The sequence below is a fragment of the Kribbella sp. NPDC051587 genome (assembly GCF_044453945.1).
Lineage (GTDB): Bacteria > Actinomycetota > Actinomycetes > Propionibacteriales > Kribbellaceae > Kribbella.
In genome coordinates this window covers 251,687-364,929 of sequence record NZ_JBITDE010000004.1, presented here as the reverse complement: position 1 = coordinate 364,929, position 113,243 = coordinate 251,687, and the positions used below count along the sequence as shown (strand labels likewise).

The 113,243-nt window shown below is 67.8% G+C and carries 107 protein-coding genes and 2 tRNA genes (2 of these 109 running past the window's edge); 56 read left to right on the top strand and 53 right to left on the bottom strand.

Annotated elements, in window-relative coordinates; all coding sequences use genetic code 11:
* The 3 genes from ACIA49_RS17380 to ACIA49_RS17370 all read right to left on the bottom strand — a co-directional run.
* Positions 1-479: the 5' portion of a TetR/AcrR family transcriptional regulator gene (locus ACIA49_RS17380; RefSeq protein ID WP_391547631.1), read on the bottom strand. Its footprint begins 154 nt before the window's first position; the window shows 479 of its 633 coding nt (coding positions 1-479); it begins with the start codon at positions 477-479; the stop codon falls past the left edge of the window.
* A gap of 112 nt (positions 480-591) precedes the next feature.
* Positions 592-1,518: a non-homologous end-joining DNA ligase gene (gene ligD, locus ACIA49_RS17375; protein ID WP_396378175.1), complete on the bottom strand. Its 927-nt coding sequence runs from the start codon at positions 1,516-1,518 to the stop codon at positions 592-594.
* Positions 1,519-1,534: 16 nt separating this feature from the next.
* The gene (locus ACIA49_RS17370; protein WP_396378174.1) at positions 1,535-1,942 is read right to left on the bottom strand and encodes an MmpS family transport accessory protein; all 408 of its coding nucleotides are present in this window, start codon (positions 1,940-1,942) and stop codon (positions 1,535-1,537) included.
* Positions 1,943-1,985: 43 nt separating this feature from the next.
* On the opposite strand from ACIA49_RS17370, the gene ACIA49_RS17365 reads away from it, so the two are divergent.
* The 4 genes from ACIA49_RS17365 to moeZ all read left to right on the top strand — a co-directional run bounded on the left by ACIA49_RS17365 (position 1,986) and on the right by moeZ (position 9,937).
* The gene (locus ACIA49_RS17365) at positions 1,986-2,900 is read left to right on the top strand and encodes an alpha/beta fold hydrolase (protein WP_396378173.1); all 915 of its coding nucleotides are present in this window, start codon (positions 1,986-1,988) and stop codon (positions 2,898-2,900) included.
* A gap of 100 nt (positions 2,901-3,000) precedes the next feature.
* Positions 3,001-5,700 (top strand): Calx-beta domain-containing protein, encoded by a 2,700-nt coding sequence (locus ACIA49_RS17360; RefSeq protein ID WP_396378172.1) that lies wholly within the window; start codon positions 3,001-3,003, stop codon positions 5,698-5,700.
* Between the two features lie 152 nt (positions 5,701-5,852).
* A complete protein-coding gene (locus tag ACIA49_RS17355) occupies positions 5,853-8,606 on the top strand; it encodes a Calx-beta domain-containing protein (protein ID WP_396378171.1) in 2,754 nt (917 codons plus the stop codon).
* 140 nt (positions 8,607-8,746) lie between these two features.
* Positions 8,747-9,937 carry an adenylyltransferase/sulfurtransferase MoeZ gene (moeZ, locus tag ACIA49_RS17350; protein WP_396378170.1) on the top strand — a complete coding sequence of 397 codons (1,191 nt, stop codon included), beginning with the start codon at positions 8,747-8,749 and terminating at the stop codon, positions 9,935-9,937.
* Position 9,938: 1 nt separating this feature from the next.
* Here moeZ and ACIA49_RS17345 read toward each other — a convergent pair whose 3' ends face one another.
* Positions 9,939-10,727: a maleylpyruvate isomerase family mycothiol-dependent enzyme gene (locus tag ACIA49_RS17345; RefSeq protein WP_396378169.1), complete on the bottom strand. Its 789-nt coding sequence runs from the start codon at positions 10,725-10,727 to the stop codon at positions 9,939-9,941.
* Positions 10,705-11,364 carry a TetR/AcrR family transcriptional regulator gene (locus tag ACIA49_RS17340; RefSeq protein WP_396378168.1) on the bottom strand — a complete coding sequence of 220 codons (660 nt, stop codon included), beginning with the start codon at positions 11,362-11,364 and terminating at the stop codon, positions 10,705-10,707. The genes ACIA49_RS17345 and ACIA49_RS17340 overlap by 23 nt, the downstream gene beginning before the upstream one ends.
* An 88-nt stretch (positions 11,365-11,452) precedes the next feature.
* On the opposite strand from ACIA49_RS17340, the gene ACIA49_RS17335 reads away from it, so the two are divergent.
* The 5 genes from ACIA49_RS17335 (at position 11,453) to ACIA49_RS17315 (ending at position 19,778) form a co-directional block, all read left to right on the top strand.
* Entirely contained in the window at positions 11,453-11,719 is a 267-nt protein-coding gene (locus ACIA49_RS17335) for a DUF2277 domain-containing protein (RefSeq protein WP_396378167.1), read from the top strand.
* Between the two features lie 270 nt (positions 11,720-11,989).
* Positions 11,990-12,829: a TIGR03560 family F420-dependent LLM class oxidoreductase gene (locus ACIA49_RS17330; protein ID WP_396378166.1), complete on the top strand. Its 840-nt coding sequence runs from the start codon at positions 11,990-11,992 to the stop codon at positions 12,827-12,829.
* Positions 12,830-12,839: 10 nt separating this feature from the next.
* On the top strand, positions 12,840-13,142 hold the full coding sequence (locus ACIA49_RS17325) for an MGMT family protein (RefSeq protein WP_396378165.1): 303 nt from the start codon (positions 12,840-12,842) through the stop codon (positions 13,140-13,142).
* A gap of 187 nt (positions 13,143-13,329) precedes the next feature.
* Positions 13,330-16,545, top strand: a complete 3,216-nt coding sequence (locus tag ACIA49_RS17320) for an ATP-dependent helicase (RefSeq protein ID WP_396378164.1) — start codon at positions 13,330-13,332, stop codon at positions 16,543-16,545.
* Complete coding sequence (locus ACIA49_RS17315) at positions 16,545-19,778, top strand: UvrD-helicase domain-containing protein (RefSeq protein WP_396378163.1); 3,234 nt, start codon at positions 16,545-16,547, stop codon at positions 19,776-19,778. Before ACIA49_RS17320 ends, ACIA49_RS17315 begins: the two co-directional genes overlap by 1 nt.
* Here the strand turns inward: ACIA49_RS17315 and ACIA49_RS17310 are convergent.
* The gene (locus ACIA49_RS17310; RefSeq protein ID WP_396378162.1) at positions 19,775-20,338 is read right to left on the bottom strand and encodes a Uma2 family endonuclease; all 564 of its coding nucleotides are present in this window, start codon (positions 20,336-20,338) and stop codon (positions 19,775-19,777) included. The two genes, ACIA49_RS17315 and ACIA49_RS17310, sit on opposite strands and share 4 nt — an antisense overlap.
* A gap of 193 nt (positions 20,339-20,531) precedes the next feature.
* On the opposite strand from ACIA49_RS17310, the gene ACIA49_RS17305 reads away from it, so the two are divergent.
* Complete coding sequence (locus ACIA49_RS17305) at positions 20,532-21,209, top strand: GPP34 family phosphoprotein (RefSeq protein ID WP_396378161.1); 678 nt, start codon at positions 20,532-20,534, stop codon at positions 21,207-21,209.
* Here the strand turns inward: ACIA49_RS17305 and ACIA49_RS17300 are convergent.
* From ACIA49_RS17300 to ACIA49_RS17290, 3 genes are read right to left on the bottom strand one after another with little or no spacing between them, the layout of a single operon-like run.
* Positions 21,206-22,756 (bottom strand): AMP-binding protein, encoded by a 1,551-nt coding sequence (locus ACIA49_RS17300; RefSeq protein ID WP_396378160.1) that lies wholly within the window; start codon positions 22,754-22,756, stop codon positions 21,206-21,208. The two genes, ACIA49_RS17305 and ACIA49_RS17300, sit on opposite strands and share 4 nt — an antisense overlap.
* A 12-nt stretch (positions 22,757-22,768) precedes the next feature.
* Positions 22,769-23,893: a DUF5938 domain-containing protein gene (locus ACIA49_RS17295; RefSeq protein WP_396378159.1), complete on the bottom strand. Its 1,125-nt coding sequence runs from the start codon at positions 23,891-23,893 to the stop codon at positions 22,769-22,771.
* Between the two features lie 3 nt (positions 23,894-23,896).
* The gene (locus ACIA49_RS17290) at positions 23,897-24,703 is read right to left on the bottom strand and encodes an SDR family NAD(P)-dependent oxidoreductase (RefSeq protein WP_396378158.1); all 807 of its coding nucleotides are present in this window, start codon (positions 24,701-24,703) and stop codon (positions 23,897-23,899) included.
* Positions 24,704-24,876: 173 nt separating this feature from the next.
* Here ACIA49_RS17290 and ACIA49_RS17285 point away from each other — a divergent pair, with 173 nt between their 5' ends.
* The gene (locus tag ACIA49_RS17285) at positions 24,877-25,518 is read left to right on the top strand and encodes a TetR/AcrR family transcriptional regulator (protein ID WP_396378157.1); all 642 of its coding nucleotides are present in this window, start codon (positions 24,877-24,879) and stop codon (positions 25,516-25,518) included.
* Here ACIA49_RS17285 and ACIA49_RS17280 read toward each other — a convergent pair whose 3' ends face one another.
* Both ACIA49_RS17280 and deoD read right to left on the bottom strand, forming a co-directional pair.
* Positions 25,519-26,052 carry a hypothetical protein gene (locus ACIA49_RS17280; protein WP_396378156.1) on the bottom strand — a complete coding sequence of 178 codons (534 nt, stop codon included), beginning with the start codon at positions 26,050-26,052 and terminating at the stop codon, positions 25,519-25,521.
* 23 nt (positions 26,053-26,075) lie between these two features.
* Positions 26,076-26,789, bottom strand: a complete 714-nt coding sequence (gene deoD / locus ACIA49_RS17275) for a purine-nucleoside phosphorylase (protein ID WP_391547611.1) — start codon at positions 26,787-26,789, stop codon at positions 26,076-26,078.
* Positions 26,790-26,828: 39 nt separating this feature from the next.
* Between deoD and nudC the strand changes: the two genes are divergently transcribed.
* Positions 26,829-27,722 (top strand): NAD(+) diphosphatase, encoded by an 894-nt coding sequence (nudC, locus tag ACIA49_RS17270; protein WP_396378155.1) that lies wholly within the window; start codon positions 26,829-26,831, stop codon positions 27,720-27,722.
* Here the strand turns inward: nudC and ACIA49_RS17265 are convergent, their stop codons facing one another.
* Together ACIA49_RS17265 and ACIA49_RS17260 are read right to left on the bottom strand one after the other, a co-directional pair.
* The gene (locus ACIA49_RS17265; protein WP_396378154.1) at positions 27,723-30,080 is read right to left on the bottom strand and encodes a hypothetical protein; all 2,358 of its coding nucleotides are present in this window, start codon (positions 30,078-30,080) and stop codon (positions 27,723-27,725) included.
* Between the two features lie 148 nt (positions 30,081-30,228).
* The gene (locus tag ACIA49_RS17260) at positions 30,229-30,468 is read right to left on the bottom strand and encodes a mycoredoxin (protein WP_396378153.1); all 240 of its coding nucleotides are present in this window, start codon (positions 30,466-30,468) and stop codon (positions 30,229-30,231) included.
* A gap of 101 nt (positions 30,469-30,569) precedes the next feature.
* Here ACIA49_RS17260 and ACIA49_RS17255 point away from each other — a divergent pair, with 101 nt between their 5' ends.
* Positions 30,570-32,681 (top strand): ATP-dependent DNA helicase UvrD2, encoded by a 2,112-nt coding sequence (locus ACIA49_RS17255; RefSeq protein ID WP_396378152.1) that lies wholly within the window; start codon positions 30,570-30,572, stop codon positions 32,679-32,681.
* On the opposite strand, the gene ACIA49_RS17250 is transcribed toward ACIA49_RS17255, so the two are convergent.
* Positions 32,678-33,559 carry an AraC family transcriptional regulator N-terminal domain-containing protein gene (locus ACIA49_RS17250; RefSeq protein WP_396378151.1) on the bottom strand — a complete coding sequence of 294 codons (882 nt, stop codon included), beginning with the start codon at positions 33,557-33,559 and terminating at the stop codon, positions 32,678-32,680. The genes ACIA49_RS17255 and ACIA49_RS17250 overlap by 4 nt on opposite strands.
* Positions 33,560-33,631: 72 nt before the next feature.
* On the opposite strand from ACIA49_RS17250, the gene ACIA49_RS17245 reads away from it, so the two are divergent.
* From ACIA49_RS17245 to ACIA49_RS17230, 4 genes are all read left to right on the top strand, one after another.
* Positions 33,632-33,955, top strand: coding sequence for a putative quinol monooxygenase (locus tag ACIA49_RS17245; RefSeq protein WP_396378150.1), 324 nt, complete (start codon positions 33,632-33,634; stop codon positions 33,953-33,955).
* 12 nt (positions 33,956-33,967) lie between these two features.
* Positions 33,968-34,909, top strand: coding sequence for an alpha/beta hydrolase (locus tag ACIA49_RS17240; RefSeq protein WP_396378149.1), 942 nt, complete (start codon positions 33,968-33,970; stop codon positions 34,907-34,909).
* A gap of 245 nt (positions 34,910-35,154) precedes the next feature.
* The gene (locus ACIA49_RS17235; protein WP_396378148.1) at positions 35,155-35,361 is read left to right on the top strand and encodes a hypothetical protein; all 207 of its coding nucleotides are present in this window, start codon (positions 35,155-35,157) and stop codon (positions 35,359-35,361) included.
* A 169-nt stretch (positions 35,362-35,530) separates the two neighbouring features.
* Positions 35,531-35,818 carry a WhiB family transcriptional regulator gene (locus ACIA49_RS17230; RefSeq protein WP_132407629.1) on the top strand — a complete coding sequence of 96 codons (288 nt, stop codon included), beginning with the start codon at positions 35,531-35,533 and terminating at the stop codon, positions 35,816-35,818.
* A 483-nt stretch (positions 35,819-36,301) separates the two neighbouring features.
* Here the strand turns inward: ACIA49_RS17230 and ACIA49_RS17225 are convergent, their stop codons facing one another.
* The gene (locus tag ACIA49_RS17225) at positions 36,302-36,445 is read right to left on the bottom strand and encodes a hypothetical protein (RefSeq protein ID WP_396378147.1); all 144 of its coding nucleotides are present in this window, start codon (positions 36,443-36,445) and stop codon (positions 36,302-36,304) included.
* A gap of 59 nt (positions 36,446-36,504) precedes the next feature.
* Between ACIA49_RS17225 and ACIA49_RS17220 the strand changes: the two genes are divergently transcribed.
* Positions 36,505-36,702 carry a hypothetical protein gene (locus tag ACIA49_RS17220; RefSeq protein ID WP_396378145.1) on the top strand — a complete coding sequence of 66 codons (198 nt, stop codon included), beginning with the start codon at positions 36,505-36,507 and terminating at the stop codon, positions 36,700-36,702.
* Here the strand turns inward: ACIA49_RS17220 and ACIA49_RS17215 are convergent.
* A complete protein-coding gene (locus ACIA49_RS17215; RefSeq protein ID WP_396378144.1) occupies positions 36,695-37,222 on the bottom strand; it encodes an NUDIX hydrolase in 528 nt (175 codons plus the stop codon). The two genes, ACIA49_RS17220 and ACIA49_RS17215, sit on opposite strands and share 8 nt — an antisense overlap.
* An 18-nt stretch (positions 37,223-37,240) precedes the next feature.
* Between ACIA49_RS17215 and ACIA49_RS17210 the strand changes: the two genes are divergently transcribed.
* The gene (locus tag ACIA49_RS17210; RefSeq protein WP_396378143.1) at positions 37,241-37,408 is read left to right on the top strand and encodes a hypothetical protein; all 168 of its coding nucleotides are present in this window, start codon (positions 37,241-37,243) and stop codon (positions 37,406-37,408) included.
* Here the strand turns inward: ACIA49_RS17210 and ACIA49_RS17205 are convergent.
* Positions 37,399-38,724, bottom strand: coding sequence for an ABC1 kinase family protein (locus tag ACIA49_RS17205; protein WP_396378142.1), 1,326 nt, complete (start codon positions 38,722-38,724; stop codon positions 37,399-37,401). The two genes, ACIA49_RS17210 and ACIA49_RS17205, sit on opposite strands and share 10 nt — an antisense overlap.
* Positions 38,725-38,856: 132 nt before the next feature.
* Positions 38,857-39,015, bottom strand: coding sequence for a DUF5679 domain-containing protein (locus ACIA49_RS17200; protein ID WP_012922897.1), 159 nt, complete (start codon positions 39,013-39,015; stop codon positions 38,857-38,859).
* A 521-nt stretch (positions 39,016-39,536) separates the two neighbouring features.
* Here ACIA49_RS17200 and ACIA49_RS17195 point away from each other — a divergent pair.
* Together ACIA49_RS17195 and ACIA49_RS17190 are read left to right on the top strand one after the other, a co-directional pair.
* Entirely contained in the window at positions 39,537-40,085 is a 549-nt protein-coding gene (locus ACIA49_RS17195) for a YgjP-like metallopeptidase domain-containing protein (RefSeq protein ID WP_396378141.1), read from the top strand.
* Between the two features lie 318 nt (positions 40,086-40,403).
* On the top strand, positions 40,404-41,075 hold the full coding sequence (locus ACIA49_RS17190) for a uridine kinase (RefSeq protein WP_396378140.1): 672 nt from the start codon (positions 40,404-40,406) through the stop codon (positions 41,073-41,075).
* On the opposite strand, the gene ACIA49_RS17185 is transcribed toward ACIA49_RS17190, so the two are convergent.
* Complete coding sequence (locus tag ACIA49_RS17185) at positions 41,060-41,542, bottom strand: GNAT family N-acetyltransferase (RefSeq protein ID WP_396378139.1); 483 nt, start codon at positions 41,540-41,542, stop codon at positions 41,060-41,062. The two genes, ACIA49_RS17190 and ACIA49_RS17185, sit on opposite strands and share 16 nt — an antisense overlap.
* 11 nt (positions 41,543-41,553) lie before the next feature.
* Positions 41,554-42,129 carry a CGNR zinc finger domain-containing protein gene (locus ACIA49_RS17180; RefSeq protein WP_396378138.1) on the bottom strand — a complete coding sequence of 192 codons (576 nt, stop codon included), beginning with the start codon at positions 42,127-42,129 and terminating at the stop codon, positions 41,554-41,556.
* 67 nt (positions 42,130-42,196) lie between these two features.
* On the opposite strand from ACIA49_RS17180, the gene ACIA49_RS17175 reads away from it, so the two are divergent.
* On the top strand, positions 42,197-43,363 hold the full coding sequence (locus ACIA49_RS17175; RefSeq protein ID WP_396378136.1) for an MFS transporter: 1,167 nt from the start codon (positions 42,197-42,199) through the stop codon (positions 43,361-43,363).
* Here ACIA49_RS17175 and ACIA49_RS17170 read toward each other — a convergent pair.
* Positions 43,338-45,599, bottom strand: coding sequence for an FdhF/YdeP family oxidoreductase (locus ACIA49_RS17170; RefSeq protein ID WP_396378135.1), 2,262 nt, complete (start codon positions 45,597-45,599; stop codon positions 43,338-43,340). The two genes, ACIA49_RS17175 and ACIA49_RS17170, sit on opposite strands and share 26 nt — an antisense overlap.
* A gap of 146 nt (positions 45,600-45,745) precedes the next feature.
* On the opposite strand from ACIA49_RS17170, the gene ACIA49_RS17165 reads away from it, so the two are divergent.
* Genes ACIA49_RS17165 through ACIA49_RS17155 form a run of 3 tightly spaced genes read left to right on the top strand, consistent with a single transcriptional unit; the run spans position 45,746 to position 49,557 of the window.
* The gene (locus ACIA49_RS17165; protein WP_396378134.1) at positions 45,746-46,468 is read left to right on the top strand and encodes an SDR family NAD(P)-dependent oxidoreductase; all 723 of its coding nucleotides are present in this window, start codon (positions 45,746-45,748) and stop codon (positions 46,466-46,468) included.
* Positions 46,469-46,483: 15 nt separating this feature from the next.
* A complete protein-coding gene (locus tag ACIA49_RS17160) occupies positions 46,484-47,785 on the top strand; it encodes an MFS transporter (protein WP_396378133.1) in 1,302 nt (433 codons plus the stop codon).
* A 17-nt stretch (positions 47,786-47,802) separates the two neighbouring features.
* Positions 47,803-49,557, top strand: a complete 1,755-nt coding sequence (locus ACIA49_RS17155; protein WP_396378132.1) for a helix-turn-helix domain-containing protein — start codon at positions 47,803-47,805, stop codon at positions 49,555-49,557.
* Here the strand turns inward: ACIA49_RS17155 and ACIA49_RS17150 are convergent.
* Entirely contained in the window at positions 49,547-50,479 is a 933-nt protein-coding gene (locus tag ACIA49_RS17150) for an NADP-dependent oxidoreductase (protein WP_396378131.1), read from the bottom strand. The two genes, ACIA49_RS17155 and ACIA49_RS17150, sit on opposite strands and share 11 nt — an antisense overlap.
* A 106-nt stretch (positions 50,480-50,585) precedes the next feature.
* Here ACIA49_RS17150 and ACIA49_RS17145 point away from each other — a divergent pair, with 106 nt between their 5' ends.
* The 10 genes from ACIA49_RS17145 to ACIA49_RS17100 all read left to right on the top strand — a co-directional run bounded on the left by ACIA49_RS17145 (position 50,586) and on the right by ACIA49_RS17100 (position 59,510).
* Complete coding sequence (locus ACIA49_RS17145) at positions 50,586-50,981, top strand: winged helix-turn-helix transcriptional regulator (protein WP_396378130.1); 396 nt, start codon at positions 50,586-50,588, stop codon at positions 50,979-50,981.
* A 238-nt stretch (positions 50,982-51,219) separates the two neighbouring features.
* Entirely contained in the window at positions 51,220-51,597 is a 378-nt protein-coding gene (locus tag ACIA49_RS17140) for a type II secretion system protein (RefSeq protein WP_396378129.1), read from the top strand.
* 81 nt (positions 51,598-51,678) lie between these two features.
* Positions 51,679-52,767, top strand: a complete 1,089-nt coding sequence (locus tag ACIA49_RS17135) for a type IV pilus twitching motility protein PilT (protein ID WP_396378128.1) — start codon at positions 51,679-51,681, stop codon at positions 52,765-52,767.
* Positions 52,764-53,966 (top strand): GspE/PulE family protein, encoded by a 1,203-nt coding sequence (locus ACIA49_RS17130; RefSeq protein ID WP_396378127.1) that lies wholly within the window; start codon positions 52,764-52,766, stop codon positions 53,964-53,966. Before ACIA49_RS17135 ends, ACIA49_RS17130 begins: the two co-directional genes overlap by 4 nt.
* Positions 53,963-55,168, top strand: coding sequence for a type II secretion system F family protein (locus tag ACIA49_RS17125; RefSeq protein WP_396378126.1), 1,206 nt, complete (start codon positions 53,963-53,965; stop codon positions 55,166-55,168). The genes ACIA49_RS17130 and ACIA49_RS17125 overlap by 4 nt, the downstream gene beginning before the upstream one ends.
* Complete coding sequence (locus ACIA49_RS17120; RefSeq protein WP_396378125.1) at positions 55,168-55,602, top strand: type II secretion system protein; 435 nt, start codon at positions 55,168-55,170, stop codon at positions 55,600-55,602. The genes ACIA49_RS17125 and ACIA49_RS17120 overlap by 1 nt, the downstream gene beginning before the upstream one ends.
* The gene (locus tag ACIA49_RS17115) at positions 55,593-56,216 is read left to right on the top strand and encodes a type II secretion system protein J (RefSeq protein WP_396378124.1); all 624 of its coding nucleotides are present in this window, start codon (positions 55,593-55,595) and stop codon (positions 56,214-56,216) included. Before ACIA49_RS17120 ends, ACIA49_RS17115 begins: the two co-directional genes overlap by 10 nt.
* Positions 56,213-58,075: a hypothetical protein gene (locus tag ACIA49_RS17110; protein WP_396378123.1), complete on the top strand. Its 1,863-nt coding sequence runs from the start codon at positions 56,213-56,215 to the stop codon at positions 58,073-58,075. Before ACIA49_RS17115 ends, ACIA49_RS17110 begins: the two co-directional genes overlap by 4 nt.
* An 83-nt stretch (positions 58,076-58,158) precedes the next feature.
* Positions 58,159-58,800, top strand: coding sequence for a LuxR C-terminal-related transcriptional regulator (locus ACIA49_RS17105; protein ID WP_396378122.1), 642 nt, complete (start codon positions 58,159-58,161; stop codon positions 58,798-58,800).
* Between the two features lie 17 nt (positions 58,801-58,817).
* On the top strand, positions 58,818-59,510 hold the full coding sequence (locus ACIA49_RS17100) for a hypothetical protein (RefSeq protein WP_396378121.1): 693 nt from the start codon (positions 58,818-58,820) through the stop codon (positions 59,508-59,510).
* 483 nt (positions 59,511-59,993) lie between these two features.
* Here the strand turns inward: ACIA49_RS17100 and ACIA49_RS17095 are convergent, their stop codons facing one another.
* The gene (locus tag ACIA49_RS17095; protein WP_396378120.1) at positions 59,994-61,454 is read right to left on the bottom strand and encodes a DHA2 family efflux MFS transporter permease subunit; all 1,461 of its coding nucleotides are present in this window, start codon (positions 61,452-61,454) and stop codon (positions 59,994-59,996) included.
* 52 nt (positions 61,455-61,506) lie between these two features.
* Here ACIA49_RS17095 and ACIA49_RS17090 point away from each other — a divergent pair, with 52 nt between their 5' ends.
* Entirely contained in the window at positions 61,507-62,229 is a 723-nt protein-coding gene (locus ACIA49_RS17090) for a TetR/AcrR family transcriptional regulator (protein WP_396378119.1), read from the top strand.
* Here the strand turns inward: ACIA49_RS17090 and ACIA49_RS17085 are convergent.
* Positions 62,213-62,743, bottom strand: coding sequence for an NUDIX hydrolase (locus ACIA49_RS17085; RefSeq protein WP_396378118.1), 531 nt, complete (start codon positions 62,741-62,743; stop codon positions 62,213-62,215). The genes ACIA49_RS17090 and ACIA49_RS17085 overlap by 17 nt on opposite strands.
* Before the next feature lie 177 nt (positions 62,744-62,920).
* Entirely contained in the window at positions 62,921-64,246 is a 1,326-nt protein-coding gene (locus tag ACIA49_RS17080; RefSeq protein WP_396378117.1) for a zinc-dependent metalloprotease, read from the bottom strand.
* Between the two features lie 125 nt (positions 64,247-64,371).
* Between ACIA49_RS17080 and ACIA49_RS17075 the strand changes: the two genes are divergently transcribed.
* The 5 genes from ACIA49_RS17075 to ACIA49_RS17055 are packed head-to-tail and all read left to right on the top strand — an operon-like array spanning position 64,372 to position 69,827.
* On the top strand, positions 64,372-64,797 hold the full coding sequence (locus ACIA49_RS17075) for a molybdenum cofactor biosynthesis protein MoaE (RefSeq protein ID WP_396378116.1): 426 nt from the start codon (positions 64,372-64,374) through the stop codon (positions 64,795-64,797).
* Between the two features lie 30 nt (positions 64,798-64,827).
* Positions 64,828-65,181, top strand: a complete 354-nt coding sequence (locus ACIA49_RS17070; RefSeq protein ID WP_396378115.1) for a hypothetical protein — start codon at positions 64,828-64,830, stop codon at positions 65,179-65,181.
* The gene (locus ACIA49_RS17065) at positions 65,178-66,215 is read left to right on the top strand and encodes a PDZ domain-containing protein (protein WP_396378114.1); all 1,038 of its coding nucleotides are present in this window, start codon (positions 65,178-65,180) and stop codon (positions 66,213-66,215) included. The genes ACIA49_RS17070 and ACIA49_RS17065 overlap by 4 nt, the downstream gene beginning before the upstream one ends.
* 43 nt (positions 66,216-66,258) lie before the next feature.
* A complete protein-coding gene (locus ACIA49_RS17060; RefSeq protein WP_396378113.1) occupies positions 66,259-66,876 on the top strand; it encodes a PPA1309 family protein in 618 nt (205 codons plus the stop codon).
* Positions 66,873-69,827 (top strand): UPF0182 family protein, encoded by a 2,955-nt coding sequence (locus tag ACIA49_RS17055; RefSeq protein WP_396378112.1) that lies wholly within the window; start codon positions 66,873-66,875, stop codon positions 69,825-69,827. The genes ACIA49_RS17060 and ACIA49_RS17055 overlap by 4 nt, the downstream gene beginning before the upstream one ends.
* 96 nt (positions 69,828-69,923) lie before the next feature.
* Here ACIA49_RS17055 and ACIA49_RS17050 read toward each other — a convergent pair whose 3' ends face one another.
* Positions 69,924-70,430: a hypothetical protein gene (locus tag ACIA49_RS17050; protein ID WP_396378111.1), complete on the bottom strand. Its 507-nt coding sequence runs from the start codon at positions 70,428-70,430 to the stop codon at positions 69,924-69,926.
* A gap of 178 nt (positions 70,431-70,608) precedes the next feature.
* On the bottom strand, positions 70,609-71,574 hold the full coding sequence (locus ACIA49_RS17045; RefSeq protein WP_396378110.1) for a GNAT family N-acetyltransferase: 966 nt from the start codon (positions 71,572-71,574) through the stop codon (positions 70,609-70,611).
* A 58-nt stretch (positions 71,575-71,632) separates the two neighbouring features.
* On the opposite strand from ACIA49_RS17045, the gene ACIA49_RS17040 reads away from it, so the two are divergent.
* Positions 71,633-71,706: transfer RNA gene (locus ACIA49_RS17040), tRNA-Met, on the top strand.
* Positions 71,707-71,753: 47 nt separating this feature from the next.
* Here ACIA49_RS17040 and ACIA49_RS17035 read toward each other — a convergent pair.
* On the bottom strand, positions 71,754-75,062 hold the full coding sequence (locus ACIA49_RS17035) for a S8 family serine peptidase (RefSeq protein ID WP_396378109.1): 3,309 nt from the start codon (positions 75,060-75,062) through the stop codon (positions 71,754-71,756).
* Positions 75,063-75,194: 132 nt separating this feature from the next.
* Here ACIA49_RS17035 and ACIA49_RS17030 point away from each other — a divergent pair.
* Positions 75,195-75,268, top strand: a tRNA-Met gene (locus ACIA49_RS17030).
* Positions 75,269-75,311: 43 nt separating this feature from the next.
* On the opposite strand, the gene ACIA49_RS17025 is transcribed toward ACIA49_RS17030, so the two are convergent.
* Entirely contained in the window at positions 75,312-76,922 is a 1,611-nt protein-coding gene (locus tag ACIA49_RS17025; RefSeq protein WP_396378108.1) for a protease pro-enzyme activation domain-containing protein, read from the bottom strand.
* Positions 76,923-77,135: 213 nt separating this feature from the next.
* The gene (locus ACIA49_RS17020; RefSeq protein WP_396378107.1) at positions 77,136-77,924 is read right to left on the bottom strand and encodes an endonuclease/exonuclease/phosphatase family protein; all 789 of its coding nucleotides are present in this window, start codon (positions 77,922-77,924) and stop codon (positions 77,136-77,138) included.
* Between the two features lie 31 nt (positions 77,925-77,955).
* Between ACIA49_RS17020 and ACIA49_RS17015 the strand changes: the two genes are divergently transcribed.
* Complete coding sequence (locus tag ACIA49_RS17015) at positions 77,956-78,531, top strand: DinB family protein (protein ID WP_396378106.1); 576 nt, start codon at positions 77,956-77,958, stop codon at positions 78,529-78,531.
* On the opposite strand, the gene ACIA49_RS17010 is transcribed toward ACIA49_RS17015, so the two are convergent.
* The 13 genes from ACIA49_RS17010 to ACIA49_RS16950 all read right to left on the bottom strand — a co-directional run bounded on the left by ACIA49_RS17010 (position 78,515) and on the right by ACIA49_RS16950 (position 88,937).
* The gene (locus ACIA49_RS17010; protein ID WP_396378105.1) at positions 78,515-79,108 is read right to left on the bottom strand and encodes an O-methyltransferase; all 594 of its coding nucleotides are present in this window, start codon (positions 79,106-79,108) and stop codon (positions 78,515-78,517) included. The genes ACIA49_RS17015 and ACIA49_RS17010 overlap by 17 nt on opposite strands.
* Positions 79,109-79,111: 3 nt before the next feature.
* Positions 79,112-79,435 carry a putative quinol monooxygenase gene (locus ACIA49_RS17005; protein ID WP_396378104.1) on the bottom strand — a complete coding sequence of 108 codons (324 nt, stop codon included), beginning with the start codon at positions 79,433-79,435 and terminating at the stop codon, positions 79,112-79,114.
* 10 nt (positions 79,436-79,445) lie between these two features.
* Complete coding sequence (locus tag ACIA49_RS17000) at positions 79,446-80,399, bottom strand: proline racemase family protein (RefSeq protein WP_396378103.1); 954 nt, start codon at positions 80,397-80,399, stop codon at positions 79,446-79,448.
* Positions 80,400-80,408: 9 nt separating this feature from the next.
* Complete coding sequence (locus ACIA49_RS16995) at positions 80,409-80,585, bottom strand: hypothetical protein (RefSeq protein ID WP_396378102.1); 177 nt, start codon at positions 80,583-80,585, stop codon at positions 80,409-80,411.
* A 366-nt stretch (positions 80,586-80,951) separates the two neighbouring features.
* Positions 80,952-81,584 (bottom strand): nucleoside/nucleotide kinase family protein, encoded by a 633-nt coding sequence (locus tag ACIA49_RS16990; RefSeq protein ID WP_396378101.1) that lies wholly within the window; start codon positions 81,582-81,584, stop codon positions 80,952-80,954.
* A gap of 132 nt (positions 81,585-81,716) precedes the next feature.
* On the bottom strand, positions 81,717-82,394 hold the full coding sequence (locus tag ACIA49_RS16985) for an urease accessory protein UreD (RefSeq protein ID WP_396378100.1): 678 nt from the start codon (positions 82,392-82,394) through the stop codon (positions 81,717-81,719).
* A complete protein-coding gene (gene ureG / locus ACIA49_RS16980) occupies positions 82,378-83,097 on the bottom strand; it encodes an urease accessory protein UreG (RefSeq protein WP_396378099.1) in 720 nt (239 codons plus the stop codon). The genes ACIA49_RS16985 and ureG overlap by 17 nt, the downstream gene beginning before the upstream one ends.
* Positions 83,090-83,761, bottom strand: coding sequence for an urease accessory protein UreF (locus tag ACIA49_RS16975; RefSeq protein WP_396378098.1), 672 nt, complete (start codon positions 83,759-83,761; stop codon positions 83,090-83,092). The genes ureG and ACIA49_RS16975 overlap by 8 nt, the downstream gene beginning before the upstream one ends.
* A gap of 148 nt (positions 83,762-83,909) precedes the next feature.
* Positions 83,910-85,613 (bottom strand): urease subunit alpha, encoded by a 1,704-nt coding sequence (locus tag ACIA49_RS16970; protein ID WP_396378097.1) that lies wholly within the window; start codon positions 85,611-85,613, stop codon positions 83,910-83,912.
* Between the two features lie 515 nt (positions 85,614-86,128).
* A complete protein-coding gene (gene ureB / locus ACIA49_RS16965) occupies positions 86,129-86,491 on the bottom strand; it encodes an urease subunit beta (protein WP_396378096.1) in 363 nt (120 codons plus the stop codon).
* A 10-nt stretch (positions 86,492-86,501) separates the two neighbouring features.
* On the bottom strand, positions 86,502-86,804 hold the full coding sequence (locus tag ACIA49_RS16960) for an urease subunit gamma (RefSeq protein ID WP_396378095.1): 303 nt from the start codon (positions 86,802-86,804) through the stop codon (positions 86,502-86,504).
* On the bottom strand, positions 86,801-88,438 hold the full coding sequence (locus ACIA49_RS16955; RefSeq protein ID WP_396378094.1) for a purine-cytosine permease family protein: 1,638 nt from the start codon (positions 88,436-88,438) through the stop codon (positions 86,801-86,803). Before ACIA49_RS16955 ends, ACIA49_RS16960 begins: the two co-directional genes overlap by 4 nt.
* Before the next feature lie 103 nt (positions 88,439-88,541).
* Entirely contained in the window at positions 88,542-88,937 is a 396-nt protein-coding gene (locus tag ACIA49_RS16950; RefSeq protein WP_396378093.1) for a MarR family winged helix-turn-helix transcriptional regulator, read from the bottom strand.
* An 89-nt stretch (positions 88,938-89,026) separates the two neighbouring features.
* On the opposite strand from ACIA49_RS16950, the gene ACIA49_RS16945 reads away from it, so the two are divergent.
* Positions 89,027-90,094, top strand: a complete 1,068-nt coding sequence (locus tag ACIA49_RS16945; protein WP_396378092.1) for a substrate-binding domain-containing protein — start codon at positions 89,027-89,029, stop codon at positions 90,092-90,094.
* A 108-nt stretch (positions 90,095-90,202) separates the two neighbouring features.
* On the opposite strand, the gene ACIA49_RS16940 is transcribed toward ACIA49_RS16945, so the two are convergent.
* Complete coding sequence (locus ACIA49_RS16940; RefSeq protein ID WP_396378091.1) at positions 90,203-91,564, bottom strand: FAD-dependent monooxygenase; 1,362 nt, start codon at positions 91,562-91,564, stop codon at positions 90,203-90,205.
* Positions 91,565-91,661: 97 nt separating this feature from the next.
* Here ACIA49_RS16940 and ACIA49_RS16935 point away from each other — a divergent pair, with 97 nt between their 5' ends.
* Positions 91,662-92,276, top strand: a complete 615-nt coding sequence (locus ACIA49_RS16935) for a TetR/AcrR family transcriptional regulator (RefSeq protein ID WP_396378090.1) — start codon at positions 91,662-91,664, stop codon at positions 92,274-92,276.
* Positions 92,277-93,530: 1,254 nt separating this feature from the next.
* On the opposite strand, the gene ligD (ACIA49_RS16930) is transcribed toward ACIA49_RS16935, so the two are convergent.
* The 3 genes from ligD (ACIA49_RS16930) to ACIA49_RS16920 are packed head-to-tail and all read right to left on the bottom strand — an operon-like array spanning position 93,531 to position 97,146.
* Positions 93,531-94,496 carry a non-homologous end-joining DNA ligase gene (gene ligD, locus ACIA49_RS16930; RefSeq protein WP_396378089.1) on the bottom strand — a complete coding sequence of 322 codons (966 nt, stop codon included), beginning with the start codon at positions 94,494-94,496 and terminating at the stop codon, positions 93,531-93,533.
* A 39-nt stretch (positions 94,497-94,535) separates the two neighbouring features.
* Positions 94,536-95,657, bottom strand: coding sequence for a branched-chain amino acid aminotransferase (locus ACIA49_RS16925; RefSeq protein WP_396378088.1), 1,122 nt, complete (start codon positions 95,655-95,657; stop codon positions 94,536-94,538).
* A gap of 1 nt (position 95,658) precedes the next feature.
* On the bottom strand, positions 95,659-97,146 hold the full coding sequence (locus ACIA49_RS16920; RefSeq protein WP_396378087.1) for a multiprotein-bridging factor 1 family protein: 1,488 nt from the start codon (positions 97,144-97,146) through the stop codon (positions 95,659-95,661).
* Here ACIA49_RS16920 and ACIA49_RS16915 point away from each other — a divergent pair.
* The 5 genes from ACIA49_RS16915 (at position 97,145) to ACIA49_RS16895 (ending at position 103,188) form a co-directional block, all read left to right on the top strand.
* On the top strand, positions 97,145-97,537 hold the full coding sequence (locus ACIA49_RS16915) for a hypothetical protein (protein ID WP_396378086.1): 393 nt from the start codon (positions 97,145-97,147) through the stop codon (positions 97,535-97,537). The two genes, ACIA49_RS16920 and ACIA49_RS16915, sit on opposite strands and share 2 nt — an antisense overlap.
* Before the next feature lie 127 nt (positions 97,538-97,664).
* Positions 97,665-99,443 (top strand): chitinase, encoded by a 1,779-nt coding sequence (locus ACIA49_RS16910; protein WP_396378085.1) that lies wholly within the window; start codon positions 97,665-97,667, stop codon positions 99,441-99,443.
* A gap of 114 nt (positions 99,444-99,557) precedes the next feature.
* Positions 99,558-101,219, top strand: a complete 1,662-nt coding sequence (locus ACIA49_RS16905; protein WP_396378084.1) for an FAD-dependent oxidoreductase — start codon at positions 99,558-99,560, stop codon at positions 101,217-101,219.
* Entirely contained in the window at positions 101,219-102,688 is a 1,470-nt protein-coding gene (locus ACIA49_RS16900) for an ATP-binding protein (RefSeq protein WP_396378083.1), read from the top strand. Before ACIA49_RS16905 ends, ACIA49_RS16900 begins: the two co-directional genes overlap by 1 nt.
* Positions 102,685-103,188 carry a GNAT family N-acetyltransferase gene (locus tag ACIA49_RS16895; RefSeq protein ID WP_396378082.1) on the top strand — a complete coding sequence of 168 codons (504 nt, stop codon included), beginning with the start codon at positions 102,685-102,687 and terminating at the stop codon, positions 103,186-103,188. The genes ACIA49_RS16900 and ACIA49_RS16895 overlap by 4 nt, the downstream gene beginning before the upstream one ends.
* On the opposite strand, the gene ACIA49_RS16890 is transcribed toward ACIA49_RS16895, so the two are convergent.
* Positions 103,181-103,924: a poly-gamma-glutamate hydrolase family protein gene (locus ACIA49_RS16890; RefSeq protein ID WP_396378081.1), complete on the bottom strand. Its 744-nt coding sequence runs from the start codon at positions 103,922-103,924 to the stop codon at positions 103,181-103,183. The genes ACIA49_RS16895 and ACIA49_RS16890 overlap by 8 nt on opposite strands.
* 128 nt (positions 103,925-104,052) lie before the next feature.
* Between ACIA49_RS16890 and ACIA49_RS16885 the strand changes: the two genes are divergently transcribed.
* Positions 104,053-104,436 (top strand): DUF1398 family protein, encoded by a 384-nt coding sequence (locus ACIA49_RS16885; RefSeq protein WP_396378080.1) that lies wholly within the window; start codon positions 104,053-104,055, stop codon positions 104,434-104,436.
* Here ACIA49_RS16885 and ACIA49_RS16880 read toward each other — a convergent pair.
* Positions 104,387-105,007, bottom strand: a complete 621-nt coding sequence (locus ACIA49_RS16880) for a TetR/AcrR family transcriptional regulator (RefSeq protein ID WP_396378079.1) — start codon at positions 105,005-105,007, stop codon at positions 104,387-104,389. The genes ACIA49_RS16885 and ACIA49_RS16880 overlap by 50 nt on opposite strands.
* 76 nt (positions 105,008-105,083) lie before the next feature.
* Between ACIA49_RS16880 and ACIA49_RS16875 the strand changes: the two genes are divergently transcribed.
* From ACIA49_RS16875 to ACIA49_RS16865, 3 genes are read left to right on the top strand one after another with little or no spacing between them, the layout of a single operon-like run.
* The gene (locus ACIA49_RS16875) at positions 105,084-106,565 is read left to right on the top strand and encodes an FAD-dependent oxidoreductase (RefSeq protein ID WP_396378078.1); all 1,482 of its coding nucleotides are present in this window, start codon (positions 105,084-105,086) and stop codon (positions 106,563-106,565) included.
* On the top strand, positions 106,525-107,577 hold the full coding sequence (locus ACIA49_RS16870) for a serine hydrolase domain-containing protein (RefSeq protein ID WP_396378077.1): 1,053 nt from the start codon (positions 106,525-106,527) through the stop codon (positions 107,575-107,577). The genes ACIA49_RS16875 and ACIA49_RS16870 overlap by 41 nt, the downstream gene beginning before the upstream one ends.
* Positions 107,578-107,636: 59 nt before the next feature.
* Positions 107,637-108,101: a hypothetical protein gene (locus tag ACIA49_RS16865; RefSeq protein WP_396378076.1), complete on the top strand. Its 465-nt coding sequence runs from the start codon at positions 107,637-107,639 to the stop codon at positions 108,099-108,101.
* On the opposite strand, the gene ACIA49_RS16860 is transcribed toward ACIA49_RS16865, so the two are convergent.
* Entirely contained in the window at positions 108,098-109,030 is a 933-nt protein-coding gene (locus tag ACIA49_RS16860) for a sugar kinase (protein ID WP_396378075.1), read from the bottom strand. The genes ACIA49_RS16865 and ACIA49_RS16860 overlap by 4 nt on opposite strands.
* A 14-nt stretch (positions 109,031-109,044) precedes the next feature.
* The gene (locus ACIA49_RS16855) at positions 109,045-109,656 is read right to left on the bottom strand and encodes a bifunctional 4-hydroxy-2-oxoglutarate aldolase/2-dehydro-3-deoxy-phosphogluconate aldolase (protein ID WP_396378074.1); all 612 of its coding nucleotides are present in this window, start codon (positions 109,654-109,656) and stop codon (positions 109,045-109,047) included.
* A 122-nt stretch (positions 109,657-109,778) separates the two neighbouring features.
* Here ACIA49_RS16855 and ACIA49_RS16850 point away from each other — a divergent pair, with 122 nt between their 5' ends.
* On the top strand, positions 109,779-111,581 hold the full coding sequence (locus ACIA49_RS16850; protein WP_396378073.1) for an exo-alpha-sialidase: 1,803 nt from the start codon (positions 109,779-109,781) through the stop codon (positions 111,579-111,581).
* A 2-nt stretch (positions 111,582-111,583) separates the two neighbouring features.
* On the opposite strand, the gene ACIA49_RS16845 is transcribed toward ACIA49_RS16850, so the two are convergent.
* Positions 111,584-112,354 carry a hypothetical protein gene (locus ACIA49_RS16845; protein ID WP_396378072.1) on the bottom strand — a complete coding sequence of 257 codons (771 nt, stop codon included), beginning with the start codon at positions 112,352-112,354 and terminating at the stop codon, positions 111,584-111,586.
* On the bottom strand, positions 112,348-113,243 hold the 3' portion of the coding sequence (dgoD, locus tag ACIA49_RS16840; protein WP_396378071.1) for a galactonate dehydratase. Its footprint extends 250 nt past the window's final position; only the last 896 of its 1,146 coding nucleotides appear in the window; its start codon lies off the right edge, out of view — the gene reads right to left on this strand; it ends in the stop codon at positions 112,348-112,350. Before dgoD ends, ACIA49_RS16845 begins: the two co-directional genes overlap by 7 nt.

Below are 113,243 nucleotides of genomic sequence, written 5' to 3'. Positions count from 1 at the left end.
ACCATGGACTGCTCACGGTTCAGACCGGCGTCCGCACTGATCACCTCGGACACGGCCTCGGCGCAGGCGTGGGTGACGCGGTCGACCCGCTCGCGGACCGCCGGCTCGTTGGTCAGGTCCGACTCGAACACCAGCCGGAACGCACCCTGCGCGTTCGCCACGTAGTCGTAGAACGCGTGGATGGTGGCCGCGACCCGCAGCTTGTTGTCGTCCGTCGACTTCAGCGCGTCGTGCACCGCGGCGACGATCGCCTCGCAGGAGGTGTCCAGCAGCGCGAGGTACAGCTCGAGCTTGCCTGGGAAGTGCTGGTACAGGACGGGCTTGGAGACGCCCGCTCGCTCGGCGATGTCATCCATCGCGGCGGCGTGGTACCCGTTCGCGACGAAGACCTCCTGGGCCGCCTCGAGCAGTTGCGCGCGGCGGGCCAGCCGGGGCAGGCGGCTGCCGCGTTTCGGTGCGGTCTCCGGTGTCGTCGACACGTCGGCTCCTTCGGTGGTGCGGCACCGGTGGCACGTCGCGCCACCGGGTCGTAGGCCGAATCCTACCCACCGGTCCTCCCGGTCAGTAGCTTCCCCGCGTTCTGACCCCGGTTCAGGACGGCAGCGGACGCGGATCGTCGTACAGCTCGGCCAGCACGTCGCCGTACTCCTCGATCCGGGCCAGGACCTCGTGCGGGAGGAACTTGAGCTCCTCCGGAGTGGTCGTGGCCGCCACCTCGTCCCAGTCGATCGGGGTGGAGACCCGCGGCTCGTCGGAGCCCCGCAGCGAGTACGGCGCCAGCGTGGTCTTCGCGCTGGCGTTCTGGCTCCAGTCGATGAAGACCTTGTTCGGCCGGAGCGCCTTGGTCATGTTCGCCGTGACGTCCTCAGGCAGGGCCTCAGCCAGCTGCTCGGCCAGCTGCTTGGCGAACGCACTGGTACGACGGGACGACGCCGGCTCGATCGGCACGTACAAGTGCATGCCTTTGTTGCCAGATGTCTTTGGCCAGCCCTCCAGCCCGTAGTGACCGAGCAGCTCACGCAGGGCCAGCGCCACGTCGCAGCACTCCACGATGGTCGCTCCCGGTCCCGGGTCGAGGTCGAACACGATCAGGTCGGCCTGCGGGTCCTTGCCGCCGTCCGACAGACCGATCCGCCACTGCGGCACGTGCAGCTCGAGCGCAGCCAGGTTCGCGAGCCACACCACGGTCTGTACGTCGTCCGCGACCACGAAGTCGGCCTCGTCCCGTCCAGTCGAGCTACCGGGGGTCGGCAACGTCTCGGTCCGCACCCAGGACGGCGTACCGCGTGGTGCGTTCTTCTCGAAGAAGTACGACGCCTCTGTGCCGTCCGGCCACCGCTTCCGGGTCAACGGCCGGTCCGACAGGTGTGGCAGCAACAGTGCGGCGACCTGGTGGTAGTAGTCGATCACCTCGGCCTTGGTGAACCCAGTCTGTGGATACAGCACCTTGCCGAGGTTCGTGAGCTTCAGAGTCTGCCCATCAACCTCGGTAGTCACCTGCTGCGAAGCTGCTGCCATACCTCCCAGTCTCCACCTAGGGCAGGTACATGCAGTGCACGCTGAGGCCGGTCGCCGCCGAGTCCTTGCTGTCGACGAGCTTGCCGTCCATCCAGATCTCGCATCTGGTCGACCCGTTGTCGTCGAGCTGCTGGAGTGCGCTGACGGAGAACAGCTGGCTGCTCCCCTTGGTCTTGAGCTTCTGGCTCTCCCACGGCAGCGCGGCGCGTTTCACATCGGCGGAGTCCTGGTGACCGTCCCGGACGTAGCTGATGTCCGGTTGCTTCGCCGTGCCGGTGACCTTGTAGACGACCTCGTGGGTCTCCTGGCTCGCGATGAGCATCCGGAGGCCGGTGTAGCCGAACAGGAACACCTGGAAGGCCGGATACGCGAGGACCACTACGAGCAGCACGATCAGTAGCGGTTTGGGGACTCTGCGCTTCATGGGTCGCAAGTCTTGCGGCTGACGGGGTCCTACCATGGGAAGCGTGGAGAGTTACGGGGCAGTAACCGGCACTGACGTGCCGTTGGCGACACAGGAATGGCCGGCCCGTCAGGTGCCGGTCGCAGGCGTGGACCTGCTGGTCAGAGACGTGCCGGACGCGGCGGCGGAGCTTCCGCCCGCGCTCTATGTGCACGGCATGGGCGGCTCGTCGTTGAACTGGACCGCGCTCGGACTGCTGCTGAACGACACGGTGCGGGGGATCGCTCCCGACCTGCCCGGGTTCGGGTTGACGCCGCTGGCCGGTCCGGCCGGGATCTCGGAGCAGGCCGACGTACTGGTCGAGCTGCTGGAGGGTCAGTTCGACCAGCCGGCGCACGTCTTCGGTAACTCGATGGGTGGCGCCGCATCGGTTGCTCTGGCCGCGCGGCGGCCGGATCTGGTCGCGTCGCTGACGCTGGTGTCGCCAGCGCTGCCGCACCCGCGAGTGTCGGCCAGCGCACTGTGGTTCACCGCGCTGGCCACGCCGCGGATCGGACCGGTGGTTCTGCAGCGAGCTCAGCGACTGCCGTTCGACCGGCGCTTCCAGGCGTCGCTCTCGATGGTCTTCGGCGACCCCCGCGCCCTGCCGCCCGAGGTGCGCGCCAACTACGAGGCGGAGCTGCACCGGCGGGACACTGACCCCTGGAACATGCAGGCGACCACTGACGCCGCCAAGAGCATCCTGCGCTCGTCACTGACACCACCGCGCCGGTCGCTGTGGGCAGACGCCGCAAGCGTCCAATGCCCAGTCCTGCTCGTGTACGGCGGCCGCGACCGCCTGGTCGACGCGCGCATCCGGACGAAGGCGCAGCGGACGTTCCCGGACGCGCGGTTGCTGTACCTGCCGAGGTCCGGTCACGTCGCCCAGATGGAGCACCCGGAGCAGGTGGCCAGTGCGTTCCGGGAGCTGATCGCGTAACTGAGCCGAATTTGGAATCAGATCGAAGGCAGTAAGTCGATCAACCTTTCGCTCGCTCGGGCTATCTCATGGAGAGCTGTCCGTCGACGAGAGGAAGACCGTGCGGGTTCTCGGGAGTATCACCTTGGGGCTGGCCACTGTGCTGGCGGTCGCGCCGCTGACCGCCCACGCGGACGCTCCCGCTGTTGTGCAGGGCAAGCAGTGGGACGTGCAGAAGGTGCCGGCCGGCTACCGGGTCACCCTGCACCTCGACGCATCGGTACCGATGCGTGCGTCCCAGCCGCTGCTCGCTGTGAACGGGAAGCCGGTCGGAGTGGCCCGCCAATCCGCGGACGGCCGGACGCTGACTCTGGTCACGACCGACAAGGCGGCTGCGGACGCCCACGACGTACAGCTCGCGTGGCCGGGGGACCAGAGCAGGAGCGCCCGTGCGCTGGCCGGTGGACCGACGGACGCCTACTGGCTGAAGGCGCGCAAGGGCCCACTGTTGAAGGACGACCCGGGCAAGACGGGCAGCTACAAGGTCGAGACCTCGGAGTACAACCTCGGTGACGAGGCGGTCTTCCTGCCCGGACTGGGACAGAAGTCCGAGCTGCTCGGCAAGGTCTACACACCCGTCGGTGCCGTCGGCAAGCGTCCGCTGGTGGTCTTCCTGCACGGCCGGCACGAGTCCTGCTACGGCGAAGGCGCCGGCGACAAGCCATGGCCCTGCCCGAAGGGCTCCAAGTCGGTGCCCAGCTACCGCGGGTACGACGGTCCCGCGCAGGCCCTCGCGAGCAACGGCTACCAGGTCGTCTCGATCAGCTCCAACGCGATCAACGCCTACGACTTCGACGTGTACGACGCCGGCGCGCAGGCCCGGGCCGAGCTGATCCTCGACCACCTCGCCCTCTGGAAGAAGTGGTCGACCGTCGGCGGTGGTCCGTTCGGGAGCAAGTACGTCGGCAAGGTGGACCTGCAGAACGTCGGTTTGATGGGTCACTCGCGTGGCGGTGAGGGTGTCGCGCGAGCTGCGGTGGTGAACGCGGACCGCGGTGGCCAGTACGGCATCCGCGCCGTACTGCCGCTGGCACCGGTCGACTTCGCTCGCTCCGCCGTACCGGGGGTGGCGATGAGCGTGGTGCTCCCGTACTGCGACGGTGACGTGTCCGACCTGCAGGGCCAGAAGTACTACGACGACACCAGAAACTCCGTTACTGGCGATGGCGCCGCCCGCTCCACGGTCACCGTGCTCGGGGCGAACCACAACTTCTTCAACACCGAGTGGACACCAGGCCAGTCCGTAGCGCCGTCCAATGACGACTGGGGTGGCGAGGGCAACGGTGCGCCGTGTGACTCCAACTACGCCGGCCGGTTGAAGGCAAAGGAGCAGCAGGCGGTCGGTACGGCGTACGTGGCTGGTTTCTTCCGTCTGCAGCTCGGCCACGAGAAGCAGTTCCTGCCACTGTTCGACGGCTCTGACACGCGTTCGGCGTCCGCTGGGAAGGCTGTAGTGCGCGTGGTAGCCCAAGCCCCGTTGGCTTCCCGGCGTGACGTGACCGCGTTCGACAAGGCGCTTCCGAAGGGTGCTGTGACCGGTAAGGCCACTGCGGCGATCTGTGTCGGTGAGACGGGTAAGAACGCCTGTCTGGCGACCGACGGCTCTGGTGATGCGCCGCACTGGGACCTGGCGGCGTTTGCCTCGCAAGCGCCCACCCTCGCCGTCACCAAACTGTCCTGGACCGACAAGACCGGCGTACTGCGTCTCAGTCTGCCCAGTGCACAACGTGACGTGCGTCGGTACGCCGCTCTGTCCTTCCGGGCCGCACCAGACCCAGCCAGTACGCCGACCACCGATCTGACCGTCCGAGTGATCGACGGTCGTGGACGGGCGGCCGCCGTACCGGTGTCTGCGGTCAGCGACTCTCTGGTGCGGCTGCCGGGCAACAAGGCGTCCGGACTGCCCAAGAACCTGATGCGGACCGTGAGGATCCCGCTGACGTTGCTCAAGGGCGTTGACCTGCGTGACGTCCGGACGGTCGAGCTGCGGACCGACCGGGTGGCGAAGGGCTCGGCGTACCTGAGTGACCTGTCCTTCTCGTCGGCCGGCATCGGAGTCTCCGCTCCGGCTGTGACGACGCCCAAGGTCGCAGTGGCCGACGTCACGGTCAAGGAGGGCGACAAGGGCACGACGTACGCCGACTTCGTGGTGCGGCTGTCCAGGCCGACGACCCGGCCCGTAGTCGTCTACGCCCAGACCAGCCTTCCGTTCGCAGAGGTGATGCCGGTGAGCGACGTGGCGAAGGCTGTGGTCTTCAAGCCCGGACAGGTCCGGCAGACGCTCCGAGTGCCGGTCAAGGCGAACACCCGGGACAGCTACGACATCAAGTTCGAGGTGGTGTTGTCCGCGCCGCACGAGGCCTTGCTGACCAGGGCTTTCGGGCACGGCCTGGTGCTCGACGACGACCCGTCGCCGAAGTTCGTGCTCGGCGATCTCGTCACCGCCGAGGGCAGGGGCAAGGTCAACTTCCCGGTCACGTTGTCGGCGCCCAGCGACAAACACATCGGTTTCGGCGGCGTCTGGAAGGACGGGACGGCGATCCTCGGCAAGGACTACCACGGGCAGTACGACCCGCCGGAGCACACGCTCACCGGAGGGATCGAGGTGGGGAAACTGGTCGGTGAGCTGACCGTCTTCGTGACCGACGACAAGGTCAAGGAGCCGACCGAGACGTTCACCGCGGTGATCGACACGGTGGACGGGATCGACGGCATCCAGCTGCCACTGACCGGCACCGGAACGATCAAGGACAACGATTGACGCGACCCGATCGCGTGATCGAGTCGAAGCTGTCGCCGGACTGAGACGTGATCGAGCGGCTGGTCAGGTCAACTTTCCTCTCGCCCACGAAGTCACCTTTGTGGTCTGTTTCGTCAAAACTCGAGAGGACAACTGTGCGAGAGATCGGCAGATTGAGGCACCTGTCGCTGGGGATGGTCGCACTACTAGGGGTGGGGTTGCTGTCGGCACCGGCCGCGTCCGCGGCCGCGCCGCAGCCCGCACCAGAGATTGCCAAAGGCAACAATTGGGACGTCCGCCAGGTGGCCGGCGGCTACCAGCTCACACTGCGGCTGGGAACGCCGGCGCCGATGCGCTCGGCGCTGCCACTGCTGGCCGTGGACGGCGAGCCGATCGGAGTGGCAAAGCAAGCACCCGATCAGCGAACGCTGTCCCTGGTCACCACCGACCCGGAGGTCCTGAAGGCCAAGGACGTCCAGCTGGTGTGGTCCGGTGACGTCAAGGACACCAAGAAGGCGCAGAGCCGCGGTGCGGCAGCGGTGGGGCCGAACGACGCCTACTGGCTGAAGCCGCGGCTGGGCGCACTGCTCAAGGACGACCCGGCCAAGCCCGGCAAGTTCAAGGTCGAGACCTCGGAGTACAACCTCGGCGACGAGGCGGTCTTCCTGCCCGGACTGGGGCAGAAGTCCGAGGTGGTCGGCAAGGTCTACACACCGGTCGGCGCGACCGGCAAGCGGCCGTTCGTGCTCTTCCTGCACGGCCGCCACCAGTACTGCTACGGCGGCGACGAGAACGAGCCGCAGGACAAGCCCTGGCCGTGTGCCAAGGGCAGCAAGCCGATTCCGAGCTACCGCGGGTACGACGGTGCGGCGCAGGCCCTGGCCAGCAACGGCTACCAGGTCGTGTCGATCAGCTCCAACGCGATCAACGCGTACGACGGCGGCGTGTACGACGCCGGTGCGCAGGCGCGGGCCGAGCTGATCCTCGACCACCTGGACCTGTGGAAGAAGTGGTCGACTGTTGGTGGTGCTCCGTTCGGGAGCAAGTACGTCGGCAAGGTTGACCTGCAGAACGTCGGTCTGATGGGTCACTCGCGTGGCGGTGAGGGCGTTGCCCGCGCTGCCGTCGTGAACGCCGACCGCGGTGGTCAGTACGGCATCCGTGCGGTGCTCCCGCTGGCTCCGGTGGACTTCGCCCGCTCCACAGTGCCGGGCGTCGCGATGAGCGTCATCCTGCCGGCCTGTGACGGTGACGTCTCCGACCTGCAGGGCCAGAAGTTCTACGACGACACCCGCTACTCCGTCACCGGTGACACCGCTCCGCGGTCCACGGTCACGGTGCTGGGTGCCAACCACAACTTCTTCAACACCGAGTGGACCCCAGGTCAGTCCGAGGCGCCGTCCAACGACGACTGGGGTGGCGAGCCGAAGGCGTCTCCGTGCGGCGAGAAGTACGCCGGGCGGCTGAAGGCGAAGGAGCAGCAGGCGGTCGGTACGGCGTACCTGTCGGGCTTCTTCCGGCTGCACCTGGGCAACGAGAAGCAGTTCCTGCCGCTGTTCGACGGCTCTGACGCCCGTGCGGCGTCTGCAGGTCGCGCAGTGGTGCGGGTGGTCGCACAGGCGCCGCTGGCATCGCGTCGGGACGTGAACCGTTTCGACCAGGCCCTGCCGAAGGGTGCGCTCACTGGCAAGGCGTCTGCGGTCGTGTGTGCAGGTGCCAAGCTGGCACAGGCGAAGGCGGCCACTCCGACCTGTCTGTCGACAGACGGCTCCGGTGACGCACCGCACTGGGACCCTGCCTACTTCGCAGCCCGTACGCCGACCCTGGCGGCCACGCGACTGTCATGGCGCGACAAGACCGGCGTACTGAAGTTGAACCTGCCGGCAGCACAACGCGACGTACGGAAGTTTGCTGCGCTGTCGTTCCGGACGGCTCCGGACCCGGTGGGTGCTGCGAAGCTCGACCTGAGCGTCCGGGTGGTCGACGGGCATGGCAAGGCGGTCTCGGTGCCGGTGTCGAAGGTCAGTGACGCACTGATGCGACTGCCTGGCCCGAAAGAGAACGGTCTGCCGAAGAACCTGCTGCGGACCGTCCGGATCCCACTGTCCTCGCTGAAGGGCCTTGACCTCAGGGACGTGCGCTCGGTCGAGCTGCGGACCGACCAGGTCGCCAAGGGCACGGTGTACCTGAGTGACCTGTCCTTCTCGTCGCCAGGCGTCGGTGTCTCGGCACCGGCGACGAAGCTGCCGAAGGTGTCCGCATCGGACGTCAAGATCACCGAAGGCAACACGGGCACGAAGACGGTCGACTTCTACGTTCGGCTGAACCGCGCGGCCACCCGGCCGGTCACGGTGTACGCCGAGACCTCCGGTGACCTCGGGACCACGGTGGGTGACGTGGTGCGCACGCTGGTCTTCAAGCCGGGCCAGGTCAAGCAGAAGATCAGCGTGCCGGTGAAGTCGAACACGCGGGACAGCTACGACCTGCAGTTCAACCTCACGTTGTCCGTGCCACACGAGGCTCTGCTCGACAAGTCGTTCGGCCTGGGACAGGTCATCGACGACGACCCGACGCCGACGTTGACGGTCGGGAACCTCACCACCGCGGAGAAGAACGGTGACGCTGCCTTCCCGCTCAAGCTGTCCGCGCCGAGCGACAAGTACGTCAGCATCCGCGGGACGCTGAAGGACGGCACCGCGGTGTTCAAGCAGGACTACGTGAGCGTGAACGAGGAGTGGGACCCCGGCTCGCGGGTCGTCGACGGCGCCGTCGAGCCCGGTCAGCTCGCCGGTGAGGCGCTCGTGACGATCGTCGACGACAAGGTCAAGGAGCCGACCGAGACGTTCTCGGCGGTGCTGGACCAGGTCGACGGCGGTGAGATCAAGCTGCCGGTGACCGTGACCGCGACGATCACCGACAACGACTGAGCCATTCAGTAGGTGAGACCCCAGTCCCGGGATTCGGACCCGGGCTGGGGTCTCCGGCATTGTGCGGGAACATTGAGGGCAGGCCGACGGTTGAAACCTGGACAGCCTGAGACTCGCACCCGTTACCGAGGAGCCGACACGTGTCACTGCCACCGCTGGTCGAACCGGCCGCCGAGCTGACCATCGACGAGGTCCGCCGGTACTCGCGGCACCTGATCATTCCCGAGGTCGGGATGGCCGGCCAGAAGCGGCTGAAGAACGCCAAGGTCCTGGTCATCGGGGCCGGCGGTCTGGGCAGCCCCGCCCTGCTCTACCTGGCCGCGGCCGGGGTCGGCACCCTCGGCATCGTCGAGTTCGACACCGTCGACGAGTCGAACCTGCAGCGCCAGATCATCCACGGCCAGTCCGACGTCGGGAAGTCCAAGGCCCAGTCGGCCCGGGACTCGATCCTGGAGACCAACCCGAACACCAACGTCGTGCTGCACGAGGTCCGCCTCGACAACGACAACGTGTTCGAGATCTTCGAGCAGTACGACCTGATCGTCGACGGCACCGACAACTTCGCCACCCGCTACCTGGTGAACGACGCCGCGGTGCTGCTCGGCAAGCCGTACGTCTGGGGCTCGATCTTCCGCTTCGACGGCCAGGTCAGCGTCTTCTGGGCCGAGCACGGCCCCTGCTACCGCTGCCTCTACCCCGAGCCGCCGCCGCCCGGCATGGTGCCGTCCTGCGCCGAGGGTGGCGTTCTGGGCGTGCTCTGCGCGTCGGTCGGCGCGGCCCAGGTCACCGAGGCGATCAAGCTGCTGACCGGCATCGGCGACCCGTCGTTGGGCCGGCTCAACATCTACGAGGCGCTCGACCTGAACTGGCGCGCGCTGAAGGTCCGCAAGGACCCGAACTGCGCCATCTGCGGTGAGAACCCGACCGTCACCGAGCTGATCGACTACGAGAACTTCTGCGGCGCGATCACCGAGGAGGCCGCGGACGCGGCCGTCGGTTCGACCATCTCGGTCAAGCAGCTCAGCGAGTGGATCAAGCTCAAGGACAACGGCGAGAAGGACTTCGCGCTGATCGACGTCCGCGAGCCGAACGAGTACGAGATCAACCGGATCCCGGGCTCGGTGCTGATCCCGAAGGCCGACTTCCAGACCGGGGTCGCCCTCGAGAAGCTCCCGCAGGACAAGCAGCTGGTCTTCCACTGCAAGTCCGGTGTCCGCTCCGCCGAGGTGCTCGCGATCGTCAAGGGCGCGGGCTTCTCCGACGCGGTGCACGTCGGTGGCGGCGTCGTCGCCTGGGTCGACCAGATCGACCCGAGCCAGCCGTCGTACTGAGTCAGAACGGCATCCGGCACCCGGCGACGGCAACCACCGCCGCCGGGTCGCCGGACACCACCGGACTGTCGTCGCGGCCCGACAGCGTGCGCATGTAGCCGACGGCGTCGACAGTGGCGTGACCGACCGGCTCGCCCCTCCCCAGCCGGTAGGTCCCACCTCCCTGGCCGGTGAGTTCTAAGTCCACGGCCGGACGGTCGCCCCAGAAGGGCCCGTCGATCACGTCGCGCATCACCTGCGCGATCAGCTCCTCGCCGTACGGGCCGGCGTCGAACGGTCGGCCGAGTGCCTGGCAGACGTCGTCGCGATGCATCCACAGATCCCGGGCGAGCAGGATGTCCTGGATGTAACCGAGGTTCAGTGAGAACCCCGGGAACTCGTCCATCGACATGCTGATCCGCCGGATCAGTGCGGGGTTGCGGGTGATCGCGCGGCTGGCCTTGCTCCACGTCCGGTCGAAGGTGCTGCGCAGTACGGCGGGCTCGGTGCCGCGGTGTTCGTCGGCCTGCACCATCATGTGTGCGTCGAGCTTCGCAGCGTTCGGGTAGGAACGCTTGGCCTTCAGGAACCGTCGTGGGAACGACAGTGGCCGGATGACGTCCTCGGCCTGTCCGATCAGGTGCCCGGCGATGTCGGCGACGTCCCACGCGTCACAGACCGTACGGCGCTGCCAGTCGGTGCCGTGGATGGATGTGAGCAGCTCATGCCAGAGCTGGAGCTCTGCATCGCGGTGCTTGGCGCAGGTGGTGCGGTCGGCGCGGCTGATGTCAGCCGCTAGTACTGCTGTCATGACGTCCCCCTGATGGTGCGTAGTACTGGTAGAACATGTCGAGCACCGTGGGCAGCAGACGCACGTAGCGGCCGTCCTCGAAGGAGGCCTCCGGCTCGTTGGCCATCTGCTGCGAGACCAGGCCGGCCGTGATCGACGTGTAAAGGGCGACGCCCTCGTCGGTCGCGGCCTCCGGCCGTAGGTGTCCCTGGTCGACCCCCGCCTGCAGGTGCTGCCGCAGGTCGCCGATCGTTTCCTGCGCCGGGGCGAACGCCTCCGGGCTCGGTTCGAACCCCGGAACGGTTCGCCAGAACAGCAACTGCGAGTAGACCGTGTTCTCCAGACACCAGCGACTGAACGCCGTCACCGCGATCACGTCGAGCTCACGGATGTCGTCGGTGTCCGCCGCCGCGTTCGCCGCCCGGCGGGCGTCGCGGAAGAACTCCGCGCCGCGCTGGAAGAGGGCGTCGTAGATCGCCATCTTGGACGGGAAATACTGGTAGAGCGACGGCGGTTGCATCCCGAGTTGCCGCGCCACCGCGGACAGACTGAGGGAGGCGACCCCTTCGGCCTCCATCAGCTCGATGGCGGCGGTCAGGATCTCCTCGATGGTCTCCTGCCGGCGCCGGGTCCGGCGGTCCAGTCCAGTGTTGCTCATCCCCTGAGGAAACCCGAATGGTCTTAGGGAAGTCAATACCCCGTAGGTTTTCTGCCTGATTGTCCCCGGCAGCACGTACTGTCGGGGCATGTGCCGAAACATCACTGTGCTCCGGGGACTGGAGCCCGCCGCGACCCCTGAGGAGATCTACGCGGCCGCGCTGCAATACGTACGCAAGGTGACCGGCGTCGGTTCGCTCAGTGCGACCACGCGGGGGCCGATCGAGCGCGCGGCGACCGAGGTCGCCCGCATCACCGAAGAGCTGCTGGCCGAGATGCCCGACCGTCGCGTCCCGCCGCAGACCGTGCCGCCGCTACGCCGGCCCGAGGTGCGCGCACGCCTCGGACTCGACTAGGTCGCCGATCGATCGGCGGCAGCGGGGCGGCCACCGGTCGGGATGCTGAAGGAACTACTCGAACGCGTTGTTGCCGCCGCGATCCCGTCCGACCCGGCGACTTCGAGCGTTCCCGTGGCGGATCCCCAGCACCCCGACCCCTCTTCGTTGCCGTTCCTGTACTCAGTGTCGGCGAGACCCCGGGCGTGGCGCCTCCGCTGTCCGGCGTGCCGTCCGCACGCGAGCTATCGTCGGCTCGGGAAGCGTTTGCTTGTTTGACTGGAGGCCGGAATGCGATTCGCCGTCAAGACCAGGCCGGAACACACCACGTGGCAGCAGATGCGTGATGTGTGGGTCGCCGCGGACCAGCTGGAGATCTTCGAATCCGCGTGGCACTGGGACCACTTCTACCCACTCACCGGTGACATGGCCGGGCCGAACCTCGAGGCGTGGACGACGCTGGCCGCACTGGCCCAGGCGACGTCGCGGATCCGGGTGGGCTGTCAGGTGACCGGCATGATCTACCGCCATCCCGCGGTGCTGGCGAACATGGCCGCGACGACCGACATCATCTCCGGCGGCCGGCTGGAGCTCGGCATCGGCGCGGGCTGGAACGAGATGGAGACCGCGGCGTACGGGATCGAGCTGTATCCGTTGAAGGAGCGCTTCGACCGGTTCGACGAGGGCGTGCAGGCGATCATCGCGCTGCTCACCGAGAAGTCGGCGAACTTCGACGGGCAGTACATCAAGCTCACCGACGCGTACTGCGAGCCGAAGGCCGTGCAGACGCCGCACCCGCCGATCGCCATCGGCGGCAAGGGCCCGAAGCGGACTCTACGAGCGGTGGCCAAGTGGGCCCAGCACTGGAACGTCATCGTCGCGAATCCGGAGGAGTGGAAGCCCCTCAAGGACGTTCTCGTGCAGCGCTGCGAGGAGGTCGGCCGGGACGTCAACGAGATCACCTGTTCGGTCAACGTCCGGATGGATCCCGACCGGCCACTCGATGACACGATCGCGGCCGCAGCGGCGTACGGGGAAGCAGGAGTCGACCTCGTGGTGATCAACCTGCCGCTGGACGCATCGCCGTCCGTCCTCGAGCCGCTCGCGAAGGCGCTGGCTCCGTTGGCTTAGGTTGGGGCCCGTGGACAGGGACGAGTACGTCGAGGCGGTGCTGCGGGCGGTGGAGTCGATCCCGCCGGGCAGCGTCGCGACGTACGGAGACATTGCCGAGTACGTCGGTCAGGGCGGGCCGCGCCAGGTGGGTGCGATCATGCGCGAGTACGGCGGTGGGGTGCCGTGGTGGCGAGTGATCCGGGCCTCCGGCGTACCGGCTGACGAGGTGGGCGACGAGCAGTTGCACAACCTGCGCTCGGACGGGGTGCGGGTGACGAACGGGCGCGTGAACCTGCGCGAGGTTCGCTGGGATCCGTTGCGTGCCGACTGATTCTTCCGGTGCCGGGCGACCGGACCAGTCGTTGGGGTGACCGGCCCGGTCGCGTCTCGGGAACCGTTGTACGCAACGGATGATGCGACCGTAGCCGGAAAGGTTGCGGTGTCCGTTTTTCGGGGACGATCGGCGGCATCGGGGTGCCCGAACGGGAACTGTCGGTGGGGTCTGGTGGGATGGTGCGATGGTCAGCAGACAGGGATCCCGGTATCGGCTCGTTCGGGCCGAGGGACGCGCGGCGCAGGCGCCGGTCCTGGATGCGGACCAGCAGGCCGTGGTCGATCATCCGGGTGGGCCGCTGCTCGTGCTCGCCGGTCCGGGGACCGGGAAGACGACCACCTTGGTGGAGGCTGTCGTCGACCGGGTGCGGAACCGTGGCCTGAGTCCGGACGAGGTGCTCGTGCTGACCTTCGGGCGGAAGGCGGCCACCGAGCTTCGCGATCGGATCACCGGACGGCTCGGCAAGACGACACGCGTGATGCCGTCGATGACCTTCCATTCCTTCTGCTACGCGCTGCTGCGCCGGTTCACGCCGGCCGACGCGTTCGACGTACCGTTGCGGTTGCCGTCCGGTCCGGAGCAGTCGTTGCGGTTGACCGAGGCGCTGTCCGGGAGCCGTGAGGTCGGTGCGGTGCAGTGGCCGCGCAGTCTGCATCCGGCGCTGAAGACGCGCGGGTTCACCGACGAGGTGCAGGCCGTGATCGGCAAGGCCCGCCAGCTCGGGCTCGACCCCGAGGACCTGACCGCGATCGGGCGGTCGGCCGAGCGCGCCGAGTGGGTCGCGGTCGGTGACTTCTTCGAGGAGTATCTGCAGATCCTCGATGCCGAGCAGGTGCTGGACTACTCCGAGCTGATCCACCGCGCGGTGATCCTGGCCCAGCAGCCTGCGGTCCAGGACAAGCTGCGCGCGGAGTTCAAGGCCGTCTTCGTCGACGAGTATCAGGACACCGACCCCGGGCAGACGATGCTGCTGCAGGCGATCGCGGGGGACGGGCGCGATCTCGTCGTCGTGGGTGATCCGGATCAGTCGATCTATACCTTCCGCGGTGCCGACGTGCGCGGGCTGCTGCGGTTCACCGAGGAGTTCCCGACGGCTGCGGGTGCGGAGGCGCCGCAGATTGCGTTGGCGACCACGCGACGATTCGGTACGACGCTGCAGCGCGTGTCGCGCAATGTCGTGAACCGTCTCGGAGTGCCGGGGACGCTGGATCGCGAGACGTTCGACCGGTTCCGGAACCCCGACGCGTCGTCGTGTGTTTACGGAGCCGGGAAGGTCGAGGCGAATCTGTACTCGACCAGTGGTGCGGAGTTGGAGCACATCGCCGACCTGCTGCGCCGGGCGCATGTTCAGGACGGGGTCGGGTGGCACGAGATGGCGGTGCTCGTGCGGTCCGGGAGTCGTTCGATCCCGCCGTTGCGCCGGGCGCTCGCGGCTGCGGGGATCCCGGTCGACGTTGCTGGTGATGAGCTGCCGCTGTCGCGCGAGCCTGCTGTGCGGCCGATGTTGCTGGCGCTGCGAGCGGTGGCGGATCCAGTCACGCTGACGGTGGACGTCGTACGGGCTTTGGCGTTGTCGCCGTTGGGGGCGATGGATGCGGGGCAGTTGCGGCGGCTGGCGCGAGTGTTGCGACGGCGCGACCGGGAGGCGGCGGACGGTCAGCGGTTGCCGAAGTCCTCGGATGAGCTGCTGCGCGATGCGCTGCTGAACCCGTTGCTGCTGGACGAGGAGGCCTCTCCGGCCGAGGCGCGGTTCGCGGCGCTGGGGGAGAGGTTGCTCAAGGCAAGGAATATCGTGAACGCCGGTGCCGCGCCGGACGAGGTGATGTGGTCGCTGTGGTCGGAGTCGCCGTGGTTGCGGCGGTTGCGCGGTCAGGCCCACTCCGGTGGTGAGACGGCGCGGACGGCGAACCGGGATCTGGATTCGTTGTGTGCGTTGTTCGATGCGGCGGGGCGGGCCGAGGAGCAGATCGGGTTCAAGGGCGTCTCGGCGTTCCTGAGCGAGCTCGAGTCGCTGGACATCGCGGGGGACAACCGGTTCGACGGGACGTATCGCGAGGCGGGTGTGCAGCTGATGACCGCGCACCGGTCGAAGGGTCTGCAGTGGCGGCTCGTCGTGGTGGCGAGCGTGCAAGAGGCGCAGTGGCCGGATCTGCGGCGGCGTGGGTCGTTGCTGCAGCCGGACCGGCTTGGGCGCGACGGGTTGGTTGACCCGTTGTCTGCCGGGGCGTTGCTGGCTGAGGAGCGGCGACTGTTCTATGTCGCGATCACGCGAGCGCGCGAGCGGTTGATCGTGACTGCGGTGCAGGCGCCTGAGGCGGATGGTGATCAGCCGTCGCGTTTCCTGGCCGAGCTCGACATTCCTTTGAAGCTGGTGGCAGGGCGGCCGCGGCGGCCGTTGTCGCTGCCTGGTCTGGTGGCGGATCTGCGGTGTGTGCTGGCGGATCCGGCGTCGTCGCCCGCGCTGAAGCGGGTTGCGGCGGATCGGTTGGCGCAGTTGGCCGATGCGGTTGACGACCGTGAGCAGCCGTTGGTGCCGACCGCTGATCCGGGACGCTGGTGGGGTGTGCGAGAGCGGACCAAGTCGGAGCGACCGATCGCGGATCCGGAGCTGCCGGTGCCGCTGTCGGGGAGTGCGCTGACGACGATCGTGGACTGCTCACTGCGCTGGTTCCTGACCCGGCGTGCGGGCGGTGAAACCCCCAGTACGTCGGCGATCGGGTTCGGCCAGGTGCTGCACACGCTGGCCGATGCCGTCGCGACGGGGGCCTTGCCGCCGTCGACCGACGAGCTGAACCTCTGGCTCGACAAGGTCTGGACCCAACTGGACTTCGAATCCGCGTGGATCTCCGACCGCGAGCGCGTCGAGGCCGAGCAGGCGCTCCGGCGGTTCGTCGCCTGGCACCAGGGCCGCCCCGAGCGGACGCTGGTCGGGTCCGAGGTGGAGTTCGACGTCCTGCTGCCCGACGCGGAGCAACCCGCCGTCCGCGTCAAGGGCCGGATGGACCGCGTCGAAACCGACGGCGAAGGCACCATCCGCGTCGTCGACCTCAAGACCGGCCGCAACCTCCCCACCAAGCCGGCACTGGCCCGCCATGTCCAGCTAGCCATCTACCAACGAGCCATTGCCTCCCGCCAGGTAGCCAAGGCCGGCGAGGACGCCGTCGCCGGTGGCGCCGAGCTGGTCCAGCTCCGCCACGACGACAGCGGCTTCCCCAAAGTCCAGCACCAAGGTCCACTGGAACCCGACGAAGACGGCAAAACCTGGCTGGACGAAGCCGTAGAAGACGCAGAGCACATGGTCCGCACCGAGTCCTTCACCGCCCAACGCAACGACGGCTGCTCCCGCTGCGAAGCCCGAGCCCTCTGCCCCATCCAACCCGAAGGCCGGGAGATCGTCTGATGACTGCTGCGAAGTTGCAGACGACGGCTGAGTTGTGCGATCTGCTGGGGATTCCGTTCAGTGACCAGCAGTTGGCGGCGATCACGGCGCCGTTGGCGCCTGGGGTGATTGTGGCGGGGGCCGGGTCGGGGAAGACGACGGCGATGGCGGCTCGGGTGGTGTGGCTGATCTGCACTGGGCAGGTGAAGCCGGAGGAAGTGCTCGGGCTGACGTTCACGAAGAAGGCCGCCAATGAGTTGGATGTGCGGATCCGCGAGGACCTGACCAAGGCCGGCGTGCTGGGGTCGACGTTGCCGCCGGACCAGCATCCGATTCTGGCCGCGCACCTGCGCAGCAACGTGCCGAACTGGGAACCCGAGGAGCCAGGTGAGCCGGTGGTTTCGACGTACCACGCGTTCGCGGGCACGTTGATCGCGGAGCACGGGTTGCGGCTCGGGCTCGAACCGGACGCGCGAGTGTTGGCCGACGCGACCAGGTTCCAGTTGGCAGGACGGGTTGTCCGGCGATCGGCCGGGCCGATCCGGTTCGCGTCGCACCACGTGCCGACGCTGGTCAACAGCCTGCTCTCGCTTGACGGTGAGCTGGCGGACCACCTGCTCCGGGCGGACGCCGTACGGGAGCATGACGAGGCTGTTCGGCAGGAGGTTGCGGCAGCGCGGAAGCAGACGGTTGAGGTCAAGAAGCTGGCCGAGACCGCATTGAAGCGCAGCGAGATCCTGCAGTTGGTCGAGGAGTACCAGGCCTACAAGGGCGAACGCGGTGTCGTGGACTTCGCCGACCAGATGGCGCTCGGGGCGCGGCTGGCTGAGGAGTGCCCGGAAGTTCCGGTCGCTGAGCGCGCGCGGTACAAGGTGGTGCTGCTCGACGAGTATCAGGACACTTCGGTGTCGCAGCGTCGGATGCTCACCGCACTGTTCGCCGGCCCGGCCGGGCGCGGTCACCCCGTCACTGCGGTCGGCGATCCGTGTCAGGCGATCTACGGTTGGCGTGGTGCCTCGGTGGCGAACCTGGACGAGTTCCCCGACCACTTCCCGAACCGCGACGGTTCGCCGGCCCAGCGGTATGTGCTGAGCGTCAACCGCCGCTGCGGCAGTCGCATCCTCGCCGCGGCCAACCAGCATGCCGCCGAGCTGTACGAGGCGCATCCGGGCGTGATCCCGCTCGAGGCGCCGGACAATGCGCCGGAGGGTGCGATCACCGTTGGTCTGTTCGAGACACGCTCGCAGGAGATCGAGTGGGTCGCCGACGCGATCGTCGCCGCGCACCGGACGCCGAACCGGCGCTGGAAAGACATCGGCATCCTGATGCGGACGAACGTCGACCTGAGCGCCGTCCACGAAGCGCTGATCTCCCGCAAGGTCCCGGTCGAGGTGGTCGGGCTCGGTGGACTGCTCGCCCTGCCCGAGGTTGTCGATGTTGTCGCCACATTGCAGGCCGTCAACGACCTCACCGCGAACGCCGCCATGCTCCGCATCCTCACCGGACCGCGGTACCGGATCGGCCACCGCGACCTCGCCCTGCTCGCGAATCGTTCCCGCTCCCTCGCCGACACCGGCGCCCGTCCGGCCGCCGACGACCTGGTTGCCGCGCTCGACGCGGCCGTCGCCGGGATGGACTCGACCGAGGTCATCTCGCTGGCCGAGGCGGTCGACGACCCGGGATCCGAGGCGTGGGGATATTCGGCCGAGGCGCTGGTCCGGTTCAAGGAGCTGTCGACCGAGCTGCGCGACCTGCGGGCGCACGCCGGCGAACCCCTCCTCGACCTGGTACGACGAGTGATCGCGACGATCGGCTTGGACGTCGAGCTGACCGCGACCCCCGATCACCTCGACTCAGGCCGCCGTGACCACCTGGCCGCGTTCCTCGATGCCGTGGGCAACTTTGTGTCGACCGAGTCGGACGGTTCACTCGACGGGCTGCTCGCGTACCTCGCGGCCGAGGAGGAGTACGCCGCCGGCCTGGACCTCGCCGTACCGAGTGAGGCGGATTCGGTGAAGCTGCTCACCACGCACCGGTCCAAGGGGCTGGAGTGGCCGATCGTCTTCGTGCCGACGCTGGTGCAGAAGGTGTTCCCGTCCGATCGCGGCCGGGACAAGTGGACGACGAACGCGAAGGTCCTCCCGTGGCCACTGCGAGGTGACGCCGACACGCTGCCCGACTTCCATGACCTGTCGAACGCCGGGCTGAAGGCGTTCGCGGACGAGTGCAAGGACGTGAACGCACTCGAGGAACGCCGCCTCGGGTATGTCGCCTTCACCCGCGCGAAGGAGATCCTGGTCGCGACCGGTCACTGGTGGGGTCCCACTCAGAAACGCCCACGCGGACCCTCGTCATACCTGGAGACCTTGAAGAAGCACGCCGGTGAGCGAGTCGTCGCCTGGGCTGACCAGCCCGACCTCGAAACGGAGAACCCGGAGCTCGCCGAGGCAACCACGGCACCTTGGCCGGCGGCGTTCGACGCCGATGCCTACCGGCTACGGCTGGAGGCGGCCGGGCTCGTGCAGCAGGCGCGCGCCGAAGGACCGTCAACGGAGGCAGAGGATTCGCTCCTGCTCGACGAGCAGGCGCTGGTCGCGCGCTGGGACTCCGAGCTGGAGAGATTGTTGTCCGAGGCAAGGGAAAGCCGAAGCCGCAAGGCGTACGACGTGACGCTGCCGAACGCGTTGTCCGCGACCCAGGTGATGCGCCTGGCCAAGGACCCCGACGGCCTCGCCTCCGAACTCGCCCGGCCGATGCCGCGCAAGCCCAACCGCGCCGCCCGCTTCGGGACCCGCTTCCACGCCTGGGTCGAGTCCTACTTCGGCCAGCAACTCCTGATCGACCCCGACGACCTCCCCGGCGCGGCCGACGAAGACATCGTCGACGACACCGACCTCACCGACCTGATGGAAGCCTTCCGCACCGGCCCCTACGGCGAGACCTCCCCCTACGAGATCGAAGCCCCCTTCGCCCTGGCCCTCGGCGGCCGCACCATCCGCGGCCGCATCGACGCGGTCTACCAGGTCGTCCGCCCCGACGGCTCCCGCGGCTACGACGTCGTCGACTGGAAAACCAGCCGCTCCGAGTCCGCCGACCCCCTCCAGCTAGCCATCTACCGAGTCGCCTGGGCCGAGCTCATGAACCTCCCCCTCGACGCCGTAGGCGCAGCCTTCTACTACGTCCGCACCGCCGACATCATCCGCCCCGAAACCCTCCCCGACAAACAACAACTCGTCGAACTGTTGAACGGCTAAAGCTCAAGCAGCTCAGCAGGCACGATCCGCACGGGGAAGGGCAGCCTGGCCTCGAACACCTTTTCGCCGACAACAACGTCCCGCTCGACGTAGGCACCGTCGACCAGTTCGAGTACGGTCAATGTCTCCTTCTCTGGAGCAAGGATCCAGTACGAGCGCACCCCAGCTTCTTCGTAGACGCTCCGCTTCAGACGGAGGTCAACAAGCTTCGTACTCGGCGAGAGGACCTCCACCGCCAGGAGTAGCGGCTTTTCGGCGTGTGCCGGGTTCGTGTCGTCTGGCGCGCAGATCATGACATCGGGTTGAACTGATCGGTCGGCTGTCGGCCGGTAGTCGAACGGTGCGGCGAGGACCTCCAGCCCGGCGGGGCGAGCTCGATCGAGAGCGCTGAGGAGCCGCGCAACGGCCCGCTGGTGGATTCGCGACGGTGCAGGTGTCATGAACAGAGCACCGTCAACGAGCTCGCGCTGGACGCCGTCGTCCGGTGCGGCATCGAGGTCGGCGAAGGTGAAGGGCCCCGCTCGATGAGGGTCCAGCCTGCGGGGATTGAGGGGTTCCACGGACACAATCGTGCCTCCTTCTTGGGCATACGACCAGCATGGCGTTGGCCGCGGGGTGGTTTGTGCCGTTTCGGCGATCTGCCCTGAGAGCCCCGAGGGGCGCCCGCCAGGCGGCACCACTACTGGGGGTGGATTTCGCGGGTAGCCCGCGCGGCGGATGTGGGTGACCCGGGAGGTTGCTTACGTTGAGTACATGCTGATTGCCGAGGATCTCCTGCTTCTGATGTACGACGACGTGACCGGCAAGCCGATCGTCGGGTCGCCGAAACTGGACTACGCGCTCGGTGGTGCGCTGCTGATCGAGCTGACCACGCTCGGCAAGGTGGACATCACCAGTGGCGGTGACGGTGAGAAGGCCGGGCGGCTGAAGGTGCTGGACACCTCGTCGACCGGCGACCCGATCCTGGACGACCGCCTCGCCTACGCGGTCGGCAAGGCCGGTAAGAAGCCGAAGGACATGCTGAGCGGCCTCTCGAAGAAGGTGCGCGACCAGTTGCTGGCCCGCCTGGCGGAGCGCGGCATTCTGGAGGCGGACGAGGGCAAGGTGCTCGGGCTGTTCCCGGTCACCCGCTGGCCGGCCAAGGACGCGCAGCACGAGGGTGAGGTCCGGGCCGCGCTTGAGAGTGTTCTCAAGGTCGGGACGATGCCGGACCAGCGCACCGGCGCACTGATCGCGCTGCTGAGCGCACTGGACGTCGTACCGAAGGTGATCACCGATGCGGTCGACAAGCGGCAGCTTCGGGCGCGTGCGAAGGTCATTGCCGACTCTGACTGGGCTGCGGCCGCAGTGAAGAAGGCCGTCGCCGAGATGCAGGCCGCGATCACCGCGGCCATCGTGGTGTCGACAACAGCCGGTGGTGCCAGCAGCTAACGAAGCTTCGCCTTGATCTCGGGCTTCAACACCTTGCCGACCTTCGAACGCGGCAGGTCGGTCCAGATCAGCACCTCCTTGGGCGCTTTGACGCTGCCGATCCGTGCCTTCGCGAACGCGATCAGCTCGGCCGGATCGGCAGTGGCGCCTGTCTGCAACTGGACGACGGCCACGACCCGTTCGCCCCATTTCTCGTCCGGGCGACCGATTACTGCACAATCCTGGACGGCGTCATGACTCATCAATGCTTGCTCAACCTCAGTCGAGTACACATTGAATCCACCAGTGATGATCATGTCCTTGGCTCGATCAACGATGTACAGGTAGTTGTCCTCGTCGAGATAGCCGATGTCGCCGGTGTGATGCCACCCGTACGCCGATGCTGTCGCCGTCGCCTCGGCGTCCCGGTAGTACCCGCGCATCACCAACGGACCCCGTACGACGATCTCGCCGCGCTCACCGGGCGGAAGCAACTCGCCTTCCGGCCCCATGATCGCCGTGGTGACCAGTGCGGACGGCCGCCCGGCGGAGGCGAGCCGATCGTGCGCAATGTTGCCGGAGGCATCGAAGTGGTCGGCCGGCGGCAGGATCGAGATCATCATCGGCGCCTCGGTCTGACCGAACAGCTGCGCCATCACCGGACCGATCCGCCGTAACGCCTCTTCGAGCCGGGCGACCGACATCGGCGCGGCGCCGTACCAGAAGCAGCGCAGCGACGAGAGGTCGGTGTGGTCAAGCTCCTCGGCCGCGAGCACCATGTAGATCAGCGTCGGCGGCAGGAACGTGTGAGTCACGCCGTGCTGCGGGATGAGCCTGAGAAAGGCGTGCACGTCCGGTGCGCGCATGATGACGATCTCGCCGCCGGACGCCAGCATGGGAAAGCAGAGCACACCTGCGGCGTGAGTGAGCGGAGCCAGCGCCAGATAGACCGGCCGGACGCCGATGGGGTAGCCCATCAGCGTGAGCGCCGTCATGGTCTCCAGATTGGTGTTGCTGAGCATGACGCCCTTGGGCTGGCCAGTGGTCCCGCCGGTACCGACGATGAGCGCCAGCCCGTCGGGTTCGTGCAAGCCGGGGGCCGGCTGGGACGCGCCCCCGCAGAACGTGTCCCAGCCGACAGTCCGGTCACCGTGGGGGTCGGTGCCGGAGGTTTGACCGGAATCCAGGCACACGAAGGTGTGGACCTTCGGTAGCGCATCCCGGATCCGGTCCACCAGCGGCGCGAACGCCGGCTGGTAGATCAGGAATTCACAGTCGAACCGGTCGAGCAGCTCCCGGTTCTCGGCGGCTTCGTTGCGTGGGTTGATCGGGCACCAGACCGCACCGGCCCGGCTGATCCCGAACACGCAACTGAACGCGAGCGGGTCGTTGGCGGACAGAATCGCCACCTTGCCGCCGGGCTTTACACCGGTTGCAGCCAACCCCTGAGCGATCCGGTACGACAGCTCCTGGACGTCGGCGTACGACAGCGTCTCGCCGTCGGTGGTCAGGCAGGGCCTGTCCGGTCCGAGTGACGCGCCTTTGTCCAGGTAGTCGACCAGTCGCATGGCGGCTCTCCCTCAGTGCACCACGGTCAGCTGTGGCTCGGCCACCAGCCCGAAACTGCGCAGTACGCCGAGCAGCTCCCGGTGACCGAAGGCCTGACAACCACTGGCGAACCCGACGCGCTTCGGCGGCGTCTGCAGCAGTGAGTACGCCGCATATGCCTGCAGGAGACCGGTCTGCTGGTAGTTGCTGTTGCCGTGGATGACGCAGTGCGCCCGGCCGAGTGGACCGGAGGCGTGCACGGAGTCGAGGGACTTGTTGACGCGTGGGTTCTCCCGCGGCGGCATCTGGTCCATGACCTGGCGTGCGGTCGCAGTGAGGGCTTCGTTGCGGTCGTCCGGAGCCATGTCCTTCGTGGCGTCCAGTGCGGCCGCCACGATCTGCGGTACGCCGTTCATCAGCGCAGCGTTGAAGACACCGCCCTGCGCCTTCACATTGGCAACCCGTGGATCACGCTTGAACCACACCGGGTGTGAGGTGCCACCCCACGGCAGGGACAGCGCCAGCTCGTGCTGCCCCGGTACGACGAGGGAAACGAGCCCCTGCTCGGGGAACTCGACGTACTGGTTCTGCTCGAGGAAGTGCGCCTTCGACGTCGCAGCGTTCACCAGAATCGTGCGGGTCGAGGCGATGGTCGGGCTGCCGCCCCAGAACACCGCGATGTCCAAGGTGTCGAGGCCTGGCTGCTCCAAGCAGAGCTGTGCGGCGATCTCACCGGTCGTGTACATCTGAGCGATACCAGGGGCCAGTAGGAGACCAGCATCGGCGAACTGCGCGCCGTACTTCTCGTCGCAGGTGATCAGCCAGTCCTGCTCACCAGTGGTGTCGGTGTAGTGCGCACCTGCTGCCAGCGCTGCCTCTACGGCCGCAGGGCCGAGCTCACTGAACGGTCCGACGGTGTTGAGCACCACGGACGCGCCTTTGAACAGATCGGTGAGCGCTGCCACGTCATGGTCGACAGTGGCGATCTCGTAGTCGGCCGTCTCGATGCCGGCCACATTCGAGGCCATGGAGGACTTGAGCTTGTCCTCACTGCGGCCGGCGGCCACGAACGGGACGTGGTACTGGCGGAGGTACTCACAGACCAGACGGCCGGTGTACCCGGAGGCGCCGTACACGACGACAGGCTTAGCGGCCATGGGTCACATCCCCATTCCGCCGTCGACCGGCAGGCCGATGCCGGTGATGAAGCGGGCCTCGTTCGACGCCAGGAAGACGACCGCATCGGCCATGTCGGCGACCTCGCCGAGCCGTCCGGCCGGAGTGAGGCCGATGACTGCGCCGACCGCCTCTTCCGGCGACCCGAACAGGCCGAGTTCGGCGACGTCGTTCGCCAGCCCGGCGCCCATCGCGGTCGGCACCAGACCCGGATAGATGCAGTTCACGCGCACGCCGTACCCGAGCTTGCCGGACTCCATCGCGGCGACGCGGGTAAGTCGGTCGACCGCGGACTTGGTGGCCGAGTAGATCGCGATCCCGGGGAAGGCGATGGTGGCGGCGACCGAGGAGATGTTGATGATCGCGCCACCCTGACCGGCCAGGCCGTCCGGCCGCATCGTGCGCAGGCCGTACTTGATGCCGAGCGCGGTGCCGAGGATGTTCACGTCGAGCATCTTGCGGATCTGGTCCGCGGTGACCTCGGTGAGCAGGCTGGTGATCTCTATCCCGGCGTTGTTCACCAGGATGTCCAGACCGCCGAGCACGTCGGTGGCCGCGACGACCGCGTTCTCCCAGCTGCCCTCGTCGGTGACGTCGTGGGCGACGAAGCCGTTGCCGGCGCCGTACTCGCTGTCGAGCGCGTCGGCGACCGCCTCGCCGGCGTCCTTCTGCAGGTCCGCGACGACGACCTTGGCGCCTGCCGCGGCCAGTGCTTTGGCCATGCCTTCGCCCAGTCCCTGGGCCCCGCCGGTGACTAAGGCCTTGCGGCCGGAGAGATCGAGTCCGCCCATCGGTGAGCTCCTTTGCTCGAGTGGCTGCGGAGGGTGATTGCTGCCCAACTCTGGACCGTCCTTTGACACTCGTCAAGACTTTGTTGGACACTTGTCAAGAAGTCGACCCGCCACGGGGCGCGCCTGGCCGGTGGCGGGTAGGCTGACGCATCAACCCCACGACAGGAGTGGCGATGAGCTCGGCAGCAGACGTCACGCCGGACGAGCGGCCCGCGCGGATCTCCGGGATCGACAAGATCGAGCGCCGCCGGATCGCCCTGGCCGAGTCCGCGCTGAAGACGCTCGGCGAGCTGGGCTACGCCCGCACCAGCCTGCGTGAGATCGCGAACAACTCCGAGTTCACGCACGGCGTCGTGCACTACTACTTCCGCGACAAGATCGACCTGATCAGCTACTGCGTGCGCTACTACAAGACCAAGTGCGCCCAGCGGTACGACGAGGTCGTGGAGACCGCGACGACCGCCGACGAGCTCGGTGTGGGCTTCCTGGCCAAGATGACCCAGACGCTGGTCGAAGAGACGCCGATGCACCGCCTCTGGTACGACCTGCGCGCCCAGAGCATGTTCGAGGAGCAGCTGCGCGCGGACGTCGTGGCGATCGACCAGCTGCTGGAAGCGATGATCTGGCGCATCCTGAGCCGGTACGCCGAACTGGTCGGTGGTGAACCTTCGGTCGACGCGGCGACTGCGTACGCGCTGGTCGACGGGCTGTTCGAGCAGGCAGTGGTCGGTTATGCCGACGACCCTGCCGGAGTGGCTGAGCGCTTGGCAGGACGTGTCCAGCACGTCCTGCCCAAGCTCATCACTGTGGCGTGACTACTCCGCCTGACAGCTGGACTTGCACAGCTTGTCGGTGACGGTCAGGTGCACACCGGGCTCTTCGGTCTCGGTCTCGGCCGCGTAGTTGATCAGCCAGTCGCCCGCGGTCATGGTGGCGGTCGGCTTGCCCTTCTGCTCGCCGTACCAGGTGGTGATCTCCTGGGGCTGGCCGATGTGCGCGACCTCCAGGACCTTCGGCAGCACCTTGGCGATCTCGGCGGACGCGGTGTCGACCGGTCCGTTGGCGTTCACCGACACCACGGGTGGGCGCGGGTGGTCACCGTTCAGGATCGAGACGGAGGCGGCGCCCGACGTACAGAGGGCGTAGGCCTCGTCGGTGCCGCACTTGAAGCCCGCACTGGTCAGTCCGGCCACCACTGCGGTCGCTTTGACCGGAGTGGTCGCGACAGGTGCCGATGAGGTAGCTACAGACGTTGTAGGCGTGGCCGGCTCCAGCTGCGTACCGGAGGGCTGGTTGTCGGCCGCCGGCTTGTTGGAGGAGCAGGCAGTCAGCAGCAGGAGCGCAGCCACGGCGGCGGTGCTCCTGACGCGGCTCAGACCGGCACCCCGATCGCAGCATCGAGGGCGATCGTGATCATCTCGGAGAACGTGGTCTGCCGCTCCTCGGCAGTCGTCTCCTCCTTGGTGATCAGGTGGTCCGACACCGTCATGATGCCGAGCGCCCGGCGGCCGAACTTGGCGGCCAGCGTGTAGAGCGCCGAGGCCTCCATCTCGATCCCCAGTACGCCGTACTCGGCCGTGCGCGAGACCAGGTCCGGGCGGTCGTTGTAGAACAGGTCACCGGAGAACACCTGGCCGACGTGCACGTTCAGCCCGGCTGCCTCGGCGGCGTCCACAGCGGCGCGCAGCAGCTGGTAGTCGGCCGTCGGCGCGTAGTCGATGCCGTGGAAGCGCAGGCGGTTCATCTGCGAGTCGGTGCTCGCGGACATCGCCACGATCACGTCGCGGACCCGGACCTCCTCCTTCAGCGCACCGCACGTCCCGACCCGGATCAGCGTCTGGACGTCGTACTCCGCGAACAGCTCGTTCGCGTAGATGGAGGCGGACGGCTGACCCATGCCGGAGCCCTGGACGGAGATCCGCTCACCCTTGTAGGTGCCGGTGAACCCGAACATGTTCCGGACCTCGGTGTAGCAGATCACGTCGGACAGGTAGGTCTCCGCGATCCACTTGGCCCGCAGCGGATCACCGGGGAACAGGACCCGCGGTGCGATCTGCCCCTTCTCGGCGGCGATGTGAATACTCATGCGGGGATGCTCTCACGCGGCCGGGATATGTTGAGCTACGTGGCCTACTCGATCGCTCCTGGTTCGTTGACTCTGTCCCGCTCCGTTCTGGACCGCGCTGCCGATCGCAGGCGCGACGAGGACTGGTTGGAGAAGGCGTGGGCCGCCCCGGACACGCAGGTGGTCGTGGTGGCCGGTGACAAGCTCAGAGTGACCGCCGACCGGACCGCACTGGACCTGATCGCGCCGGCCGAGGCTCCGGAGGGAGTCCGGGTCTTCCTGGGCATCGACGGTGGCGCGGTGTTCGCCGTACTGACGCCTGGCGAGGCGGACGAGTCGTTTGCCGGCCTGCGGGAGATCGGCGGGGTGCTCGGCGACCGTGAGGCCGGTATGGCGGTCCACGTGATCGGACTGGCCAACTGGCATGCCGTGCACACGCACTGCGCGAACTGCGGTGAGCACACCGTGGTCATCGAGGCCGGACATGTCCGGGAGTGCCCGAACTGCGGGCTGCACCACTTCCCGCGCAGCGACCCGGCGATCATCGTGCTGGTCACCGACGACGAGGACCGCGCCCTGCTCGGCCGGAACGAGGCCTGGCCCGAGGGGCGGTACTCCACGCTGGCCGGGTTCGTCGAGCCGGGGGAGTCGCTGGAGGCCGCCGTACGGCGTGAGGTGTTCGAGGAGTCCGGCGTGGTCATCGGGGAGGACATCCAGTACGCCGGTAGCCAGCCCTGGCCGCTGCCGTCCAGCCTGATGCTCGGCTTCTACGCGAAGGCGACCGGGACCGACATCGACGTGGACGGCGACGAGATCGCCGAGGCCCGGTGGTTCACCCGGGAGGACCTCCGTGCGCTGGTCGAAGCCGGCACGATGGCCCTCCCGGGCAACATCTCGATCTCCCGCCGCCTGATCGAGGGCTGGTACGGCGAGGAGCTCACCGGGAGCTGGTGATCACCGCCCCACGTTGGAGATGGCGGCAGCGAACCTGATCAGGATGCCCTCCCAGTACTCCACCTGGCCGGACGCCTCGAGCGGCCGGAGTGCCCGGTCCACTGCGATCACGTAGGCCGCGTGGCTGGGCCAGTGGGCCTTCGCATCGGGCAGCTTGTCGGCCAGTGTGCAGCCGTACTCCAGGTGGCGGTTCAGCACGTGGCTGTTGATGTTGCCGGTCCACACGTTGGTCCGCAGGTCCGACTTGGGGCACGGGTCGACCGGTGGCTTGTACGACGCCAGGTTGGTCGGAATCGTCCAGCCGTCCAGGCGCAGCAGCGAGTAGTACGTGCCGTCCGGTCCTTGGGTGAGCCGGTTGAGGCCGTGGTCGCGAAGGATGGTCGACGTACCGCTGAGACCGTCCAGAACGAACAGGCGGCCGCCGGAGACGCCGTACAGGTAGCCGTCGCGCCAGGAGAGCGCGCCGTCGTGTCCGGTGATCCGTCCGGAGAAGACCGTGTAGGTGCGCAGGATCGCGCCAGTGGTCTTGTTGGCCACGAACACGTTGCCGTCGGCCAGACCCCAGATGTTGCCGTCCGGTCCGATGGTCAGCTCGTTGATGCTGGCCGCCCCCGGCACCGGTACGACGTCCGCCGTCACAGTGCCCGTGGTCGGGTCGACCTGGACCAGGTGAGCCTCAGTGGCCTTGGGCTCGGTGCCCTGACCGCCTTCGATGGCCGATCCGGCCCACAGGCTGTCGCCTACGGGGAGCAGGGTGGCAATCGACTGGTCGGCCACCAGGTTCCGGTAGACCTTGAACGTGTTGCCGGGTACGTCGTGCACGGTGATCGCGCCGCCGTACTCGCCGTACCCGGGCGTGGTTGCGACGTAGACCTTGTCGCCGGACGGTACGACGTCGAACGGACGGTTCTGGTGGTCGCTGTCGACCAGGCTGAAGATGATCTTCGGATTGGTCGTGCTCTCCGGCAGAGCGGTGTCCCAGAGCTGCAACCGGCCGTAGGGATAGATGCCGACCCACATCTTGCTGCCGGTGCCCCAGTTCCAGCCCTCGACCTGGCCCTGGCGAGCAGTGACCGTCGCCTTGCCGGTGGCGGTGTCGTAGTACGACGTGGAGCCGTTCAGGTAGGCGTTGACGTAGACGCGGCTGCTGGCCGGGTCGGCGATCACGTGCTGGAGCGCCACTGGCACGTATTGGAACGGCGAGCTCCACTGCGCCAGTGTGCGAGCCACTGGGTCGTAGCGGAACGTTCCGCCGGAGTAGTTGCCAGTGAGGCCGTAGAGGATCTGCTGGCCGTTCTCGGTCACCCAGCCGTAGCCGATGGCTGCGCCACGTGTCATGCGGGTCGGCGGCGTGGTCACTGTGCCGACGGTGTTGGCATCGAGGTCGTAGCGCATCAGATTGAGCGTGGTCGCGGTAGTGAAGTAGACGCCACCGGGACCGGCGTTGGAGACGCCCCGGGCCGCGAGCGGGTAGGTCAGGACCAGCGTCCCCGTTGCTGTGTCGGTGAACTTGACCTGCTCGAAGGTGACCGCGTCGATGACCGCCAGCTTGCCGCTGGCGTTGGCGAACACCCGTCCGCCCGCGTAGTCGAGGTCCACGATCTCTGTGGCGACCAGGCTCGGCGGAGTCACGTTCTGCGTCGTACCGGTGGCCAGGTCGATCCGGAGGATCTTCCCGAACGGTGTGGAGATGCCGACGAACAGTGCGTTGTGGTCAGGGTCGTAGACCGTCGACCGTGCGTACTGCTCCACCGGGTCGAGTGAGCCGTAGTCGGTGACCTGGCTCGTGCTCGCGTCGTACTTGAAGGCGTGAGCGTTCGGATAGGTCCCGCCGTACACGTTGCCGTTCTGGTCGGCGGTGAGGCCGTAGATGAACGACTCGGCCGCGATGGGCTGGCCGAGGTCGGTGACCACGGCCGTCACGGGGTCGAAGCGATACAGGTGCGCGTTCGGATAGGTACCGACGTACAGCCTGCCGTCACTGGCGATGGCGATCCCCCAGGCGCCGGCCGCACCCGGCAGCGGCACGGTGTTGAGGAGTTGCCGGCTGTGTACGTCGACGACGTTCAGGTTGGCGTTCTCACCGGCCGGTACGGCGTACACGACGTCGCGGCCGTCCGGCGTCCGGCCGACGGTGCCTTCCATGACGGTGAGCGAGCTGATCGGTGCGCCGAGATTGGTGATCGGGTCCGGCGCGATCGTGCGCCGTCCGGTATCAGGGCGTTCCGGTCCGACCTCGGACGGGAACGGATCCGGTCTCCCGGTGGGTGCGGCGGCGTGGGCCGTGGTGAACAAACCACTGATTACGGCCAGGACCGCTAGGAACAGGGCAACGCGAAAAGGACGACGCGGAATCATGGCGGTTCTCCCTGCGGCGTAGTTCCCTCGAAGGTAAAACGGCCATGACCGTAAGTCCATGGTTCGGGAAACTTCCGCCCCGGCGGGACCGAAAACAGAACGCGGCGCCTACCCCGAAGGGCAGGCGCCGCGCTCGGACGTTCGGGTGCTAGACGATCAGCTTCTCCGCGACCTGGGCCACCGATGGGTTTGTCAGCGCGCTGCCGTCGGCGAAGACCACGGTCGGGACCGTCTGGTTCCCCCGGTTGATCTTCTCGACCAGCTTCGCCGCCTCCGGGACCTGTTCGATGTCGACCTCGGTGAACTCGATCCCAGCGCGCTTCAGCTGGCCCTTCAGGCGGTGGCAGTAGCCACACCAAGGGGTCGAGTACATCGTCACGGCCGCCATCTACGGTCTCCTTCACCAGTGGGCGCAAATTCTGTCCGGGAACCCGTCTAGGGTTGCCTTCGACGCATTCCAACCACGCCGTAGGCGGTGCTGTTCCCGATATGACCCAGTCCGTGAGTGACCTCACACGCTCCGGCGCGCCCGACGATCTGCTGGCGGCGCTCGACCCCGAGCAGCGAGCGGTCGCGACCGCCCTCCACGGGTCGGTCGTGGTGATGGCCGGGGCCGGGACCGGGAAGACGCGCGCGATCACCCACCGGATCGCGTACGGCGTGCGGACCGGCACGTTCGACCCGGTCCGGGTGCTCGCGGTGACCTTCACCCAGCGGGCGGCCGGGGAGATGCGCGGCCGGCTCGCGCAGCTCGGAGTCGAGGGTGTGCAGGCGCGCACGTTCCACTCCGCGGCGCTGCGCCAGGCCCGCTGGTTCTGGCCCAAGGTGTACGGCGGTGAGCTGCCCCCGATCGCGGACCGGAAGTTCCCGCTGCTCACCGAGGCGGCCTCCCGCTGCCGGATCCGGGTCGACACCCCGGCGCTGCGCGACCTGGCCGGTGAGGTCGAGTGGGCCAAGGTCAGCAACGTGCGGCCGGACGACTACGCGCGGCTCGCGCCGAAGTCGGGCCGGGCGCTCGCCGCCTTCGACCCGGCCACGATCGGCAAGATCTTCGCGTCGTACGAGGACGTCAAGCTCGAGCGCGGGCGGATCGACCTGGAGGACGTGCTGCTCTGCGCGGTCGCGCTGCTCGCCGAGGACGAGCGGGTCGCGGCCGAGATCCGCCGGCAGTACCGGACCTTCGTGGTCGACGAGTACCAGGACGTCAGCCCGCTGCAGCAGAGCCTGCTCGACCTCTGGCTCGGCGGCCGGGAGGACGTCTGCGTGGTCGGCGACCCGGCCCAGACCATTTACTCCTGGGCCGGCGCCGAGCCGGAGAACCTCGTTCGCTTCGCCTCCCGGCACCCGAACTCGACCGTGATCAAGCTGGTCCGCGACTACCGGTCCACGCCGCAGATCGTCGACGTGGCGAACAAGATCCTCGACGCCGCCGGTCCGGCCGGGCTGCCCGGTCGTGTGACACTGCGGTCCCAGCGTGACCCCGGTCCGGCGCCGATCTACCGCGAGTACTCCGACGAGGTGGCCGAGGCGGATGCGGTGGCCCGAGCGGTGGCGCGGCTGAAGGACGAGGGCGTGCAGCTGCGCGACATCGCCGTCCTGTTCCGGACCAACGCGCAGTCGGAGAACTTCGAGCAGGCCCTGGCCGAGCGGAAGATCCCGACCGTGCTCAAGGGCGCCGAGCGATTCTTCGAGCGCCCCGAGATCCGCAAGGCCGCGGTGCTGCTGCGCGGCCAGGCCAAGGCCGGTGACCTCTCGGACAACCTGCTCGAGACGGTGACCGGCGTACTGGGTGGAGCTGGTTGGACGCCGGAGGCACCGAGTGGTGTGGGCGCGGTCCGGGACCGCTGGGAGTCGTTGAGTGCGCTGGTCACGATGGCGTCCGACTTCGCCACGGCCAACCCCGAGGCCGGGCTGACGGAGCTGATGGCCGAGCTTGACCGGCGGGCCGCGATCCAGCACGCGCCGGTCGCCGAGGGCGTCACGCTGGCGACCCTGCACGCGGCCAAGGGTCTGGAGTGGGAGTGCGTCTTCATCGTCGGCGCCCATGAGGGGACGCTGCCGATCACCTACGCCCAGACGCCGGGACAGGTGGAGGAGGAGCGCCGCCTGTTCTACGTCGGCGTGACGCGGGCCAAGCAGCAGCTGTTCATCAGCTGGTCGACCTCACGCTCGCCTGGCGGCCGGGGGACCCGTGGCCCGACACGGTTCCTCGATTCGATCGGTGTGCGGACCTCACGGCAGCCGGCCTGGGAGCCGACCACAGACCGCGCCGAGCGGGCGGCACGCGCCGGGCGGCCGATCCCGAAGTGCCGGGTCTGCGGTCGCGGCCTGATCGACCCGGGCGCGCGCAAGCTCGGCCGCTGCGAGACCTGCCCGTCCAACATCGACCAAGGCCTGTACGACGCTCTGCTCGCCTGGCGTAGTGAGCAGGCCGAGTCCGAGAAGATGCCGGCGTTCGTGATCCTCACCGACGCCACGTTGACCGCGATCGCCGAGACGCGGCCGTCCGACGAGTTGGCGCTCCGCAAGATCCCGGGGATCGGTCACACCAAACTCACCAAGTACGGCGAGCAGATCCTCGTCCTCTGCACCCGCACCTAGGCCAGAACGGCGTCCTGGCTGGGCGGGACGCCGTACTGGCGCCGGTACTCGCGGCTGAACTGGGAGGCGCTGTCGTAGCCGACCCGGTGGGCGACGGTCGCGATGTCGCGCGGCCGGGCGGCGAGCAGCAACCGCGCCTGCTGCAGGCGGACCTGCTTCTGGAACTGGATCGGGCTCAGCGCGGTGACGGTCTGGAAGTGCCGATAGAAGCCGGACGGGCTCATCCCGCTGAGCTTCGCCAGGTCCTCGACCCGGAACTGCTCGGCGTAGTTGTCGCGGATCCAGCGGGCGGCCCGGGTGATGTGGTTCATGCTGCTGTCGGCCAGGCCGAGCTGCCGGACCGCCGCGCCCTGCTCCCCGGTGATGAGGTTCCAGTGGATCTCCCGCTTGAGCATCGGTGCCAGCACGGCCTGGTCCCGCGGCCGCTCGAGGAGCCGGACGATCCGGGTCAGACTGTCGAGCAGTTCGTCGGTGAGCTTGCCGACGGCGATACCTGGGACCGGGCCCGCCGGTGGCTTGGGGAGATCGCCGGGGCCCGCGTGCAGCAGCAGGTCGGCGATCAGCGCCGGATCGAGGACGAGCGCCATCCCCAGCGCCGGCTCGTCGATCGTCGCGTCGACGAAGTGGCCGGTCACCGGGAGGTCGACCGAGGCGACCAGGTATTCACCCGGTTGGTACAGGTAGACGCGCTCGCCGACGGCGAGCCGCTTCGCGCCCTCGACCAGCACCGCCAGCACGACCCCGGACATCGACGGGTACGGCGGACCCGAGCGCTCGATCTTCGCGATGTGCAGGCCGTCGATCGCGGTGGTCTCGTCCGGCCGGACGTGGCGACGCAGCAGGGCCCGAAGCTCTTCCATCACCCGATTCCATCGCATGCTGGAGGATCGTGCAAGGAATCGGAAGTTTCTCCCTACCTGGCGGCCGGAATCGACGATCGAATAGGACTCATGATCGCAACCTACGGATTCACCGCCACCATCACCGCCAAGCCCGGCCAGGGTGACCAGCTCGTCCAGGTGCTGCTCAGCGCCCTCGACGCGGGCAACCCCGGATCGACCGAGTACTGCGTCACCTTCCTGATCTCCCAGTCGGCCGCGAACCCCGACCTGATCCACGTCGCCGAGGGCTGGACCTCCGAGGCGGATCACCACCGGGTCTTCGCCGGACCCGCGGCACAGGCGATCGTGGCCCGGATCCAGGAGTTGGTCGCGGACTCGACGCCGTACACCGATTTCGTCCCGCGCGGCGGCAAAGCCGTCCTCTCCGCCTGAAAGGTGACTCCGATGCTCGATCCCGAACTGCAGGAACTCCTCAGCGGCTTCCCGCTTGTCACCGAGCTCACGGCCGAGATGCTGCCGATGATGCGAGAGCCGTCCGACGCCGACGAGGCGCTGGCCGGCCACGCGGTCAAGCGCCGCGAGGCCACGGCCGTCGCGGCCGACGGCTGGGAGATCCCGTTGACCGTCCTCACCCCGACCGACTCCGAGCCCGATGCACCGTGCGTCTACTGGCTGCACGGTGGCGGGATGATCCTCGGCGACCGGTTCTCCCAGATCGCCATCCCGCTGGAGTGGGCCGAGAGTCTCGGTGCCGTCGTGGTCACCGCCGACTACCGGCTGGCGCCCGAGGTGACCGGTACGACGCCGGTCGACGACGCCTACCAAGGTCTGCTCTGGGTCGCGGAGCACGCCGCCGAGCTCGGTATCGACCCGAACCGGATCGTGGTCGCCGGGATCTCCGCCGGTGGCGGGCTCGCGGCCGGCGTGACGCTGATGGCCCGCGACCTGTCCGGCCCCTCCATTGCCGCCCAGCTACTGGTCTGCCCGATGCTCGACCACCGCAACAACACCGCCTCGAGCCTCCAGTACGCCGGTCGCCCCGGCATCTGGACGTATGAGACCAATCGGTTCGCGTGGAACGCCGTACTGGGGGATCTGCCCGCTGACGAGGTGCCGGCGTACATCTCGCCGGCGCGGGCGGACGACCTTACTGGTCTACCGACGACGTACGTCGATGCCGGGAGTGCCGACGTCTTCCGGGACGAGGACGTCGAGTACGCGAGCCGGATCTGGGCAGCCGGCGGTCAGGCGGAACTCCACGTGTGGGCTGGTGGATTCCACGGCTTCGACGCGGTGTTTCCGGAGGCCCGGCTCTCGGTTGCGGCCCGTGCGGCCAGGACCCGCTGGCTGGCCGGGGTCTTTGCCTGTTCGTGTAAGTTGCCCTAATCCTGTTGCCAGCCTGGCCGGCCGGAGCGCATGGTTGAGTCTGTACGACGGCAGATAGGTGTCTCAGGCAACTGGTTCCGGCCACCACGGCGGCAACTTCCGGCCAAGTTTCCGAACCTGCCAATAAATAGTTTGCGGGGTTCGCGGACCTCAGCGTACTGTTCTTTCTGCGGCTGAAAGCTGGCCGAAAACTTCAAACAACCATAGCGATCGAGCCAACGCTTGCTTCGCCACAACGAGAGGAGGTGCCTGGAGAAATGGTCAACATCATCAAGAAGCCGAACTGCATCGCTGCCGCGCTGCCGTGCGCCCTGATCCCGGGTGCCTCGCCGCGCCTTCACGGCACGTCCGTTGTGGTCATGGCTGTCAGTGACGTCCAGTTCAAGGGCGGAGCTGTCGGCGATGTGAAGTACGGCAATTCGGGTTCTCGAGCATGGAGTCCACCGGTCTGACCGACAGTCAGACCCGGCACCTCCAGGCCGCGGAACCCACAAAGGGTCCCGCGGCCCTTTTGTTTGTCCAGGAGCGTCATTGAAGAACCAAGTTTGGCGGCCAGCAACCGCTGACCGTCTCCGACGACAAAAGACCAGCAGCACCGAAAGTCACTGGGAGGTGACCGGAATGAGCGTGAGCTTCCTCGACATCTTCAACGAGGTGGCCTCGTCGCAGGACCTGCCCTGTCGGTCCTACGCACCTGAACTCTTCTTCGCCGAATCGCCGGCCGACGTCGAGTACGCCAAGTCTCTTTGCTCCACCTGCCCGCTTCAGGCCGAGTGCCTGGCCGGAGCGCTCGAGCGCTCGGAGCCGTGGGGTGTGTGGGGTGGACAGCTGTTCGTCCAGGGCGTGGTTGTTGCCCGCAAGCGTCCCCGTGGACGCCCCCGCAAGAGCGACACCACGACCGCCGCCTGACGACCCAGATCCGAATCGAGACAACCAGACCATGAAGAACCAGCTTGAACACAGGAGCCTTGAAATGCATTTACTTCACGAAGATCTCGCCCGTGCTCATTGTCGGACTCACTTGGAGAACGCAGAGCAGAACCGGCGCTTCCGCCTCGCTCAGACCATCGAGCGGGCGCAGAAGCAGGCCGAGCGGGCCGGCCGGCGAGCTGAGAGGGCCAGCGCACGCGCGCGCCTCGCACTCGCCCGCCTCGTCTGAAACACCAACAACTGAAGCCCGCCCGGCCGGTCCGTAGGGAGGACCGGCTCGGCAGGTACAGCCTGACCAGCTGAATGATCGAAGGGCGGCACCTCCGGGAGGTGCCGCCCTTCGGCGTCTCTACTCGCGGCCGTGCGCGCTCTGGCGCTCCAGACTCCGGGCCCGATGCGTGGCCTGCAGAGCGGTCGCCATGAAGCCGGCGGCGACGTTCCCGCTCTCCGGCGGCGTCTCGATCAGCCCCAGTTCCCCGACCAGCGCCGGCCCAGGTCGGCGAGCGCGCTGGTCGCCTGCAGCGCGGCCAGCATGCTCGGCCACAGCTCGGCCGCGCGGGCTCGGACACGCTCGGCCTCGGCGCCGCGGACCACCGGATCACTCACTGCCGAACAGTAAGCTCGTCAGGTGTTCATGGCGCGTTCGATCCAGGAAGCCGGGCTGTATGTCGAGCTCCACCCGTGCGAGTGCGGCGCTGGACGAGGTGCTGAAGTTCATCCCGGACGGCGCGGACGCCGTACCGCGGGAGGCTTTTGCGTCCGAGCTCGGCCGGGCCGTGTACGACGCCGGGCCGGACCGGTTCGCGCGCGCGGAGCTCGCCTACCGTCGCGGCCTGCTCGCCGAGGCGCGCGAGCTCACCTGAGCTGGAGCAGCGCCTGCTGCAGTCCGACCAGCGTGATCCCGCTGACGATCTCGCCGTTCGCGATCATCGCCGGTACGTCGGTGAGTGGGATCCACTCGATGCGGTCCGACTCGTTGCGCTCGGTCGGTTCGCCGATCCGGGTCGCGGTCGTCGCCCGGAAGACGTGGTGGACGGCGTCCATGATTCCGGCGCCCGGCTGAGAACGGATGAGGTGCGTGAGGGGCCCGGGCCGCCAGCCGGTCTCCTCCTCGACCTCGCGAGCCGCGGCGTCGATCGGTGCCTCACCGGTCTCGACGATGCCCATCGGGAGTTCCCAGGCCCAGGTGTCGGTGAGGAAGCGGTGCCGCCACATCATCAGCACCCGGTTCTCGGCGTTGGTCACGACGGCCGCTGCGACGTCGGCCAGGCGGACGGCGTGGTAGTCGACCCGGCCCCCGTCGGGCTGCTCCACGTCCAGGCGGCGAACGCTCAGCCAAGGATTCGACCAGACTTCTTGTTCTTCGTGGATCCGCCAGCGCACGGGGTGCACACTACTGCCATGGCGAGTGCTATCTGTGCGTTGTGTGGTCGGCAGGCCGAGTCCGAGGACGTGCCGCTGACCTGGGCCACCTCCGTCGAGAACGGCCGCAAGCTCCACTACTGCGACGTCTGCGCGCGCGAGAACGTGCGCAGCATCGAGGGGAAGCTCGACTCCGTCTACTGGTGAGCTTCGGCCTCGGTGAAGCCGGGCAGCAGCTCCTCGAGCACCGACCGGAACGGTGCCTCCGCCTCCAGTTGGGACAGCACCGCCATGCCACCGATCCAGACCCGATGGATCAGCAGGTACGACGGCGGCAGGTTGAGCTTGAAGGCCAGCGTGGCGTTGGGGGAGCGGAAGTCACTGGTCCGGTTCGCCTGGGCGCGCATCCACTCCCGGTTGAACTGGAACGTCTCCTCGCGAGCGGGCTCCGCGAACGGCGCCAGGTAGTCCATCAGCTGCTCGGGATCGATCTCCATCCGCGGCTTGATGAACCCTTCGGCCACCAGCCCGTCGTGGATCGCTGGACCGTCACCGGTCAGCGAGAGCCGCAGCAGCCGCCCGATCGCCGGCGGTAGCCCGTCCGGCAGCCGTGCGCACAGGCCGAAGTCGACGACCCCGAGCCGTCCGTCGGCCAGCACCCGGAAGTTGCCGGGATGCGGGTCAGAGTGCAGCAGACCGGCGTACTTGGGACCGCTGAACAGGAAGCGGGCGTACTTGAGCCCGATCTCGTCGCGCTCCTCCTTGGTGCCGTCGGCGATGAACGACGACAGCGGCCGGCCCTCGATCCACTCGGACACGATGACCGTCGGGGAGTGCTTGATGACCCGCGGTACGACGAACTCCGGGTGGTCGGTGAACGCGTTGGCGTACTGCTGCTGGGCCTGGGACTCGCGGTCGTAGTCCAGCTCCTCGCCGATCCGCTCCTGCAGCTCTGCGACCAGTGGCTTCATGTCCAGGCCGGGCACGATCGTGCCGAACGTGCGGGCGAACCGGCCGAGCTGCTTCAGGTCGGCGCGTAGCGCCTCGGCGGCGCCCGGGTACTGCAGCTTGATCGCGACCTCGCGGCCGTCCTTCAGCGTGCCTCGGTGCACCTGACCGATCGACGCCGCGGCGGCGGGCTTCTCGTTGAACTCGGTGAACCGGTCCCGCCAGCGCTTGCCGAGCTCCCGGGACAGGATCGTGTCCACGGTCGACATCGGCATCGGGGGTGCGGAGTCCTGCAGCTTGGTCAGCGTGGCCCGGTACGGCGCTGCCAGCTCCTCGGGCATCGCGGCTTCCATCAGGCTCAGCATCTGCCCGAACTTCATCGCGCCGCCCTTGAGCTCACCCAGGACGGAGAACAATTGCTCGGCGGTCCGGCGCTGGAACTCGGCGAGCACGGCCTCGGCCGGCGCACCGCCGATCCGCTTGCCCAGCCCGACCGTGGCCCGGCCCGCAGCGCCCAGGGGCAGGCTGGCGAGTTTCGCAGTCCGGCTCAGCGCTTTACGGGGGAGGTCCGACACACTCCCATTCTGTCCGGTCGCCCAAGCCGGGCGGTGCCGGGGTGCCGTTCGGGGGTGTTGCAGGTCGTCATCGAACGGCGTCGGGGCGGTGACGGACCGTGTTCAGTCCGTCACCGCCCCGCGCGTGGTACGTCAGGCCTTGCCGAGGATCCGGTTCAGGTTCGTACCGCACTCGGGGCACTTGGCCTTCGCCATGCGCGTGCCCTTGTCGTTGACCTTGACCTCGCCGTCGGCGGTGCGCTTGGCCTTGCACTTGACGCAGTAGAACTCGCCGCTCCAGGTCTCTGCCATGAGGGCCCTCTCCTTGGTTCTGAAATCAGCCCGGGGTTGTCACCGGGCCGGTCGTGGATGCTAACGACAGACCTTCCTGCCGTAGGCCGTTCGGCCCAATCGGGATTCACCCTACGGCCTTCTGAGCCGTGCTCAAGCCCACTCCGCCGCCTGAACCCCGCCCGAGGCCGCCTGGGAAAGCTCATTCCGAAACTTTCGCCCGGACGGAACAGGCTCCCGGGAGTCCTTCTCCGAAACCGCTCGGCTTCCCCTCCGGGCGGCTCCGGAGAAGGTCCGGGAGCCTGTTGGGGACGACGCTAGGAGACGGCCGCCCCGATCACAAGCCCGCGTTGTCCACCCCTGTGGATAACTCTGTGAGCAAGCTGTGGTCCGCGCCGCGCGGCACTGTGGACGGGTGGGGGAACAAGGTGTGAACAACCGGAATCCACGCGCTCCCCAAGTGGCGTCTGACCTGCGAAAACGTCCGTGCACAGGATGTGGACGCGAGAAAGTTGTCGGATTCGGGAGGTAGTTTTTGACCCATGGCCGACTCCGCACCGCGCTCGACCCCGGGCCCGATCCCGCCGTACGTCGACATCCGGCGCAGCAAGCGGCGCAAGCGGACCGTCAGCGCCTACCGCGACGGTGAGCGGGTGATCGTGCTGATGCCGGACCGGCTCTCGGCCGCCGAGGAGGCGCGCTGGGTGGAGACCATGCTCGCGCGGCTCGACAAGCAGCGCAGCCGGTCCCGCGTGTCGGACGAAAAATTGTTGGCCAGAGCACACGAACTCGCGTGTCGCCACCTCCCCGAAGTGCCCGAACCTGCATCTGTGAGGTGGGTTTCGAACCAAAACAGACGGTGGGGATCCTGCACTCCGGCGGACCGATCCATCCGGTTGTCGACCCGTTTGCAGTCGATGCCGGCCTGGGTCGTCGACTACGTCCTGGTCCACGAGCTGGCCCACCTGGTCGAGCCCTCGCACGACGCGGCCTTCTGGAAACTGGTCCACCGCTACCCCAAGGCCGAGCGCGCCGAGGGCTACCTCGAAGGCGTCTCCGCCGCCTCCTCCCTCGACCTCGAGGACTTCTAGCACCCCCACACACCGCCATTCTCGGTAGCTCTAAGTAGTCATTCGACCACGCACCGCCCCTAGCGTCCGAAGAACCGGAGACGGGCCCTGCGGTCCTTCGGACGTTGCGATCTGAGGGGATCACCCGATGGCGCCGTACCGGATGCGCTCGCGCCGACGCAGCCTGCGGTCACTTTGAGCGCCGCTCGACCGCTTGCGGGCCTGCCGCATGGCTGAGCCGTGCTCAACGTCGTATTCACCGGCGTCGACGTCCGAAAACTCGCCGACCTTGTACGGCGATCTTTCGGACGTAAGGGGTGGGACCGGCAGACTGGTGGGGTGGCGTCTCTGGGGGTTGTCGGCGAGCTTGCCGATGGTGTGTTGGCGATCGATCGTCCGCATCCGGTGCGGGTGGTGATCGACGGTCCGTCCGCTGCCGGCAAGACCACGCTGGCCGACGAGTTGGCCGTCGTCCTGCGGGAGCGGACCGATCGGGAGGTGATCCGGGTCGGGCTCGACTACTTCAAGACGGCGCCCGCGCTCCGGGCGACGTACCCGCTCGAGTCGCCGGAGAGCTACTACTACGAGATGTCGGACCTCGGCGCGATCCGCTCGAAGCTGCTGCTGCCGCTCGGGCCGGGTGGCGATCGCCGCTACGTCTCGGGGATGCGGACGTCGAATGCGCAGTCGGCGCTCGACGCGCCCGTTGAGACGGCAGCCGTCGATGCGGTGCTCCTGGCTGACGGCTGCTTCTCGCTGCGGCCGGAGCTCGTGGACCACTGGGACTTCCGCATCTACGTGCACGTCGACTTCGACGTCGTGCTGCGCCGGGGGGCCGAGCGGGACCAGGCGTGGATGGACTCCGCCGCCGCGGCCGAGGAGCGCTACCGCACCAGGTACATCCCCGGAGAACGCCTGTATGTCGACCAGGTGGACCCGCAGTCACTCGCGGAGCTAGTGGTCGACAACACCGACTTGGAGCGGCCGGTGCTGCGTCAGGGCAGGTCGTAGTGCATGTCGTAGTTGGGGATGATCACGCCGCTGCGGGTCTGGTTCGTGGGGTTCTCACGGTCGACGACGAAGCCGAAGGACTCGAAGGCCGGGCGGGCTGTGCGGCTGGCGTGGGTGATCAGTTGGGTCAGCCCACGCTTGCCGGCTTCGGATTGCACCTTCTCGACCAGCATGCGGGCGATGCCGCGGCCTGAGTGGTCCGGGTGCACGAACAGCATGTCCAGCAAGCCGTCATCGGTGAAGTCGCTGAACCCCACGACGATGTTGTCCACGCAGACCACATAGGTGTGGGCGGCCGCCCGGCGAGCCGCCCACGCGTCAGCATCGACGTCCGCCGCGTCCGGCGCCCAGGCCTGCACCTGCTCCTCGGTGTAGTCGCGAATGGCCGTCCGCCGGACCGCGGCGTAGTAGACCTGCCAGGTCGGTACGGCGTCCTCGGGGACGTAGGCGCGCAGTGTGGTCGACATGGCTCCCAACCCTAAGTCGCTTGGCGGGCCCGATGGGCTGCCGCTTTGACGCGGCTCTGACACTGGGGTGAGCAGAAGCGGCGCTGGCCGTTCTTCGAGGTGTCGACGAAGACGCGGTCGCACTGGGGTGCGGCGCAGACGCCGAGCCGGCCGGCCAGGTCGCTGCCGACCGCGAGCGCGAGTCCGGCCGCACAGCCGGCTGCCCAGCCGTTGACGAGGGTGTCGTCAGGACCGTGGAAGTGCAGGCCCCAGCCCTTGTCGCGCTTGTCGAGCTTCGGTCTGGCGTTCGTGTCGACCAGCAAGGCGTTGATCTCGTCCGCGGCTCGATCGAGGTCGCCGCTGTGCGCCGCCTCGAAGACGATCCGCATCCGCCGCGCCAGTTCGGCCAGGCGCTGCGCATCCTCCGGCCGCACGTGCGGTTGCGGGTAGCCGATCGCCACCAGTGAATCCGCGACCGCTTGCGCCTCGTCGACGGGACCGGCGTACGGCGAACCTCCGGAGAAGCCGGGTGTCAGCCGGTTCACGTACTCGACCGACGCCGCCAGCACACTCCGGGCATGACTATCAAAAGACACTTGACCAGTCACGTCACTCCTTCGTAGGCTCAGCCTTGTGTGACCGATCATAGCCACTTAGACAGTCATGGAGTCGAGAATGAGCGCAGTGACGACCCTGATCGCGCCGTGGCGTGGCCTACCCACGACGGTCTGGGTGCTGGTGGCCGCCCGGGCCGTGAACCGGATCGGCGCGTTCTCGCTGTCGTTCCTGGCGATCGTGCTGACCGTGGAGTTCGGTGCGTCACTGAGCCGGACCGGCCTCGTGGTCGCGCTCTTCGGGCTCGCCACGATCCCGTCCCGCCTGCTCGGCGGATTCCTGGCCGACCGGATCGGCCGCCGCCGGACGATCGTCCTCGGTCTGACCGGATGTGCGGTCGCCCAGCTCTGGATCGCCGCGAGTCCGAGCCTCACCTCCGCGACGGTGGCGGCCGTCGTACTGGGGTTGGCGTTCGAGATCTACGAGCCGCCGAGTCAGGCCACCATTGCTGATGCGACCGAGCCTGCGGACCGGCCAGCGGCGTACGGGCTCTATGGCGCGGCGATGGCCGTGGCCGGCGTACTGGCTGGGCTGCTGGCCGCGACGGTCAGTCACTGGGACCTGCGTTGGCTGTTCGTCGCCGACGCGATCAGCTGTCTGACCTGCGCCGCACTGGTCACCCTTGCGCTGCCGGCCGACGTACGGCGGGATCGGGCGCAGGTGGGTCGTGTCGCGGTGTGGCGTGACCGCAAGCTGCTGTTGCTGCTCGTGAGTGGCACGGTGTTCGCCACGATCTACATGGAGCTGCTGGTCGGCGTACCGCTCACTCTGCTGGAGCAGCACCTGTCCGCGTCGGGTACCGGCATCATCCTCGCGGTCTCCGCGGCGACGTTGATCGCCGCGCAACGACTGCTGCGCGTGGAGCTCGACGACTTCCGCGCGCTCAGCATCGGCTACCTGCTGCTCGCGGGCGGTCTGGTGGTCTGCGCCTTCGCCACGAGCCTGCCGATCTTCCTGCTCGCCTCGATGTTCTGGAGTGTCGGCGAGACATTCCTGTTGACGCGCTACCTGACACAGGCCGCCGGCCTAGCGCCGGACGGCGGCCGTGCTCGCTACCTGGCTGTCTTCGGGCTGAGCTGGGGTGTGGCCACGACCGTCGCGCCGCTGATCGTGACCCACCTGCTCGCGACGCTCGGGCCCGAAGGGCTCTGGCTGATCAATGCCGCGGCGGCCGTCGGGCTGGCCGCCGCGCAACCGTTGCTCAGGACGCGGCTGGCTCGAGCCTGACAGTCAGGCCCTTGGCCACGGGAGTGTTGCTGCCCTTGGCCAAGTCGTCGGCCGACATCAGCACGTTCGTCTCCGGGTAGTACGCCGCGACGCAGCCGCGGGCGGTCGGGTACGAAACCAGGCGGAAGCCGGACGCGCGTCGTTCGACACCTTGGAACTCGCTGACGATGTCGACGTACGCGCCGTCGGTCAGCCCCAGCTCCTTCAGGTCGTCCGGGTTCACGAACACGACCTCGCGGGTGCCGTGGATGCCGCGGTAGCGGTCCTCCAGCCCGTAGATCGTGGTGTTGAACTGGTCGTGGCTGCGCAGCGTCTGCAGCAGCAGCCTGCCCGGTGCCGTCGGCAACCAACTCAGGTCGCTCGCGGTGAACTGTGCCTTGGTGTCCGACGTCTTGAACTCCCGCTTGTCCCGTGCCGCATGCGCGAGCAGGAAGCCACCCTCGTTGGCCCGGAGCCGCTCCTCGAAGTCCTCGTACCCGTCCGCGACCCGCCCGATCCGCTGCCGGATCAGGCTGTAGTCGTCGGCGAAGTCCGCCCACGGAATCTGCCCGACCTCCGGTACGACGTGTTGTGCCAGCCCGGCGACGATCCCGATCTCCGACTTCAGTTCCGGCGCGGGCGGTGTCAGGTTGCCGGTCGAGAGATGGACCGCGCCCTGTGAGTCCTCGACGGTCACCGACTGCGGACCCTTCGCCGTCCGGTCGTGATCGGTCCGGCCGAGCGTCGGCAGGATCAACGCCTCGCGACCGGTGACGGTGTGCGAGCGGTTGAGCTTGGTGGACACGTGCACGGTCAGGTCGCACTCGCGCAGTCCGCGGTGCACGACCTCGGTGTCCGGAGTCGCGGAGGCGAAGTTGCCGCCCATCGCGAAGAAGACCCGGACCGAGCCGTCGCGCAGCCGCTTGACCGTGTCGGCCGCGTCGATGCCGTGCTCGCGCGGTGAGGTGAACGAGAACTCGGCGTCCAGCTTGTCCAGGAACGTGTCCGGCATCTTCTCCCAGATGCCCATGCTGCGGTCGCCCTGGACGTTGGAGTGCCCGCGGACCGGGCACGGGCCGGCGCCCGGCTTGCCGATGTTGCCCTGCAGGAGCAGCACGTTGACGATCTCGCTGATCGTCGCGACCGCCTCGCGATGCTGGGTCAGGCCCATCGCCCAGCAGATCACGGTCGCCTTGGACTTGATGAAGCGCTGGGTCAGCTCCTCGATCTCCGCCCGCCGCAGCCCGGTGGCCAGCTCGACCGCGTCCCAGTCCAGCTCGGCGTTGTGCTTGGCGTAGAGCTCGAAGCCGCTGGTGTGGGAATCGACGAACTCCTTGTCCAGCACGGTGCCGGGGTGGTCCGCCTCCGCCTGGAGCAGCAGGTGGCCGATGGCAAGGAACAGCGCCTGGTCGCCGCCGATCCGGATCTGCAGGTGCTGGTCGGCCAGCGCCGTCCCCTTACCGACCCAGCCGCTGACCTTCTGCGGGTTCTTGAAGTTCATCAGGCCGGGCTCGGGCAGCGGGTTCACCGAAACGATGTCGCCGCCGTTGCGCTTGGCGATCTCGAGGTGGCTGAGCATTCGCGGCGCGTTCGTGCCCGGGTTCTGGCCGACGATCACGATCAGCTCGGACTCCTCGAGCATCTCCAGGGTGACCGCGCCCTTGCCGCTGCCGATCACCCGGTTGAGCGCCGTACCGGAGGACTCGTGGCACATGTTCGAGCAGTCGGGCAGGTTGTTGGTGCCGTAGGCGCGGACGAACAGCTGGTAGAGGAACGCGGCCTCGTTGCTGGTCCGGCCGGAGGTGTAGAAGACGGCGTCGTCGGGATCGGGCAGCGCCTTCAGATGCCGGGCGACGACCTGGAACGCCTCGTCCCAGCCGACCGGCTCGTAGCGCGTGGCGCCGGCCCGCAGCAGCATCGGTTCGGTGATCCGGCCGAGCTTGCCGAGGTCGAACTCGGAGATCTCGTGGATCTGCTCGACCGAGTTCTCCGCGAAGAACGCCCGCGGCACCCGTTTGCGGGTCGCCTCCCAGGCCACCGCCTTCGCGCCGTTCTCGCAGAACTCGGCCGCGTGCTTGCGTTTGTGGTCGGGATCGGGCCAGGCGCAGGACGGGCAGTCGAAGCCGCCGTCCTGGTTCATCTTCAGGAACACCTTGCCGGTCCGGGCCGGGCCCATCTCACGGAAGCCGAACTTGAACGACGACAACACCGCGGGGACGCCCGCTGCCTTCTTCTTCGGCTGTTCGATATCGACCATGTCTCCACGATAGATCCACCTATCAGCGCAGACGGCCTTGATAGCCGAACTTGTGGATAAGTGGCGCCGGAAACCATGCCCGCGGGCCTGGCTGTGTGCTCGCATCCCATAGTGCGGAACGGCTGGGATTCCTACAGTCGTCGGCCATGGAGACCCGCCGCGCCCTCGTCACCGGAGCCGCTTCCGGCATCGGTGCCGCCTGTGTCGAACGGCTCGCCGCAGACGGCGTCCACGTCGTCGCAGTCGACCGTGTCCCCATCCGTGCCGCCCTGCGGGTGCAGCCGGTCGTGGCGGACCTGTCCGACCTGGACGGGCTTGCTGGGTTGCCCGCCGATGTGGACATCCTGGTGAACAACGCGGGGGTGCAGCACGTCGCTCCGGTCGAAGAGTTTCCACCGGAGCGTTTCAGCTACCTGCTGCGGCTGATGCTGGAGGCGCCGTTCCGGCTGATCCGCCAGACGCTTCCATCCATGTACGGCGCGGGCTGGGGACGCGTGGTCAACATCAGCTCGGTCCATGGACTACGGGCCAGCCCGTTCAAGGCGGCGTACGTCGCAGCCAAGCACGGTCTCGAAGGACTCAGCAAAGTCGTCGCGCTGGAAGGTGCGGCCCACGGTGTGACCAGCAACTGCGTCAACCCGGCCTACGTCCGGACTCCGCTCGTCACAGCTCAGCTGGCGGACCAGGCCAAGGCACACGGTCTCACCGAGCCCGAGGTACTGAACAACGTCATGCTCGAACCAGTCGCGGTGAAACGACTGATCGAGCCGGCTGAGGTGGCGGAGCTGGTCGCATTGCTGTGCGGACCGGCCTCCGCCTCCATCACGGGGAGCTCATTCGTACTCGACGGCGGCTGGACCGCCCACTAGCTCCAGGAGGGCTCCATGACAGCAACACAACCGGTCCGCACGCGAGGCTCCATCGTTCGCATCGTCGGTGCCAGCCTCGTCGGAACGACGGTCGAGTGGTACGACTTCTTCCTGTACGGCGTTGCAGCGTCGGTCGTCTTCGGCGATCTGTTCTTCCCCAAGGGGGAACAGCTCACGGGGACGCTGCTGAGCTTCGCCACCTTCGCGGTCGGGTTCTTCGCCCGTCCGATCGGCGGTGTGGTGTTCGGGCACTTCGGTGACCGGCTGGGCCGCAAGAACCTGCTGGTGCTGTCCCTGCTGATGATGGGGGTCGCCACGTTCGCGATCGGCCTGCTGCCGACGTACGCGCAGGTCGGTGCGCTCGCTCCGATCCTGCTGACCGTGCTGCGGCTCATCCAGGGCTTCGCACTCGGCGGTGAGTGGGGCGGCGCCGTACTGATCGTGTCGGAGCATGGTGATCCGGCACGGCGTGGTTTCTGGGCGTCCTGGCCGCAGGCTGGTGCTCCGGCGGGTCAGCTGATCGCCAACGGCGTGCTGGCTGGGCTGGCGGCTTTTCAGCCGGAGTCCGCGTTCAACGCGTGGGGCTGGCGGATTCCGTTCCTGCTGTCCGCAGTGCTCGTCCTGGTGGGGCTGTGGGTGCGGCTGAAGATCGAGGAGTCACCGGTGTTCGAGGCGGCGCGTGCGCGGCGTGAGCCGGCGGACCGGATGCCGCTGATCGAGGTGCTGACCCGGTACCCGCGTGAGGTGCTGACCGCGATGGGTGCGCGGATGGCGGAGAACGTCAGCTACTACATCTTCACGATCGTCATCGCGACCTATGCCAAGGAGCATCTCGGTCTGGGCAAGTCCTTTGCCCTGAACGCGGTTCTGATCGCCGCGGCCATCCACTTCTGCGCCATCCCACTCTGGGGTGCGCTGTCGGACCGTATCGGTCGCAAGCCGGTCTACCTGATCGGAGCGGTCGGTGTGGGTGTCTGGGCCTTCGTCTTCATCGCACTGGTCGACACGAAGAACTTCGGGCTGGCCACACTCGCCGTGACTGTCGGACTGGTGCTGCACGGCGCCATGTACGGACCGCAGGCGTCGTTCTTCACCGAGCTGTTCGGAACGCGCGTGCGCTACTCAGGTGTGTCCGTCGGCTACCAGTTGGCGTCGATCATCGCCGGCGGCCTCGCACCGTTCATCGCTGTCGCGCTGCTGAAGGCCTATGACTCCGGCTACGCGATCTCCGTGTACGTCGCAGTCTGTGCAGTGATCTCGATCCTGGCGGTCACCCTGTACTCCGAAACCCGCCAGCGGGACCTGACAGCGTTGTAGGTGGCATCATCGCGAGGATGAGGGAGCTTCTGCGGCTACTGGCCGAGGACGCGTCCGGTAGCGAGTTGGCCCGGGTGGCGGGTGAGGACGCCGTCGCTCGGGACCTCGCTCTGCGCATCCGGGCCGGTATCGACGCCAGCAAGAAGCGTGAGGCCGAGCTGACCGCACTGGTCGAGGTAGCTCGCGAACTGGCCTCAGCCAGCGACCCGAGCGGCGTACTGGACACCATCGTGCATCGGGCGCGCACGCTGGTCGGTGCGGATGTCTCCTACCTGACTCTGTACGACGAGGCGCGCGGTGACACCTACATGCGGGCAACCGACGGGTCGTTGTCCGCCGCCTTCCAGCAGTTGCGTGTGCCAACGGGAGCTGGTCTGGGTGGACTGGTCGCCTCCACCCGTCGGCCGTACTGGACTACTGACTATCCGTCCGACCAGCGCTTCAAGCACACCGGTCCGATCGACCACGCTGTTGGCGACGAGGGCCTGATCGCCATCTGCGGTACGCCCCTGCTCGTGGACGACGCCTTTGTCGGCGTGCTGTTCGCCTCGAACCGGACTGCCCGTCCGTTCAGTCGGGAAGAGGTGTTGCTGCTCGGCTCGCTTGCTGCGCTGGCGGCTGTCACGATCGTGCAGGTGCGTGCGGCCGCTGAGACTGCGGTGGCTCTCGACCAACTGTCTGCTGCTCACGCGGGTGTTGAGCACGCTGCGGCGGCGCATGATCGCTTCGCTGACCTCGTGCTGTCCGGTGGCGATGTAGATGCGGTCGCTGCCGCACTGGCCGAGTTGCTCGGCGTCTGGGTCGTTCTGGTCGATGCTGTCGGCAACGAACTCGCAGTGGCCGGCTGCGCCTCCGGTACGGCGGTGCCGTGGCAGGAGTCGTCATCCGGCCGACTGACCCGCGCTGACGGGTGCTGGGTGGTAGCTGCCACGGCCAAGGGTGAACGCCTTGGTGCGTTGGTCATTGGCGGTGTCGACGACCTGTCCGGTGCAGACCAGCGCATCGTCGAACGCGCGGCCGTAGTTACCGCGCTGGTCCTCCTGTTCCGCCGCCAGGCCGCGGAGCAGTCGCAGCGTGCTCAGGCCGACCTCCTGACTGATGCGCTCAGCGGAAATGGTGATGTGCGTGCTCTGACCGAACGACTCCGCCTACTCGCACCAGTCCACGACCACTTCGTGGTGGCGGTCTGCCGAGGCGACCACAGCGCCGTACGGGCTCGGTTGTCTGCGCCGCTCGCAGGCAAGCTGGTGCTGTCTGGCCCGTACGGCGGGGACCTGGTGCTCCTCCTCGCGCGCACCGACGCAGTGACCGCAGCCCGCGACCTGTCCGAGGTCGCAAAGGGTGTGACCATCGCAGTCGTCGGTCCCACGGCTTGGAGCGAGGTGGTGGCCGCACATCGTCAGGCGACGCGGTTGGCGACGACCATGGTGCGACTCGGTCGATGCAACGAGGCCGCGACGCCAGACGACTTAGGTGTCGCGGGACTGGTCGGTGCGCCGGAGGTCGACGTACAGGCGCATGTTCAGCACGTGCTCGGTGCAGTGATCGAGTACGACGCACAGCGGGGGACCGACCTGGTCGGAACCCTGCACGCCTACTTCGCAGCAGGACAAAGCCCAACCAGAGCCGCCACCGAGCTACACATCCATCCCAACACCGTGCAGCAGCGACTGGACCGAGTCACCGCGCTGCTCGGTACCGAATGGCAGTCGCCGGAGCGCAGCCTGAACCTCCAGGTCGCGCTCCGGCTCCACCAGACGATCAGGGGGTAAGCACCAGCCGCCCGCGCAAGCCACCCTCGACCAGCCGCTTGTACGCCGACGCCGCGTCCGCCAGCGGGTAGGTGTCAGCCACCCGCGTGGTGATCACTCCGGTGCCCGCGAGTTCAGCCAGCGTGGTGAGCTCGTCCCGGTCGGCGTGAATCAGGATCTGGTGCATCGTGATCCCGCGCAGCGGATGTGGAGTCGGCCCCGAGTGGAAATGCGCATGCTGTCCACCACTGCGGACCGCCTCCTGCGCCGCGACCTCTACTGTCGCCGCGTCCACCAGCGCGTCCACACCGGCTGGGACGATTGCCTGAACCGCAGGTACCAGGTCCGCATCCCTTGGGATGAAGTGATCGGCGCCGAGGCTGCGCACGTAGTCCTCGTCCTTCGCACTCGCCGTGGCGATGACCGTCAGACCAAAGTGCTTGGCGAGCTCGACGGCGAAGCCGCCCACGCCACCGGCTGCCCCGGTGACCAGCACCGTGGCGCCGGGACTGAGCTTGAAGCGCCGCAGCGCCCGCAGCGCAGTCAGTGCGTTCAACGGGATTGTGGAGGCGCTGACGAGGTCCAGCCCCTCAGGTGCAGGTGCGATCGCGTCCAGCCCCAGTACGACGTACTCGGCGTGCGTTCGAAGCGGACGGCCGAGGTTGTCGGCCAGCCCGATCACCGGCGTACCCAGTGCGAGTTCGACGCCCGGTCCGGCCGCGTCGACCACACCGGCGACGTCCCAGCCGACGCCGTACTGGTCCCTGGGCGGGGTCAGCTCCAGCCGGACGGTGTCGCCGGTGGTGACCAGTACGTCGATCGGATTGATCGCGGCCGCGGCTACCTTGATCCGGACCTGGCCCCGTCCCGGTTCTGGGAGCGGAGTCTCGATCAGCTCCAGTGAGTCCGGTCCCTCGAGTCGCCGGGTCACCAGTGCGCGCATGTTCATGTTCTCCTCTAGTGCAGTGGTTGTCCCTCTAACTCTGGGAGAGCTACTCTCTTTCGGTAAGTACGTACTTGGAAGTGCGTACCGCACGACGAGGAGAGCCATGCCGACGCGTACCGCGGCGCAGCTGCGTGAGCAGGCCGCTCGGGACTACGACGCCTTCATGGCGGAGTGCCCGGCGCGGCACCTGCTGGACCGGATCGGCAACAAGTGGGTGTCGCTCATCCTGCTCGGCCTCGCCGGCGGACGGCAGCGGTACTCGGACCTCTCCCGTCGGATCGCAGGGGTCAGCCAGAAGATGCTGACCCAGACGCTGCGCAGTCTGGAGCGCGACGGTCTCATCACCCGCACCGTGACGCCGTCAGTGCCGGTGCGCGTCGACTACGAGCTCACAGCGCTTGGCGAGAGCCTGCTCCCACTGGTCGAGGCCATCCAGGACTGGGCAGAGGCGAACATGCCCAAGGTCGACGCGGCCCGCAGCCGGTACGACGCGCTCTGAGCACCTGTCGGGCGTTTGGCCGACAGGTGTCGGCCGGGTGGTCACTGGCGTCGGTCGTTCACCCGCTGTGACGCAAGTCCCTGAGCGATCAGGCTGTGACCGGCAGCCAGCGGCATCCGGGGGGATGTGAGCCGGGCTCAGCTGGATTTACAGGGGTCGAGCTGAGTCGGGTCGCCGCGCTGTCGCGCCTGATAGACCCCGTCTCCGTCGCCTGCGGAGCATCTGTGAAGGAAGCACCATGAACCACCGCCTTCGGGCAGTCGTCGCACGCATTCACCGCCCAACCCGGACCAAGAGCGAATCCGGGTTCACCCTGATCGAACTGCTCGTCGTTATCGTCATCCTGGGAGTCCTGTCCGGGATCGTCGTCTTCGCCGTCTCCGGCATCCAGGACCGCGGTAACGCCGCCGCGTGCAAGACCGACAAGAAGAGCGTCGAGGTCGCCGTCGAGGCGTACTTCGCGAAGAACGGCGCCTACCCGCCGGCCGGCGATCCCGGCTGGCTGGAGCTCACCTCCGGCGTCAACCAGTTGCTGCGCAGCAAGCCGACCGGCTCCGGTTACACGATCGCTCTGGGCATCAACGGCAGCGTCACGGCCACCGGCGCCTGCACCTGAGTCCCCTCCCAGGGGCGGACCGGTTCTGAGGGGGGCCGGTCCACTCCAGGCCGTCCTTGCCGTTCCTGCCGAAGGGACCTCATGCGCATCCCCATGCCCGGTAGCCGGGTCGATCTGTTGCTGGAAGAGCTCTGGAACGCCGGTGGTACCGACCTGCTCCTCACCGTCGGCATGGCGCCGCAGCTCCGCGTTCACGGCGTACTGCGGCCGGTGGCCGACCGCACACCGCTGACCCGGCGCGACACCGACGCCATGCTGGCGGAGATCCTCAATCCGCACCGCTCGAACGTCTGGCAGACGACGTACGAGCACGACTTCTCGTTCTCCTGGCGGGACAACGCCCGGATCCGTGCGAACGCGTTCACCCAGCGCGGTGACACCGCTGTCGCGCTGCGGGTCATTCCGCGCAGCATCCCGACCATGTCGGAGCTTGGGCTGCCGCCTGTCCTCGGCACCTTCGTCCGCGCGTTCCAGGGGCTGGTGCTGGTCACCGGGCCGACCGGCTCGGGCAAGTCGACCACGCTGGCCTCGGTCATCCATCAGATCAACACCGAGCGGGCCTGCCACATCATCACCATCGAAGACCCGATCGAGTACGTGCACGAGCACCGGAAGTCCGCTGTGAACCAGCGGGAGGTCGGTAGCGACACAGCCTCGTTCCCGGACGCACTGCGCGCTGCCCTGCGAGAGGATCCCGATGTACTGCTGGTGGGTGAGATGCGGGACCTGGAGTCGATCAGATTCGCTCTCACCATCGCCGAGACCGGCCATCTGGTCTTCGCGACCCTGCACACCAACGACACCGCGCAGTCACTCGCGCGCATCATCGACGTCTTCCCGCCGGAGCAGCAGTCCCAGGTGCGGGTGCAACTCGCCGCAGCACTGAGCGGAGTGGTCCACCAGCGGCTGGTACCGCGGACCGGTGGCGGGCTGGTCGCGGCGTTCGAAGTCATGATCGCCAACGCCGGTATCCGCAACCTGATCAAGGAAGGCAAGACACACCAGCTGCGCAACGCTCTCGTCACCGGCCGGCGCGAGGGGATGATCACCTTGGAGCAGTCCCTGTCTGCTCTGGTGCAGAGCGGTGACATCTCGGTCGAGGACGCGTACGCGCGCAGTTCGCACCCGAAAGAGATCGAGCTCCGCCCACGGGCCAAGGCGGTCTCATGAAGCACAGCGGACAGGACCACCCCGAGGACGTGCCCGTGGTGGAGGTGGTCCAGCGGATCATCAAGGAGGGCCTGCGGGAACGGGCGTCCGACATCCACATCGAGCCACACGACGACGTCGTCCGCGTGCGGCTGCGGGTCGATGGCGCACTACGCGATCTGGTCGAGCTGCCCGGTGCGATCGGGCCGGCTGTGGTCAGCCGGCTCAAGGTGCTGGCCGATCTGGACATCATCGAGCGCCGGCGGGCTCAGGACGGCCAGATCCGGATGAAGGTGGCCGAACGCGACGTCGACATCAGAGTCTCGACCGCCGCAGTGGTCGGCGGCGAGAAGGTCGTGCTGCGGCTGCTCGACAAGACCCGTGCACTGCTCCAGCTCGAAGAGCTCGGGATGTCACCGGAGCTGGCCGAGCGGTACTCGGCGCTCCTGCGCACGCCGTACGGGATGGTGATCTGCGCGGGACCGACCGGGAGTGGCAAGACCACCACGCTGTACGGCTCGCTCGGGGAGATCGACAGTCCGGAGCGGAACGTGATGACGATCGAGGACCCGGTCGAGTACAGCTACGCCTCGATCAACCAGATCCAGATCAACGAGGCCGGCGGGATCACCTTCGCGACCGGTCTGCGCGCGATCCTGCGCCAGGACCCCGACGTGATCCTGGTGGGCGAGATCCGCGACTCCGAGACCGCGCGCATCGCCGTACAGGCTGCTTTGACCGGGCACCTGGTGTTGTCGTCGGTGCACGCCACTGACACTGCCACCGCGCTGCATCGCCTGCTGGACATGGGGATCGAGAACTTCCTCGTGGCCTCGTCGGTGAGCGCAGTGATCGCACAGCGGCTGATCCGCAAGGTCTGCGAGAGCTGTCGCTCGTACTACGAACCACCGGCTGCCGAGGTGGCGTTCCTGCAGAGCGCAGGAGCCGACGTACCGGCTCGTGGGCTCGTCCGCGGTATCGGCTGCACCTTCTGCGCGCAGACCGGTTACCACGAGCGGACCGGGGTGTACGAGTTGCTGGCGGTGACCGATCCGATCCGAGAGCTCGTGGTGGATCGCGCACCACTCGCGGAGGTGCGCAAGGTCGCCAGCTACGAGGGCATGCGCTCGCTGCAGGAGGAGGGCGCCCGGCTGGCGCAGGCAGGGATCACCACTGTCGCCGAGGTGCTCCGGTCGATCTACACAGTAGGGACGCGATGACCAGGTACGCATACGTCGCAGTTGAGGCCGACGGGAGCACCAAACGCGGTACGACGCGTGCCGAGAGCCGTGAGGACGCGGAGCTGGCGCTGTACGAGCGGGAGCTGAGCAACGTCCGGCTGACCGAGAAACCGAGTCTGCTGAAGCTGGAGATCACCGCCCGGCGAGTGAAACGGGAGGAGGTGATGCACCTGACCCGACAGCTCGGCGCCTTCGTCGCTGCGGGACTACCGCTCACTGAGTCGGTGCACAGCTTGGCCCGCGAAGCCGAGAACTCCACCGTGCGCCGGATGATGCTGGAGGTCGAGGACGGCCTGCGGGACGGCGAACGGCTGTCGGACTGCTTCGACCGGCACCCGCGCATCTTTCCCGAGTTCTATCGCGGCATCCTGCGGTCCGCCGAGATGAGCGGCCGGCTGGACATCGTGCTCGCTCAGCTCGCGCGCTACCTGGAACGGGACCTCGAAGCGCGTCGGCGGATCAAGCAGGCCACCATCTATCCAGCAGTGGTTGCTGCGATGTCCGTGGTCACTCTGATTGTCCTGGCCGGTTTCGTACTGCCGCGGTTCCGGGTCTTCTTCGACAGCCTCGGTGCGACCCTGCCGCTTCCCACCCGGATCCTGCTCGGCATCACCAACTTCCTGAGCGGCTGGTGGTGGGCCCTGATGATCGGCGCCGGCATCCTGATCCTTGCGCTCGTCTACGCAACCAGTACGACGGCCGGCCGGTACCTGCGCGACCGGATCGTGCTGGCGCTACCGGTGATCGGGCCGACGGTTCAGTACGCGCTGGTGGAGCGGTTCTGCCGGATCCTGTCGTCCATGGTCGGGGCGGGTGTCCAGCTGCCACAAGCGTTGCGGGTTGCGACCGGCTCACTGCCCAACCGGGTCTACCGGCGTTCCCTGGGGCGCGTGATGGAGTCGATGCTGCAGGGTGAGGGCCTGGCCCGGCCGCTGGCAGCCACCGGACTCTTCCCGACCACAGCCGCGCAGATGCTCCGCGTGGGCGAAGACACCGGCACACTCGACGCCCAGCTCGAGGTCACCGCGCAGTACTACGAGGGCGAGCTCGACTACAAGCTGAAGAAGCTGATCGGCCTGTTCGAGCCGGCGGTCATCCTGGTGATGGGTGGTGTGGTCGGCTTCGTGGCGATCGCCCTGGTCTCGGCGATGTACGGGATCTTCCGGCAGGTGCAGGGCTGATGCGTGAGCGGGGTGAGAGCCTCCTGGAGCTGGTCGTCGCCATCGCGTTGATGGGGGTGGCCATCGTGGCTGTGATGGCCGGACTGACCACCACGGTGCTGCTCTCGGACACTCAGCGCAAAGAGGCGACCGCAGTGGCGACTGTGCGCAACTACGCCGAGGCGCTGCAGAACTACGTTGCCAACGGCCACTACATCGCGTGCGCCACCACGTACGCCGTACCGGGGTTTGCTGTGCCGGAGGGGTTCACAGCAAAGGTGGTCAGCGGGTCGGTGCAGTACTGGACTGGTGCGTTGTGGCTGCCGCTGTGCCTGCCGGACCGTGGGCTGCAGCGGGTGCGGGTGACGGTTGCGAGTACGGACGGGCGTGCGTCACAGACGCTGGACGTCGTACTGCGGAAGCCTTGCCGGGTTGAGGATCCGCCGTGCACATAAGGCGGGGCGAGCGGGGCTTCACTCTGGTCGAGCTGGTGATCACCATGACGTTGATGGGGGTCGTGACGCTGGCACTCGCCGATCTGGTGACCACGGCGTTGCGGCAGATCAGTGCGACGTCGGACCGGATGGACATGGCCCAGGACGAGCAGTTGGGAGCGACGTACTTTGCTCGCGACGTAGCAGCGATGGGGCTGCGCGACTACGGCACGGTGGGAGCCGACGGTACGCAGCCGTTCAAGCAGTCAGTGCAGCTTGATGCTGGAGCGTCCGCGGGTGGAGTCACCTGTGGTCCGCTGCCTGAGGCAGCGATCCGGCTGCTGTCAGATCACTGGGACACGTCGGTCACTCCGGCAGTACGACGTACTGGGGTGGTTGCGTACTACCTTCAGGAAGGCGAACTGCATCGGGCGAGTTGTCTCGCCCCCAGTACGGCGCCCGCGTCTGATGTTCGAGTAGCAGCGAACATCAAACCGGGCAGCCTCACAGTGACCTGCTCTACCGCGTGTACGTCGACCGACGTGCCGCTCGGTGTCACGCTGCGCTTCGTGCTGACGAAGCCCGCTGCTGGTGACTACCCGGTCGTGCTGAGTGGACTGCGGAGACAGTCGTGAGGCGGCGGGACGAGCGCGGGTCCTCGTTGCTGCTGGTCCTTGTCGTGATCACGGTGATCGCTACTGCGCTGGCTGCGCTGCTGTCTCGGGCAGACACCGCCGAACGGGTGTCGAAGAGTCTGCGCGATCAGACCGTCGCGTCGTACGCCTCCGACGGCGCTATGGAGGCGGCGATCAACAACCTGCGCAACAGCTCCTACAACGGCGAGACCGGGCAGAGGTGCTTCGGCCTGTCCGACACGTTGTCGCTGGTGCTGTTCAACGGACTGGACTCGGCTGCGGTGACATGTCGGCCGGACCCGAAGCAGGTCATCGTCAACTGCTGCAACCGTCCCACGAACGCGGTACTGGCCTTGGGTCGCATCCCCGGAGAGAGCGGCCTGGTGGTTGACCAGCCCGCGGACTCGACGCTGCAGATCCACGGCACCGTACTGGCGAACTCACCGGTCTCCGTGCTCGCCGGTCAGCTCGATACGAGTGGTTTGCTGTCCACGGCCGGCAGCGACCCGGAGTACCCGGCTATCTCGTCGGTGCCTGGTCATCGCGCGCTGCCGAGCTGCACGACGCCCAATGCGCTCGTCACGTTCCTTCCCGGCTACTACGACGACGCTGCCGGGCTGACCGCGCTCATGAAGAGTGACAGTCCTTGCCGGGGTAGCACGTGGTGGTTCAAGCCCGGAACCTACTACTTCGACTTCCACAACACTGAGAACCCGCTGCTGCCGAACGGTTCACATGCCTGGACGGTCGGCAGCGGCACCTTGATCGGAGGTACGCGGGTCGGACCTGATGCCTGTGCGAGTCCGCTGGACGGTGCGGCTGACGGCGTCCGGTTCGTGTTCGGTGGTGACAGCCGGCTGGAGGTCAAGGGCGGTACGGCTGAGCTGTGCGGGACCTACTCTGCGACCGAGCCACCGATCGCCGTACAGGGGCTGACTAGTGGTGCGGAGAGCGTCACCGCGCTGGACGGTCGGCCGACCTCGGTGTCGTTGCTGAGCAAGTTTGGCCTCACAGCGACTCCGGCGCGTCTGTCTGCGGTCGATGGGACTGCTGCTAGCTGGAAGAGCACGGCGGTCAATGACAGTGCGCCGCTCACGCTCAGTGGCTACAAGCTGGGCAGTGCGATCCCGGCTGGATCGGTGCTGGAGTCAGCGGCGCTGAAGATCACCCACCGGCACAGTGACCCCAGTACGGAGGACCGGCTGGATCTGTCGGTCGATGTGGGAGCCGGTACGCCGGTCGCTGCGTCGGGCGCCGGCGGTCCCGGCGGAACGGCGTACCGGACTGAGACCGTGCCGCTCGACTCGGAGGCCCTGGCACAAGCCGTGTACGACGGGTCCTTCGACGGTCTGAGCGTCGCACTGACAGCACGGCTCGCGGCGAAGGACGACACCGAGGACATCGACGCCGTACGGCTGGAACTCAGCTACATCGCACCGGCATTGCGTGCTGCGGACGGGTGCGTGACTGCGGGGCCGTATCCCAGTAATACAAGCGCTTGTGCGCTGGTCTCTGGACCAGTCTTCGTCCAAGGAACGGTGGATGCGCCTCTGGGCGTACTCGACCTGACTGTCGCACCCGGTACGCCGCCTGTCGTGTCTGGCGGAGTTGTGGTGCGAGCACTGCGGATCACTGCGACGGGAAAGCTGACCGGCGTCGTGATCAGTCGACCGGACGACTCGCCCGGGTTCACCTTCGGGGTACAGCTGACGGCGTACATCTGTCCGGGTGCATTGCTCTGCCCGGCCAGCGGCAGACCGGCGCTGCAGGCGCGGATCGGTTTGGTTGACGCAGACCCTGCGCATCCCGCCGCCGGCCGGCGTGCGGTGACCGTCCTCGGCTGGTGGCGCGCCGGCTGATGGTGTCGTGTCGAGTAACACCGCGTGCTCCGTCCTCTATCGCTAAGGCATCACGCTGCGTAGTTTGGTCCGCGGGGGGATCCATGAACGAGTTGGTCAAGGTCGTCGTCATCGACGGTCACACACTGGTCCGCTACGGTCTGATCGGTCTGGTGGGCACCGAACCCGACCTGGACGTCGTCGGCGACAGCGGCCGGCGGGCAGAGGTGTTCGGGATGGTGCTGTCCGAGCGTCCGAACGTCGTCGTCCTCGACGTCTCGCCGCCCGACCTGGCGGGCCTGCGCCTCGCCCGCGACCTCCGCCACCGCTATCCCGAGCTCGGCATCGTCCTGCTCGCTCCCGACGGTCAGGACGACGTCCTGTTCTCCGCTTTGGAGTCCGGAGTCTCCGCGTTCGTGGCGAAGAGCGCTCCGACCGACGAGATCCTCGCCGCGATCCGGCACGCCGCTGTCGCGCCTACCTCGTTCACCGCGACCGGTCTGGGCCCAGCGATGGCCCGGCGGGACCACCCGACCACGCAGGCGCTACTGAGCCCGCGCGAGGCGCAGGTGCTCGACCTGCTGGGCCAGGGCCTCTCAGTGCGCGACATCGCGGTCGCTCTCTCGGTCAGCATCTCCACGGCGAAGACCTACGTCGCACGCCTCTACGAGAAGCTCGAAGTCTCCAACCGGGCCCAGGCCATCATGACCGCGCTGCAGCGCGGACTCCTGGCCCCCAAAGTCTGACGCTACGCTCTACCACCATGGCCACCTCCGCAGATCGACGCGTGGTGGTCCTGGTGGTCCCGGCGACTCCCAGTTGGGCCCCGCCCGGCCGCACTCCCACAGCCTGGCACCACGCCCTGACCGAAGACACGTATGAGCTCCTGGCCGACCTAGCGCAAGTAGACGTAGCCGTAGCAGTAGTAACAACCGACGCCCCCGCCGCGGACCTCGGCCCCGCCCCCGCCGCGGACGTCAAAGCCGCTGCTGACGCCGCTCTCGACGTCGAAGCCGCGGTCGCTGCTGTTCGCGACCTCACCTGGCCGGGCACTCCGGTCTACGCGGTCTCGGGTGCCAGCCCTGTACTGAGTGCGATCGAGCTGGCTGGTCCCGCCGCTGCGGTCGTGGCGGTGAGCTACGACGTACCGGATCTTCCGGGGCTGCTGATCGGCAAGCTGTTCCGCGCCCTCGGCTCGGCCGACATCGCCGTCACCCCGGCGACCGACGGTTCGCTGGCCGCGATCGGTGTGATTCTCCCGATCGCCTCATGGGTCCAGGACGCTGCTCCGACCTTCGACACCACGCTCGCCGAACTCGAGGCCGTGAAGCCTCGTCGGCATGCGGTCGCGGTTGGCCCCGGATGGCACCGTCTGCGATCGAATGCTGACCTAGCGCAACTGGATCCCGGCCTCGAGGGCTGGGATGCGACAAGATCTCTACTTCGTCGTCAGTGACCCGTCACCTTCGCCGTGGTGGCTCGTTCACCATGCAGCGGGGGCTTCTGGGGGAGGCCGCACCAACCGCCGGTGCCGTTCAGGGGCGGAGATCGGCAAACGGTGCGGACCCGTCGCGACAGGCTCGCTCGGGGGAGTGGGCCCGCATCCGGGGCCACCCCTGAGTCGGCCGCGGACGCACCGAAGCACGGGGAACAGCGGGGGGATCCACGGGGGATCGCAGTTCACGGGGAAATCGCAGTACCAGCGGGGGATGCACGGGGATCGCAGTACCCGGGGGGAGGCAGTACGACGGGGATCGCAGTACGCACGGGGATCGCAGTATCAGCGGGGGGAAGCGCAGTACCGCTGTGGGGGACACGGGGATTGTGGGGCAGTTGTGAGGCACCACAGACGTAACGCCGGGGTGAACACATCAGGTAGGTGTTCACCCCGGCGCCGCTCGTCGATCCCTTGCAGGTAAGGACTTTCACCGTCCATGGTTCAGTGGCCGGCTTGCTGCGACTTCTTCGGCAGCAACCAGACGAGCACGAGCGCCATCAGGTAGAGCGCGGCGCAGATCGCCATCACCAGTTGGGCGGCAGCGAAGTAGGAGTGCGTCGACGGCTGACCGACTCGGCTGAAGAACACCGTGCCGAGTGCAGCGACACCGATGGCACCGGCGAACTGCTGGGCGGCGTTGAGCACACCGGCACCGGAACCGACCTCGGCCGGCGTGGCATCGCCGAGGATGAAGTCGAACAGCGGGATGAACAGCAGACCCGCACCGACGCCGGTCAGGAACAGGGCCGGGGTCAGCTTCCAGATCGTGATCGCGTCACCGAAGTGCGCGGTGGTCCACCAGAGTCCGAGCAGGCCGACGATGGCGATCGCGAGTCCGAGCTGCAGGTTGGCGCGGCCGAGTTTCTCGGCGAGCACTGCACCGGAGACCAGCGTGGCAATCGCCGTACCGGCGGCCCAGGGGATCAGGGCGAAACCGGTCTGCAGCGGCGTCCAGTTCATGCCGGACTGCAGCAGCAGATTGACGATCAGCACGAAGGCGCTGAGTGAGGCGTAGAACCCGCCGGTGATCAGCAGGCCGACGACGAAGCTGCGCTTGCCGAACAGCGACGGCGTGATGACGGGGTGGCGGCTGCGACGCTCGGAGCCGACGAACAGGGCGAAGGCGACGACGGCACCGGCGAGCATCGCGTAGGTCCACGCGGGCCAGCCGAGGTCACGACCTTGGATGAGCGGCACGATCAGCAGCGCCGAGGCGACGGTGAGCAGACCGACGCCGACGAGGTCGAGGCGGGTGTTGCGATCCTCGCCGCTGTGGCGCGGCAGGACGCGCCAGCCGATCGCGAGCGACAGCAGGCCGAACGGGATGTTGATCAGGAAGATCGAGCGCCACTGGCTGCCGAACAGGTCGAGGTGCAGCAGCCAGCCGGCCAGGATCGGGCCGGCGACGGTGGCCAGGCCCATGATCGGGCCCATCGGCATCAGCGCCTTGCGCAGGTGCTGGGGCGGGAAGACGATCTTGATCAGGGCGATGCCCTGGGGAATCATCACCGATCCGAACAAGCCTTGGAACACGCGGGCGACGATCAGGAACGCCGGGCTGGGCGCGAGGCCGCAGGCCAGCGACGCGAGCGTGAAGCCGACCATGCCGAGCAGGAACAGCCGACGGCGGCCGAGCAGGTCACCGAGTCGGCCGGAGGTGATCAGGCCGAGCGCGAAGGCGGCGGTGTAGGCCGACAGGACCCACTGCAGGGTCATCGCGCCACCGCCGAGGTCGGCGCGGATCGAGGGGCCGGCGAGGTTGGCGACGCTGGTGTCGATGAGGTCCATGAGTTCGGCGATGACCACGACCACGAGGACGAGCCACGCCTGGCGAAGGGGAAGCGGCGCGACGGCCTGGTGATCGGCCGTGGCACGCTCTGACGAACTTTGTTCGGTAGTCACGAACAATGTTCTACGCTTCGAACTAAGTTCGTGTCAAGCTATAGTCATGACCATGCCCGCCGACCCCAGACAACGCCGCGCCGCCCGTCACGCGCAGCCGCTCGCGGATTCCGCGCCCGCCAAGCCGCGGAAGGAGCCCATCACCGCGGAGCGGATCACCGATGCGGCCCTGCAGGTGATCGCCACCGAGGGGTACGACGCGCTGACGATCCGCCGGGTCTCCGCCGTCCTCGGGACCGGCCCATCCTCGCTCTACGCGCACATCGTGAACAAGGACGATCTCGACGACCTGCTCATCGCCCGCCTGTACGCCGGGATCGTGCTGCCCGAGCCTGATCCGGAGACCTGGCGGCAGCAACTCCTCGAGGTGTACGCGCAACTGCGCGACGAGTATCTGAAGTATCCCGGTTTGTCGCGGGCCGCGATGGCGGTGGTCTCGACCCACCTCGAGACGCTGCGGGTCGGGGAAGGGATCTTGTCGATCCTGCTCGCCGGTGGACTCGACGCCCAGACGGCTGCCTGGGCGCGCGATGCGCTCACCCTCTACGTCAACGCCTACGCGCTGGAACGCGCAGTCGTACTGCAGCGGCAGCAGCAGGAGGGCGACGACTGGGTGCTCAGTCGCGAGGAGGTCATCAGCAGGTTCAGTGCTCTTCCTGCCGACCGCTACCCGAACACCCAGCGCTACGCGGCCGAGCTGACCTCAGGCACCGGCCACGACCGCTTCGACTTCACCATCAACCTGCTCACCGAGAACCTCAGCGGACGCCGCTAGCGACCAGTTGCAGCACCGAGTCGTCGAGGCCGGCCGGCAGTTCGTCCACCCCGAACCAGGCGAGGTCGTGGGATTCCTCGCTCACCACGTACGCCGTACCAGCAGCTGCCGTCACCCGGAACTGAACGTCCAGGTGGTAGGTCCCGGCGCATCCGCCCGCCAGGATCTGGTGCCGCGAGAGCCGTACCGGCATCGGGTCGATCGTGAGCCCAGTCAGTCCGGACTCTTCTGTTGCCTCACGCAGCGCGGCCCCGGCGAGGGTCTGGTCGCCGGGCTCGCAGTGCCCACCTAGCTGGAGCCAGAGCCCGATCGTCCGGTGCAGGGTCAACAGGACCCGCTCACCGGCTCCGTCCACCACCAACGCGCTAGCGGTGAGGTGCTCAGGCCGGCACGCCCGCCACATCCCGTCCGGATGCTCGGCGAGATGGCGTAGGTAGTGCGCCCGCAGATCTTGCTGCTCACCTACAGGCGCATCCCACCGGGTCAGAACCTCGACCGCATCCTTATGAAGCACCCACCCAGCATCCCAACCCCGCCACCAGGCCACGATGAGCGGGGTCACTCACGCGCCGTCGGCACGCAGCGAGCGCGTCGCCCACTCGCGGTCGGTTGCAGTAAGCGGGTCGCCCACTCGCGGTGCCGTACCGGGACGCGCTCGCCACTCGCGGTTGGGTTGTAGCGAGCGGGTCGGCTACTTGCTGTCGGGATTCTCGCCGGCGGGGCCGTCGTCCTTGCTGTCGCCGTCCGTCGGGTCACCTTCGGTGGGGTTGTCGAGGAAGTCGGTGATGTCGATGTCGGAAAGCTCGCCGGCGTGCTGGGCGAAGCCGATCGGGTCGTCGAGGTCGGAGGTGCTGGGCAGCAGGTCCGGGTGCGACCACAGGTTGTCGCGACCGTCGACACCGCGGGCGTCGCGGACGGCGGCCCAGAGGTTCGCGGCGTCGCGGAGCCGGCGGGGACGCAGTTGCAGACCGACCAGCGTGGCGAACGTCTGCTCGGCCGGACCACCGGCTGCGCGACGACGGCGTACCGTCTCGGCGAGCTGGATGGCGGCCGGCATCCGGTCCTTCGTCGCCTGCCGGACGACGTCGTCGACCCAGCCTTCGACGAGCGCGAGCGCCGTCTCCAGGCGGGCGAGCGCTGCCTTCTGCTGCTCGGAGTCCTCGGGCTCGAAGAGCCCACCAGCCAGCGCCTCCTGCATGGCCTCAGGGTTCTGCGGGTCGATGTCGGCCATCGCACGCTCGATCTTGCCCCGGTCGACCTCGATCCCGGCCGCGTAGTCGGCGACCGCGGCGAACAGGTGCTGCCGCAGCCACGGCACACCCGCGAACAGCCGCTGGTGGGCGACCTCTCGCAGCGCGAGGTACAGCCGGACGTCCTCGTCTGCCAGCTCAAGACCCTCGGCGAACTTCACGATGTTGTCGGGCAGCAGAACGGCCTGACCCGTCGGCCCCAGCGGCAGCCCGATGTCCGACGAGCTCACCACCTCACCCGCGAGCTCGCCGAGCGCCTGACCGACCTGAGCGCCGAAGATCGAACCACCGAGCTGACGCAGCATCCCCTGCATCGGCCCCGCGAGCTGCTGGGCCTCGGCGGGCAGCGCGCCACCCATCGCACCGGCGACATGCTCGGCGACCGGATCGACGACTGTCTGCCAGACGGACAGCGTGTTCTCGACCCACTCGGCGCGGCTCCAGGCCGCGGACGTGGTGGAGACCTCGGGGAGCGTGGTGGCTTCGTCCAGCCAGTGCTCGGCCAGCCGGACCGCATCGGCGACCCGGTCTGAGTCGGTCGCGGTGATCGACCGGTCGCCGGCGGCCGACACTGTCTTGCGCGCGATGTCCTTGGCGAGGTCCCAGTTCACCGGCCTGCCGTCGGTCGAGCCGCTCAGCAGCTGCTGGACCTGCGCGAAGATCGCGTTCAGGTCCGGCGTGCCACCCGCGCCGGCCGCACCGGAGAACTGCTGGAACATGGCCTCGAACGGAGTTCCCTTGAACGGGTTGTCCGGTTCGTCGCTCATCGGAGTGGCCTTCCTGTGCGGGTACGGCGTACAACTCCAACGTACTGGTTCCACCGGCCGGTTCCGCCTCCGGCGAACGGGGGGTGTGGTGAACCAGGGTGGTGTGTCAGGGGAGAATGGGGGACATGAGCGACCCGATCAGGCTTCTGGACATCCGCGCGGAGGCGCTGTCCAGCGACGAGGTGCTGGCCGCTGTGTCCGACCCCACAGCAGGCGGGACCGCTCTTTTCATCGGGACCGTGCGCAACCACGACCACTCCAAGCCTGTGGACCGGCTCAGCTACGAGGCCCATCCGGACGCGTTGAAACAGCTGCGGCTGGTGGCCGAGCGGATCTGTGCGGACCCGGCGGTGACAGCTCTGGCCGCCGTTCATCGGATCGGTGACCTGCGGATCGGGGACGCCGCCGTGATCGTGGCGGTCGCCGCCGCGCACCGCGACGTCGCGTTCGCCGCCTGCCGGCAGCTGATCGACGAGCTCAAGGCCGAGGTCCCGATTTGGAAACACCAGCACTTCACCGACGGTGCCAGCGAGTGGGTCGGCGCACACTGACCCGTACGCTGGGCGCATGAAGGTGGCCGGATGAAGGTTTTGGCGTGGCTGGTGTTCCCACTGGCCGCCACCGTCCTGGCCATGGGCTGGGCCGCGTGGCGCGGGCGCAGCCGTGGTCCCCGCCGGTCCGGCGGCGCCTTCGCCTCGGTCGAGGACTTCCGCCGCTTCAGCGACGCCCTGGCCGCGCCCGGCCCGCAGGCCACCCCGAGCCGCCGCCCGCTGAAGGCCCGGCTGACCCGTGGCCGTCCGGTCGGCAACGCTTCGGACACGACGGGGACGGTTCGCCCGACCCGGACGTTGCCCTCGGCAGAGGGGCACGTCGGCAAGAAGCTCGGTTCGGCCGAGACGTTGGATTCCACCAAGACCGCAGGGCAGGGTTCGTGACACGTCGTACCGCAACGCTGGTCACCTCGATCGTCGTGCTCGTCATCTCGCTCGGACTGCTCACCGCGTTCCCGGTGCCGTTCGTGTCCTTCAGCCCGGGTCCGGTCAAGGACACGCTGGGGACGGCGAAGAACAAGCCCGTCATCGAGATCACCGGGTACGAGACGTTCCCGACCTCCGGGCAGCTCGACCTGACGACGGTCTCGGTGACCTCGCCGGACCGCGAGCTCACGCTGCCGCAGGCGATGCGCAACTGGCTCGACCCGCACCACGACCTGTTCCCGCGCGACATCATCTACCCGCCGGACCAGAGCGCCGACGAGGTCGAGGAGCAGAACACCGCCGAGATGACCGGCTCGCAGGACAGCGCGGTCGCGGCCGCGCTGCAGGCTGCGAAGGTGCCCTTCCACACGAAGATCTCGACGGTCTCCAAGGGCTCCCCGGCCGACGGCAAGCTGAAGCCGGGTGACGTCGTCCTGCAGGTCGACGGCCGGCCGATGACCCAGATCCCGCAGGTCGGCGACGCGGTCCGCAAGCACAAGGTCGGCGAGACGGTCACCTTCCTGATCCGCCGGGACAAGAAGGAGCAGACCGTCCAGCTGAAGACCGCGGCCACGCCGGGTGCAGAGACCCGGCCGATGGTCGGCATCAGCATCGGCGTCGACTCCCAGGTCAAGGTGACGGTCAATCTCGGCCAGGACATCGGCGGCCCCAGCGCCGGAACGGCCTTCGCCCTGGCCATCTACGACAAGCTCACGCCCGGCGCGCTGCTGGACGGCAAGCACGTCGCCGGTACCGGGACGATCGACGCCCTCGGTCAGGTCGGCGCGATCGGCGGCATCCAGCAGAAGATCGCCGGTGCCAAGAACGACGGTGCCACGGTGTTCCTGGTACCGGCCCCGAACTGTGCGGCCGCACTGCATGCCGGCGTGAAGGGCATCCAGCTGGTGAAGATCAGCACCCTGGACGACGCGATCGCCGCCCTGAAGGCGGTCAGCAGCGGGAAGGGCAACGCCCCCGCATGCACTCCGTGAGTCATCGAGAAGAATCTGCCGGCCGAAGGAGAGATCTGGCGGTATGGAATCCGTAGGCATCCTGCCCCCTGACGCGCTCAGCCGAGCGGTGATCGAGATCGAGAAGCACGTGAGCAGCTCGGGCTGGGACCAGCCCGCGCAGTTGTTCGCGCTGGTTCCCACCGACGAACTGTTGCGGGCCGAGCCCCAACTGGCCGCCGAGCTCGGGGCGGACGACGTGTCCCAGCCGCTCACCCCGGTGGCCCAGGGCGAGCTGCCCGGCGTACTCGAGGACGAGCACCTGGCCGACGCGCTGGCCCGGATCGAGTGGCCTGACGGCGTCAGCGGTTGTGCTCTCGCCATCGAGCGGATCGTCCTCCCGGCCGCGGCCGAGGCCGGCCTGTCGAGCGCCGACGCCGATGCCGAGGTCGCCCGGATGGCAGGCAGTGATCCACGCCGCCACGAGGTCCGGATGGTCGCTGCCGTGCTGCGCGAGGGAGACCGGTTCGGCGCGGTCCGGCTGCGCTCCCACGACGAGGACAGCGCCGTACTCACCGGCACCGACTTGGTCCCCACGCTGTGCGAAGTACTGTCATTGACATTCGAACCCTCCACCGGCGGCTGGCCGGGCGCGGGTCCTGGGGTCGACGGCAGCAGTGACGACGAGGAGAACCGACCATGAGCGACGGCGTCTACGACATGCCGGACGAGCCGCGCCGGGCGCGAACACCGGGGCGCCGTCCCCGGGCGTTGCTCCCGACGATCGCGACCCTGATCGTGCTGCTGATCCTGTTCAGCGTCTTCACCGACGTCTGGACCCAGCGTCTCTGGTACCGCTCGATCGACCTCGGATCGGTGTTCAGCACCGTCCTGGGTACCCGGGTGCTGCTGTTCGTGGTGGTCGGTCTGGTGATGGCCATCGCGGTCGTGGCGAATGTCCTGGTCGCCTACCGGACCCGGCCGCGGGTCGCCCTCGCGCCGTCGCCGAGCCCCGGCTTCGAGCGTTACGGCGACCTGCTCCAGCAGCGCGGCAAGATCGCGATCGGAGTGGTCGCGGCGCTGATGCTGGTCTTCGGTGGCTCGGCCGCCTCGGGCGAGTGGAAGGTCTTCCTGGCCTGGCGGAACCGGACCCCGTTCGGTGTCACCGACCAGCACTTCAACAAGGACATCGCGTTCTTCGTCTTCGACTACCCGTGGCTGCGCGTCCTGCTCGGCTTCGGCTACTCGATCGTGCTCCTGTCGCTGGTCGCCGCGATCATCACCCACTACCTGTACGGCGGCTTCCGCCCGTCCGCGAAGGGGCAGAAAGCCTCCGGGTCGGCGCAGGTGCAGTTCTCGGTGCTGCTGGGACTGCTCGTCCTGCTGAAGGCCTTCAGCTACTGGCTCGACCGCTACGGCCTGACCACCTCGAACAGCAGGCTGTTCACCGGTATCTCCTACACCGGTGACAACGCGATCCTGCCCAGCAAGGAGATCCTCGCCGTCATCGCGGTGCTGTGCGCCGGTCTGTTCTTCGCGAACGTCGTCCGGCGGACGTGGCTGCTGCCCGGCGTCGGCACGGTCGTCCTGATCCTGTCCGCGATCCTTCTCGGTGCCCTCTGGCCGGCCGCCCTGCAGCAGGTGCGGGTCCGTCCGAGCGAGCCGGTGAAGGAAGCGTCGTACATCGACAAGAACATCAAGGCGACCCGGCAGGCCTACGGTCTCGAAGGTGCCGAGGTGGTCAACTACCAGGCGAAGACGACAGCGACCCCGTCGGAGCTCACCCAGGACGCCGAGGTGCTCCCGGGCATCCGCCTGATCGACCCCAGCGTCGTCGGCCCCACCTTCGAGCAGTTGCAGCAGGTACGTGGTTTCTACTCGTTCCCGACCGATCTGGACGTCGACCGCTACAAGATCGGCGGCAAGACCGCCGACACCGTGATCGCGGTCCGCGAGGTCGAGGTAGACCGGCTGCCGGCGGGCCAGCGCAACTGGAACAACGACCACACCGTCTACACCCACGGCTACGGCGTCGTGGCCGCCAACGGCAACCAGCGTGCCGGCGACGGTACGCCGGTCTTCTCGGAGAAGGACCTGCCGCCGATCGGTCAGCTCGGCGACTACGAGCCGCGGATCTACTTCGGTGAGAAGTCGCCGACCTACTCGATCGTCGGTGGCCCGAAGGGCGGCCAGGCGGTCGAGCTGGACACGCCCGAGGGCAAGGTCGGTGGCGACCCGACCCTGAACACCTACGACGGCAAGGGCGGCGTCGGCATCGGCAGCTTCGGCAACCGGTTGCTCTACGCCACCAAGTTCCGCGACGCGAACCTGCTGCTGTCCAGCCGGGTCAACCCGGACTCGAAGATCCTCTACGACCGCACCCCGCGGGAGCGGGTCGAGAAGGCCGCACCGTGGCTGACGCCGGACGGTGACCCGTACCCGGCGGTCGTGGACGGCCAGGTCGTCTGGATCGTCGACGGCTACACCACCTCCGCGAACTACCCGTACGCGCAGAAGGTCGCCCTGGACGACAGCACCCGGGACACCACCACCGGCCGGGGCACGATCGCACAGCAGCCGAGCGAGGAGATCAACTACATCCGCAACTCGGTCAAGGCGGTCGTGAACGCCTACGACGGCTCGGTCGAGCTGTACGCCTGGGACGAGGGCGACCCGGTGCTGAAGACCTGGATGAAGGCCTTCCCGAACACCGTCAAGCCGCGCTCGGACATCTCGCCGGACCTGATGGCGCACCTGCGCTACCCCGAGGACATGTTCAAGGTCCAGCGCGACCTGCTGGCCAAGTACCACGTGACGGACTCCACCACCTGGTACCAGAACAGCGACCTGTGGCGCGTCCCGGCCGACCCGACGGCGGTCCCGTCGAGCACCGATACGGTTCCGCAAAACCAGCCTCCGTTCTATCTTTCGCTGCGGATGCCCGACCAGCCGGAACCGAAGTTCTCGCTGACGTCGGTGTACGTGCCGAACGCGGAGCGGGAGAACCTGACCGCGTTCATGGCGGTCGATGCCGACGCCTCGTCGAAGGACTACGGCAAGTTCCGGATCCTCCGATTGCCCGGCAACGTGCAGATCCCCGGTCCAGGACAGGTCTTCAACAAGTTCCAGACCGACGAGGGGATCAGAACCGCGCTGCTCCCGCTGAACCAGCCGAACAGCGGTGCGCGAGCACAGTTCGGAAACCTGCTGACGCTGCCTCTGGGCGGTGGTCTGCTCTACGTGCAGCCCGTCTACTCGGTGCGGACCAGCGGGCCGGGTAGCTATCCGGTGCTGCGTTACGTGCTCGTCTCCTTTGGCGACCGGGTCGCCTTCGGGTCGACGCTGCAAGAGGCGCTCACCAAGGTCTTCAACACCAGCGTCGATACCGGCGAGGACCCGGGCGGGAACAATCCGCCCCCGAGCCAACAGCCCACGAACCAGACGATCAAGCAGGCTCTGGCCGAAGCCCAGTCTGCCTACACCGCGGCCCAGGCCGCCCTGCGCAACGGTGATCTGGCCACGTACCAGAAGGAGGTCGAGAGGATGAAGGCCGCGATCGACCGGGCCGCGTCGGCCGGAACTGCACCGACGACGACCCCGAGCCCAACGCCGTCGACCACACCGACCAACCCGCCGAGTTCGCCGACCGGCTGACCTCTGCGCATCTCTGCGCACGAAGTAGCTCCGCGAGGGGCGGTGACACCGGCGACCGTCGGGGTCACCGCCCTTCTCGTTGCCTACGGCATCGGGTCAGGCCTCCGGATGGAAGCCCGTCGCGGTATCGAGCAGGTCGCTCTCGGCAAACCGGGTGCGGTCGAGCGAGACCTCCGCGGCCACCCCGGGGGAGACGAAGTAGAACACCTCGTCCGCGGCGGCCAGACCGTCGTACGGGCCGATCTTGACCGGGCGCAGCTCCCAGCCCGCCGGGTCCTTCTCCTCGTACTCGACGAGGAAGGTCTTCAGCGCCTCGAGATCGGTGAGCTTCGCGCCGCGTAGCGTCTTGACGGTCAGGTCGACCTGGAACGCGCCCTCCGGATCCGGGCCGGTCTCCCAGACCCGGCTGTGGAAGACGACGTCCTCCCACTCGTACTCGAAGTCGCTCGGTGTCCCGATGCCGCCGGGGAGATGCTCGATCACGAAGCCGTCCACGGTGCGTGCCCTTTGCTCGATCGACGGGGAGACCGCGGCGTGCGGCGCCGAGGATCCGACGGCCGCCGCGGTGGCGGTCGTCCAGACACCCAAGGCTGCGAGGACCACCGCGCTCCGAAGCACGATACGGCTCAGACGTGGCACGGCTCGGGAACGACGGGACGAACGCATCATGGTTGCCTCCTGGTCACCTCGGCGCCGCACTCTTTCGCACGGCGCCTCTTGCCCAAGAAGATGCAGTGATCGCTACCCGTTCGGGACGGGTGATTTCCGATCTGTGGACAACTCAGTGCCCGATCAGGCGATGCAAGCGGTGGAAGGTCTGCTGGAATCCGAGCGCCGGCCAGGCTCGCGACGACAACAGGTTGGTCACCCGCCAGTCGGTGACGACGGAGGTGTACCCGGCCTCGGCCGACCAGTTCAGCACCGCTTCGCCGAGCGCCCGCCCGGCACCCAGGCCGCGCGCCTCGGGCAACACCGCGGCGAACCCCAGGAAACCACCGTTGTCCGGCTGCGACAAACCGCTGTGGGTGCTGCCCTTCTCGATCGACGAACCTATCGACGCCCCGATCACCGAACCGTTGCTCTCGGCCACTAACGTCGCGTAGTCGGGATCGTCGAAGTCTTCCTCCCACTCGTCCAGGGCCTCCTGCAACGTCGGCAGCGTGCCGGCGGAGAACACCGGCGAGAGGCCCTGATGCTGCGGCAACGCGAGCTCCAGTTGCGCGAGCACAGGGATGTCGTCACGGACAGCACGCCGTACCGCCAGCCCAGGACGTGACGGGATCGGCGTCTCAGGAACGGGACGGATCGCGTGTGCCTGCTGCGAACCGAAAGCGAGTCGGAACCAGGCATCGAGAAGCGCAGGGTCGTCCGGGACGAGCGTGTAGTGCGCGGTCCGTCCGTCGTCGACCCACTTGGCTGCGGCCGCGCCGTACAGGTCTCTGATCTGCTCTGCCGTCCGCACCGCGTGACCGGCAGCCTCCACCCAGATGTTCGGTCCCCAGACCGGTGACTTCTTCGGTGCCCCGAGCAAGTAGCCGGTCACCTCGTCGCCGTCGCGCAGTACGGCGCCCGAGGCGTCGTCGGACTCCCAGAGCGCAGTCACCTCGGCCAGCGCACGCTGTGGATCCTCGTAGCCGGCCGGCAGCAGCGGATGCCGCGTGCGATGCTCGCGATGCCGCTCCGCGAGCAGCGCGGCCGCAGCCGGCAGATCCGTTGCTTCGAACGGTCGGATGTCGAGTCGGGACATACCCGGACGCTAACTGATTTGGTTGCCCAGCGTTCATCCATTAACCTAGTCACAGCGGCGCGGGGTGGAGCAGCTCGGTAGCTCGCTGGGCTCATAACCCAGAGGTCGCAGGTTCAAATCCTGCCCCCGCTACTTTCACGAAGGCCCGGACCTGATGGTCCGGGCCTTCGTCATGGACGCTACCTGCGGAGCCGGTAGGCGTGGATCACGGTCTGCTCGGCCTTGTTCCCGGCCGAGTCAGTGGCCGTGGCCCGCAGCGACACGAATCCGGCCTGGTCCGGGTGGTTCAGCAGGGCGGCCTGCCCCCGCATCTTGGCGGGCTTCCATGTCGCACCGTCGTCGTACGAGACATCGACCGTCACCGAGGTCAGCTGCCCGTGCGGCGCACCGTCCTGCAGCTGAACATTGACCGGTACGGCGACCTGCCTCCCGGCCGGTGCCTGGTTCAGGTCATCCAGCTCCGGCGCGAACCGGATCATCATCAGCGGCAGCGGCGTCTCGGCTGCCGTGGTCCCCGACCGGAAGGTCCAGGCGGCGGACTGGCTGCTGCTGAACGGCGAACTACTGCGCGTCGTCGCAACCTCCAGCCTGTACGTCGCGGTCCCGGCCGGCACGTCGGTGGCGAGATCACCGGCGCTGTCGGCCGAGGCGACCTCCACACCGTCTCGCAGCAAGCGGGTGCGTGCGGAATCGGAGGTCGCATCGCCGACGTGGTCGAGGTTCTGGCCGGAGTACATCCAGAGCTCCACGGACAGCTGATCACCTGTTCGCTGGGAGCTGCGGTCGGGGCTCGGGGCCGCCATGAACGGGCCGACGTTCCATCGCTCTGTCCCCGCGGAGCCAGCCTTCGTGAACAGCCGCGGCCGGAGCGCAAACACGCTCAGGAGGGTCTGGTCGCCGGAGTCGCTCCAGCGCACGAGACCGGCGGGGTCGAACTCGAAGCCGGGGGAGTACCGCTCGATCAGCGTCCCCGGTGTGGTGATCGCCGCGACCTGGTCCTTCTGGACCACCTCATTCGGCACCTGTGCCGCGACCCTGGTCCGCAGTTCGGCGAGGTCGCGATCCCTGAACCGGCGGTCCAGGGTGGCCGGGACGCTGCCGTCCTGGGACCACCTCAGGTGGTACTGGTAGGGGCTGCCCGCCCAGCCGCCCTTGCCGTCCACCCTGGCCAGCAAGCTGTCCATGCCGAAGGTGTACGCACCCGGCGCCGAGATCCGCGACGGCCGCACCCGGAGATCGTCGAGGTAGGGAAAGGCCTTGGTGCCTATCTGAGAGAACCCGATCGACGCCTTGCCTGCCCAGGGCGAGTCACGCCAGCTACTGAGGTTGAGCGATGCCGGATTCGCTTCGGGACGGTCGGTGCGGACAACGACCGGTACGGCGTCCCGCGCGTCCAGGGTCACGGTCGTATCCCCCGTGACCGCGAAGTTCGGCTCGATGAAATAGGCGGTACTGGTGCTGAACGGCTCCTCGCTGTTGATCCGGTACTGGTACGTGTCGTAGTAGTACTGGCCCTTCGGCAGCCGCAGGACCAGGGGTTCGGACGTGTAGTCCCGGTTCACGACGACAGGCTGGTCGATGTTGGCGATCAGGAAGCCGAACAGTGCCCCGGGATTACCGTCCCAGTCGATCGCCTTCACCGTCACGTCATAGCTCTCGGACTCGAGGTAGAGCGCGACGGCAGTCCGGACGCGTGTCGTACCGACCGTGGCGACAAGAGCGCCCTTGTAGCCTCCGACCGGGCCGTCGACCGAGGGGTTCGCGGTCAGTTCGACCGAGGCCTGACCGTGCGCGGCGACGGTCAGAGTGCGCGCCGGCAGTGTGAACATCTCCGCCGGGGCAGGGGCACCCTGAGGTCCCTTGATGTCATCGGTGGACAGGGAAAGGCTGACTGGCTCGTTGCCGTCGTTGTGATAGGTGACGGTCCGCGCCACGGCTTTGTCGTCGTTGTGTGGCCAGAGGGCTTCGCCGAAATCGATGCTGCCGGCATCTGCTCGAACCTGCTGAGACGTCGCCCTCGCCACGTCGACCCGACCGGTGCCCTGCTGGTAGATCGTGAGAGCCGGGTTGGGCGCGGCGCTGTCCATCAGCGCAGCCTTGAGCTCACCAGCGCTCCAGTCCGGGTGTTCCCCGGCCAGTATCGCTGCGGCTCCGGCGACGTGCGGTGCCGCCATCGACGTACCGCTGAGTTGCAGGTACGCCGAACCGACCGGCGTACCGATGGTCGCGTGTGCGGCCCGGGCGGCCACGATGCCGACGCCGGGAGCCGTGATGTCGGGTTTGATCCCACCGTCGCCGCGGCGTGGACCGCGGGACGAGAAGTCCGCCAGCTGATCGGACTTGTCCACCGCCCCGACGGCCAGCGCGGCATCGGCGGCGGCCGGGCTGCTGACGGTTTGGCTGCCGGGGCCTTCGTTGCCAGCAGCAACGACGAACAGTGCACCGGATTCGGCGGTGAGCCGGTTGACTGCCTGATCCAGCGGCCCGGTTCCATCGGTGGGGAACTCCGAGCCGAGGCTCATGTTCACCACGTCCACGCCTTGCGCGACGGCCCATTCCATCCCGGCGATGATCTGGGAGTCCGAGCCGCTCCCGTTGTCGTCCAGCACCTTGCCGTTGAGCAGCCTGGTGTCCGGCGCGACGCCCTTGTACTTGCCACCGGAGGCTGCGCCGCTGCCCGTGATGATCGAGGCGACATGCGTACCGTGGCCGAACTGATCCTCGGTGCCGGACGCGCTGTCGGTGAAGTCCTTCGCCTGGACGACCGCGTCGGTCAGGTCGGCGTGTGCGGTGCCGATGCCACTGTCGAGTACGGCGACCCTCGTGCCGCTGCCGGTGTATCCGGTCTGCCAAGCCGCCGGGGCACCGATCTGCGGCACACTCTGGTCCAGAGTCGCCTTCACCTTACCGTCGAGCCAGATCTTGCTCACCCCGCCGGCCAATGCGCTCTCCGCAGTGCCGCGGACGCCCCTCCAGAACGCTGCTGCCTGAGACTTGGGCTCATACAGCGAGACTGCGCCGACACTGTGGAGCTCGTGGACGGGACCGAGGCGCCGCATCGCCTTGGTGTCGGCACCGGCGACGATCAGCGGGATGTGCTGGCGGGATTGGTCGCCGTACCCGAGTGCGGCGAGCTTGGTGACGTTGAACAGCCGCCGATCGAGTCGGCCCGCGCCGAGCAAATGCATCACGTCGTACGGGAGGACGTAGGTGTCACCGCCCTCCTTGCGGACCTGGAACTTCGTACCGGCCCGGCCTGGCCCGGGCACAGTGACTGGTGGGTTCGAACCTCGCAGCTGAACCTTGTCCCCGGTGAGCAGCGTGACGGTCTCAGTGTGCGCTGCAGGGCGGGGCTGCGGCTCGGGCGAAGCGGTAGCGGTACCGGCCGGCGCGGCGGTTGCCGCTAGCACCAGTACCAGTACCAGTACCAGTACCAGTGCTTGTGCCACCAGGCGCCGGCGGCGACGTAATCGAGTGCGGTCGGACATCGGTCTCCTCGGTTGGTTGCACCTTCTTCGATGCAGCAGCCGAGGCTGATGTCACACACTTGCTACGGCCGTGACGCGATCGATTTGGTTGCGCATCGGCCATCGCCTAGACTTACCAACGTAAGGAAGCGGCGCGGGGTGGAGCAGCTCGGTAGCTCGCTGGGCTCATAACCCAGAGGTCGCAGGTTCAAATCCTGCCCCCGCTACTTTCCGAAGGCCCGGACCATCTGGTCCGGGCCTTCGTCGTTCTCACCTGGGGCTGAGGCGCAGGGCCAGGGTGAAGAACAGACCGTTCGGGGTGCCGATGCCGGTCATCGTGTCGTAGCCCTTGGCGGTGACCAGGTCGGTGCCGGGACCCTGGTAATTGAAGAACTCCAGGCTCGGGCTGTAGTCGGGCGTTGCCGGGAGGTAGGCGACGCGGTTCTGCTGCGGTGTTTTGGCAGTGAGCGGGAGTACGTCACGGATCGCTGGGGTGCCGTGCAGCCGGTAGAGCACCGGGTTGATGAACCCGAAGGGCGCTCGCCGGCCTTGCTGGGCGCCGGCAACGAGTCCTGCGATCAGTGGGGCGGACAAGCTGGTGCCTGCGGTCGACTGCGTCTGGTACCGACCGTTGTCGTCGGTGTGGCCGACCAGCATGCCCGTGTTCGAGTCGGCGACGGCGGAGATGTCAGGCGTCACGCGGTTGACGACGGTCTTGCCGTGGACCCGGACGTGTGACATCGATGCCGGTACGACGCCCTTCTGATAGGCGGGCTGTGCATATGCGAGGCTGGTGCCGCCACCGGCTGCGGAGCCGGCGCCCAGGTCGTTCCACTTGCCGCCGTCGAGTGACACGTCGTTGCTCGACCACCCGGTCTCGAACACGCGCTCATTCCGCTTGCCGAGGCCCAGCGTCGTACCGCCGACTGCAGTTGCGAACGGCTCCTCTGCGACCGCGTCGACAGAGGCTGAGTCGCCGGATGAGAAGTACAGGCCGACACCCTCGGCTGCGGCCCGCAGTGTGAGCGCATGCAGGGTCTTCGTCGAGGCGGGGTCGCCGGGGAGCCCCCAGGAGTTGGAGACGATGCTGGCGCTCGGCTTGTGGCCGTTGCCGATCAGTACGCCGTGCACGGCGTTCAGGAGTCCCTCGACCTCGTCGCATCCGTTGCCGACGACGACCAACTGGTTCGCGTGCGGCGCCATCGCGTAGACCGCCTGCGAGTCCATCTCCGACTCGTCGTCGTACCGGCTCGCGCTGCGGGTACTCGGTGCGCTGCACGCGTGCCCCACGGTCTGCTCCCGGTACTGACCCGGCCTCAGCGCTGGCAGGCCGCTGCGCTTGGCCCACTCCTGCATGGTCTTCTGCATCGCGGTCCCGAACCCAAGCTCGGTCAGAGCCACGGTCTGACCCTTACCGCTGAACGCAGGCGAGACGCCGTACGCGGTGCGCAGTTGCTTGGCGGTGTACCCGCAGATCGGCAGCGGCGCCTTGGTCAGCCCCTTGTACGCCGGTTTGAAGCTCTGCACGTGCTCCGCCCAATACTGCGAGCAGACCGGTGCCTTCGCCGAGGCCGCCGCGGCCAGCGCGCGCGAACTGCTCAACCCGGTCACCGCAAGAACATCCGGACCGCCTATCGACTGCACCCTCGAGACAGGTCCGGTTGCCGACACAAAGTCACGCCCACCACTGACCTGTACGTCGCTCAGTCCAGCAGCCGTCAGCTGATCAGCAACCGCCTTGGCCGCCGCCTCAGTAGGTCCGAACCGAGCCGTGTACTCAGCCGGACTCAAGTACCGATGGAACTGGGCACTCCCCGCTGTAGACACCGCCAACGCGAACCGCTCGGCCCCAGCCGCATCCGGCTTCAGCCACACCTGCACGCTCCGCACCTCAGCCTCACGCACCACGCCCCGCCCGGGCACCCCCAACGCCGCCCCGGCAACTACAACCGCCGTGCAACTCACCAGGGTGACAACAGTCCTGAGCACAATTCCTCCACGCTCCGTGATCGACCCACTACCGATCTATCACCCTAGGCTGCCACCTGATCCTTCACGTCTTCTGTAGATCAAGGTCCCGAATCAGACCGATCTCTAGAGGGTGAGGGTGGCTTGTAGGCCGAGGTGGTCGGAGAGGTAGTCGGGGCCGCCTGGCATAGGGAGGGGGGTGGTGAAGGTGAGCTGTGTTGTTTTGACGGTGATTGATGGGGCGGAGAGGAGGAGGAAGTCGATGCAGTGGGCGGGGCGGCGGGGTCTGAGGTAGGCCTCGTGGAAGGTTGGCTGGCAGTTGTCGCCGAAGGTGTTGAGCAGGCCGGTTTCCTGGATGAAGGTGCGGAAGAGGGGGCTGTTGCTGGCGATGTTGAAGTCGCCGGTGATGACGGCCGGCTTGTCGAGGGCTGCGACTGCGTGGGCGAGTGTTGTGAGTTGCTGGTGCTGTAGGCGGTAGTAGCGGTTCGTTTCGGACCAGTCGCCGTCGAAGTTGGCCAGCAGGTGAGTGTCGAGCACAGCCACACCAGCGAGGTGTGTGACGAGCACGCCCTTAAGCCGTGCCTGTAGTCGCGAAGAGCGGGGAAGCCCGACCACATCAGCTGCGGCTGGCAGTGGGAAGTGCACATACGTGGTCCGGGCGATCGCCGTACGGGAGAGCGTCACCAGCCCACCTGCTGGACCAGCTACTGACCTGCGGAAGCTGACGAACCGGTACGACGGCATCCCGCGAACGAGCTGCCTGAAGTGGTAGTAGGTCAGCACCTCTTGGAAGTTCACGACGTCGACGTCGGATGCCTCGAACACCGCACCGATCGCGGCGTACCGCTCACCAAGCCGCGAACCGCGCAACGGCATACCGCGAGTGTTGAGCGAAGCGACTGTCAGCCGGACCACTGGTTACCTCCACGGTGTCTAGGGTGTCCGCATGACTGATCCGAAGACGATGCTGCAGGACTACCTCCGTGAGGCGCGTAGTGCATTGGAGTGGAAGCTCGACGGACTCACGGAGTATCAGATCCGGCGGCCGCTGACTCCCACCGGCACGAACCTGCTCGGTCTGGTCAAGCACCTCTCGATCGTCGAGGCCAGGTACTTCGGTGACACCTTCCACCGGACGTTCCCGGAGCATCTGCCGTGGTGGGAAGACGATGCTGAGCCGAACGACGACAGTTGGGCCACCGAGCACGAGTCCCGCGCGGAGATCGTCGACCGCTACCACCGTGTTTGCGCCCACGCCGACGCGACCATAGCCGCGCTACCCCTCGACGCGCGCGGGCACGTGTCCTGGTGGGGGAGCCCCGATGTCACTCTGCACTCGATCCTCGTCCATGTGCTTGCCGAGACCAGCCGCCACGCGGGCCACGCCGACATCTTGCGGGAGAACCTGGACGGGGCGACGGGCATGCTGCCGGGGAACTCCAATCTGCCCGACCACGATGCGGCCTGGTGGGAAGCCAACTACGCGCGCATCGAGGCGGCCGCCGTTAGGGCCGGCGGGTAGCGACGAGGGTGCAGAAGTCTGGCGCTAGCCGGAGTTCTGTTGCCAGGAGGTTGGGGTGGGTGAGCCAGGCGAGTCGCTCGGCGTCGACGGCGCCTTCGTGGATTGGCGGCCATTCGGTCATCGGAGTGAAGTCGTCGTTGACCACGGTGCCGCCGGGGCGCACTAGGAGCGAGGGGTCGGTGCCTGAGCCATCCGTGAGGCTCCCGCCGCCGTCCAGCACCAGTAGGTCGAACGGCGCCCGGTCGGCGATGACAGACCAGTCGCCGGTCACGATCTCCACGTCGGCGACTCCTGCGAAGAGCTGTCGCACCCGAGCGGCTTGCTCCGCGTTGCGCTCGACGCTCACGATCCGTACGCCGGGTCGTCGGCCGCACACCAGCCACGCGAGACCGACCCCGCACCCCGTGCCGGTCTCGCCGATCACGCTGTCGGCTCCGGCTGCCAGTGCCATCAGCAGCCGCCCCTGCTCGAGGCGGCAAGACGAGGTGAACCCGAGCTCAACGGCCAGGCGCACTGCGGCAGTGACCAGTTCAGGGACGTCAGCGCCCGCGTAGCTCTGAGTACCCGCGATCGACATGAGCTACTTCACGGCGAGTTCGCCGAGCTCTGACCAGTCGTCCTGGGGGACCTTGAAGTTGACGATGCGCGGAGTCTCGACCAGGTACGGCGGGAGGTCGCGCTGGGCCGCCTTGAAGTGGTCAGAGGTGACGTGGGCCGTGGCGGCGTCGTCGTCGGCGAAGGCCTCGACCAGGACGTACTCGTTCGGGTCGTCCAGGGAGCGGGACCAGTCGTACCAGAGGCAGCCGGGCTCGGCGCGGGTGGCCGCGGTGAAGTCGGCGGCGATGGACGGCCAGTCCTCTGCGGACTCGGGCTTCACACGGAACTTCGCGGTGATGAAGATCATGGGTCTGACGTTAGCGCAGGGTGAAGCCCGTGCCGAGGGGGTCGAGCGGGTCGAGAGTGAACGTGCTGGTGCCAGTCCGGTGCGCCAGGCCGGACACCTCGGTCAGGACGCCGGCTGGTGTCTCGGAGAGGATGCGGCCGCGGAACGTCGTACCGACGATGGAGTCGTGTGTCAGCACCTGGCCGGCACCCAGCAGGCCGTCGGCGTGCAGGAGCGCGAGCCGGGCTGATGTGCCGGAGCCACAGGGGGAGCGGTCCACCTGCCCGTCGGCGAAGACGGTCACGTTGCGCTGGTGCAGCGGCCCGAGGTCGTCGTACAGGATGGTGCCGTAGATGCCGTTCAGTCGCGGGTCGGTCGGGTGTACGGCGACGTCGTTCAGGGCCCACTTGATCTGGCGGCCGATCGCGATCAGATCGGCGTAGTGCTCCGGTATGACGGCCAGTCCGACGGAGGCCGCGGACACAGAGGCGTAGAAGGCTCCACCGAAGCTGATGTCTGCGACGACACCGGCGACGGGCACTGAGCGTGCCAGCACGTACGACGGCACGTTCTGGAACGTCACCTCGGAGGACGTCACCCGAGCCACCACGCGCCCGGACGGTACGTCGATCACTACCTCGGTGACGCCATCCGGCGCAGCGGGGACCAGACCGCTCTCCACTGCCCAGACGCCCAAGGCGATCGTCCCGTGCCCACAGGCGGTGGAGTAACCGTCCTTGTGCCAGAACAGCACGCCGAAATGCGCACCTGCATCATCCGGCGGTACGACGAAGCACCCGTACATGTCGGCATGCCCCCGCGGCTCATTCACGAGCAACTGCCGTACGGCGTCGATAGCCGGTGTGGACTGCGCTGTGAGCCGCCTCTCGGCCACTGTGGAGCCAGGAACGACCGGACCGCCGTCAGTGACGATGCGGAAGGGCTCTCCAGCGGTGTGATAGTCGACAACGCTCACAGGCTCCACATGGGCAGCCTATGCGGCACGCCGAGCGGTCAGCAGTGCACACCGCAGCTTGGCCTTGTCCGGGTAACCAGCGGCGAGACCGATCTCGTAGACGTCGTGGCTGCGCATGTTCACCATTGCTGCGACGTACCAGACCGGGTTCCCCTCGGCCAGCATGGTGATGATCATGGTGGTGGTGGCGTTCATCCTGACCCTCTCCTCTGGTTGCTCTTACTGATACGTCGAACCAGCGCCCCGGGAATTGACACCACCGCTCGGAAAGTTTGCCGGGAAAACGAAGCGCCCCGGTCGATGACCGGGGCGCTTGTCCGTGTGGGTCCCGGGGGGAGTGGGACCTCCACACGTTGGGGGGGACCTGGACAGTAACAACCTCCCGGGGTCATGTCCGAACTATTTCGCTCGTTCCCGAAACACTGTCCGCTGAGCGGTGCGTTTCGTGCGCTCAACGGCGGGTCCGCTTCCGGGGCAGCGAACAGTGTGCAGATGCCGTTGTTTCCGACCGGTATCCCGGTCAGAAACCTCCGTGCCGTTTCAAGCAGTGGAGTGATTGGCTCAGCTGAGCTGGACGATCGCGTCCGCCGACTTCGCCGTCGCCGCGATCAGCTGGGCGTTGCGTTCGTCGCTGCCGAAGGTGCGCTCGTGCGCCTCCTCCTTGGAGCGGCCGAAGTGCATGTGCCGAGCTTCGAGTCGCTGGTGCCTCAGCTCCTCGGGTACCTCGACGTACCAGCACTGGTCGAGCACCGTGCGGACAGTTGCCCACGGCATCTCATCGAGCAACAGATAATTGCCTTCGGTCACGACCAGGCTGACCTCCGGTGCGACTCCGATGCTGGCGGCGATCGAATCCTCGAGCCCGCGATCGAAACGCGGTGCCCAGATCGGCTCGGTCGGTGCGTCCTTCAGCCGTTTGAGCAGGGCAAGAAACCCGTAGCCGTCGAAGGTGTGCGGCGCGCCCTTGACTTCCGCGAGCCCAAGCTCCTCGAGCACGGACTGCGCCAGGTGGTACCCATCCATCGGCACCAAGGCCACCTTGTGTCCCGCAGCGGTCAGCCGCGCGGCGAGGTGCTCGGCGAACGTCGACTTGCCCGCGGCCGGCGCTCCACAGATGCCCAGGATCCGTCGTTCACCACTGGTCGCCAGCTCAACCGCCAGGTCGAACGCGGCCTCCGAATCAAGTGTGCGCACCCGCCGATCCTAGAACGCCCCGGCGCGCAGCCGCCCCCTTTGCGCATGGGGCGGACCGCCACCACTGACCAACCCGCTCGACCGGGTGATTACCACGCTCAGCTGAGCCTGGCGTAGCGGTCTCCGACAGGGTTAGTGGGTGGCTGGGGTCCGCCCCAGGTCGCTCTCGTGTTGCTGGTCCACCAGCCGGCGGGCGATGGAGCCGCAACCCTCCAGCTGCAAAACGTGCGGGGCCTCGGTCAGGCGATGGCCGAGCGCGGTCACGGTGTCGAGGCAGCGGGACCGGCCGAGGATCGCCCATCCGGTGCGGTTCTCCGGGCTGAGGTCGAGGTCCTCCGCGAGCAACAGCTCCGACCCGACCCACGCGCGGGTCTGGGTCTGCAGGCTGCCGCCGACTTCGCCGTACCGGCCGAGGACGAGCGACTCGCGGATCTCGGCCGTGCAGCCTCGTTGCAGGCGCACTGTGGTCGATCGGGTGACGTCCGCGTCGGCAGCGACCACGAACGGTTCGCCGTACCACTGCAGGCTCGCGCCGTCGGTGAGCTCGACCGCGACGTCCCACCGCGCCGACGAACCCCGCATCGCGTACGCGACCGTCCCGGCCGTCTCGACGATCTCGAGGCGGATCGGGCCGGACACCACGACCTCGATCCGCACCTGATCTCCGGCGAGCAGCAACGCACCGGCTGCCACCAGGGCAACCCGTACGACGCCGGGCGGCCCGGGGAGTCGACGCGGCGACAGGTGATCCGTGATCAGCACACAGCGGTCGCGAACCGGATCAGCGGCGACCTCAATGCGAGTGGGCATGGGTGTGCGAGATCATGACGCCGTTCTCGTCGATGTGGGAGTGCGGTGCCATCGGGCCGGGGTCGACCGGGGTGTGGCCGCCGTCGCGGACGACCTTGGTCATCGCCAGCACCCACTCCTTCAGGCCGGCCACCGACGCCGGGTCATGCCGGGAGAGCGCGAGGACCGGCTTTCCGCCGCGCGCGGCCTCGGCGTCTTTCACCATCTGCTCGACGTCGACGCCGACGTACTGGGCGAGGTCGGTCTTGTTGACCACCAGCAGGTCGGCGCGCGCGATGCCCGGGCCGCCCTTGCGCGCGACGTCACCGCCGCCGGCCACGTCGAGCACGAAGATCTGCGCGTCGACCAGGGCGGGGGAGAAGGTCGCGGTCAGGTTGTCGCCGCCGGACTCGACCAGTACGACGTCCAGTGGGGCGAAGTCGCGTTCGAGATCCTCGACGGCGATCAGGTTCGGCGTGACGTCGTCGCGGATGGCGGTGTGCGGGCAGGCCCCGGTCTCGACGGCGCGGATGCGCTCGGGGTCGAGTACGCCGGCCGAACGGAGCAGGCGGGCGTCCTCGTCGGTGTAGATGTCGTTGGTGATGACGCCGAGGCGGAGTTCGTCGGCGAGTTCGCGGCAGATGGTCGCGATCAGCGAGCTCTTCCCGGTACCGACCGGTCCGGCGACGCCGAGCCGGAACGAACGGGTCGTGGTGTCAGGCATGGAACAACCTCATTCTTTCGATGGCATGCTGCTCCGCGAACTGGTCGATCAGCGGTGCGCCGCCGGAGGGGATCTTCTCGATGTCGGTCAGCGGCGCGACGTCGCTGACGAGCCGTTCGATGTCGTCGTGCAACGCCGCGAGCCAGGTGACTGCGATGGCTGGGTCTCCGGGCAGGAGCTTGAGCGAGGCCGCGATCACGGTCTGCGCGTCGTCGTACGCGACCAGCCGCGCGACCTGCTCCGCTGACAGCCCGGTGACGGCGCCAATCACGCCGATGACGAGCGGGCGCGCGATCTCGCTGTCTCTGGGGAGGTGGTTCAGTACGTCGGGCCAGACCCGCTCGGCCAACCGCAGATACGCCCGGCCCTGACGTCGCGACGCGGTCCGCAACGCGCGGCTGGGTGTCCGCGCCGCCCACGCTGTCTCGAGTTCTGTGAGGGCCTGACGGTCCGGGTTGTGCCGAGCCAGTACGGCGACCGCGGCCTCGGTGCGGGCGACCGTCCGGAGGCGGTCGCGGGCGTACTCGCCGACGTCGGCCAACTGCTTGCCGTCGGCACCTAATCCCGCGCGGACGGCCGGCTCGAGTCCCGCCGACTGCGTGTGACCGCCGGTGGGCAGCCGCCCGTCCGCCAGCATCAACGCGACAACCTCGGGCGAGCTCACCCGACCACCCCAAGGACGGCTGGCGCTTCGCAGGTGGTGACGCGCCGACCGCGGCCTCCGCGCCGGCCCGGATCGACCGGTCCGCGTGATCGGCGAGTCGCCCGACTTCCGCCGTACCGGCTGGTGCTGGGTAATGCGAGGGTGTTCATCAGAACATCGCGTAGAGCTGGGCGAGCGGGAGGACCGCGGCGGGGGAGGGCTCGACGGGGTCGCCGTCGACCGCGATCGCGAACGTCTCCGGGTCGATGTCGATCGTCGGCAGCGCGGAGTTGTTCTTCATGTCCGCCTTCCCGATCTCGCGCGTCGGCCGTACGCCGGCCAACCGCCGACGCAACCCGAGTCGGCCGGCCAGCCCGTCGTCCAGCGCCGCCGGCGATACGAACGTCACCGACAGGTCCGCGCCGATCGCGTCCCCGAACGACGGCCGCATCAGCACCGGCTGCGGGGTCGGGATCGACGCGTTCGGATCACCCAGCGCGGCCCACGCGATCGCGCCGCCCTTGATCACCAGGCGCGGCCGGACCCCGAAGTACTGGGGATCCCACAGCACCAGATCCGCCAGCTTCCCGACCTCCACCGAACCGATCTCGTGATCGATGCCGTGGGCAATGGCCGGGTTGATCGTGTACTTGGCGACATACCGCCGGGCCCGCTCGTTGTCGGCCGGCAACCCACCGTCGAGGGCACCACGCCGGTGCTTCATCACGTGCGCGACCTGCCAGGTCCGCGTGATCACCTCGCCGATCCGGCCCATCGCCTGCGCGTCCGACGACGTGATCGACAACGCGCCCAGGTCGTGCAGGATGTCCTCGGCCGCGATCGTGGTCGCGCGGATCCGCGACTCGGCGAACGCGAGATCCTCCGGTACGTCGGGGCTCAGATGATGGCAGACCATCAGCATGTCGAGGTGTTCGGCGACTGTGTTCACCGTGTGCGGCAGCGTGGGGTTGGTCGAGCCAGGGATGACATGCGGGTACGCCGCGATCGACAGGATGTCCGGCGCGTGACCACCACCGGCCCCCTCCACGTGGAACGCGTGGATCGACCGGCCCGCGATCGCGCCGAGCGTCGATTCGACGAACCCTGCCTCGTTCAGGCTGTCCGCATGCAGGGCGACCTGCAGCCCCCAGTCGTCGGCCGCGCGCAACGCGGTGTCGATCGCCGCCGGTGTCGAACCCCAGTCCTCATGCACCTTGTACCCGGCCGCGCCGGCCAGCGCCTGCTCGGCGAGCGCCTCCGCGCTGACCGTGTTTCCCTTGCCCAGCAGGAGAACGTTGAGCGGGTACGCGTCCAGACTCCGGTGCATCTGCTCGAGGTGCCACGCACCCGGCGTCACGGTCGTCGCCTTCGAGCCCTCGCTCGGCCCGGTCCCACCGCCCGCCACCGTCGTGATCCCAGTCGCCAGCGCCTCATGCAGTTGCGACGGCGACAACAGGTGCACGTGCGAGTCGAACGCGCCCGCCGTGAGGATCCGTCCCTCACCCGCGATCACATCCGTCGACGGCCCGATCCGCAACGCCGGATGCACGCCGTCCGCGATATCCGGGTTCCCCGCCCGCCCCAACGCAACGATCCGCCCATCCCGAATCCCCACATCAGCACGAACGATCCCCCACCAGTCCAGCACCACCACATTGGTGATGACCGTGTCCGGCGCACCCTCCGCCCGAGTAGCCGTCCCCTGAGCCATCGACTCCCGGATCGACTTCCCGCCCCCGAACACAACCTCCTCACCCCCAACAGTCCGGTCCTCCTCCACCTCGATCCACAGATCCGTATCAGCCAGCCGAACCTGATCCCCCACCGTCGGCCCGTACAACGCCGCATAAGCCGACCGAGAAATCTCAACCACGGTGCGACACCCGCCTCATGCACTCAGCAGCTCTTGCGATCGTCCGTCGCCGAGGTCCACGATCCAACCCGGCGCACGTCCCCACGAACGAGGCGCCTCCGGCCGCGCGGAGACGATCGACTCGCAAAATGTCCTGAGCCGGACGCGGGGCGCCGAGGAAGAAACCAGCGCCTGCGACGATCTCGCGGTGGCTGCTGGTGTAGGTCGCCGACGGAGTCTCCGGTCCTAGACCTCTCTCCCGTGTGCCGGAGAAGGAACCAGCGCCTCCAGCGACCATGCGGTGGCTGCTGGTGGGGGTCGGCGAGGGGGTCGCGGGCGCCGGATCTCCCTCCCGGTCACCCGGACGTGCGGTCGCGTCTGCCGTTCGCGTGTGGTGCCGATCGACTCGGATCGCGTCTTGTACGACCTCACTCGTGTGTGCCGGGCGTCCGGCGCGGCCCGCGGTGATGGTCGGGGCAGGCCAGGTCCGGTGAGTGGCCGACGTAGACGCCTGAGGTGCGACCGCGGGCGTGATCTCACGCATCTCGCTTCACCTGGATTCCGGGGACGTGGCGGGCGCCTTTGAGGGCGACCAGGTTGACCTCGCGGGATGCGCCGGGCTCGAAGCGTTGCGACGTACCGGAGGGGATGTCCAGGCGGAAGCCGGCGGCGGCCTCGCGGTCGAAGGCGAGGGCGGTGTTGGCGTCGGGGAGGTGCAGGTGGGAGCCGATCTGGACGGGGCGGTCGCCGGTGTTCACGATCACCAGCCGCAAACGCTCATCCGGAGTGCGATCCGCGTTGAGAACGATGGTGCCGGGCCGGATCCGCAGGGCACCGGGGCCGGGCGGCGGTGTCTGCGTCCCCTGCTCTTCCTGACTAAGTCTACTCGGCTCTGTCATCGGGGCCGCCTTAAATGATGGGGTTGTGGATAGTGACGAGTTTGCGGCCGTCGGGGAAGGTGGCTTCGATCTGGACGTCGTGGAGGAGTTCGGCGACGCCGGGCATGACCTGGTCTCGGCTCAGGACCTCGCGGCCGGTGTGCATGAGGTCGGCGACGGCGGCGCCTTCGCGGGCGCGTTCGATCACCCACGTGCTCAGCAACGCGACCGCCTCGGGGTGGTTGAGGAGGACTCCCCGGGCCAGCCGGTCGCGGGCGACCATGCCGGCCACGGAGAGGAGGAGCTTCTCCACGTCGGAGGGGGTGAAGTTCATGATTGCGATGGTAGGACGTGGTCGGCGACCTTGTCGGTGCTCAGGCACAGGGAGCAGACGGCGGCGTCGTGGGTGAGGCAGGCGGCCATGTCGGGGCGCTCGTAGTCCTGGCGGCAGACATGACACGTCAGTACGTCGCCGGACGGGTTGCCGTGGTCGTCGTACATGGGCAGGTCGAGTCCATCGTCGGTACGGCGTAAGTAGAACTTACCGCGAGTCGCCACCGCCAGCACCGGAGGCAGGACGAGGGCAAGCCCGATCGCGACCAGCGGCGAGTACGGCCTGATCCCCTCACCGAGCCCACCGAAGAACACCAGGATCGACACCCCGGCAGCGACACCCATCGAGACGAACCCGACCGGGTTGACGGCGTACAGCATGCCCCGCCGGAACTCGGGGTGCAGCGGCGACAGCTTCAGCAGGTACTTGTTGAAGACGATGTCAGAGGCAACGACCACGATCCACGCCATCCCGCAGTTCGCGTAGAACCCGAGGATCGTGTTGAGGAAGTCGAACATGTTCGCCTCCATCAGTACCAGCGCGATCAACAGGTTGACGGCCAGGAACACCAGCCGGCCCGGGTAGTGCCGGGTCAACCGCGTGTACGAGTTGGTCCACGCCAGCGAACCCGAGTACGCGTTCGTCACGTTGATCTTCACCTGACTGATCACGACCAGTACGACGGCCAGCGTCATCGCGAGCCACCCCGGCAGGAACCCGCGGTAGATCTCGAGGAACTGATGCACCGGCTGGTTCGCGATCGCCGCCCCGCCGTCGACCTGAGCAATCACATAGACCGCCAGGAACAATCCGATGACCTGCTTCAGCGCACCGAAGATGACCCAGCCCGGGCCGGCCAGCAGCATGGCGGTCCACCAGCGGCGCGAGTTCTCGGGCGTCTTCGGCGGCATGAAGCGCAGGTAGTCGATCTGCTCGGCGATCTGCGCGATCAGTGACAGGCAGACACCGGCCGCGAGCAGCATCGAGCCGAAGTTCGCATCCGGCCCGTAGTCGAGGAACGTCGAGACCGAGTCCGGGTGCGACACGACCAGATACACGAACGGCAGCACCATCAGGATCAGCCAGAGCGGCGTCGTCCAGACCTGCAGCGTCGACAGCACCTTCATCCCGTAGATCACCAGCGGGAAGATCACCAGTGTGGAAACGGCGTACCCGATCCACACCGGGATGCCGAGCCCCAACTGCAGACCCTGCGCCATGATCGAGCCTTCGAGCGCGAAGAAGATGAACGTGAACGACGCGAAGATGACGTTCGTGACGACCGAGCCGTAGTACCCGAAGCCGCTGCCGCGGGTGATCAGGTCGAGGTCGATGTTGTACCGGGCGGCGTAGTACGCGAGCGGCAGACCGGTCGCGAAGATCACCACCGCGAAGATGCCGATGCCCCACAGTGCGTTCGTGGTGCCGTACGAGATGCCGATGTTCGCGCCGATCGCGAAGTCGGCCAGGTAGGCGATCCCGCCGAGCGCGGAGACGGCGACGACGCCGGTCGACCAGCGGCGGTAGCTGCGCGGCGCGAACCGCAGCGTGTAGTCCTCAAGGGTCTCGCGGGTCGCGGCCGACTGGGTCGGTTCGACAGTGCTGCGATGGTCGAGCGAGGGTTCAACAGACATGGCGGAACTCCTGGCGGCACCTTCGGGCGAGTGGTGCTCCGGTGGCCCGGCGACGCTGCCGGCAGGGGATGCACCCGAATGGAAGGAACCTAGGAAGCGCGTGTTACCGCCGTGTTGCCGATCCGCTACGTTCGTGTATTTCCATCTGGAAGTAATCCGCGAGCTCAGCCTCAAGCTCCCGCTGTACGGCGCTCAGCCGCGCCGCGACCGTGGACCCGACCGGCGACAGCGCGGCGACGATCCGGCGTTTGTCGGCCGCGTGGACCCGGCGCAAGATCAGCCCGCGCTCGACCAGCTTGTCCACATGCCGCGTCAGGCTGGCAGCAGGCAGTACGGCGGCCTCGGCCAGCACCGACATCGGCTGGCCCGGTTCCTCGTGCAGCGCAGCCATGATCCGCCACTGCTCGATCGTCAGCTCGAACTCGTCGAGCAGCTCCTGCAGACCGAGCTCGATCCGGCGCTCGGCGCGCTTGAGCAGTAGGAGCAAACTGGTCGGCACGGCACCCCCTCGGTCTACGTGGTGGGAAATATAGCTCTTCGCTCGAAGTTCCGCCTCCGATTCGGTCACACTGAACGCTGGAGGTAACAGTGCGCCGTACGGACGTGGTCTCGATCGCCTTCGTCGTTCCCCGGCAAGGCCCGACCGGCCTCTACGGACCCTCCTGCCTCGCGTGCGGTCAACTCGCAGTCGAGCAGCTCAACGCCTGCAACGGCATCGCCGGGCGACAGATAGAGCTCGTGTACGTCGATGCCGGCCGCGCGCCGGAGGCGGTCGCGGACGAGGTCGGGCGGCTCGTGGACAGCGGCCGCGTCGATGCGGTCGCGGGCTGGCACATCTCCGCGGTCCGGGTCGCGCTCGCGCGGCGGATCGGCGGGCGGGTCGTCTATGCGTTCGCCGCGATGCACGAGGGCGGCGACGATACGCCCGGAGTGTTCCTGTTGGGAGAGCGTCCGGTCAATCAGTTGCTCCCGGCAGCGGCCTGGTTGCGTGAACACCATGGTGCGCGTCGATGGGTTGTCGTAGGCAACGATTATGTCTATCCCCGCGTGACCGGCTCAGTGGCCCGAGAGGCCTTGCAGGACAAGGGTTCCGAGATCATCCACTCTGCCTATGTTCCGCTCGGTACGTCGGACTTCCGCGGCGTACTGGATGAGCTGCGGACGACGCCGGCCGACGGCGTGATCATGCTGCTGATGGGACAGGATGCGGTGCACTTCAACCGTCAGTTCGCCCGGGCCGGGCTGAGTGATCGGCTCCTCCGGCTCAGCCCGGCGATCGAGGAGAACACGCTCCTCGGCGCCGGTGCTGGTGCCAACGACGGATTGTTCGCGGCGGCGGCGTACTTCGATGGTCCGCATACGGTCGAGAGTGGTGAGTTCGCGCGGACCTACTACGCCCGGTTCGGGCCGTTCGCGCCGGCGCTGAACGCGGTGGGTGAGTCCTGCTACGAGGCGATTCGCTTCCTGGCTCGCCTCGGTGAGGTCGCGGGCTCGATCGACATCGGCTCGGTGGCGGCATTGCGGAGCGGTCATTTCTACGACAGCCCACGCGGCCTGATGCGGCTCGACGGGAACCTGGTCGACCAGGACGTCTACCTCGTCGCGGCCGACGGCCTCGAATTCACCATCCAGGAGCAGATCACCCACATCTGCTGAGGCCTCGGCCGCGGGCGATCTGCGCAACGACAGGGCGTATACGTCTGCGACGACGCTGGGGCCGCTGCAGCTACGTATACGACTACCTCCTGTCGTTCTGCAGGGAAATCAGGCGAGGTAGCCGTCGGGGCGGATGAGGATCTCGTCGCCGTCGGCCGCGTGGTAGGCGGCGTAGGCGGTGGGGGAGGTGTAGGCGCCGGGGCCGAAGTCGACGGTGTGCGGGTGGGTGGCCGGGGTGGTAGGGGCGAAGCGGAGGAGGGTTTCGTGGGGTCCGCGGAAGAGGTCGAACAAGCGCAGCTCGTTGCCGTCAGCATCGATCAGTACGGCGTCGGGGGCGCGGTCGCCGGAGGTGATCGGGCGGGTGTCGGTGCGGTCGCGGTAGGAGATGTCGAGCTGGCGGGTGTTCTCGCCGCGGTCGAGGGCCGACTCGTCGCCGTCGAGGTGCTTCTGCATCAGGTCCTCGCTGATGCCGAGGACGCGGGCCGCGTTGGTCCGGCGTTCGGGCTCATAGGTCGCCAGGATCTCCTCGCGGCCGTCGGCGAGTTTCCAGCCGAGGTTGTAGGCATCCCCGATCCCGGTGTTCAGGCCCTGGCCGCCGGTCGGCGGGTGCACGTGCGCGGCGTCGCCGGCGATGAAGACCCGGCCGACCCGGAAGCGTTCGGCGAGCCGGACGTTCGGGCGCCAGACGGTGACCCAGGTCAGGTCGCGCAGCTTGGCGAAGCCGGGGCCGGCGTAGGTGTCCATCAGGTCCTGGAGGACCTCGAGGCTCGGCTCCCGGTGCTCCTCGACGATCGGTGAGGCGAGCTGGAACTGGTCGCCACCGGACAGCGGCATCAGCACGATGCCCTGCATCGGGTTCTCCCGGTGGGCGAACCAGTACGACTTGTCGTGGTCGAGTCCGTCGGCGGAGACGTCGCCGATCAGCACCTTGATCGACTCGTCCGTCGTGCCCTCGAAGGCGATCCCGAGGTGCTTGCGGACGAAGCTGGCGCCGCCGTCGGCCCCGACCAGGTAGGTCGCCCGGACGGTCTCGCCGGTCGACAGTTCGGCGGTGACGCCGGTCGCGTCCTGGGTGAACCCGACGATCGCCGTGGCGAGCTCGACCTGGACGCCGTACTCGGCCAGTTTGCTGCGCAGGATTTCTTCGGTGCGCGACTGCGCGAGCATGCGCCCGTTCGGGTAGGGGATGTCGGCCGTGGGCTCGACGAGCTCCCGCATCTGGCGCTGGCCCACCTCGACGCCGTCCAGGTGGATGTGGACCGTCGATCCGTCGATGCCATGGCGGATGACTTCGTCCACGACGCCGAGATCGTCGAACACCTCGAGGGTGCGCGGCTGCAGGCCGTCGCCGCGGGATCCGGTGAAGAACTCGGTCGCCTTGTCGACGATGCGGACGGCGAGGCCGCGGCGGGCGAGGTCAATGGCGAGGGTGAGGCCGGTCGGTCCGGCGCCGGCGATGAGGACGGTCATGATGATCTCCTTGACTGAATTATGATTCACTGAATCTGGATTCAGCATGAACCTGGTTAGGGTTCGGTGTCAAGGAGCCGGTGTCGAGGAGGTAGGCGTGACGGAGACCGCGAGCCGCCGGGAACGGGCGGCGGGAACCGAGGCCGCGCTGAAACAGGCCGCCCGGGAGGTGTTCGCCGCGCGCGGATACCTGAACACGAAGATCACCGACATCACCGCGGCCGCGGGGCGCGCGACAGGCTCGTTCTACAACCACTTCGCCGGCAAGGAAGAGCTGCTCGAGGCGCTGCTGAAGGACATGCTCGCCGCCGCGGACCAGCGCGTCCTGGACATCTCGGGGCACGACAACGACTTCAGCAAGCGCTCGGCGATCCGCTGGCACGTCGCGATGTACTGGCAGTTCTACCAGGACCACCTGCCGGAGATGATCGCCGTGAAACAGGCCGCCATGCTCGACCCGGACCTGGGCCGCCGCCTCCGGAGGATCATGGCCGACGACGACGCCCACATGACCGGCCACCTGGCGCAGCTCCCGAACCCACCAGCCGATCCCGCCGCGGTCATCACCGCGATGAACGCCCTGCTCGAAGGCTTCGCCTACACCTGGCTCGTCGTGAACCCCGCCAACGGCCAAACCATCGCCCCGGAAGTCGCCATCGACCTCCTCACCGACCTCCTCCACCACGGCCTAGCCGGGTCCGCGGACCGCTAACACTCACCAACTACCTGTACGCCGCGGTCCTCCCGCCTGAACATGGTGACGAACTGGGCCGTTCAGGAGGTTGGTGAGTGGGGGCGGTCCGCCTGCGCTCGCCTCTCCGGGCTGGGCGCGGCTGCGCCAGTACGGCGCCGAGTGGTTGCTCGCCACCGCACTTCACCTGGACTCGTCGTGGGCTTGCACCCCACATCGTGCCCTTCGACAAGTTGTGACCTGTTCCCGCCCACCGGTTCCTGTTCAAGCCCGCGGTTGGTGGCCCGTACGGGGTGATGGTCGCCCGCCGGTTTCGGTGCGGCCGAGCCGGTACGGCGAGGTGGTTGCTCGCCATTCCGACTGCGGCCGGAGACGTCGGCTTGTGGTTGCTCGCCGCTGCGGCCGATTTACAGTGGCGGTCGGCTGGTGTCGGCGCGGGGCTGAGGGGGATGGATCCGTCGGTGACCACGGTTCCCGTTGTCCGAGCTTCCGGGTTGTGGCTGAGGAGGCGGTGGTTCGGTCGGTGGCCGCGTTCCCGTTGGTTGGGCTTCCGGGTTGTGGCTGATGTCCGGGGCATGCGCTAGTCGGTAACTTTTGGGCGCTATGCGCCGAAAAGTTGACGCTTAACGAGCAGACGAGCCGGTGCGCGCGTCAATTGCCGAGTTTGAGGGAGTCGGTGACGAAAATGCACCACTGAGCGAAGCCGCCAGGCGCGACAGCATCCCAAGCACCCCGGGCGTCCGCCATCTGATGGGTTACCCCACGAGGTGGTGGGTTCTGGACTCGCATGCGGGTGCAGAACCCACAAGCTGATGGGTGAACCCACCAAATGAGGATGGCCGGTGAGGGCCTGTGGGGGCGTTCGCCACGATGGGTCACTTTGCCGGCCTCCTCGCTACCAGCCGCAACCGAAGCCCGGAAGCTCAAGCAACGTGAACCGTGGTCGCCGACCGAACCACCGCCTCCTCAGCCACAGCCCGGGAGCTCGGACAACGGGAACCGTGGTCACCGACGGATCCATCCCCCTCAGCCCCACGCCGGACGCCAGCCACGCGCCACTGTAAATCGGCCGCAGCGGCGAGGACCTCAAGACACGTCTCCGGCCGCAGTCGGAGTGGCGAGCAACCACAAGCCGACGTCTCCGGCCGCAGTCGGAGCGGCGAGCAACCACAAGCCGAAGTCTCCGACCGCAGTCGGAGTGGCGAGCAACCAAGGCATACGTCTCCGGCCGCAGGTGGAGCGGCGAGCGACCGAGCGCCGTACGGGGTCGGCCGGTTAGTCCTCTGGGGGAGGGGGTTCTTCGGCGCCTTCGCGTTCGTCGCGGTCGGCCCACTCCAGGAGGGGCGCCAGTTTGTACGACGTGTCGTCGATGGTGGCGTGGAGGTCGCCTAGGTCGGCGAAGCGGGAGGGGACGGTTTCGATGGTGAAGGACTTGGGGTCGACGGTGTCGATCTCGTCCCACGTGATGGGGGTGGAGACGGTGCCTTCGGGGTTGCCGCGGACCGAGTAGGCGCTGGCGATCGTGTGGTCGCGGGCGTTCTGGTTGTAGTCCACGAAGAGTTTCTTGGGGTCGCGATCCTTGCGCCACCAGGTGGTGGTCACGTCGTCGGGGGCACGTCGCTCCACCTCACGCGCAAAGGCCAACGCAGCCCGCCGTACGTCGCCGAATCCGTACTCGGGCTCGACCCGGACGTAGATGTGGATCCCCGAACCGCCGGACGTCTTCGGGTAGCCCGTGATGCCGAGGTCGTCGAGCACCTCGTGGACGACGTGAGCGACGCTGCGGACCCGGTCGAAGGGGCAGTCGGGCATCGGGTCGAGGTCGATCCGCCACTCGTCGGGCTTCTCGGTGTCGGTACGACGGGAGTTCCAGGGGTGGAACTCGACTGTCGACATCTGCACGGCCCAGGCCACGTGGGCGATCTCGGTGACGCACAGCTCGTCGGCGGTGCGGTTGTACCGCGGGAACTTGACCTGCACGGTCTCCATCCACGGCGGTGCGCCGTTCGGCAGGCGCTTCTGATGCACCTTGTCCCCGGAGACTCCGGAGGGGAATCGGTGCAGCATGCACGGCCGCTCCCGCAGTGCCCGGACGATGCCGTCGGCCACGGACAGGTAGTAGTTGACCAGGTCCAGCTTGGTTTCGCCGCGGGCAGGGAAGTACACCCGGTCCGGATTCGAGATCCGGACCGTCCGCTCGCCGACCTCCAGCTCAACCGCCGGAGACTTCTCCTTGGCCATGTCCACAACCTAACCGCAGCCACAGACAAACGGCAGGTACTACGCTAGCCGCGTCAGCCAACCGCGCGTGTCGGGCACCCGGCCGTACTGGACGTCGAGCAGCGCGGCGCGGATCTTGGCGGTGACCGGGCCGGTCTCCTCGCTGATGGTCAGGTCGCCGTCGGGCCAGGCCAGGCGGCCGATCGGGGTGATGACGGCGGCTGTCCCGGAGGCGAAGACCTCGGTGATCTCGCCGGTCCGGACGCCGTCCTTCCACTCGTCGGCGGAGATCCGGCGCTCCTCCACCTCGTGCCCGAGGTCGGCTGCCAGGTCGAGAACCGAGGCGCGGGTGACCCCGGCGAGGATCGAGCCGGACAGCTCCGGGGTGACGATGCGGCCGTCGGCGTACACGAAGAACATGTTCATGCTGCCGATCTCTTCGAGCCACTTGCGCTCGATGGCCTCGACGAAGGCGACCTGCTCACAGCCGTTCGCGACGGCCTCCGCCAGGCCGACGAGGCTGGCGGCATAGTTGCTGCCGCACTTGGCCGCCCCGGTCCCGCCGGGCGTCGCGCGCACGGTGGAGGTGGTCAGCCAGATCGAGACGGGCCGGGGGCCGGTGTCGAAGTACGGGCCGGCGGGTGACGCGATGACGCCGAACAGCACCTCGTGGGCGGGCCGCACACTCAGTGCGGCCTCGGTGGCGATCATGTACGGCCGCAGGTACAGGCTGGTCTCACCGTCGGTGGACGACGGCACCCACACCTCGTCCACGGTCACCAGTGCCCGGAGTGCCGCGACGAACGCGTCCTCAGGCACCTGCGGCAGTGCGAGCCGCTGAGCGCTCGCAGTGAACCGGGCGGCGTTACGGTCCGGCCGGAACGCCCACACCGATCCATCTGCATGCCGGTAGGCCTTCAGGCCCTCGAAAATCTCTTGTGAGTAATGCAGTACGGCGGCGGCCGGGCTCACCCGAAGGGGTGCGTACGCCGTCACCTTCTGGTCGTGCCAGCCGCGGTCGAGCGTCCAGTTCGCCACCACCATGTGGTCGGTGAACTTCAGACCGAAGGTCGGGTTGGCCAGAATGGCCTCCCGTGCCTCGGCACTGGCCGGATCACTCCGCAGCTCCACTGCAAAGTCCCACACGTCATTCGCCGTCGTTTCTGCAGTCACCCCCGGCACGCTACTCCCGACCGCGGCCCCACGACGACTCGCTGCCCACAGTGCGGCCGGTCCACGCGCGCCGAGCCGTCAGCAGCTCGAGGTCGTGCAGGCCGGCCAGCCGTGGCTCACGCTTGCGAGTGCTGGTCAGCACGCGCTCGGCAGCGGCATACACGTACGTCGTGTGCCACTCGTCCGGCAGCTCGATCAGCACCCGCATGGCGGTCGCCAGCGCCGCCCCTCCCTGGCCACTGCCGGTGAAGCACTCGGCCATCGCCAGCTCCAGCAGGGCCCGCTGCTCCAACCTCTCGCTGGGGCAGAGCTCCAGTGCGCGCGCGAACATCAGACAGCCGGCCGTCCAGTAGCCGAGGCTCGCGCAGACGCTCCCTTCCACTGCAAGCACCTCGTACGGCGTCCAGCCACCGCCGGTGCTTGCCGTAGGCAACTCGTTGGCGTGGCCGAGCACCTGTGGCAGCAGCACGTGAGCCTCGACGACACGATCGAGCTCGGCGAGGACTCGTGCCCGCGCCGAGCGGGCCCTGAGCATCCAGTCTGCACGGAGTGGTTTTTGCTCGGCCAATGTCACCGCGTCGTCGGCCAGCATCAGAAGCTGCGGCAGCGTGCGCCCCTCAGCAAGCCCACTGGTCGCCTCGCGACTGTGAACGAGACTGCGCAGACCGGGCTCGCCGAGTGCTTCGGCCAACTGCCGGGCGGCCCACCACCAGCGCCTGGCCTCGCCGGAGCGCCCGCAGGCGGTGAGAGTCTCCGCGATCGAGAGACTGAGCTCTGTCTGCCGGGCCTCATTCGCTGCCTGGCGCCCGGTCTGCAGCGCATTCAACTCACGCACCAGCTCGGGCAACCGCTGCGTTGCGGGGAGACACTGCAGACCGCCGAGCCACTCCGCCCAATCTGCCTCCGGGAAGTCAGCCGCCTCGGGCCAGGAGGCCGCCAGTTGTTGCCAGACTGCGGTCAACGGATCCAGCTGAATCGCGGGTGCGGCGGGTCGGGGCTTGGGATGGGTCCGGCGATAGATCTCGGCCAGCCGGTCGCCGGTGCCGAGCTCGCCGTCGCAGCGGCGCGCCAGGTCGGCCGATCCCGGGCGCTGGCCGCGCTCCACCTGGGACAGGTAGCTGTGGTCGAAGCCGACGCGGCCGGCGAGTTGGCGCAGGCTCAAGCCGGCCGCCTGCCTGCACTGTCGCAACTGCGGGCCGAACGCCGGCCTGCCGGATGTAGTAGCTGTAGCTGATGCGGTGGATGTGGTTTCGGTCCGGGCCTCGGTCACAGGATCGCCCCCGTTCGTGCTGCGGGCCCTCCGGCCCGCTCGCTGGTACGCCTGGTGGTTGCGGTGCGTGGCGTGAACGCTACAAGGCCTCTCCGACAAAACTGGTGGTGTTGGGCCGGTAGACGTGTGGGCTGCTGTGGGGTGTGGGGTGTGGGGTGTGGGCTGTTCGGGGAGCCCACTGCTCACACCTGGTGGGGCAGGTCGCAGGTGGGCAAAGCTTGTTGGCATGAACACGATGCGGCGGCAGGCTCGGCTCTTTCGGCTGGTGCGTCATGCCGACGCGTCCGGGCTGCGGGGGACCGGCACGCTGGCCGAGGGGGTGGAGTGGTCCGACGGCTCCGTTGCGCTGCGCTGGCGTGGGCCTTGGGCGAGCACCTCCAGCTGGGATCGCATCGAAGCGCTCCTCGCCGTGCACGCCACGGACGGGCGCACCTTGCTGCACTGGTGGTCCGAGCCGGCTCCGGTGCCCCGAGCCGAGACTGCTCCGAGTGCTGCCATTGACCCGAGCGCTGCTGTTGCCCCGGTGCCGAGCGCCGCGGTGTGGTTGCCGGCGCCCGGGGCGGACGGTTTGTGCTCGCGCTGTGGCCGGTTCTGGCCGTGTCTCAGCTGTGGGCCCTGAGTCTGCCGCGACCGCCCTGACCTGGCGGTTATCGGACAGGTCGGCAATCCGACAGGCCAACGCATTGACCCCGGAGTTATAAAGCCTCTCTACTAAATGCACCCCAACCGCCCCCGGGAGGTCCACCATGCGTTCCTGGCGTTCACGGTTCCTGACTGTCCTCGTCGGATTACTGCTGGTGGTCGTCGGCGGAGCCCAGACGGCGCAGGCGGCGAACATCCTGACCAATCCAGGCTTCGAGACCGGCTCGCTGAGCGGCTGGACCTGCTCGGGCGGATCAGTCGTCAGCAGTCCGGTGCGCTCCGGAGGCTTCGCGCTCAACGGTGCAGTGTCGAGCGGTGACTTCGCCCAGTGCAGCCAGACAGTCACAGTGCTGCCCAATACGGCGTACACGCTGTCTGGCTGGGTGCGCGGCTCTTATGTCTACCTGGGCGTCACCGGCGGCTCCTCTACCTGGACGCCCTCGGCCGCGAGCTACACGCAGCTGAGCGTCTCGTTCACGACCACGGCGAGCCAGACGTCCGCCCAGATCTACGTCCACGGTTGGTACGGACAACCGGCGTACCAGGCTGATGACATCAACCTGGACGGGCCTGGCGGTCCGTCCAACCCAGGGGCACCAGGTGCGCCAGGGACGCCGAGTGTGACCAGTACGACGAGCAGCGCGATCGGACTGAGTTGGGGCGCAGCCACCGGCACGGTCACCGGGTACCGGGTCTACGAGGGCGCGAGCGTCGTACAGACGGTGACTGGTACGACGGCGACCGTCAGCGGACTGGCAGCGTGCACTAGTCACAGCTACACAGTTGCCGCATACAACAGTGTGGGGGAGTCGACCAAGTCCGGTACGGCGTCCGCCACGACCAGTGGCTGTACTAACACCGGACTGCCGAAGCATGCGTTGATCGGTTACCTGCATGCGAGTTTCGCCAACGGCTCCGGGTATCTGCGGATGGCCGACGTACCGAGTGAGTGGAACATCATCAACCTCTCTTTCGGGGAGCCGACCTCGGCCACCTCCGGGGACATCCGGTTCAACCGCTGCCCGGTGAGCGAGTGCCCGAATGTCGAGAGCGATGCGGACTTCCTGGCCGCGATCAAGGCCAAACAGGCCGCAGGCAAGAAGGTGCTGCTCTCGATCGGCGGCCAGAACGGACTGGTCCAGCTGACCACCGCCGGCGCCCGGGACACGTTCGTGAACTCGGTGAGCGCGATCATCGACCGCTGGGGTCTGGACGGGCTGGACGTCGACTTCGAGGGCCACTCGCTCTACCTGGACCCCAGCGACACCGACTTCCGTAACCCGACCACTCCGGTCGTGGTGAACCTGATCTCCGCACTCAAGTCGCTCAAGGCGAAGTACGGGTCGAAGTTCGTGCTGACGATGGCACCGGAGACGTTCTTCGTGCAGATCGGCTACCAGTTCTACGGTCCGGGCACGAACGGTGGTGACGCCCGGCGCGGGTCCTACCTGCCGGTGATCCACGCACTGCGGGACTCTCTCACCGTCCTGCACGTCCAGGACTACAACTCCGGTCCGGTGACGGGGCTGGACAACCAGTACCACACCATGGGCGGTGCGGACTTCCACATCGCGATGACCGACATGTTGAAGGCGGGCTTTCCGGTGGCGAACACCGGGCAGACCTTCCCCGGTCTGCGGGAGGACCAGCTCGGGTTCGGCACACCTGCCGCGACCAGTGCCGGCAACGGGTACACCGCACCGGCCGCCGTACAGCAGGCTCTCGACTGCCTGGTGAAGGGACAGAACTGCGGTGGCTACACCCTGCGGGGCGGCGCCTCACCGGCGTTCCGTGGACTGATGACGTGGTCGATCAACTGGGACAAGTACTACAACTGGGAGTTCCGGAACAGCCACGCCCCGTACCTTGCGGCCCTGCCCTAACGGGAGCCGTGAGCCCGGCCCCGTCGTTCGGTCCGCGCCCCGCCCCCGCGGACCGAACCGGGGCCTGTGGACAACTGCTGCTCATTTGTGGGTTTTCGCTGGTATCAATGAGGCATGACAGCGTCGACTTCCCGCCCGGTGATCCTCACCGTGGACGACGACCCGGGCGTTTCCCGGTCCATCGCCCGCGACCTCCGCCGGCGGTATGCCGAGGAAAACCGCATCGTCCGGGCAGAGACCCCGGCCCAGGCCCTGGACGCCCTGAAGGAGCTCAAGCTCCGGGGCGAGCCGGTGGCGCTCCTGCTGGCCGACTACCGGATGCCCCAGATGTCCGGCATCGAGTTCCTCGAGGCCGCGATGGACCTTTATCCCCTCGCCCGCCGCGTCCTGCTGACGGCCTACGCCGACACGGACGCCGCGATCCAGGCGATCAACGTGGTCGACCTCGACCACTACCTGCTCAAACCGTGGAACCCACCGGAGGAGAAGCTCTACCCGGTGGTCGACTCGATGCTCGAGCTCTGGAAGTCGACACCGGCGGTGTCGTCCGACGAGACCCGGGTGATCGGTCACCGCTGGTCGGCTCCTTCCTTCGCGGCCCGCGACTTCCTGGCCCGCAACGCGGTGCCGTATCAGTGGCTGGGTGTGGACGACGAGGAGAGCAAGCGGCTGCTCGAAGCAGCCGGCGTGGACGGTTCCACCCTGCCGGTGATCATCACGCCGGACGGGGAGGTGCTGGTCGCGCCGAGCGAGTCAGAGCTGGCCGACAAGGTCGGTCTGGCCACCAACCCGGCAGCTGAGTTCTATGACCTCGTAGTGGTCGGTGGCGGCCCTGCTGGACTCGGTGCGGCCGTGTACGGCGCCAGCGAGGGCCTGCGGACCGTTCTGGTCGAGCAGGTCGCCACAGGTGGTCAGGCTGGTCAGTCGAGCCGGATCGAGAACTACCTGGGCTTCCCGGACGGGGTGTCCGGTGCTCAGCTCACTGACCGGGCCCGACGGCAGGCAGTCCGGTTCGGTGCCGAGCTACTGACGGCCCGGCAGGTGGTGGGGCTGGAGACCATCGGGTCGGCCCGCCGGCTCAAGTTCTCCGACGGCAGCGAGATCTCTGCCCACTCCGTCATTCTGGCGACTGGTGTGGCCTACCGGCAGCTCGATGCGCCCGGGATGGGCGACCTGAACGGCCGCGGCATCTACTACGGCGCCGCCACCACCGAGGGCCCCAGCTGTGCCGGCCAGGAGGTCTACATCATCGGCGGAGCGAACTCCGCCGGTCAGGCTGCGGTCTATTTCTCGAAACACGCGTCACGCGTGCATATGCTGGTAAGAGGTCCCTCACTCGAGGCGACCATGTCGTCGTACCTGATCGATCAGATCGCCGGCATCGACAACATCGAGGTGCACACCTGCACGCAGGTGGTCTCCTGCAAGGGTTCGGAACACTTGGAGCGCGTGACGCTGGTCAACAGCACCTCCGGGGAGAGCCGGGAGGTGGACACGGAGTGGATGTTCGTGTTCATCGGAGCGGCCCCACGGACGGACTGGTTGCCCGGCGACCTGCTGCGCGACGAGCGCGGCTTCGTGCTGACCGGACCGGACCTGCGGGGACGGCCACCGGGCTGGGCCCTGGACCGCGACCCCTACCACCTGGAGACGAGCATGCCTGGCGTCTTCGCGGCCGGGGACGTGCGGGCGGAGTCCGTCAAGCGGGTCGCCTCGGCGGTCGGTGACGGTGCGATGGCCGTGACCTTGGTGCACCGATACCTGGAGATGCTCTGATGACTGTGCCTGAAACCGAGACCGGTGAGCTCCACCGGATGACCCGGGACGAGCTGCGCACGCTGTTCCTGTTCGAGGCACTGAACGACGAGCAGCTCGACTGGATCGCGCGCGAGGGCTACGTCATCCACGTCGAGGAGGGGCGGGTCTTCCAGGAGGGCGCGGAGGCGACCTGCTGCTACATGCTGCTCTCCGGGACCCTCCGCATGTGCAAGCTGCTGCAGGGCGAGGAGGTGGAGACCAACCGCAGCTCCCAGCGCGGCGTCTACTCCGGTGCCTTCGGTGCGTTCTTCGGTGACGACGAGAGCAACACGTACAACGCTTCCATGTACGTGTTGGAGCCGTCGGACTTCTTCGTGATCGACGCCCGCACGATGGCGACGATGATGAACACCTGGTTCCCGATGGCGGTCCACCTCATCGAGGGCTTCGTGATGGGCTCCCGGCGCAGCAACGAGACCATCGGTCAGCGTGAGCGGTTGCTGGCGCTCGGCTCGCTGTCGGCCGGTCTGACGCATGAGCTCAACAACCCTGCGGCTGCGGCGGTCCGGGCTGCGGCGACCCTGCGGCAGCGCGTGGCCGGCATGCGGCACAAGCTGGCGATGCTCGCCGACGGGACTCTCGACGCGACCAAGCTGCACAAGATCGTCGCCATCCAGGAGGATGCGGTCGAGCGCGTCGCCAAGGCGCGCGACATGTCCGTCATGGAGCAGAGCGACGCCGAGGACGAGCTGTCCGACTGGCTCGACGATCACGGCGTCCGCGACAGCTGGGACGTCGCGCCGGTGCTCGCCGCGGTCGGCCTCGACGCCGACTGGATGGAGGGCGTGCGCGCAGCCGTCGGCGACGAGTATCTCGAAGGTGCTGTCCGCTGGCTGATGTACACGATCGACACCGAGTCGCTGATGAACGAGATCGACGACTCGGTGACCCGGATCTCCACGCTGGTCGGCGCCGCCAAGCAGTACTCGCAGATCGACCGAGCGCCGTACCAGGTCGTCGATCTGCGCGAACTGCTGAAGTCGACACTCGTGATGATGTCCGGCAAGCTCGACGGCCTGACCGTCGTGAAGGAGTTCGACCCCGAGCTGCCGCAGATCCCGGCGTACGCCGCGGAGCTCAACCAGGTCTGGACGAACATCATCGACAACGCGGTCCAGGCGATGAACGGCTCCGGCACCCTCACCATCCGCACCCGGCGCGACGGCCAGTACGTCGTCGTCGAGATCGGCGACACCGGCCCGGGGATCCCGGCCGACATCCGCACCCGGATCTTCGAGCCCTTCTTCACCACCAAGCCCATCGGTGAAGGCACCGGCCTCGGCCTCGACATCTCCTGGCGCATCGTCGTGAAGAAACACCACGGCGACCTCCGCGTCGACTCCAAGCCCGGCGAGACCTGGTTCAAGATCGTGCTGCCGGTTGACCCCGAGGCCGAGATCCAGGCCCAGGGGACCTTGATCTCTTGATCCGATTCGTGGAGCTGCCGCCGGCGGTGATGAGGGCGCTGGCGGCAGGTGATCTTGGGACGGCCAAGGACCTCACGGGAGTCGAGCTCGGCGAGTTGTTCGTTGGTGATCGCGCGAAGTGGTTGTGGAGCTACCGGCTGAGACAGCTCGTCGACGAGCCTGAGGCCGCTGCCTGGATCGCGCGGGCGGTGGTGGCGGAGCCAGAGGGCGTGGTGGTTGGGTACGCCGGGTTCCACGGGCCGCCGGATGAGCGCGGCATGGTGGAGGTCGGGTACACGGTTGATCCGGCGTACCAGCGACGGGGTTATGCGACAGCGATGCTCGGCGCCATGCTCGAACGAGCGGCGGGGGAGGCCGGCGTACAGGTGGTGCGGGCTTCGATCAGTCCGAGCAACGTGGCGTCGTTGGCGACTGTGGCCAAGTACGGGTTTGTGCACGTAGGTGAAGAGTGGGACGACGAGGACGGGCTGGAATTGCTCTTCGAGCTGCCCGTCAGCTGATCGGTTCGGTCGCTTCGACGTCGGCGATCGCGGCGCGGGTGGCGTTGGTGAAGGCCCAGAAGACCGGCTTGGTGGTGTTCTTGCGGTCGGCGCGGGTGTTGGTGCCGAACATCGCTACCCGCAGCGGGGTGGTCAGCTCGAGTTGAGCGCCCGCGCCGAGCAGGGTGCGGTTGGCGAGGTTGGTGGGCTCGTCGCCGTTGAGGTCCGGGATCGAGGCGGCGTCGATCGCGCGGATCCCGGCGGCGTTCAGCCTGGTGAGCAGCCGCGACTTGAAGGCGTTGTTGCGGCCGCCGACCAGGACCGCTTGAGTGTTGTCGGCCAGACCGGCCTGGGTGGTGGTGCAGCCGTGCAGGCCGATGGCGTTGAGAGAGCCGGCAGCGAGCGCGCGGGCGACATGGTCGTCACAGTTGGTCGACGTGACGTGGAGCTCGCCGTTGCTGGAGCTGCGGAGACCCTCGAACATCCAGTAGTCGTGGACCGGGTTGCTCGGTGTGAGGTCGGCGGGGTGATAACCCGCGATCGCCAGGCAGAGCTCCGACGTACCGGTCTCGATGCCGCCGCCGTGTGGCGCCAGGATCGCTGTGCGCTGGACGCCGTACCGCTGGGTCAGGTCGTCGTCGAACCACTCATGCCTGCGGAAGCGTCGCGCGTAGTCGACGCCTTCGGCCAGTGCGGGGTCGGCGTACAAGGCTGTGTTCGACGGGTACTTGTCCGCCGCGGCCGATGCCGTCAGCATTCGTGAACCTGCGGCTGCGACCACAGCCATCCCCAGAAAGCCCCGCCGTGAGCTGCGCATCCACCTACTCTGCTGGCCCCGGTACGCCGCGGTCCTGGCTGAGCGGCGTGTCGTAGGAGACTGGGGCAATGTTCACCTTGGAGCAGGTTGATGAGATCCATGAGCGGTTGGGGAAGGCCTCGACTTTGGGTGCGTTCTTGGAGGCGCTCCGCGAGATCGGGGTCGTCGCGAGCGACTCGTATGTGACCGACGGGCATACGACGTACTTCGGGGCAGACGGACATGAGGTGTCGACGAGCCCGGCGCATGAGGTGTTCGAGGTGGCGGCGAGCAGTGACAAGGACGCGTTCCTGGCCGAGCTCAAGCGGGTCGAGGAGGAGTCGGCCGGCTACGTCGAGATGTCGCGGGCGTTCGCCGCGGCCGGGGTCGAGAAGTGGACGTTCGACACGCAGGCGTTGACGATCACGTACTACGACCGCGCCGGCTCGGCTTTGCTGGCGGAGCCGGTGTAGCGAGCGGCAGGAAGATCTCGTCGACGATCGTGCGGATGCGGTCCGGGCTCGGGGGCTCCAGGTGCATGAGGAGGTCGTGGCGGATCAGCTGGGAGGGGAGATCCAGTACGGCGTCAGTCAGGCGATCGAGGTCGAGTTCGCCACGGTCGTGGGCGCGTTGGTAGATGACGCGGGACCGGACGAGTGCCTCGGGGTCCATGACCTTGGTGCGGACCTGGGCGGGGGTGAGGCCGCGGCCGACCAGGAAGCCGGAGAAGGTCGCGGCGGTGGCGATCGCGAAGAAGCCGGCCAGGGCCTGGCTTGCGGATGCCAGGTAGGCGAGCAGGTCGGTGCGTAAGGCGCCGGTGTCGGGGACCTCGATCGGGTTGTCCTTGCGATGGCGTTCGAAGGCGGCGAGCACGAGTTCGTCCTTGTTGGCCCAGCGGCGGTAGAGCACGGGTTCGCTCGTGCGGCCGCGGACGGCGACCGACTCCATCGTCAGGCGCGAGTACCCGGTCTCGATCAGCTCGTCCCACGCGGCCTTGAGGAGAGCGGTTTCGAGCTCGGCGCCGTACCGGCGAGGTGGTGTCACTCTCTCACCGTAGAAAGGTTTGCCTTTCTTGGCAAGTAGGCGTAGAAAGGAATGACTGTCTAGAGGGGTGATCGGGATGACCGAGGTTCTGATTGTCGGCGCCGGGCCGACGGGCCTCACGCTGGCGTGCGTGCTGGCCCGTGGTGGCGTGCCGTTCCGGCTGATCGAGGCTGCGGCCGGGCCGCAGCCCGGGTCGCGGGGGAAGGGGATCCAGCCGCGCACGCTGGAGGTGTTCGAGGATCTCGGCATCGTCGATCGGGTGCTCGCCCACGGGCGGGTGGGGATGCCGATCCGTTCGACCAGGTCCGACGGGCAGGTCGTGGAGAGTGGTGGTGAGCCGGTCGAGGCGCGGCCCGATCTGCCGTACCAGTTGGGCCTGATCACGCCGGAATGGCGAGTCGAGGAGGCCCTACGACGGCGACTGTCAGAGCTCGGCGGCGCAGTCGAGTTCGGTACGGCGCTCAGTGGGTTCGAGCAGTCGGATGACGGCGTCTCGGCGATCGTCGTCACGGATGGTGGAGCGGAGACCATCGAGGCGAAGTGGTTGGTCGGGTGCGATGGCGGGCACAGCGTGGTCCGGAAGCAGGCCGGGATCGCGTTCGTCGGTGAGACGTTGGACGACGTCCGGATGATCGTTGCCGATGTCGCGGTCGACGGGCTGGACCGGGATGCGTGGCAGATGTGGCGGCATGAAGAGGGGATGGTCATGCTGTGCCCGCTGCCCTCGACCGATCTCTTCCAGTACCAAGCGAGCATCGGGCCGGGGCAGGATCCCAGTCTGGAGCTCACCAACCTGCAGGCGACGCTGGAACGCCGTACCGGTCGGACTGACATCCGACTACATGAGCCGGTGTGGGCCACGTTGTGGCGGGCGAACATCCGGCTGGTCGAGCGGTACCGCGAGGGGCGGGTGTTCCTTGCGGGAGATGCGGCGCACATCCACTCACCGGCTGGCGGGCAAGGGATGAACACCGGCATCCAGGATGCGTACAACCTGGGGTGGAAGCTCGCGATGGGCGTGCCACTCGACAGCTATGAGGACGAGCGGCGGCCGATAGCGGCCGGCGTACTGGCGTTGTCGAACGCGCGGCTGGCGCAAACCCTTGCAGACAAGGGTGTTCCGATCCGCAGCGACAGCGACACCAAGCAGCTCAACCTCAACTACCGCGGCACCGCCTTGGTGTGGGACGACCGCGATGAAACCGCCCGGCTACGCGCCGGAGACCGCGCACCTGACGCGACCGAGCTGAAGACCGTGGATGGCGTACGGCGTTTCTTCGACCTGACCGGCGGTGGTCAGTTCACGCTGCTGAACTTCGGTGCGCACCGGCTGGAGGTGGCTGGCATCAGGACCCTGCAGGTCGTCGCCGCGCCGGTTGAGCCTGGCGATGTTGTCGACTCTGGAGGTCATCTCGCCGATGCATACGGCGCGGGCGAGCACACGCTCGTGCTGATTCGGCCCGACGGTTACATCGCCTGCATCTCCGACGCTGGTGAGCTGCCCGCCATACTGAAGCATGGAGAAGCTGCAGGCATTGGCGGATCGACTGGTCGCTGACGGTGAGGTGCCGGGTGCGGTTGTCGGTATGACGGACGGGCGCGAGCACTGGGTGGGGTCTGCGGGTGCCGTCGGCAACGACTCGGTGTTTCGGGTCAGTTCGATGACCAAGCCGCTGGCTGCGGTGATTGCGTTGCGGCTGGTCGAGTCCGGCGTACTGGGGTTGCAGGATCCGGTCGAGCGGTGGTTGCCGGAGCTGGCGGGGCAGCGGGTTGTACGGCGGCTGGACGGGCCGGTGGATGACACGGTGCCGGTGGAGCGGGCGGCGACGGTTGAGGACCTGTTGACGATGCGACTCGGGTTCGGGTTCGCCTTTGAGGTGGAGTCGTGTCCGGTGGCCGAGTTGGCGGGGGAGTTGGGGTTCGGGCCGCCACGGCCCTCGTCGGTGGCGCTGGATCCGGATCGGTGGATCGCACGGTTCGGTGAGTTGCCGTTGATGGATCAGCCCGGGCAGGTCTGGAGGTACGAGCTCGCGTACGCCGTACTGGGGGTGCTGTTGGCTCGGGCCAGTGGAGTGGACTTGCCGGAGCTGTTCCGGCGGGAGCTCCTTGATCCGTTGGGGATGGGCGACACCGGCTTCGTCGTACCAGAGCATGCTCGCGGGCGGCTGGCGCGGAGCTTTGTGGGAACCGATGTCTTTGATGACGCGGCCACCAGTGAGTGGTTGGTACCGCCGGTGTTTCCGCATGCTGGTGGCGGATTGGTGTCGACGGCCGGCGACTACCTGACGTTTGTGGCTGCGTTGATGAACGGGGAGCTGGTGCGACCGGACCTGGCGGCGGCGATGGTGACGGACCAGCTGACTGCGGAGCAGCGCTCTGGGCCGTCGGCGCAGATCTTCCTCGACGGCGGCGGCTGGGGCTACGGCGTACAGGTCGTTGGAGACCGGTATGGGTGGGGCGGAGGACTGGGAACGCTCTGGTACTCCAAGGGTGGGATCGGCGCGGTCCTGATGACACAGGTGCTCCCGCCCTCGCCCGCAACGGTGGCGGCGTTCGTGGAGGCGCTGTGACGTTGGCAGGAAGTGTCCATCCCGCACGGTGGCGTGGGTCCTGCTGACACGCTCGAGGTGTGGAGGACTCGACGTGGACTCGGCCGCAGCGGATCACGGTGACGGCGTACGGGGTGTGGGTGTCGCTGCTGACTGTGGTGTTGGCTGTGTGGCTGGAGAATCCGCACCGGAATGAGGGTGCGATGCGGCGGCACGGGTTGAGTGCGGGGGAGATCCAGCGGCGGTTGGAGGGGCACGGGTATCGGCAGGGGCTCGTGATCGTGGCCGTTGAGGTGGTGCTCTACCTGCTGATCGCGTACGGCGCCTATCGCGGGCGCAACTGGCCGTTCTGGCCGGCGGTGCTCCTGTACGGCGTGACCGGGCTCGGCGCGGTCTGGGTACCACTGCGGCCCGAGGCGCATGCAGGCTTCGGCACGGGAGCGCTGATCGTCCACGTGATCGCTGATCTGCCAGGACTGATCGTGGCGCTGTGGTTGCTGACGGGGCTGGTGCGCTACCGCCACACCTGGGCTCGGCGTAGCTAGCGGAGGGCGGTGCCTTGGGCGTGGGTGAGGAGGGTGAGGTCTTGGCGGGTGGGGAGGGACTCCCAGTCGCCGAGGGCGGTGACGCAGAAGGCACCTGAGGTGGTGGCTCGGGTGAGGCGGTCTGCGGGCGGCAGGTTGTCGAGGGTGGCGGAGAGGTAGCCGGAGACGAAGGCGTCGCCGGCGCCGATGCTGTCGACGACGGTGACGGGGAGGGCCGGGCTGTGGCGGGTACCCGTGGTGGTGTGCGACCAGGCGCCTTTGCTGCCGGCGGTGACGACTACCTCGGTGGCGGTCTGCAGGAGGTCGGCGACGGGGTCGTCCGCGGTGGTGAGGATGTCCAACTCGTCGTCTGAGGCAAAGACGGTGTGGACGTGGGGGAGTAGCTCGCGGAGCGCGGCGGCTGCTTCCTCGCGCGACCAAAGGCGTGCACGGTAGTTCACGTCCAGAGAGACCTGTACGCCGTTCGCCGCAGCAGCCTGTACGACGGCCAGTGTCGCGCCGCGCGTGATCTCGGACAGAGCCGGGGTGATGCCGGTGACGTGGAGCAGTCGTGGTTGGACCGCGTCCAAGGCCTTCATGCACTCGGCCGCGGTGAGGGTCGAACCGGCCGAGCCGCGCCGGTGGTAGCTCACGCGGGTGATGTCATGCGACGGCTGGTCGAACGCGATGAAGCCGGTGAAGTCCGTGTCGGAGAAGCGGATCCAGTCGGTGTCCACGGCTTCGGCCCGGAGTGTGCGCTGGATCAGCCGGCCCGGCTCATCGTTGCCAACAGCACCTAACCAGGTCGCCGTATGACCGAGACGGGCCAGTCCGATCGCGACGTTGGTCTCGGAGCCCGCGATGGACAGATGCGCGTCGCCTCCGAGGCGCATGGCGCGCGGCGTACGCAAGGAAACCATCGTCTCGCCGATGGTGAGCAGGTCGGTCATCGCAGGCTCCGGGATCAGACGGTGAGGAAGGCTTTGGCGCGGTCGGCGAGATCCGCGAGGGATCCACCGCCTCCCGCGTCGCCGAGGAGAGGGGAACCGACGCCGACGGCGAGAGCGCCGGCGGCCAGGTATTCGGGCGCAGACTTGGCGTCGACACCGCCTACGGCGACCAACGGGGCGTGGGGGAGAGGCGCGGCCAGCTCGCGAAGGTAGGAGGGTCCGTGGACCTTAGCGGGGAAAATTTTGATGGCGGTGGCGCCGAGGTCGAGAGCGGCTACTACCTCGGTGGGCGTCAGAGCTCCGCAGAGCAGCGGGAGGCCGAGTGTGACGGCTCGGTGGGCGCCTTGGGTGATGGCGGGGGTGACGACGAAGGTGGCACCGGCGGCGGCTACCTGGTCGGCCTGGGCTGGGGTGAGGACGGTGCCGGCGCCGATCAGGATGCTGGAGTCGTGGTCGGAGCGGGCCTGGGCGATGGCCTCGACGGCACCGGGGGTGGTGAGCGAGATCTCCAGGGCGGTGATGCCGGCCGCGACCAGGGTGTCGACACAGGCGAGGGCGCGTTCGGGGGAGTCGGCGCGGATGATCGCGAGGATCTTGCGGTGGCGGAGTTCGGCTAGCAGGTCCATGAGGACTCCTGAAGACATAGGACGTCTGATGTGCTCTGGTTTGCGGTGCGGAAAGGAGCTAAATTACTGCGAGAACAGCCATTGAGGTTGTTTACTTTCAATTCATGTGGAGGCATCCGCCCATGCCCAAACGACTTTCCCTGCTGTTGGCCGCGACGCTGTTGGTACCAGCGTTCGCAGTCCCGGCGCAGGCCGACAACCAGCCTGCTGCGATCACGCAGACCGTGCTGTTCAACAAGGGGGACGCCGGTTACGGCTGCTATCGCATCCCCGCCATAGTCAAGACGAAGACGGGAGCACTGCTCGCGTTCGCGGAGGCCCGGCGAACGTGGTGCGACGACTCGCAGGAGATCGATCTGGTGCTGAAGCGGTCGGACGACGACGGCCGGACGTGGTCGGCGGCGAAGACCGTGCTGGCGGGGAGCGACACCGATCCGAACGCCCCCGTGACCCGTGGCAACCCGGTACCGATCGTCGACCAGGAGACCGGCCGGATCGTACTGCTGACCACGATGGACCCCGGTACGTCGAGTTACCCGCGGACGCCGTACGTGCAATTCAGTGATGACGACGGCGCGACGTGGAGCACGGCCAAGAACATCGGCAGCCAGATCGACGACCCCGCCTGGGGCTGGTACGCGACCGGGCCGATGCACGGCATCCAGTTGACGCGTGGTGCGCATGCCGGCCGGATGGTTGCCGGGACCAACTACGACGTCGACGGGAAGGACGCCGGTCAGCTCGTCTACAGCGACGACAAGGGCGAGACGTGGCACAAGGGTGCGACCGATCTGCGGACGGATGGTCAGGTTCCGCAGGAGATCAGTGTGGTGGAGAAGGTCAACGGCGGGATTCTCGCGATGGCGCGGAACAACGCTGGAGGGCCAGGTGCGAGCCGGATGACCGCGGTCAGCAACGATGGTGGCGAGACCTACGCCGCGCCGTACAAGACCGTGGACGGACTGACGACGCCGACCGTGCAGACCTCGGTGCAGCGGTTGCGGGCGGTTGATCAGGGTGACAAGTACAACCGGATCCTGTTCGCCGGGCCGGCTGACCCGGAACGCCGTCGCTACCTGACGATCCGCTCCAGCTTCGACGAGGGGAACACCTGGCAGACCGTTGCCCAGGGCACCCGAATCACCAGCGATTGGTCCGGGTACTCGGACATGGCGATCCTCGACACCGGTGAGATCGGGTTGCTGTACGAAGGTGGGCCGGTCGACGCGCGGGATCAGATCCGGTTCGCGCGGTTCACCGAGAACGACATCGGCCACCCGGATGCGCCGCTCGGCGCGACGACTCCGGACGTGTCCGGGCTCGGCAACAACAGCTACCTGCGCGGCGGTACGACGTCGGTCGCGGGCAAGTTCGGTCAGGCGCGCGACCTCGATGGGGTCGACGACGCGATCCAGTTGCCGTTCGCCGAATCGCTGGCGGTCGGGGCCGGCGACTTCACCGCGATGGCGTGGATCAAGTACGGCGCCAGTACGGGGCCGCAGGCAATCTTCTGGGGTTACAACATCAACGAGTTCTCGCAGTTCTGGCTGCGCGCCGAACCTGCCGATGGGCGGATTCGTGGGTTGATCACCACGGGTGGGAATACGGCGGTTGTTGCTACGAGCAAGGCTTACAACGACAACGCCTGGCATCATGTCGCGTTGCAACGGAGGGCTGGGACGCTGGCGATCTGGGTCGATGGTACGCAGGTCGCGTCCGTTGCCTCGCCCGCTGGCTCGGTCAGTCCCGGTCGGCCGTTCAAGATGTTCGTCGGGCAGCGGATCGACGGCGCGCATCACTTCGACGGCTCGATGGATGAGGTCCGGATCTACAAGCGGGCGCTGACCGCGGCCGAGATCGGGAGCATCCGCACGTCCAACAGCACGACGGTGCCGAACGTCGTACTGGACCTGCCGCTCGGCTGACATCACACTGGCCTGGCGGAGAGGGTCAGCCGCCAGGCCAGTTCACCACTCGCCGGTACGACGGCCGCGTCGCCCGGGCCTGCTTCGGCCAGGTCGAAGACGCGGCCGAGCATGGGCTCGACGCCGAGACTCCGGTACGGCGTTCCGTCCGGAAAGCCGGCCAGGTTACGCCAGAGCGCGGTGGAGACTGGTTGCCCTGGGCAACTCAGGATCATCGTGAGCTCGGTGTCGCGATCACGCACGGTCGCTCGTGGACAGTCGACGAGGACCGCACCAACCGCCGTACCGTCTGATGGTCCGTAGGTGTCGAGGCCGAGGGCCGGCCAGGTGGTGGCGACCCACGGCGCATCAGTTGGCCAGGTGTCTAGCAGTGGCGCGGCTTCAGGGTAGAGGCGGCACTCACTCGGCTCGGCGGAGATGGTGGCGCCGACGGCACAGTCCAGCAAGGCGTGAGCTGCCCAGATGAATCGGTAGCCGGCCGGTGCGCTCAGGTGATAGTCCACCGTGACGGTGTCGCGGCCCGTGGTGAACGTGCGGGTCAGCTTGGTGTTGTCATAGGCAACCGAATCACTCCAAGGCTGGTTCCACAATCCACCGTGATCCGGCGTACCGCGGACGGTCGGGAAGCACTCGTCCAATCCACCCGCGTCCGTGAACGCGGTGTGCCCGGCCCGAGGCCCGTCGACCAACCCCGGCCCACCCCACAACCACTCCCGCCCGGCCAGCCGCAGCGAAGTCCACCGACCGCCGTCGGCTGCATCAATCCTCACCATTCGGCGAAGGTGCCGTCTTCTTGGGTCCAGACGGGGTTGCGCCAGGTGTGGCCGAGTTTGTCGGCTTCGCGGACTGCGGATTCGTCGACGGTGATGCCTAGGCCGGGGAGGGGGTTGTATTCGGCGTGACCGTTGACCCAGGTGAAGGGGGTGGGGTCTACGACGTAGGAGGTCAGGTCGCTGGAGACGTTGTAGTGGATGCCTCGGGACTGTTCTTGGATGAGAAAGTTGGGGGTGGCGAACGAGACTTGGAGACTGGCCGCTAGGGAGATGGGGCCTAGGGGGCAGTGGGGGGCGAGCATGGCGCCGTGGGTGTCGGCGAGGGAGGCGATGCGGCGGAGTTCGGAGATGCCGCCGGCGTGGGAGACGTCGGGCTGGACGACGGCGATGCCGGCGTTGAGGGGTGCGACGAACTCGGAGCGGTTGTAGAGGCGCTCGCCCAGGGCGACTGGGACGGTGGAGCTGCTGACTACGTCGGCCAGGTGGAGCATGTGCTCCGGCAGGACTGGCTCTTCGACGAACATCGGTTGCAGGTCTTCGACGGCGTGCAGGATGCGGCGGGCGCCGGCGACGCCGACGCGGCCGTGCAGGTCGATGGCGACGTCTCGGTCGTCGCCGAGGGCGGAGCGGGCGGCCGCGAGTCGCGCGACGATGTCGTTGATCTCGGCAACGGAAGGTGAGGGCGAGATGCGGCCGCTGCCGTTCATCTTCACGGCTGTCATCCCGGCTGCGACTTGTTCGGCGACCTGGTCGGCCACAGCGGCAGGCTCATCACCGCCGACCCAGGCATAGACGCGCGCCCGGTCGCGGACCCGACCACCGAGCAGCGACGACACAGGAGCGCCGTACACCTTGCCGGCGATGTCCCACAGCGCGTGGTCCAGCCCGG

Bases quoted from the DNA above. Each gene is read 5' to 3' on its own strand.
- ACIA49_RS16890 (WP_396378081.1), bottom strand. From the start codon at position 103,924: ATGCTGACGGCATCGGCCGCGGCGGACAAGTACCCGTCGAACACAGCC.
- ligD (WP_396378175.1), bottom strand. From the start codon at position 1,518: ATGGCAGCAGCTTCGCAGCAGGTGACTACCGAGGTTGATGGGCAGACT.
- ACIA49_RS16955 (WP_396378094.1), bottom strand. From the start codon at position 88,438: ATGTCTGTTGAACCCTCGCTCGACCATCGCAGCACTGTCGAACCGACC.
- ACIA49_RS16960 (WP_396378095.1), bottom strand. From the start codon at position 86,804: ATGAACTTCACCCCCTCCGACGTGGAGAAGCTCCTCCTCTCCGTGGCC.
- ACIA49_RS17185 (WP_396378139.1), bottom strand. From the start codon at position 41,542: ATGTCGACCACACTGCGCGCCTACGTCCCCGAGGACGCCGTACCGACC.
- ligD (WP_396378089.1), bottom strand. From the start codon at position 94,496: ATGGCCAAGGAGAAGTCTCCGGCGGTTGAGCTGGAGGTCGGCGAGCGG.
- ACIA49_RS16855 (WP_396378074.1), bottom strand. From the start codon at position 109,656: ATGGACCTGCTAGCCGAACTCCGCCACCGCAAGATCCTCGCGATCATC.
- ACIA49_RS17120 (WP_396378125.1), top strand. From the start codon at position 55,168: ATGCGTGAGCGGGGTGAGAGCCTCCTGGAGCTGGTCGTCGCCATCGCG.
- ACIA49_RS16845 (WP_396378072.1), bottom strand. From the start codon at position 112,354: ATGGTGAGGATTGATGCAGCCGACGGCGGTCGGTGGACTTCGCTGCGG.
- ACIA49_RS17305 (WP_396378161.1), top strand. From the start codon at position 20,532: ATGCTGATTGCCGAGGATCTCCTGCTTCTGATGTACGACGACGTGACC.
- ACIA49_RS17285 (WP_396378157.1), top strand. From the start codon at position 24,877: ATGAGCTCGGCAGCAGACGTCACGCCGGACGAGCGGCCCGCGCGGATC.
- ACIA49_RS17345 (WP_396378169.1), bottom strand. From the start codon at position 10,727: ATGACAGCAGTACTAGCGGCTGACATCAGCCGCGCCGACCGCACCACC.
- ACIA49_RS17335 (WP_396378167.1), top strand. From the start codon at position 11,453: ATGTGCCGAAACATCACTGTGCTCCGGGGACTGGAGCCCGCCGCGACC.
- ACIA49_RS16870 (WP_396378077.1), top strand. From the start codon at position 106,525: ATGGAGAAGCTGCAGGCATTGGCGGATCGACTGGTCGCTGACGGTGAG.
- ACIA49_RS17295 (WP_396378159.1), bottom strand. From the start codon at position 23,893: ATGGCCGCTAAGCCTGTCGTCGTGTACGGCGCCTCCGGGTACACCGGC.
- ACIA49_RS17165 (WP_396378134.1), top strand. From the start codon at position 45,746: ATGGAGACCCGCCGCGCCCTCGTCACCGGAGCCGCTTCCGGCATCGGT.
- ACIA49_RS17090 (WP_396378119.1), top strand. From the start codon at position 61,507: ATGCCCGCCGACCCCAGACAACGCCGCGCCGCCCGTCACGCGCAGCCG.
- ACIA49_RS17100 (WP_396378121.1), top strand. From the start codon at position 58,818: ATGGCCACCTCCGCAGATCGACGCGTGGTGGTCCTGGTGGTCCCGGCG.
- ACIA49_RS17060 (WP_396378113.1), top strand. From the start codon at position 66,259: ATGGAATCCGTAGGCATCCTGCCCCCTGACGCGCTCAGCCGAGCGGTG.
- ACIA49_RS17240 (WP_396378149.1), top strand. From the start codon at position 33,968: ATGCTCGATCCCGAACTGCAGGAACTCCTCAGCGGCTTCCCGCTTGTC.
- ACIA49_RS17200 (WP_012922897.1), bottom strand. From the start codon at position 39,015: ATGGCAGAGACCTGGAGCGGCGAGTTCTACTGCGTCAAGTGCAAGGCC.
- ACIA49_RS17245 (WP_396378150.1), top strand. From the start codon at position 33,632: ATGATCGCAACCTACGGATTCACCGCCACCATCACCGCCAAGCCCGGC.
- ACIA49_RS16985 (WP_396378100.1), bottom strand. From the start codon at position 82,394: ATGCCCACTCGCATTGAGGTCGCCGCTGATCCGGTTCGCGACCGCTGT.
- ACIA49_RS17125 (WP_396378126.1), top strand. From the start codon at position 53,963: ATGACCAGGTACGCATACGTCGCAGTTGAGGCCGACGGGAGCACCAAA.
- ACIA49_RS17170 (WP_396378135.1), bottom strand. From the start codon at position 45,599: ATGGTCGATATCGAACAGCCGAAGAAGAAGGCAGCGGGCGTCCCCGCG.
- ACIA49_RS17105 (WP_396378122.1), top strand. From the start codon at position 58,159: ATGAACGAGTTGGTCAAGGTCGTCGTCATCGACGGTCACACACTGGTC.
- ACIA49_RS17370 (WP_396378174.1), bottom strand. From the start codon at position 1,942: ATGAAGCGCAGAGTCCCCAAACCGCTACTGATCGTGCTGCTCGTAGTG.
- ACIA49_RS16915 (WP_396378086.1), top strand. From the start codon at position 97,145: ATGAACACGATGCGGCGGCAGGCTCGGCTCTTTCGGCTGGTGCGTCAT.
- ACIA49_RS17130 (WP_396378127.1), top strand. From the start codon at position 52,764: ATGAAGCACAGCGGACAGGACCACCCCGAGGACGTGCCCGTGGTGGAG.
- deoD (WP_391547611.1), bottom strand. From the start codon at position 26,789: ATGAGTATTCACATCGCCGCCGAGAAGGGGCAGATCGCACCGCGGGTC.
- ACIA49_RS17315 (WP_396378163.1), top strand. From the start codon at position 16,545: ATGACTGCTGCGAAGTTGCAGACGACGGCTGAGTTGTGCGATCTGCTG.
- ACIA49_RS17320 (WP_396378164.1), top strand. From the start codon at position 13,330: ATGGTCAGCAGACAGGGATCCCGGTATCGGCTCGTTCGGGCCGAGGGA.
- ACIA49_RS17075 (WP_396378116.1), top strand. From the start codon at position 64,372: ATGAGCGACCCGATCAGGCTTCTGGACATCCGCGCGGAGGCGCTGTCC.
- ACIA49_RS17150 (WP_396378131.1), bottom strand. From the start codon at position 50,479: ATGCGCGCACTGGTGACCCGGCGACTCGAGGGACCGGACTCACTGGAG.
- ACIA49_RS17230 (WP_132407629.1), top strand. From the start codon at position 35,531: ATGAGCGTGAGCTTCCTCGACATCTTCAACGAGGTGGCCTCGTCGCAG.
- ACIA49_RS16995 (WP_396378102.1), bottom strand. From the start codon at position 80,585: ATGAACGCCACCACCACCATGATCATCACCATGCTGGCCGAGGGGAAC.
- ACIA49_RS17260 (WP_396378153.1), bottom strand. From the start codon at position 30,468: ATGGCGGCCGTGACGATGTACTCGACCCCTTGGTGTGGCTACTGCCAC.
- ACIA49_RS16860 (WP_396378075.1), bottom strand. From the start codon at position 109,030: ATGACCGACCTGCTCACCATCGGCGAGACGATGGTTTCCTTGCGTACG.
- ureG (WP_396378099.1), bottom strand. From the start codon at position 83,097: ATGCCTGACACCACGACCCGTTCGTTCCGGCTCGGCGTCGCCGGACCG.
- ACIA49_RS17135 (WP_396378128.1), top strand. From the start codon at position 51,679: ATGCGCATCCCCATGCCCGGTAGCCGGGTCGATCTGTTGCTGGAAGAG.
- ACIA49_RS16850 (WP_396378073.1), top strand. From the start codon at position 109,779: ATGCCCAAACGACTTTCCCTGCTGTTGGCCGCGACGCTGTTGGTACCA.
- ACIA49_RS17210 (WP_396378143.1), top strand. From the start codon at position 37,241: ATGGCGAGTGCTATCTGTGCGTTGTGTGGTCGGCAGGCCGAGTCCGAG.
- ACIA49_RS17080 (WP_396378117.1), bottom strand. From the start codon at position 64,246: ATGAGCGACGAACCGGACAACCCGTTCAAGGGAACTCCGTTCGAGGCC.
- ACIA49_RS17250 (WP_396378151.1), bottom strand. From the start codon at position 33,559: ATGCGATGGAATCGGGTGATGGAAGAGCTTCGGGCCCTGCTGCGTCGC.
- ACIA49_RS17055 (WP_396378112.1), top strand. From the start codon at position 66,873: ATGAGCGACGGCGTCTACGACATGCCGGACGAGCCGCGCCGGGCGCGA.
- ACIA49_RS17160 (WP_396378133.1), top strand. From the start codon at position 46,484: ATGACAGCAACACAACCGGTCCGCACGCGAGGCTCCATCGTTCGCATC.
- ACIA49_RS17070 (WP_396378115.1), top strand. From the start codon at position 64,828: ATGAAGGTTTTGGCGTGGCTGGTGTTCCCACTGGCCGCCACCGTCCTG.
- ACIA49_RS16905 (WP_396378084.1), top strand. From the start codon at position 99,558: ATGACAGCGTCGACTTCCCGCCCGGTGATCCTCACCGTGGACGACGAC.
- ACIA49_RS16910 (WP_396378085.1), top strand. From the start codon at position 97,665: ATGCGTTCCTGGCGTTCACGGTTCCTGACTGTCCTCGTCGGATTACTG.
- ACIA49_RS17010 (WP_396378105.1), bottom strand. From the start codon at position 79,108: ATGTCGATCGCGGGTACTCAGAGCTACGCGGGCGCTGACGTCCCTGAA.
- ACIA49_RS17255 (WP_396378152.1), top strand. From the start codon at position 30,570: ATGACCCAGTCCGTGAGTGACCTCACACGCTCCGGCGCGCCCGACGAT.
- ACIA49_RS17015 (WP_396378106.1), top strand. From the start codon at position 77,956: ATGACTGATCCGAAGACGATGCTGCAGGACTACCTCCGTGAGGCGCGT.
- ACIA49_RS16885 (WP_396378080.1), top strand. From the start codon at position 104,053: ATGTTCACCTTGGAGCAGGTTGATGAGATCCATGAGCGGTTGGGGAAG.
- ACIA49_RS17175 (WP_396378136.1), top strand. From the start codon at position 42,197: ATGAGCGCAGTGACGACCCTGATCGCGCCGTGGCGTGGCCTACCCACG.
- ACIA49_RS16940 (WP_396378091.1), bottom strand. From the start codon at position 91,564: ATGACCGTCCTCATCGCCGGCGCCGGACCGACCGGCCTCACCCTCGCC.
- ACIA49_RS17140 (WP_396378129.1), top strand. From the start codon at position 51,220: ATGAACCACCGCCTTCGGGCAGTCGTCGCACGCATTCACCGCCCAACC.
- ACIA49_RS17035 (WP_396378109.1), bottom strand. From the start codon at position 75,062: ATGTCCGACCGCACTCGATTACGTCGCCGCCGGCGCCTGGTGGCACAA.
- ureB (WP_396378096.1), bottom strand. From the start codon at position 86,491: ATGACAGAGCCGAGTAGACTTAGTCAGGAAGAGCAGGGGACGCAGACA.
- ACIA49_RS16875 (WP_396378078.1), top strand. From the start codon at position 105,084: ATGACCGAGGTTCTGATTGTCGGCGCCGGGCCGACGGGCCTCACGCTG.
- ACIA49_RS16920 (WP_396378087.1), bottom strand. From the start codon at position 97,146: ATGCCAACAAGCTTTGCCCACCTGCGACCTGCCCCACCAGGTGTGAGC.
- ACIA49_RS17005 (WP_396378104.1), bottom strand. From the start codon at position 79,435: ATGATCTTCATCACCGCGAAGTTCCGTGTGAAGCCCGAGTCCGCAGAG.
- ACIA49_RS17300 (WP_396378160.1), bottom strand. From the start codon at position 22,756: ATGCGACTGGTCGACTACCTGGACAAAGGCGCGTCACTCGGACCGGAC.
- ACIA49_RS17145 (WP_396378130.1), top strand. From the start codon at position 50,586: ATGCCGACGCGTACCGCGGCGCAGCTGCGTGAGCAGGCCGCTCGGGAC.
- ACIA49_RS17330 (WP_396378166.1), top strand. From the start codon at position 11,990: ATGCGATTCGCCGTCAAGACCAGGCCGGAACACACCACGTGGCAGCAG.
- ACIA49_RS17220 (WP_396378145.1), top strand. From the start codon at position 36,505: ATGTCGAGCTCCACCCGTGCGAGTGCGGCGCTGGACGAGGTGCTGAAG.
- ACIA49_RS17195 (WP_396378141.1), top strand. From the start codon at position 39,537: ATGGCCGACTCCGCACCGCGCTCGACCCCGGGCCCGATCCCGCCGTAC.
- ACIA49_RS17340 (WP_396378168.1), bottom strand. From the start codon at position 11,364: ATGAGCAACACTGGACTGGACCGCCGGACCCGGCGCCGGCAGGAGACC.
- ACIA49_RS17265 (WP_396378154.1), bottom strand. From the start codon at position 30,080: ATGATTCCGCGTCGTCCTTTTCGCGTTGCCCTGTTCCTAGCGGTCCTG.
- ACIA49_RS16900 (WP_396378083.1), top strand. From the start codon at position 101,219: ATGACTGTGCCTGAAACCGAGACCGGTGAGCTCCACCGGATGACCCGG.
- ACIA49_RS17155 (WP_396378132.1), top strand. From the start codon at position 47,803: ATGAGGGAGCTTCTGCGGCTACTGGCCGAGGACGCGTCCGGTAGCGAG.
- ACIA49_RS17045 (WP_396378110.1), bottom strand. From the start codon at position 71,574: ATGTCCCGACTCGACATCCGACCGTTCGAAGCAACGGATCTGCCGGCT.
- ACIA49_RS17290 (WP_396378158.1), bottom strand. From the start codon at position 24,703: ATGGGCGGACTCGATCTCTCCGGCCGCAAGGCCTTAGTCACCGGCGGG.